This window comes from Actinokineospora lacus, from assembly GCF_053813445.1.
In genome coordinates this window covers 629730-742999 of record NZ_JBQERA010000002.1, presented here as the reverse complement: position 1 = coordinate 742999, position 113270 = coordinate 629730, and the positions used below count along the sequence as shown (strand labels likewise).

Below are 113270 nucleotides of genomic sequence, written 5' to 3'. Positions count from 1 at the left end.
GGTACGGCGGGATGCGGTCGACGGCGGCCATCAGGATGGTGATGTAGAAGCCCGCGCTGGCCCAGATCAGGCAGCCGGTGACGACCCAGGTCACGTTCTCCGGGGACAGGAACTTCACCGCGTCGACGCCGACGGACTCCAGCAGGAAGTTCACCAGGCCCTGGCGGTTGGGGCGGTAGATCAGCACGATCCCGAAGAACATGCCCAGCGCGACCGGGGCGACGATGTTGGGGAAGAACAGGATCGCCCGCACCGTCTTCCCGCCGCGCATCTCCCGCAGCACCATCGTGAACAGGAAGGCCAGCACGAACGTGCCGACCCCGCCGACCACGATGTACATGAGGGTGTTGAGGAAGGAGAACAGGAACGCGTCGGAGGCGAACAGCTCCACGAAGTTGGCGACGCCGTTGAACTGCGGGGTGTCACCGGCGCCCTGCCAGGACGTGAAGCCCAAAACGACCGTCGCCACGGTCGGCACGACCATGAACAGCACGTACAACGCCACCGCGGGCAGCAGGAACGGCAGGAACAGCCGCTTCTTGCGGACCAGGTGCGCGCCGGAGGCGGACGCGACGGCGCCCGCCTCCTTCGCCGGTGCCGACATCAGCCCGCCGTCTTCCAGAACTCGGCCTGCTTGGCCGCGAGCCCGTCGATGAACTGCTGGGCGGAGATGGTGCCCTTGAGCAGCTCGTTGTTGAGCGGGTAGAAGACGTTGTCGACCCACTTGCCCGCGGCGAGCCCGTCGAGGCCGTCCATGAAGATCGCGCGCTTGGCGGCCGGGTCCTCCAGCGCGGACTTGACGTCCTTGAGCGAGTCCGGCACGGCCAGGTCGGAACGCGGGGTCAGGTTGTCGGCCACGGCCGGGATGCCGGAGAGGATGTCCTTGTTGAGGACGTAGGCGATGAACGCCTTGGCGGCCTCGGGGTGCTTGGCCTTCGCGGTCACCGCGAAGCCGATCGGCAGGTGCTCGACGACCTTGTGGGTGGCGCCTTCCGGGGTCGGGAACTGGAAGGAGCCGTAGTTGACGCCCTTGTCGCCGCCCTGCTTGTTCAGGTACTCGCGGGTCTCACTGGGACCCCAGCTGCCCACGAACAGGAACGCCGACTCGCCGTCGGCCCAGCGCTGCTGGATCTGCGGGAACTTCGCCGCGTCCCAGCCATCGATGAAGTAGCCGCCCTTGGCCATCCGCTCCACGTGGGAGGCGGCCTCCTGCAGGCCCGGGTCGGCCTTCCACGCCTGGCCGGTCTTGTCGAGCGCGGCCTTCTCCAGGCCGCCGGGGCCGACGTAGCGGGCGGCGATCTGGGTGTAGAAGTAGGCGTTGTAGAAGTTGATGTCGCCGTCCTGGCTGATGGCCGCCATCCCGTCGGCCTTCGCCTTGTCGAACAGGGCGAAGAGCTCGTCCATGGTCTGGGGCTGCTTCAGATCGGGGAACGCGTCCTTGTCGTACCACCACGCGTTGCCGAGGATCTCGTACGGGATCTCGAAGATCTTCCCGTCCTTGTCCTTGTTCTGCGGGATGTCGTAGTACCCGGCCGGGACGACGTCGCGGACGGTCTTGTCGCCCTCGCCGATCTTGTAGTCCAGCACGTCGTCGAGCGGCTGCGTGCCGCCCGCGGCGACGACGGCGGCCTTGACCTGGCTGACGTCCTGGTCGAACAGGTCGGGCACGGTGTCGGTGTTGAGCGCCGGGGCGACGTTCTGGGTGAGCAGCTTGCGGCCCAGCCACTGCACGTTGACCTGCACACCGGTCTTGTCGGTGAAGCACCGGATCGCCTTGCTGAGCACCTTGCCCTGCGGCTCGTCCTGGGTCCACATCGACCAGTAGGTCAGCTCCTTGTCCGAGGCGGGCTTGGTGCCCACCTCCGGGCACGGCGCGTTGAGGTAGTCGTCGACTCCGGGGAGGGCCAGCGGGGCTTCCCCGCCCCCGCCGCCACCCGCCTCGGTCGGGCCACCGCAACCAGCCAGCACCAACGCGGCTGCCGCCGCAATGACCGTCAACCTGGTCGAACGCATGATCACCACCTGATCCAGACGCGCCGAACTGCGACCAACGCCACACCCGACTGCATGTTTCTGCGCAGTTTGGCCGCATTCCGATCACGTGTCAACAGTGCTGCGCGCATCATTTGACACACGGTCGAGTAACGATTGGTTTATACCACTTGGGTGCGCATCGCCCTAACCGCCGATCGGGGTGGCGGGTGATTCGGGTATACCCGATGCGGTGATGTGGCGCAGGCCGGTGCTCAGCAGTCGGTGACGGCGCTGGGGTGGAGGTAGGCGTCGAAGAGCCAGCCCTCGGGGCTGGAGAGGGCCTTCATGGCGCCGACGCCGCAGCCGCTCAGCTCCACCACGGTCTCGCTGTCGCGGATCGTGGAGTCCGGGGCCTTGGCGGCGAAGGCCGCCGGATCGGAGACGGTGGCGGCGGCCTTGGTGACGCCCAGGTCGCACTGGGTCGCGCCCCACTCGTCCTGGAAGGCGACCTGGCCGGAGGCGGTGAACAGGGCGCAGACGCCGGGCGCGTCGGCGCGGCTCAGGCGGGTGACGTACTCGCCGTAGAGGCGCTCGGGGGATTCCTGCGGGGTGGGGCCGTCCGACTTCAGCGGAGGCGGTTCCGCGGTGCACGCGGTGCACGCTGCGGCGAACAGGGCGACGAGGATGGCCAGGGCGCGGGTGGTCACGGAATGGACCGTAGCCCGAGGACCGTGCTTGATCGATCCGGTCACGGTTCCCGGTTAACCGGCGACGTCAGCCGAGGACGTCGCCGACGTGCCTGAGCACCGCGGGCATGACCGACTTCCAGTACTCGGCGGTGTGGCCCGCGCCGGGGGTGAAGGTCGCCTCCGTGCCGGTGTGGGCGGCCAGCAGGCGCACGGCGGGGGCCAGCTCGTCCTCCTCGCCGCACCAGAGCGAGACCGGGGTGCCCGCGACGTGGTTGAGGGGCTCGGTGGCCGCCCAGCGGGTCTCGTCGGCCAGGCCGAACGCCTGGGCGTCGGACCAGTCGGAGAAGACCGCGGGGCTGACCATCGCGGTCAGGGCGGGGCCGGGGGTCTGGGCGTAGGTGAAGGCGGCCGTGGCGCCGGTGGAGACGCCGAGGACGGCGAAGGCGGTGGGGGCCAGGCGCGCGGCGACCAGCCACTCGGGGAGCTCGTCGGCGAGCATCCGCTGCGCCGCGGCGCCCCAGTCACCACCGTCGACGGCCACCACGGCGAACGGCGGGGCGCCCGCGCGCACCGTGGCCGTGAGCAGGGAGGGCAGGCCGAGGTCGACGAACTGGCGCGCGTCCTCGCCCAGGCCGTGCAGGGCGAGGCAGACCGGCAGGTCGCCGGAGACCTCGCGGGGGCGCATCACGAAGAACCGGACGTCACCGATGCCGGAGCGGTACACCAGCTCGCTCAGCGACGGCGTCTCGACCGTCGGCGGGGTGACAGTCGGCCGGACGGCCGGGTCGACCGGGGCCGTGCCGGGCTTCCCGCAGGCGCCCAGCACGGCCAGCGCGCCCAAACCGAGCAGTCCTCGTCTGGAGATGTCCACTGTGGTCCCCTCGGCCGGTGAGCGGCCGAGTATAGGTCTGGACCATTACGGACGGGCCACGATCACGACTCCTCGTCGTCGGGCTCCCTGGGGGCCTTGTACGGGTCGGCCTCGCCCGCGGGCTGGGCCCCGGAGGCCAGGGCGGCGACCTCGGCGTCGGCCGCGCGGGCCTGGGCCAGCAGGTCGTTGATGCGCCGGGTCTCCTCGGGGATCGTGTCCGCGATGAATTCCAGGGTCGGGGTGAACCGGACGCCGGTGTGCTGGCCGACCTTGCTGCGCAGCACCCCCCTGGCACTCTCCAGCGCCAGGGCGGCGCCGGTCATGTCCGGTTCGGCGTCGATGCGCTCGCCCAGCACCGTGTAGTACACCGTCGCCTCGCGGAGGTCGGCGGTGACCTTGGCGTCGGTGATGGTGACCCGGGCCAGGCGCGGGTCCTTGACCTCGTGCTCCAGGGCCGAGGCCACGATCTGGGTGATGCGCTTGGCCAGCTTGCGGGCGCGGGGTGCGTCGGCCACGACGTCCTTCTCTCGTGCGGCTAGGTCGTGTTTCAGATGTGGGGGGTGGCAGAGTCGTGATCAGTCCACCCGCCGGCGGTGCGGACAGATCGTCCTCATACCGGTGTTGTATTCGGGCGTATCCGGCCCGTGCCGCCTGCGAGTGGACTGGCGCGGCTAAGCCGTGCTCCACATCCGAAACACGGCCTAGTCGTCGTCGGGGCCCAGCAGGCGGTGCCGGGCGGACAGGAGTTCCAGTTCGGGGCGCCCCGTGACCAGGCGCTCGCACGCCTCCATGACCTCGCGGACGTGACCGGCGTCCGCGGCCGCGACGGCCACGCCGATCAGGGCTCGGCGGTGCAGTTCGAGGTGGCCCGCCTCGGCGGCGGAGACCTCGAAGCGGCGGCGCAGCTCGGCGACGACCGGGCGCACCGCGGACCGCTTCTGCTTCAGCGAGTGGACGTCGCCGAGCAGCACGTCCAGTTCAAGGGCTCCGACATACATGGGTGGCATCAGGGGTGGGTCGGACCGGGGCGCCCCGGCGAGGGGCGCCCCGGTCAGCGAACTACGACCGCGGCTTCTCGCGCATCTCGTAGGTCTCGATCACGTCGTCGACCCGCAGGTCGCCGTACGAGCCGAGGGTCAGACCGCACTCGAAGCCCTCGCGGACCTCGGTCACGTCGTCCTTGAAGCGGCGCAGCGTGCCCACCGACAGGTTCTCGTGGACCACGACGTTGTCGCGGATCAGTCGAGCCTTGGTGTTGCGCCGGATCTCCCCGGACATCACCAGGCAACCGGCGATCGTGCCGACCTTGGAGGACTTGAAGACGTCGCGGACCTCGGCGCGGCCGAGCGCGACCTCCTCGTAGATCGGCTTGAGCATGCCCTTGAGGGCCTGCTCGATCTCGTCGATCGCCTGGTAGATCACCGAGTAGTAGCGCACGTCGATGCCCTCGCGGTTGGCCAGTTCGGTGGCCTTCCCCTCGGCGCGGACGTTGAAGCCGATCACGATGACGTTGTCGGCGATGGCGAGGTTGATGTCGCCCTCGGTGATGCCGCCGACGCCGCGGTGGATGACCCGCAGCTCGACCTCGTCGCCCACGTCGATCTTGGTGAGGGCGTCTTCAAGGGCCTCCACGGTACCGGAGTTGTCGCCCTTGATGATCAGGTTGAGCTGGCTGGTCTCCCTGAGCGCGGAGTCCAGGTCCTCCAGGCTGATGCGCTTGCGCTTCTGCGCGTTCTGCGCGGCCCTGGTGCGGGCCGAGCGGCGCTCGGCGATCTGCCTGGCGGTGCGGTCCTCGTCGACGACGAGGAACGTGTCGCCCGCGCCTGGCACCGACGTGAAGCCGATGACCTGCACCGGACGCGAGGGGGAAGCCTCGGTCACGTCCACGTTGTGCTCGTCGACCATGCGCCGGACGCGGCCGTAGGCGTCGCCCGCCACGATCGAGTCGCCGACGCGCAGCGTGCCGCGCTGGACCAGGACCGTGGCCACCGGACCGCGACCGCGGTCGAGGTGGGCCTCGATCGCCACGCCCTGGGCCTCCATCTCGGGGTTGGCCCGAAGGTCCAGCGTGGCGTCCGCGGTCAGCAGGATCGCCTCGAGCAGCCCATCGATGTTGATGTTCTGCTTGGCGGAGATGTCGACGAACATCGTGTCGCCGCCGTACTCCTCGGCGATCAGGTTGTAGTCCGTCAGCTGCTGGCGGATCTTCTGCGGGCTCGCGCCCTCCTTGTCGATCTTGTTCACCGCGACCACGATCGGCACGTTGGCCGCCTGGGCGTGGTTGATCGCCTCCACCGTCTGCGGCATGACGCCGTCGTCGGCGGCCACGACGATGACCGCGATGTCGGTCGCCTTCGCGCCGCGGGCACGCATGGCGGTGAACGCCTCGTGGCCCGGGGTGTCGATGAAGGTGATCTTCCGCTCGACGCCCTCGAGCTCGGAGAGCACCTGGTAGGCGCCGATGTGCTGGGTGATGCCGCCCGCCTCGCGCTCGTGCACGTTGGAGGAGCGGATCGTGTCCAGCAGCCGGGTCTTGCCGTGGTCGACGTGACCCATGACGGTGACGACCGGCGGACGGGCCTGCAGGTCCTCCTCGTCACCGGCGTCCTCACCGTAGGTGATGTCGAAGGAGTCCAGCAGCTCGCGGTCCTCCTCCTCGGGGGAGACGACCTGCACCGCGTAGTTCATCTCCGAGCCGAGCAGCTCGAGGATCTCGTCGGAGACCGACTGCGTCGCGGTGACCATCTCGCCGAGGTGGAACAACACCTGCACCAGCGATGCCGGGTTGGCGTTGATCTTGTCGGCGAAGTCGGTCAGCGAGGCGCCGCGAGCCAGCCGGATCGTCTCGCCGTTGCCCTTGGGCAGGCGGACGCCGCCGACGCTGGGCGCCTGCATGTTCTCCATGTACTCCTGGCGCTTCTGCCGCTTCGACTTGCGGCCGCGCTTGGAGGGACCACCGGGACGGCCGAACGCGCCTGCCGCGCCACCGCGGCCACCGGGACCGCCACCGCCGCCGGGACGGCCGCGGAAACCGCCGCCACCGCCTGCCGGGGCACCGGTGCCCGCACCGCCGCCACCGCCGGGACGGAAACCGCCACCGCCGCCGCCACCGGGACGGAAGCCACCGCCGCCGCCACCGCCGCCACCACCGGGACCGCCGCGGAAACCGCCGCCGCCGCCACCGGGACCGCCACCGGGACCGCCACGGGGACCGCCGCCGGGGCCGCCACGGGCTCCGCCGCCAGGACCGCCGCCGGGTCCACCGCGACCGGCGCCCGCCGGACGGGCGGGCCGGGGCGGCATCATGCCGGGATTGGGTCGCGGGGGCATCATGCCCGGGTTCGGACCGCCGGGCCGGGGACCGGCCGGGCGGTCGCCGCGGGCCGCGGGACGCTCGCCGCGCTCGCCACCGGGACGCGGGCCGCGCTCGGGACGGTCACCGCGGTCGCCGCGCTCGCCACCGGCCGGACCAGCCGGGCCGCCGGGGCGCGCGCCACCAGGACGCGGCGACGGCGCGCCCGCGCCGACACCGAAGGGGTTGTTGCCGGGCCGCGGGGCGCGCGGGCCGGGCTTGGGAGACTGCGGCCTCGGCGGCACGACCGCGCCACCGGGACCACCGGGCTGTTGCGGGGCCTGCTTCGGCGCGGCCTTGGGGCCGGGCGCCGGAGCGGGCTTGGTGGTCGGAGCCGCCGACGCGGCCGCGGGCCGCTCACGCACGGGCTCGCGGACCGGGGCGGGCTGCTCCTGCTCGCGCACGGGCTCGGGCCGCGGCGCGGGCTTGGCGCCCGGCTTCGGACCGGCGCCGGGACGCGGGCCAGGGGCGACCCCGGGCTTCGGACCGGCCGCGGGCGCGGCCGTCTCGGCCGCCGGGGCCGGGGTGCTCTGCTGCTGGGGCTGGGGTGTCTGCGGGGGCCGGGGACCGGGCTTGACGCCGCCGCCGGGCCGAGGGCCCGGCTTCATGGCGGGCTTGGCGCCACCGGGGGCACCGCCCTTGTCGCCCTTGCCTTCGTAGGTGTCGCGCAGCCTGCGCGCGACGGGTGCCTCCACTGTGGAGGACGCCGACTTGACGAACTCGCCCATGTCCTTGAGACGGGCCAGTAGATCCTTGCTCGTTACACCGAACTCTTTCGCGAGTTCGTGCACGCGGGCCTTGCCTGCCACTGCTCTCCTCATCTGATGAGGTCGGCGGGCATAGGTCCCGTCGACCTCGTCCTAACGTCGCGCGTTCATGTCTTCAGCTTCACGGCTGACTCATGACGGGTCGACCTGCCTTCTGTCTTTCTCCTCGGCCCGGGAAGCTCCCGTGCCGCCACGGTCCGCGATCCGGTCGATCTCCGACCGGAGGCCGGTGACGCCGACCGCTCCCCGGGCTCGCAGAGCCTTGGGGAACGCCCGCCGCTTCTCGGCCTTGGCCAGACACTCGGACCGGGGGTGTATCCACGCCCCCCGACCGGGCATCCGCCGCCGCGGATCGGGGATCGCCTCCCCGTCCGCGAGCACCACTCGCAGCAGTTCCGTGTCCGCCGACCGGACGCGGCACCCCACGCAGGTCCGCACCCTGGGGGCGGGACCGGGACGTGTGGGAACCGGTTCCGGACGATGAACCACGGAAAGTCTATCTCGTTTCGTTCAGTCAGCAGAACCGGATACCGGGCTCGACTGCGCGCCGGCCGCCGCGTCGCTGCGGATGTCGATGCGCCAGCCGGTCAGCCGGGCGGCCAAACGGGCGTTCTGGCCCTCTTTTCCGATGGCCAGGGAGAGCTGGTAGTCCGGCACGACCACGCGCGCGGTCTTGGCCCGCTCGTCGACGACAGTGACGGAGATGACTTTCGCGGGCGAGAGCGCGTTGCCCACGAAGGTGGCCGGATCGTCCGACCAGTCGATGATGTCGATCTTCTCGCCCGCCAGCTCGCTCATCACGTTGCGCACCCGCGCGCCCATCGGGCCGATGCACGCGCCCTTGGCGTTGACGCCGGAGACCGTCGAGCGCACGGCGATCTTGGACCGGTGCCCGGCCTCGCGGGCCACGGCCGGGATCTCCACGGTGCCGTCGGCGATCTCGGGCACCTCCAGCGCGAACAGCCTGCGCACCAGGTTCGGGTGGGTGCGCGAGAGGGTGATCTGCGGGCCGCGCGCGCTGCGGGAGACGCCGACGACGTAGCACTTGACGCGGGTGCCGTGGGCGTAGTTCTCACCCGGCACCTGCTCGACGGCGGGCAGCACGCCCTCGGTGTCGCTGACCTGCACCACGACCATGCCCCGGGAGTTGGCCCGGGTGTCGCGCTGCACGACGCCCGCGACGATCTCGCCCTCCTTGGCGGCGAACTCGCCGTAGGTGCGCTCGTGCTCGGCGTCGCGCAGGCGCTGGAGGATGACCTGGCGGGCGGTGGTGGCCGCGATGCGGCCGAAGCCCTCGGGGGTGTCGTCCCACTCCTCGGCGACCTCGCCGTCCGGGCCGTGGGTGACGGCGAGCACCCGCACGACCCCGGTGCGCTTGTCGATGTCGATGCGGGCGTGCGACTGGTGGCCCTCGGTGTGCTTGTACGCGGTGAGCAGCGCGGTCTCGATCGCCTCGATCACCGTCTCGAAGGGGATGTCCTTGTCGCGCTCGATCGCCCGCAGCGCCGCGATGTCGACGTTCATCGCGCGTCCTCCTCTGTGCCGGACGCCCGACCTTCGAGCATCGCCATCTCCGCCACCGGCGGCTGTTTGAACTCAACCTCGACCACGGCCTTGGCGACCTCGGCGTAGCGCACTGCCCTCAACTGGCCGTCGACGAGCATCTCGGCCCCATCGTCGTCGGAAGCGCCGACGCGGCCGACGAACTCCTCGCCCTCGACCGGGCGGACCTTCACCAGGCGCAGGCGGGCGCGCCGCCAGTGCCGGGGACGGGTCAGCGGGCGGTCGATGCCGGGAGAGGTGACCTCCAGGGTGTACGGGCCGCCGAGCACGGCGTCGTGCTCGTCGAGCACGGCCGAGACCGCGCGGCTCACCTGGGCGATCGCGTCCAGCCCGACGCCGTCGTCGCCGTCCACCACGACCTTGACCAGGCGCCTGCGGCCCGCCTGCTGGACGTCGAGCTGTTCGAGCTCGAAACCCGCGGCGGCGATGGCCTCGGCGACGACGGGCTCCAAAGTGTCCCCGGTGTCGCGTTCTCGCTGGTTGGCCACGTGGACGGCGCCCCCTGTTTCTGGTCGGTCTCGCGATTGTCTGCCGGTCGGCGGTACCGCGCGCCAACCGTGGTCACCTAGCGTATCTCGCCCGGCGGAGCCCGGCCGCCGCAGGCGATCAACTCCGATCTCCGGTGGTCCGAACAGGCGACCTGGCAAGATGACCGGCTGTGAGGATCAATCCCGGCCCGACCCGGCGCGCGGTGCTGCTCGGTCTGGCGGTGGGGGCGCTGGCGGGCTGCACGGCCCCGGAGCCCCCGCCCCCGCCCGACCCGCTTGCCGACCTGGTCGCCCGGGCGCACTCCGACGCCGCGATGGCCTCGGCGGTCGCCGCGGCGGTGCCGAGCCTGGCGGGGAAGGCGAACGAGGTGGCCAAGGCGCGCGCCGAGCACGCGGGCGCGCTGCGGGCCGAAATGGAGCGGGAGCGGCCGCCGGTGCCCAGCAGCGCCTCCCCCGCGCCGACAACCGCGGCGCCCGCCGCGCCGACGGTCCCGAAGGACGCGCTCAAGGTGCTGACCGACGGGCTGACGGCCGCCGAGAAGCAGGCGGCGGCGCTCATCGCGGGCGTGCCGCGCTATCGGGCGGGCCTGGTCGGGTCGGTGGCGGCGTCGTGCGCGAGCCTGCGGGAGGTGCTGTGAGGCAGGGTCTGCCACCGGAGACGGTCGCGGCCGTCCAGGCGGCGCTGGGGGCTGAGCACGCCGCGATCTGGGTGTACGGGCTGGTGAGCGCTTTCCTGCCCGCGGCCTACGACAAAGCGCTCCGTGAGGGCGCGACCCTGCACCGGGACCGGCGGGACACCACGGCGCGCCAGCTGGACGCGGCGGGCGTGGTCCCCGAGCCCGCCAAGCCCGCGTACCTGCCGCCGTCGCCGGTGGACAGCGAGGCCGCGGCGGTGAAGCTGGTGGTGACCGCCGAGCGGGACGCGACGGTGGCCTGGCGGGCGCTGCTGGAGCGCTGTGACGACGCGGAGCTGCGGGCCTCGGCGCTGCGGGCGCTGACGGACTCGGCGGTGCGCGCGACCCGGTGGCGGATCGAGGCCGGGGACAGCCCGGCCGCGCCGCCGTTCCCCGGCCAGCCCTGAGCGGCTTCCCGAACCCCAGCCCTGGGCGACTTCGGCGCTGAATGTCTTCAGTCCCGGGCGCCTTCAGCCCTGGGCGCCCTCAGCCCTGATCGTCCTCAGCCCTGATCGTCCTCAGCCCTGATCGTCCTCAGCTTTGGGCGGCGAACTCGTTGCCGAAGCGGATCGCGTCGGCGCTGACCTCGGTGAGGAACTGGTCCTCGGCGTCGGAGCGCCGCTCGGTGGGCGCCCAGTCCGACTCGACGATGATCACGTCCGCACCGTTGAGCTGGGAGTCGTACCCGCCGCCGCCGAGGCTTCTGGGGATGCCCTCGACGGTGACCAGCTCGGCGCGGATGGGGTCGTTCACGTTGCCGGTGTTGTCGGTCCTGGCCAGGTCGTAGAGCTCCCTCGCCAGCTCGGGGGACGACATCCGGACCACTGTCACCGCGGTGTAGACGACCTTGTCCTGGCCGGGCGGGGTGGTGGTGTACAGCGCCCTGGTCAGGCGGACGCAGGGCTTGTCCCTGAAGAACTGCTGGACCTTGTCGTAGGAGTTCTCCGCGCAGTCGGTGTCCACCTTGGGGGTGGGCATGTCCTGGTGCGGGGCGAACGCGAACCGCCCGGCGGGCGCCGAGGACTCCGAGGTCTTCGGGTCGGCGGTGTTGGCGGGCGGGTCGTCCTGCAGGTACGCCCAGACCAGGCCGGAGATGACCGCGATGGCGACCAGTCCGGCGATCCGCAGCGCCCAGGTCAGCGCCGGGTTCGCGGACGCGTCAGAGCCGGGCTCCTCGAAGTGGAAGGGCTCGTCGGGGCGGGGTTCCTGGACGCGCGGAATCCGCTCCGTCTCGCCTGACCGTCCGTACGGCTGCTGGGGTGGCCAGGGCGGCGGCGTACCGGGGCGCTGGGGGGCGGACACGGAAAACCACGGTAATCGGTGTCCCCCGTCCGTGTCAGATCGCCTCGGAGATTTGTCCGTTCACCCTGCTCAGCGCCTCGACCACTCGATCGAGGTCGTTCTGGTCGGAGTACAGGTGGAAGCCCAGCCGGGCCTTGCCTGCCCGCATCGCGCACCGCACGCCCGCCTCGGTGAGCCGCTGCTCGACGCCGTCGGCGGCCACGGCGACGATCGCCGTGCCGCGCGGCGGCAGGTCCAGCGCGGCCAGCAGGGCGTCGGCGAGGCCGACGCAGTGCGCGCGGACGGCGTCGAGGTCCAGGCCCGCCAGCCAGGGCAGCGAGGCCGCCGCGCCCACCTGGGAGAACCAGACGGGGGCCAGGCCGTAGGCGCGGGCGTCGGGGGCCAGGCGCAGCGGGAGGTCGTAGACGGTCTTCCAGGGGTCGTCCCCGGCGTACCAGTTGGCCGAGATGGGCAGGGTCCAGTCGGCGGCCTCGGGGCGCACGGCGAGCCAGGAGCCGCCGCGCGGGGACAGCAGCCACTTGTAGCCCGCGCCGACGACCCAGTCGGCCCAGCCCAGGTCCAGGGGCAGCCAGCCCGCGGCCTGGGAGACGTCGACGAGCACGCGGGTACCGCTGGCGCGGAGGGCGTCGAGGTCGGCGATGGCGCCGTCGGCCGACTGGACCGCAGACACGGCGACGAGGTCGAAGTCCGGGGCGCGCCGCGCCAAGTCGGCGAGGGACACGGCGGTGACCGTCACGCCGCGGCCCGCCTGGGCGGCGAACGGGAAGGTCACGCTGGTGAACTCGCCCTCGGCGACGAGCACCCGGGTGCTGTCCGGGAGCCCGGCGGCGACCTGGGCGATGAGCTGGGCCACGCCCGCGCCCGACGCCACCTGCTCGACCGGGACCCCGACGAGGCAGGCGAAGCCCTCACGCGCGACCTGGACGTGGGTGTCGAAGGCGTGCGGGTCGTCGGCCCCCGAGGTCCAGCGGGCGACCGAGGCGGCGACCGCCTCGGCCGTGCGGCTCGGCGGGACGCCCAGGGAGGCGGTGTTGAGGTAGCCCGCCGGGACGTCGAACTGCTCTCCAAAGGCGCTTCGCACATTCCCACCATAGGCTTGATCGCGTGCGCAGCGAGGAGATCGAGATTCGTACGGGCACGGCGGAGGTCGTGCACGACCTGACCGACCGGTGCGCGGAGTTCGTCTCCGGCGAGGGCGACGGCCTGCTCAACGTGTGGGTGCCGCACGCCACCGCCGGGCTGGCGATCATCGAGACCGGCTCGGGCAGCGACGACGACCTGCTGGCCGCCCTGCGCGAGCTGCTGCCGGGCGACAGCCGGTGGCGGCACCGCCACGGCTCCCCCGGGCACGGCCGCGACCACGTGCTGCCCGCGTTCCTGCCCCCGTACGCCAGCATCCCGGTGCTCGGCGGACAGCTGGCGCTGGGCACCTGGCAGTCGGTGTGCCTGGTCGACACCAACGTCGACAACCCGGTGCGCACGGTGCGCCTGAGCTACCTGGCGGGCTGATTCCTCGGGATCGCCAGCACGGCCAGACCCACCACCGCCATCCCGCCGAGCACGCCGACGCCCAGCAGCACGTCCGGAGCGTCCGGTGTGCCCTGGAGGAGGCTGCGCAGGCCCTCAGCGGCGAAGCGGAAGGGCGTCCAAGACCACAGCAGCGCCCGGTAGGCCGGGTCCAGTAGTTCGGGCACGCTGCCCGCGACCGCGGGGGCGATCAGGTACAGCGGGCCGAGGACGGCCAGGGCGCGGATGCCCAGGTACTTGACCAGCGCTCCCTGAACCGCGGCGAAGGCGACGCCCATCAGCAGCAGGAAGCCCAGGACGTCCCACCCGAAGGGCAGCGCGGAGTCCCACAGGGCCAGCAGCCCGACCACGACGGCCGCCCCGACCGCCGCCACCCCGCCCACGACGCCGAACCGATGGCCCGTGCCAGGGGCCACCCCCGCCCGCGCCGACAGGAGGAACAACCCCGCGGTCGCGGCCAGCCCGGCGATCCACAGCAGCGCGGACGCGGCCAGCGGCGCGGTGCGGCCCGCGGCGCTCGCCGGGTGCAGGGTCTCGACCGTGAAGGGCACGTTCGCGGCTTGAGCGACGCCGGTGAGGACCTGCTGGGCGACCTGGGTGCCCGCGGGGTTCACCGCGCCGCTGATGACGACAGTGGCCGTGGGGCCCAGTTCGAGGACTCCGTAGACCTCTTTGTCGTGGAGCAGTCCGCGGGCCTCCTCCGGACTGGCCACCCGCCAGGCGATGGCGTCGCCGCCCTGCGCGGTGACGCGCTGGGTGACCTGCTCGGGCCCGGACACCGCCAGCGGCAGGGCGTCCGGGTGGACGGTCGCCTGCGCGCCGAAGGTGAGAAAGCCCAGCACCGCGGCGACCACACCGCCGAGCAGGGCGACGGCCAGGACCAGCGCGGCAGGCGGGCGCGGCGTGTCGATCATGGGAACCTCCCGTAGTTCATCATGTGTTGAATTAAGGTAGCCCGCCGGAGCCGGTTAATCAACACGCGTTGAATAAATGCGCGGTGACACCCGTCCGTGCCACGATGTCCAGGTGACAGATCCTCGACTCCCCGGCCCTGACCTGCTCGTCCTGTGGGACATCGACCTGACGCTGGTGGACTACAGCGGCATCGGCCGCGAGTGGTACGGCCAGGCCATGACCGCGGCGCACGGCCTGCCGATCAGCTACGTGCCGATGTTCCCCGGCCGGACCGAGCGCGCGATCACCGCCGAGCTGCTGGAGGCGCACGGCATCGCCGTCACCGAGGAGGCGGTCCAGGCGCTGTTCACCGAGCTGGTCGCCATCGCCGACGCCGCCCGGCCGTCCCTGCCGACCGCGGGCCGCGCGCTACCGGGCGCGGCGGCGCTGCTGGCGGCCCTGGCCGAACGGCCGAACGTGGTGCAGTCGCTGGTCACCGGCAACCTGCCCGAGCTGGCCGCGTGCAAGCTGGAGGCGTTCGACCTGCACCACCACCTGGACTTCGAGGTCGGCGGCTACGGCGGCGTCTCGGCGGACCGGCACGAGCTGGTCGCCGCGGCCATGTCCGCGGCCGCGGCGAAGTACGGCACGGCCTTCGAGCCGGGCCGGGTGGTCGTCATCGGCGACACCCCGCACGACGTGACCGCCGCGCTGCACCACGGCGCGATCGCCGTGGGCGTGGCCACCGGCCGCTCGACGCCGGAGGAGCTGGCCGAGAGCGGCGCGGACCTGGTGCTGGCCGACCTCTCGGACACGCCGGTGGTCCTGGCCGCGCTGGTGAACGCGGTCAAGTCCTGACGCGGCCCAGTCCTAGCGCCGCCCAGCCCTACTGGCGCACCAGCTCCACCAGGGTGCGCACGACGTCGTCCACCGGGACGTCCTGCCGCTCGCCCGTGGCGCGGTCCTTGACCTCGATCACGCCGTTGGCCAGCCCGCGCCCGACCACCACGATGGTCGGCACGCCGACCAGCTCGGCGTCGGCGAACTTCACCCCGGGCGAGGCCGGGCGGTCGTCGAAGAGGACGTCCAGGCCCACCTCGGACAGGTCGGCGGCCAGCTTCTCCGCGGCCGCCCGCTGCGTGTCGTCCTTGCCCGCCACGGCGAGGTGCACGTCGAACGGGGCGACGTTGCGGGGCCAGATGATGCCGCGGTCGTCGTGGCTCTGCTCGGCGATCACCGCGACCAGCCGGGAGACGCCGATCCCGTAGGAGCCCATGGTGATCCGGACGGGCTTGCCGTCCTTGCCCAGGGCGTCGAGGTTGAAGGCGTCGGCGTACTTGCGGCCGAGCTGGAAGATGTGGCCGATCTCGATGCCGCGCGCGGCGACGAGGGTGCCCGTGCCGTCGGGGGCGGGGTCGCCCGCGCGGACCTCGGCGGCCTCGATCGTGCCGTCGGGGGTGAAGTCGCGGCCCATGACCAGGTCGACCACGTGGTGGTCGGGCTTGTCCGCGCCGGTCACCCACGCCGAGCCCGCCACGACGCGGGGGTCGACCAGGTAGCGCACCCCGTTGTCCAGCAGCGCCTTGGGACCGATGTAGCCCTTCACCAGGAACGGGTGCCTGGCGAAGTCGGACTCCTCCAGCATCGCGGTCTCGGCGGGGGCCAGCGCCGCCTCCAGCCGCTTGTGGTCGACCTCGCGGTCGCCGGGCAGGCCGACGGCCAGCAGGTCCCACTCGGCCGCGCCGGGCAGGCGGGTCTTGAGCAGGACGTTCTTGAGCGTGTCGGCGGCGGTGAAGGCACGGCCGAGGTCTGCGGCGTTGAGGAAGTCGACCAGGGTCTCGATGGTCGGGGTGCCGGGCGTGTGGTGCGCCTGGGCCTCGGGCAGCCCGTCGAACGGGATCGCCGGGGGCGCCTGGGTGACGACGGCCTCGACGTTGGCCGCGTAGTCCGAGTCGGTGCTGTGGACGAAGGTGTCCTCACCGGTCGGCGCCACGGCCAGGAACTCCTCCGACGCCGAGCCGCCCATCGCGCCCGAGGTGGCCTGGACGACCACGTACTCGAGGCCGAGCCGGTCGAAGATCTTGACGTAGGCCGCGCGGTGGGCCTGGTAGCTGGCCGAGAGGCCGTCGTCGTCCAGGTCGAAGGAGTAGGAGTCCTTCATCAGGAACTCGCGCCCGCGCAGGATGCCCGCGCGGGGGCGCGCCTCGTCGCGGTACTTCGTCTGGATCTGGTACAGCGTGACCGGGTAGTCCTTGTACGAGCTGAACTCGCCCTTCACGGTGAGCGTGAACAGCTCCTCGTGGGTGGGGCCGAGTAGATAGTCCCCGCCCTTGCGGTCCTTGAGGCGGAACAGGTTGGGGCCGTACTCCGTCCACCGGTTGGTCGCCTCGTAGGGCTCCTTGGGCAGCAGCGCGGGGAACTGGATCTCCTGCGCGCCGATCGCGTCCATCTCCTCGCGGACGACGCGCTCGACGTTGCGCAGCACGCGCATGCCCAGCGGCAGCCAGGAGTAGCCGCCCGGGGCGACGCGGCGGACGTACCCGGCGCGGACCAGCAGCTTGTGGCTGGGCACCTCGGCGTCCGCCGGGTCCTCGCGCAGGGTGCGCAGGAACAGCGACGACATCCTGGTGATCACGGCATGGCTCCTTGGGCAAGAGTGGTGCCTGGGAGCGTAGTGAAGCGCCTGCGGCCAGCGCATTCGGGTTACGGCGCATCCGGATCACAGCGCGATCGGATTACAGCGCAGTCGGCTGCGGGGCGGTCGGCTACAGGGCGCCGCCCCGTTCCACCACCCGTGTCTCGGTGACGATCGCGTCGACCAGGTCGGCGGGGGTGACGTCGAAGGCGTAGTTGAGCGCGTGCGTGCCCTCGGGGGCGACCTTGACCCCCGCGAAGTCGGTGACCTCGTCGGCCCCGCGGACCTCGATCGGCACGTCCCGGCCCGTCGCGGTGGCCATGTCCACTGTGGATTCGGGTGCGGCGACGACGAACGGGATGCCCGCCCGCTGTGCCGCCAGCGCCAGGGGATACGTGCCGACCTTGTTCACCACGTCGCCGTTGGCCGCGATGCGGTCGGCGCCCACGACGACGGCGTGCACGAGTCCGTTGGCGATCACCGACGGGCCCGCGGAGTCGGCGACGAGAGTGTGCCGCGCGCCCATGTCGGCCAGCTCCCAGACGGTCAGGCGGGCGCCCTGCAGGAGCGGGCGGGTCTCGTCGGCGTAGACGTGGCCGAGGGAGCCGCGCTCTTGGAGCGCGCGCACCACGCCCAGGGCGGTGCCCCACTCCACGCACGCCAGGGCGCCCGCGTTGCAGTGGGTGTGGATGTTCAGTGGGCCGCGGTGGCGGGCCAGCAGCCAGTCCGCGCCCCGGGAGCCGAGGGCCCGGGTGGCGGCGATGTCGTCGTCGCGGATCGTGAGGGCGGCGGCGAGCATGGCCGCCGGGCCCTCGGGGAGGTGGGCGAGCACGCGGTCCACGCCCCAGGCAAGGTTGACCGCGGTCGGGCGGGCGGCGCGCAGGCGGGCCGCCTGCGCGGGGACATCGCCCGGGGTGGTCGCGGCGGCCAGGGCCACGCCCAGCGCGCCCGCGACGCCGAGGGCGGGGGCGCCGCGGACGGCGAGGGTGGTGATGGCGGTGATCAGCTCGTCGACGGTCCGCAGGTCGAGCACGACGACGTCGTGCGGGAGCCGGGTCTGGTCGATGGCGGTGATGTGGTCGTCGGTCCAGTCCAAGGTGCGCACACCACCCATCTTGGCCGGAAACTGTCGGTGGGTGGGCATAGCGTCCGCGGCCATGAGCATCGAGATCGGCGGCGTGACCCTGGACTGCGCGGACGCGCCGAAACTCGCCGCGTTCTGGACCGCGGCCCTGGACTACGAGGTGGGGACCGACTTCGGCGGCGTCTTCCTGTTCCTGGTGCCGCGCGGCACGAAGCACGGCGAGGCCCAGTACCTGGCGCTGCAACAGGTCGACGAGCCCAGGACGGGCAAGAACCGGCTGCACCTGGACTTCCACTGCGAGGACCGGACCGCCGAGATCGAGCGGCTGGTCGGCTTAGGCGCCAGTGTGCTCGGCGAGCACGTCGTGCCCGGCCTGACCTGGACGATCCTGGCCGACCCCGAGGGCAACGAGTTCTGCGTGGGCTCGACGAACGGCTGAATTACGCTGTCCGGGTGCTCGTGCTGCTACCCCCGTCGGAGACCAAGGCCGATGGCGGCTCCGGCGCGCCCCTGGACCTGGCCGCGCTGTCGTTCCCGGAGCTGACGCCCGTCCGCGACCGGCTGGTGTCCGCGCTGGCCGGGCTCGACCCGGCCGCGGCGCTGTCGCTGCTCGGGCTCTCCGAGCGGCAGGCCGACGAGGTCGGGCGCAACGCCCGGCTGCGGGGTTCGCCGACCATGCCCGCGATCCGGCGGTACACCGGCGTGCTCTACGACGCGTTGGCGTACGGCTCGTTCACGCGTGGGCAGCGATCCAGGGCGGGGCGGCGGCTGGCGGTGGCCTCGGCGCTGTTCGGCGTGCTGCGCGCCGACGACCCGATCCCGGCGTACCGGTTCTCCGGCGGCACGGTGCTGCCCGGGATCGGCGGGCTGCGCGGGGTGTGGCGCGCGGATCTGGAGAAGACGCTGTCGGCGGCCGACGAGCTGGTCGTCGACCTGCGCTCGGGCGCGTACGCGGCGCTGGCGACGGTGCCGCACGCGGTGACCGTGCGGGTGGTCACCGAGGGCGGGGCGACGGTGAGCCACTTCAACAAGGCGCACAAGGGCAGGCTCGCCGCCGCGCTGGCGTGCGCGGCGCGCGAGCCGGGAACCACGCGCGGTCTGGTGTCGATCGCCAAGGCGGCGGGCCTGCGGCTGGTGCCCGCGGGCCCGCGCGCGCTGGACCTGGTCGTGGAGGCGTAGATAAATCGGTTGCCCTCGGCCTCGGCCGGGGTCGAGACTGCACGCATCCGGTGGGAGTCACCGGTGGATCAAGGAGGTGCCGTCATGGGTAATGCCGCCCGGGTGGTCGAGGCACCGACCTGTCCGCCAGCCCCACTCCGCTGACTTCCGCGGTGGGGCACCGAAGACTTCCAGCTTGGAGTACCCACCAGTGCGAGAGCACGATCCCGCCTCCGCCTACGCGGAGGAGTCTTTCGACACCCGCCGTCCGCAGCGCATGCGCAAGCGGCGCTTCGACGACGAGGCCCAGCCCACCCGTTCCGGCAGGCTGACCGAGGCCGAGAAGGAACGCCTCGGCCGCGTCCGCGAGGACACCGGCCCTGAGCTGCCCGAGGGCGCCGACCGCTGGTCGACGTGGCTCGACGCCGAGCAGGGCCCGCACCCGCGGCCCGGCTGGCTGGTCACCGACGCCGCGGCGGCCGACACCGACCTCGGCATCCTCAAGACCGGCAAGGAGGCCGACGTCTACGTCCTGGAACGCGCCGTGCCCGACGGCGCGTCCTGCCTGCTCGCCGCCAAGCGGTACCGCGGCAGCGAGCACCGGATGTTCCACCGCGACGCGGGCTACCTCGAGGGCAGGCGCATGCGCCGCTCCCGCGAGATGCGCGCGATGGCCAACCGCAGCTCCTTCGGCCGCAACCTGATCGCCGAGCAGTGGGCGGTCGCGGAGTTCGCCGCGCTGGCGCGGCTGTGGTCGATCGGCGTCCCGGTGCCGTACCCGGTGCAGCGCGACGGCACCGAGCTGCTGCTGGAGTTCCTCGGCGACGAGGACGGCCAGGCCGCGCCGCGGCTGGCCCAGCTGCGCCCGGAGCCCGACGAGGCCCGCCAGTGGTGGGACCAGCTCGTCGCCGCGCTGGAGCTGCTGGCCGGGGAGGGCATGACCCACGGCGACCTCTCGGCGTACAACCTGCTGGTGCACGAGGGCCACGTCGTGCTGATCGACCTGCCGCAGGTCGTCGACGTGGTGGCCAACCCGGCGGGACGGCAGTACCTGACTCGTGATGTGACGTCCGTCGCTGCCTGGTTCAGGGCCCGCGGGGTGCCAGATTCCCTGGTGGACCCCCTTGTCCTGACCGAGCGGCTGATGGCCGCGGCGGGGATGGAGTGAGCCGGAGCGGCGCCCGCGGCGAACGTGCTCGACTGGGTCGGGTACGCTAACCAGAGCACCATGAGCGGCGGGCGCCGCTCCCTGCCCGGCTAAGCTTGCCGGACCAGCTGAACCACCGCCGCGCTATCGCCGGAAGACCGGCGCGACATCCCGTGCGGCCCGAGATGACACCGACCATGGCGCAAGAAGCGCCGGGCCCGTCCGTGTTCTCCCCCCAAGCCGGGAGTCCTGACGCGACGTGCCAAACGTCCCGAGAGGACCCCGTGCTTAACCCTGAGTTGATCCCTGCCACTTTCGCGTCCCTTGGCCTGCCGACCGAGCTGGTCAGCGCCCTCGCCGCGGCGGGCATCGCGACCCCGTTCCCCGTGCAGGAAGTCACCATCCCCGACGCGCTGGCAGGCCGTGACGTGCTGGGCCGTGCCCGCACCGGCTCCGGCAAGACCCTGGCGTTCGGCCTCCCCATGCTGACCCGCCTCGCCCAGGACGGCCGGGTCCGCCCGCGCCGCCCCCGTGCCCTCGTGCTGGTCCCGACCCGCGAGCTGGCCCTGCAGGTCGTCGACGCGCTGCACCCGATGGCCAGGTCGGTGGGCCTGTCCTGCCGCGCCGCCGTCGGCGGGATGTCGTTCGTCAAGCAGGTGGAGGCGCTGCGCCGCGGGGTCGACCTGCTGGTCGCCACCCCCGGTCGGCTCTCCGACCACGTCCGCCAGGGCACCTGCGAGCTGGGCGACATCGCCTACGTGGCCATCGATGAGGCCGACCAGATGGCCGACATGGGCTTCCTCCCGCAGGTGCGGGAGATCCTCGACCTCGTCGAGCGCTCCGCGCAGGTGCTGCTGTTCTCCGCGACGCTCGACGGTGACGTCGACACGCTGGTGAAGCGCTACCTGAACGACCCGGTCACGCACTCGGTCGTCTCCACCGACTCCGACGTCGCGTCGATGGAGCACCACCTGCTCTTCGTCTCCAAGCAGGACAAGCCCGACGTGGTCGCCGAGATGGCCGCCCGCGACGGCCGCACGATCCTGTTCGTCCGCACCAAGCACCACGTCGACCGCCTGGCCGACAAGCTGCGCTCGGTCGGGGTGTCCGCCGGTGCGCTGCACGGCGGCAAGACCCAGGGCGCGCGCAACCGGGTGCTGAGCCGCTTCAAGGAGGGCAACCTGCCCGTCCTGGTGGCCACCGACGTCGCCGCCCGCGGCATCCACGTCGACGGTGTCAGCCTGGTCGTCCACGTCGACCCGCCCGCGGACTCCAAGGACTACCTGCACCGCGCGGGCCGCACGGCGCGTGCGGGCGAGTCCGGCACGGTCGTCACGGTCGTCACCCACGACCAGCGCCGCACGGTCCTGCGCCTGACCGACCGCGCGGGCGTTTCCCCCAGCACGGCGAAGGTCCGCCCGGGTGATGAGGAGCTGGTGCGCATCACCGGCGCCCGCGTCCCCTCCGGCGTCCCGCTCGGCCCGGACGTGGCCCCGATCTCCGCCACCCGCGGCAGGCGCGGCGACGGCGAGCGCCCCCGCCGCTTCGACGGCGACCGCCCGCGCCGCTTCGAGCGTTCCACCGACCGCTCCCGCGGCGCCCGGTCCGATCGCCCCGCCCGCTTCGGCGGCGAGCGCTCCACCGACCGCCCGGCCAGCTTCAGCGCGGAGCGTCCGGCGGGCTTCAGCGCCGAGCGTCCGGCTGCCGTCGCAGGCGAGCGCCCGGCCCGTTTCGGCGGCGATCGCCCCGCCCGCTTCAGCGGCAACCGCTCCGACGAGCGCCCCAACCGCTTCAGCGGCGAGCGCTCCGGCGGCTTCTCCAGCACCCACCGCTCCGACGACCGCCCGCGCGGCTTCAGCGCCAACCGGCCGAACGACCGCCCCCGCGGCTTCAACGACCGCTCGGACGCGCGCCGTTCGGAAGGCGCTCCCGCCGCTGACGACCGCCCCCGCCGAGCACCTGCCACGTTCGACAGCACCCGCGCAGAGCGGCCCGCCCGGGACGACCGCTACGGCGCGGACCGCCCGGCGAAGTTCGCCAGCGACCGCCGCTTCGGCACCGACCGCCCCGCCAGGGACGACCGGTTCGGCGCGGACCGCCCGGCCAAGTTCGACAGCGACCGCCGCTTCGGCGCGGACCGCTCCGCGCGGTTCGACAACGACCGTCCGAACCGCTACAGCGCCAACCGGGCCGACGACCGCTCCAGCCGGTTCAGCACGGACCGCCCGGCCAGGTTCGACGGCGACCGTCGCTTCGGCACGGACCGTCCCAGCCGCTACGACGCGGGCCGCCCCTCCCGGGCCGACGACCGCTCCAGCCGTTTCGGCGGCAGCGACCGGCGCGCCGAGGGCGGCGGCGACCGTCCCCGCCGCTTCGACAGCGCGGACCGCCCCCGCACCGACGACCGCCCGCGCCGCTTCGACAGCGACCGTCCGCGCCAGTTCACCGGCAACGACCGCCCCAGCCGCTCCGGCGACCAGGGCTCCGGCCGCCCCCAGGGCAAGCGCGACTTCAACGCCGACCGCCCCCGCCGCGTCGAGGCCGACGGCTCCCGCACCACCTACCGTGGCGACGCCCCCAAGCGCGACACCCGCGACAGCCACCGGGTAGACGACCGCGCCCGCAAGCCCCGCCACAGCCAGACCCGCCACGACCGCCCCGCCGACCCCCACCCCCGCGCCACCCCCCGCGGCTGGCGCGAAGGCGACCGCAGGCACAAGAGCAACCGCTAAGCACCACGACGAAAGGGCCGGTCGCCTCCCGCGACCGGCCCTTTCGCTTTGCCCAAAACCCGCCACACCACCACCTGGCGGCCCACACCGAGAACACAGCCTCAACGCGACGAGCAGACACCCTCGCCCATGCGGGCTCTCTCGAATCTCGCGGATGAACGTGCCACTGACCGCAAGGCAGGTCCGAACCCACATCGCGGATTCGGTGACAGTGGCTCAGACACCGGGCCGCCTCCGATATCAATCCGCAAGGTGAAGACGGACACCCTCAAGGTCGAGACGGACAGGGCACCCCACCCAAACATTCGCGGCAAGCCGCCCCAACCCAGGACATCCCCCACCACTCCCTGGGGGGGCTGCCCCGTTCCAGTCTACCGGCGGCAGGGGGCGCGGAGGGTGGTTACCGGCGGGTTGTGGACAACCGGCGCGCCTGTGGATGCGGGTTTGACACGAGGAGCGGCTGCGGGTTAAAGGCCGTCCACAGTGGACGGGAGTTGTGATGCCAGGGCGGCGACCGGGCCGATCACGGTGATCGCGGGTGGGCGCAGGCCCGCGGCGGCGACGTCGTCGGCGACCTTGTCCAAAGTAGACCGCAGGACCCGTTGTGTGGGCATGGTTCCCTCCTGCACCACGGCGACCGGTGTGTCCAGCGGGCGGCCCTCGCGGATGAGGGTGGCGGCGAAGTGGGCCAGCTTGTCGACGCCCATCATCAGGACGATCGTTCCCCGCAGCCTGCCCAAGGCGGCCCAGTCCGTCAGCGAGGCCGGGTCGTCGGGGCCCACGTGGCCGGAGACCACCACCACCTCGTGGGCGACGCCCCGGTGGGTGACCGGGACGTCCACCAGGGCGGGGACGGAGAAGGCGGAGGTGACGCCGGGGACGACGGTGACCGGGATGCCCGCGGCGGCGACGGCGATGAGTTCCTCGAAGCCGCGGCCGAACAGGTACGGGTCGCCGCCCTTGAGTCGGACGACGAACTTCCCCTCCCGCGCGTGGGAGATGAGGGCGTCGTTGATGGCCTGCTGGGTGGCGGCGCGCCCGTAGGGGATCTTCGCCGCGTCGATGACCAGGACCGACGGGGGCAGTTCGTCGAGCAGGTCGCGGGGGCCGAGGCGGTCGGCCACGACGACGTCGGCGCGGGCCAGGAGCCTGCGCCCGCGCACGGTGATCAGCTCGGGATCGCCGGGCCCGCCGCCGACCAGGGCGACGCCGGTGAGGCTGGAGGCGCGGTCGTCGACGGCGCCCGAGCGCAGGGCCGAGAGGAGCCCGTCGCGGACGAGGGCCGAGCGGGCGTGGTCGCCGCCCGCCAGGACGCCGACCAGGAGGCCGTCGTAGGACCCGGTCGCCGGGGTCACCGCCGACCCCTGCGAGCCCGCGTCCGCGCGCACGCAGAACACCCGCCGCCGCTCCGCCTCCGCCGACACCTCCGCGTTGACGGCGTCGTCGGAGGTGCAGGTCAGCACGTACCACGCCTCGGCGAGGTCGCCGTCGGCGTACGGGCGGGCCAGCCAGGTGATCTCGCCCGCGTCCGCCATCGCCTGGACGGACGGGGTCACCGCGGGGGACACCACGACGATCCGCGCGCCCGTGGCGATGAGCTTCGGCAGCCTGCGCTGGGCCACGATCCCGCCGCCGACCACGACCACGCGCCGGTCCGCGAGGTCGAGTCCGACCAGGTAGTGCTGTTCAACCATGGCGACAAGCATGCCCGGTCCCCCGCCGGGGACCGCAGCCCGACACCGGTCAGTGTGACGGAGGCGGCATGTCGGCGACGACGACGCGGTAGCCGACGCCGCGGACGGACTCCACGCCGACGCCGGGGGCCGTCTCCCGCAGCGACCGCCGCAAGCGCTTGACCGCCGAGACGACCGCCTGGCTGTCGCCGACGTACGTCCGCCCCCACACCTGCACGGTGAGGTCGGCGAACGACCAGACCCGGCCGGGGTCGCCCACGAGCGCGAACAGCAGGTCGAAGTCCCGGGCCGAGAGCGGCACGGCCACGCCCCGCCAGGTGGCCTCCCGCAGCTCGGCGTCGAGGCGGAGTTTGCCGCACTCCACCACCCGGTGCGGGGCCGCGACCGGCTGGTGGGCGAAGGCCGAGCGCAGGGCGTGCGCGTCGGGAACGTAGAGCAGGGCAACCCGGCTGCCACCGGCCTCGGCGATCGCGGCCAACTGGTCCGCGCTGGTGCCAACGCAGACCACCAAGGGTAACTCCGAGCCGTCAACCGAACGGAGAACCGTCACACACACCCCCATGTCGAGCAAATGTCAGTCCCTTATGACAACCGTCGCGTGAGCGGTTGCTTCGTTACAGGAAACGCGGTCGAACGACCGCGAATCGACCCGATACCGCCCCTGGAAATTCCTTCACCGGACACCCCGGTATCCGGCAGCGTCGGAGGGGAACCGGTGGTCATCGCACGACTACCGGAGGTAACACGCGCGCGACCCCCTGCCGCGCGCGGGATGGGAGCTACCCGCTTTGTCTCCACGACCCCACCGCGCCCGCGGGCGGACCTGGCTGGCCGCGGCTACCGCCGCGCTCACCGCGTCCAGTCTGCTGGCCACCCCCGCCCTCGCCGCGCAGGCGGACACCAAGATCGAAGCGTCCGTCCTGCAGGCGCTCGACACCAAGGACAGCACCGACTTCTGGGTGCTGTTCAGCGAGCAGGCCGATCTCGAACCCGCCACCAAGATCTCCGACTGGAGCGCCCGGGGCCAGGCCGTCCTCGACGCCCTGCGCGGCACCGCCGACCGCAGCCAGGCGGCGGTGCGCGCCAGCCTGACCGCGGGCAAGGTCGACTTCCAGCCCTACTTCATCGCCAACGCCCTGCAGGTGCGCGGTGGGTCGCAGGCGCTGGCCGAGTCGCTGGCCAAGCGCGGTGAGGTCAAGCAGATCCTCGCCCCGCGCACCTATTCCCTGCCCGAGCTGATGCCGGGCACCGCGCAGGCCACCGTGGACGCGGTGGAGTGGGGCGTGGCCGCGATCAACGCCGACGACGCGTGGGCGGACTTCGGCACCCGCGGCGAGGGCATCGTGGTCGGCAACATCGACTCCGGCGTCCAGTTCGACCACCCGGCGCTGGTCGGGAAGTACCGCGGCAACAACGGCGGGGTGTTCGACCACCAGTACAACTGGTTCGACCCCTCCAACGTCTGCCCGACCGCGGCGCCGTGCGACAACAACGGCCACGGCACGCACACGATGGGCACGATGGTCGGGGCCGACGGCGCCAACCAGATCGGCGTCGCGCCGGGCGCGCGGTGGATCGCGGCCAAGGGCTGCGAGTCCAGCGGCTGCTCGGAGGCCGCGCTGTTGGGCTCCGGCCAGTGGATGCTGGCCCCGACCGACGCCGCCGGGCAGAACCCGCGCCCGGACATGCGCCCGCACATCGTGAACAACTCCTGGGGCTCGTCGAACGGGGCCACGATCGACCCGTGGTACCGCGCGACCGTGCAGGCGTGGCGCGCGGCGGGCATCTTCCCGTCGTTCTCCAACGGCAACTCCGGTCCGGGCTGCAACACCTCGGGCTCGCCGGGTGACAACGTGGAGTCCTACGCCTCGGGCGCCTACGACGTCAACGGCGCCATCGCCTCCTTCTCCAGCCGCGGTCCCGGCGAGAACGGCGACATCAAGCCGAACCTCGCCGCGCCGGGCGTCAACGTCCGCTCGTCCCTGCCGGGCAACGGGTACGGCGCCAACAACGGCACCTCGATGGCCGCCCCGCACACCTCGGCGACGGTCGCCCTGATGTGGTCGGCGGCGCCGACGCTGCTCGGCGACATCACCCGCACCGCCGAGCTGCTCGACGACTCCGCCGTCGACACCAACAACCTGACCTGCGGCGGCACGGCCGACGACAACCACGTCTTCGGCGAGGGCAAGCTCAACGCGCACGCCGCGGTCGACCGGTCCCCGCGCGGCCCGGTCGGCACCCTGGCGGGCGCGGTGACCGACGCGGCCACCGGCACTCCGGTCGCGAACGCGCGCGTCACGGTGACCGGCCCGAGCAACCGCACCCTGTCCACCGGCCCCAACGGCGCCTTCACCTCGACGCTGCCGGTCGGCGACTACGCGCTCGAGGGCAGCGCGTTCGGCTACGGGCAGGCCACCGGCACCGCGACCGTCGCCGAGAACGAGACGGTCACGGTGAACCTGGCGCTGCCGCCGGTCGCCCGCCACGCCGTCACCGGCGTGGTCCGCAACGCCCAGGGCGGCCCGGTCGCGAACGCGACCGTGCAGATCACGGGCACCCCGCTGGCCGCGGCCACCACCAACGCCCAGGGCGCCTACACCATCAGTGACGTCCCCGAGGGCACCTACCAGGTCCGCGCGACCGCGGGCGGCTGCAACGACCCGCGCCAGGTGGAGCTGGTGGTCGACGGGGCGGAGACGCTGAACATCGAGCTGCCCAGCCGGGGTGACTCCTTCGGCCACTACTGCGTGCTCGAACCGTCGTCCTATGTAGAGGGTGACACGGCGCTCGCGCTGACCGGCGACGACCAGGCCGCCTCGGTCACCATGCCGTTCGACTTCTTCTACTACGGCAACACCTACCGGGAAGCGCACGTGACCACCAACGGCCACGTCAACTTCCTGGCCCGCAGCACGTCCTTCAGCAACGTCGGGCTGCCCGCCTCGGGCGCGCCCAACGCGGCGATCTACCCGTTCTGGGACGACCTGCTCATCGACGCCCAGGGCCAGGTGATGACCAAGACCACCGGCGCGGCGCCCAACCGGGCGTTCACCGTCGAGTGGCGCAACGCGACGTTCTACCAGGCCACCACGACCCGCATCGACGTGTCGGTGACCCTGTCGGAGAACGGCGAGATCGCCATGAGCTACCGCGGCCTCGACCCGGCCGTGCCGCGCGAGACCGGCAACTCGGCCACCGTCGGCATCGAGAACGCCACCGGGACCGTGGCGCTGCAGTACTCGCTGAACGCGCCGAGCCTGTCCAACGACACCACGATCCGGTTCAAGGTGCCCCCGTCCGGGGTGCTCTCCGGGGAGGTCACCGACGCCAACGACCGCGGCGCGGTCGAGGGCGCGAGCGTCAAGGTGCTGCGCGGGACGTCGACGGTGGCCACAATCACCACCGACGCCGACGGCCGCTACGCGCTGCGCCTGCTGGCGGGCGACTACACCGTCGAGGTGACCAAGGCGAACTACGTCACGGCCACCGAGACGCTGACCGTCAGCGGTGAGCTGGCCGCCAACTTCGCCCTGCACACCCCGAGGGCGGAGCTGACCGGCGGGCCGCTGTTCTTCCTCGGTGAGGCCGGACAGCTGCGCGGGGCCACGGTGAACCTGGCCAGCACCAGCGAGCTGGCGCTGGACTACACCCTGGCCGACGGCGCGTCGTGGCTGTGGGCGGTGCCGGGTTCGGCGTCGCTGGCGCCCGGGCGCACGCAGCCCATCACCGTGCGCGTCGACCCGTCGGGGCTGGCCCCCGGCGTGCACAAGGCCGACGTGACGCTGACGACCAACGCCGGGCGGACCCCGACGCTGACCATCCCGGTCACGCTCGTGGTTCCGGCCTACCGCAAGGGAATCGACGTGGGCGGCGGGCAGCACACCGACCGCGACCTCGACGTCTGGGCCGGTGACCAGGCGTGGACGCCGGGCGGCTTCGGCCACCTCAGCGCGGGACCGGTGGTGACCAGCAAGAAGGACATCGCGGGCACCGACGACGACGTGCTGTTCCAGTCCCAGCGGGAGAGCCCGGGCGGCTACCGGTTCGACAGCCTGCCCGCGGGCACGTACCAGGTCGAGCTGGGCTTCGCCGAGCTGCGCGCGGGCTTCGTCCCCGGCCGCCGCGTCTTCGACGTGTCGGTCAACGGGACGAAGGTGCTGCCGGGCTACGACATCGCCGCCAGCGCCGGCGTGCTGACCGCGGACACCCATGAGTTCTGGGTGACCGTGCCCGAGGGCGGCTCGATCGCCGTGGAGCTGACCGCGCTGCGCGGCAAGAGCGTCCCGGTGATCAACGCCCTGCGCGTGACGCACCGACCGGACCGGGCGAGCTAGCCCGATCCGCGTGGACAGCAGCCCCCCGGTCTCGCCGCCGGGGGGCTGCTGTCACCCGGAAGGGAAGTGATCTCCGCTGGTAGTGTCGGTTTTGCGCACTTCAGCGACACTTGGAGGAATCCACCCATGTTCAAGCGCATGCTTGCCGCCTTCGGGGTCGGCGGGCCGTCGGTCGACACCGTGCTCGACACGCCCGCGGTGATGCCCGGCCAGCCCGTGCGCGGGCAGGTCCGCATCTCCGGTGGCAGCAACGAGGTCACCATCGACCAGATCGCGCTGTCGCTGGTCACCCGCGCCGAGGCGGAGCACGGCGGCCACGAGGCGCACGGCCAGGCCGAGTTCCACCGCGTCGTCATCCAGCAGGGCGTGCGGGTGCCCGCCAACCAGCAGCTGAACATCCCGTTCGAGTTCGCCGTGCCGTGGGAGTCGCCGATCACCGCGGTGGGGGCGAGCGCGCTGCCCGGCATGGTCGTCGGCGTCCGCACCGAGCTGGTGATCTCCGGCGCGCCGGACAAGGGCGACCTCGACGCCCTGGCGATTGCCCCGCTGCCCTCGCAGGACCGGGTGCTGGAGGCGTTCGGGCAGCTGGGCTTCCAGTTCCGCTCCGCCGACGTCGAGATCGGCAGGCTGCACGGCGTGCCGCAGTCGCTCGGCTTCTACCAGGAGATCGAGTTCTTCCCGCCCGGCCAGTACGCGGGCCGGATCAACGAGGTCGAGCTGACCTTCGTGGCCACGCCCGCGGAGCTGTACGTGATCCTGGAGGCCGACAAGCGCGGTGGTTTCCTGAGCGCGGGCGGGGACAGCTTCGGCCACTTCCGGATGTCGCACCAGGAGGCCGAGGCCACCGACTGGGCCCCGATCATCGACGGCTGGCTGGCGCGGACCGTCCAGGGCCGCCCGGCCAACCCGGCCTTCGGCGGGTACCCCGGTCAGCACGGGCACCCCGGCCAGCACGGCCACCACGGTCACCAGCGGCGCGGTCCCGGCATGGGCGCGGTCGTGGGCGGCGCGGCCGCGGGCATGGTCGGCGGCATGATCATCGGCGACATGATGAGCGACATGGGCGACGACGGCGGCGGCGAGGACTTCGGCGGCGAGGAGTAGCGGCTGCTGGCGCGGCGGGGTGGTCTGGACTACCCCGCCGTGCGCCAGAGGCCCTCGATGCCCTCGGTGCGGCAGCGGTGGTCGACGTAGAGCAGCGCGTGCAGGGCCAGCGTCGGCGGTGTCACCACGGTCCCGACGACGATCGCCGCCAGCGCGCTCGCGAACATCCCGCCCCCGCCGATCGTCTCGACCAGCACCGAGAGCAGCGAGCCCGCGAGCGCGGCGATGAGCACCACGCCCAGCACCCGCCACCACCCGGCCGGCGGGCCGTGCACCAGCGCGCGGGAGCGGACCAGCGCCGCGGGCGGCGAGAGGTTCTCCACCACCACCAGCGACGGCGCGAACAGCAGCGCCACCGCCAAGTACAGGATCAGGACGAACAGCGGCAGCACCAGCAGGGGGCCGAACAGCGGGCTCGCCAGCATGACCAGCGCCGCCACGGCCGCGACCCCGCCGATGAGCACCCCGGTCAGCGCCAGCACGCCGAGCAGCGCGGGCAGCCTGGGCGATCCGGCCCGCAGCGCGGCCACCGCGCCCATCGAGTGGCCGAACACCGCCCGCGGCACCACCGTGTTCACCACGGCTTCCAGCACCACCGCGACCACGCTCACGACGACAATCCTGATCATCGCGGCGAGAAGCGGCGTCAGGTCCAGCTCGCCTCCGAGGTCCGCGGGCCCGGGAACCTCGCCGAGGGTGAGCACCAGCACCGCCCACACGGCCAGCTCCGACAGCACCGCGACCACGAGGCCGACGCCGAGCAGGGCGGCGGGATTGCGCCGCACCGCGTCGATCGCGCCCCGCAGCAGGTCGGGCACCGTCAGCGGCCGCAGCGGGACGATCCCCAGCCGCAGGGCCGGGTCAGTGGGGTCGGCGACCCCGGACTGCTCGTTCATACCCCTCCCTCGCCGTGCGCGGGAGGAACGCTACAGGTGGCTGCCGACGAACTTCAGGGCCTCCGGGAGAATGGCGCGCCAGTACGCCGCGTCGTGCCCGCCCGGGGTCCACTTGGCCTCCGCGGCGCCCACCTTCCGGGCGAACTCCTTGGCCGGGTCGAGGAAGCCGTTGTCCTCGGCGCCGCACCAGAGGCCGATCGCCAGGTTGGAGTACTCGGCGGTGTGCCGCAGCGGCTCACTGGCCTCCCACTGCGCCCGGTTCTCGTAGTCGCGCGAGCTCAGCGCCGAGGGCCAGTCCTCGTACAGCGTCGGGCTGATCGCGGCGACAGCGGCGATGCCCTGCGCGCGGACGTAGTTGAGCGCGCCCGCCCCGCCCTCGCCGATGCCGATCGCGGCGAACGGCGTGCTGGCGAGGTCGTGGTACTCCAGCCAGTTGGGCATGTCCTCCTCGAGCATCCGCAGCGGCTCGTCGTCCTTGTTGCCCACCCAGTTGCCGCCGTCGGCGGCCACCACGGCGAACGGCGCGCTGGTGTAGCGCACCAGCTCGGTCAGCATGTCGGGCACCTTGAGCTCGAGCAGGCTCCGGGCCCCGCCGATCTTCGTTGGCAGCGCGACGCACACCGGGATGGGGCCCGGCGGGACACCGGCGGGCCGGATGATCACCAGATCGACGTCGCGGTACCGTCCCACCGACAGGTTCCGCACGGTGGTGACCGGCTGGGCGGTCGAGGTCGGCGGCTTGGTCAGCATGAGGTCGCCGCCCGGGTCGGTCTTCGGCGCCTCGCCCTGGCAGCCGGTCAGCAGGCCCGCGCCCAACCCCAGCCCGCCCAGCAGGGCGGCCCGGCGGGACAGCCGGACAGTTCGCGCAGTGTTCACAAGTTCTCCGCTCGTCACGGACCTTCGAGCGATCCTAGGGGGCTACCGGTGGGATGGGGCCAGTACCTCGGACAAACGTCACTATTGGGGAGCGCTCTCCCATCCGAATCCCATAACCGGTACGGACAACTTGCCCACAAGCTGGACAGATTGATCCATTCGGCCTAGTCAACATGGTCCGTTCAGTCCCGGATTCCCCACAGCAGGAAGGAAGACTCCCCGGGCAGGACCCGGCTCTCGCACAGCGGCGCGGCGGTGAACTGGGAGCCATGCACGTGATAACCGGCGTCCGACAGCGTCGACCAGACGGCCTTGAGGGTGTCCAGCTCGGACACCAGCACCACCACCCGCGCCGCGCCGACCCCGGCGCAGGCGCGCACCAGCTCCGGCCGCGCGTGGCGGAGGAAGACCGCGTCGGGTCGGGGAAGCCTCCCGAGATGGCGCTCCTCGTCCTCCAGCCGCACCTCCACGCCGTGCGCCCCCGCGTTGGCCACGATCCGCACGCACAGCGCCGCGTCCCCCTCCACCGCGATCACCGCCGCTCCCAGCAAGGCGGCCCCGATCCCCACCGCCCCTTCCTGGGCGCGGACGTCCCACACCAGCAGCCCCGGACGCGGCGCCAGCCGCGCCAGGACGACCGCCCGCACATCCTCGGGGATGCCAACGCCTTCGCGGGTGGCGAACGCGGCCGCTGACGGCGCCCAGCCCGCTTTGGCGGGCGTCGGCTCCCCGCCCGCGATCCACCTCCGCTCACCCTGGGCGTCCAGAGATCCCAGGCACAGCAACAGGTTCGGTGTCCGCCATGCTTTCCGCGACGCTTCGGAGGCGTCCACAATGGATAGTTTTTCGTTCCCGCCGACGTCTTCGAGGACCGCGAGGTACCGGTGCCAGCCGTCCAGCTCGCGCGCCAACTCCGCCGGTCCCGCCCGGGGCGCGGTCAACACCGCGACCGCGGGGCGCGCCCGGCAGACGTTGACCGCCTGCCGGAAATCCCGCCCGTGCCCGCTGACCACGGTGATGTCGTCCCAGGGCCGCTTGACCATGGCGGCGAGTCTGGCCACATCGGACACTCCGGGTACCACGGTTACCGGCAGTCCGGCCTGCCGCAACTCCCTCAGCACGCCGAAGTAGCCCGGGTCTCCCGCCGCCAGCACGACCACGGCCTCCCCAGTCCGCACGGCCGCGCCGATCTTGTCCACAACCGACTCATCGATCCCGCACGGTCCCACCTCGACCACGCTCGCCGCCCCCGGCGCGTGCTCCTGGACCACTGCGCGAACGCCCACCACCACGTCCGCCTTGGCCACGACCTCACCGGCACCCGGGGGCAGCCCGCCCACCCCGACACCGATCACGGCCACCGACGCCATCATGGGCCCATTCGACCACGCGGACGTCCGGGAAATACAGACCTCAGGCCCGAACCGGACCGCCGCGGGCGTGGACTTCCCTGCCCACCACGCCTCCCCCGACGCCGGGACGGCTCGTGGTCCGCGCTCTGTGCCGCCGTGCCGCGGCTTTCGACAACGCGCGGCTCAGCAAGGGACCGCTAGGGCTTTTTGGTCGTGCGCTTGGGGTTGGAGCGGGTGGAGCGCTTGGGCTGGGAGCGGGTGGGCTTGGCGCCGGAGGGCGCGCTCATGCGGGCGTGCGGGCGCTCGGGGTTCGCGCTTTGCTCGGGAGAGGCGGTGTCCCGGTCCGCAGTGGCCGCGTAATGGCTGTCCGGAGTGCCGGAGCGGTACTGGGTGCTGGAGCGGTACTGGCTGCTCGCACCGGGGTGGTCCGGGTGCTCGCCAGTGGAGGCGGACTCGGTGGGGTCGGCGGGTAGGGCATCGGCGGGGGTGGACTCGGCGCGACTGGTGGTCGAGGCGCCAGTCGAAGTGGACCCAGTTGAGGTGAACCCAGTTGAGGTGGACCCGGTGGGGCTGGGCACGGCGGTGAGCGCCGAGTCGAGGGCAGCCGGGTCGGTGGTCACCAAGTCAGGGGCCGCCGAGTCAGAGGCCGCCGAGTCAGGGGCCGCCGAGTCAGGGGCCGTGGGGTCGGTGACCGTCGAACCGCTGGCCGTGGGGTCGGCACCCGCGGGGCCGGTGATCGCCGAGTCAGGGACTGCCGAGTCGGGGACCGCCGAGTCGGGCGCCGTGGGGTCGGGGGCCGTGGGGTTGAGGGCCGAGGGGTTGGGCTCGGCGCGGCGGGGCCAGGTGCGGCGGGCGTCGACAGGGCGGGTGCGGCGGGGGGTGTCGACAGGGCGGGTGCGCCAGGAGCGGGTGGTCTTGCGCGGCGGGTCGTCGGTCTGGGTGCGGGGCTTGCCGTCCTCGCGCAGCGGTTCGCCGATGAGGAACAGGGCGTTGCGCCAGAGGTTGTGCTTCTTGACCTCGGCCACCAACTCGCCGACCGTGGTGCGGATGAGGGTTTCCCCGGCCCGGCTGGTCTTGTCGGCGACGACCGCCGGGGTGGCGGTGGGGACGCCCGCGGCCACCAGCGCCTCGACGAGGTCGGCGGTGCGGGCGGCGGGGGCGCGCACGGCCAGCGCGCGGTCCGGCCCGGCCAGCGCGCGGACGGTGGTGAAGTCGGTTTCCACGGTGGTGACGGCCAGCGGGGCGCCCGCTTCGGTCAGCGTGGCGCCCACCGCGCCCGCGGCGGCCGAGATCGCGGAGACCCCGGGGACGACCTCGACGTCCAACCCGAGGCGGGCGCACACGTCCAACTGGTCGCGCAGCCGGGTGGACAGGGCCGGGTCGCCGGTGACCAGGCGGACGGCGCGGGCGTTGGCGCCCGCGACGCGGCGGTAGTGCTCGGCCAGCTCGTCCGGGCCGAGGCGGGCGCAGTCGACGAGTTCGGCGTTGGTGTGCGCGCGCAGCCAGGTCGTGTCGATCACCCCGGCCGGGTACAGGATGAGGTCCGCGTCGGCGATCCGCTGGGCCCCGCGCAGGGTCAGCAGGTCGGCAGCGCCCGGTCCGGCTCCCACGAAACTCACCGTGCCACGCATTGCCCGACCGTATCGTCCGGCGCGGCACCGACCCGGACGCGGGTGGGCGGCACCGGCGGTGCGAGACTCGCGGGCGTGACTCCCGACGCTTCCACCCCCGGCGAGGCGGCGTTCGCCTGGCTGGACGCGCACGCCGAGGACCGCCGCAAGGCCGGTCTCAGCAGGCAGTTGCGGCCCCGCAGGCCCGACGACAGCGGGCTGGACCTCGCGGGCAACGACTACCTCGGCCTCGCCCGCGACAAGCGCGTCACCGGGGCCTCCGCCGCCGCGGCGCTGCGCTGGGGCGCGGGGTCCACCGGGTCGCGGCTGGTCACCGGCAGCACGGAGCTGCACAGCGAGCTGGAGTACGAGCTGGCCCGCTTCTGCGGGACCCAGGCCGCGCTGGTGTTCTCCTCGGGCTTCGCCGCCAACCTCGGCGCGGTGACGGCGCTCTCGGGCCGCGCCTGCGCCATCGTCACCGACTCGGCCATCCACGCCTCGCTGATCGACGGGTGCAGGCTCTCCCGCGCCGAGATCGCCGTCGTGGGCCACACCGACCCGGCGGCGGTCGAGCGGGCGCTGGCCACCCGCCGCACCGAGCGGGCCGTGGTCGTGACCGACACGGTGTTCTCCGTCGACGGCGACCTCGCCCCGCTGCCGGAGCTGATCACCGCCTGCCGGGCCCACGGCGCCGGGCTGATCGCCGACGACGCGCACGGGCTCGGCGTCATGGGCGAGGGCGGCCGGGGGGCCGTGCACGCCGCCGGGCTGGCGGGCGCCCCGGACGTGGTCACCACCATCACGCTGTCGAAGGCGCTGGGCGCGCAAGGCGGCGCCGTCCTCGGGCCACGACGGGTGATCCGGCACTTGGTGGAGAACGCCCGCAGCTTCATCTTCGACACCGGCCTGGCACCCGGCAGCGCGGCGGCGGCGCTGGCGGCGCTCTCCGTGCTCAAGGACGAGCCCGAGCGGCCCGAGCGGGTCCGCGCGGTCGCCGCCGACCTCGCCGAGCGGCTGCGCGCGGCCGGGCTGGCCGCCAGCGAGCCCGAGGCCGCCGTGGTGTCGGTGCGCGCGCCGTCACCGGAGGCGGCGCTGCGCTGGTCCGAGGACTGCCGCGCGGCCGGTGTCTGGGTGGGCTGCTTCCGGCCGCCGTCGGTGCCCGACCAGATCTCCCGGCTGCGCCTGACCGCCCGCGCCGACCTCACCGAGGCCGACATCGCCCGCGCGGTCCAGGTGATCACCGAGCACGCGCCCCGCTAGCGCGTCTGCGCATGGTGATGTGGGGGATGCCGTCGTCGAGGTACCGCTCCCCCTCGGGCACGTAGCCGAACCGCGCGTACAGGCCCTGGGCCTGGACCTGGGCGCCGAGCACGCTCTCCGCCCCGCCGATGCGCTCCACCGCGGCGGCCATCAGCCGCGCGCCGACGCCGGTGCCGCGCGCGGCCAGCGCCGTGCACACCCGGCCGACCCGCACGACGCCGCCGGGTTCGGCGAGCAGCCGCAGGCAGCCGAGGAACTCCTCGCCGGGGCGCCACCACACGTGGACGGTGCTCGGCAGCAGGTCGCGCCCGTCCAACTCCGGGTATGGGCACTCCTGCTCGACCACGAAGACGTCCACCCGCAGCGTGAGCAGGCCGTAGAGGTCGGGGACGGTCAGGTCGGTTCCAGCGGCGACGTGAAGCACGCCCCCGGTGATACCACGTCAGGAAGTCGGCGGCGGCGTGGACGTGGTGGTCGGGGTGGGCTGCTCCGGAGCCGCGTCGACCACGGCGGCGATGTCCGGGGTGTAGGTGGAGACCCGGGTGTACACCCCGGGCTTGCCGGGGGCCGCGCAGCCCTCGCCCCACGACGCCAGGCCGACCAGGGTGCCCTTGACGATCAGCGGCCCGCCGGAGTCGCCCTGGCAGGTGTCGACGCCGCCCTCGGGCAGGCCCGCGCAGACCATGGGCTTCGGGGAGAACGGCCCGTAGGCGGTGGCGCAGTCGGCGTCGGCGTAGATCGGGACCTGCGCCTTGAGCAGGTAGCGCGAACTCGCCCCGCCCTCGGCGACCCGGCCCCAGCCGAGGATGGTCGCGGGCGTGCCCGCGGCGTAGGAGGCGGTGTCGTCGGCCTCGGCGATGGGCAGCAGGCGGTACGGCAGCGACGCGGCGAGGGTCAGCACCGCCACGTCGGCGCCCTCGGTGACGCTGCGGTAGTCCGGGTGCACCCACACCGCCGACACCGTGGCGACGATGCCGTCGGCGGCCTGCTTGTCCTCGCGGCCCGCCACCACGCGGAGGTCGGAGGCGGCCATGGCGCCCGCGCAGTGCGCGGCGGTGACGACCTTCGTCGGCGCGACGAGCGTGCCGCCGCAGAACTGGTGGCCGTCGGCGGTGGCCAGGTAGACCATGTAGGGGTGCTCGGTGATCGACGCCCGGGTCCCGCCGACGACCTGCACCCGCGCCTCGGCGGCGAACTGCGCGAACATCGCGGCCAGGACCGCCAACGCGGCGGCCGCCCCCAGAACCCGGCGTGTCGTTCCGCGCATGGCGATGTCTCCTGTCCGAACCGACCTGGCAACGGTCTGTGCCCCTCTTTTCACGCTAGGTCAACGGGGCCTCCCGGGATAGCGACGCCTTGTCGCTCGAAAGGGTGGACCTTCGCCGCCGGGGCCGGTGCGGGATGCTGGAACCCGTGCACCGCCGCCTCGTCGCCACCGCCGCCGTCCTGGTCACAGCGCTGGCGGGCTGCACGACACCCGCCGAGCAGCGAGCCGCGCGAGAGTCCACATCGGCCGCCGCGCCGACGGCGAGGCCCACCACCGCGGAACCCCCGGCCACCACCCCGCCCGGCCGGACCACCGCACCACCCGCCCGCACCGGACCGCGGCGCCCGGTCTGGGTGGTCGGCGCCTCGCCGCTGCCGCTGCGTCCCGACGGGTTCGGCCAGGTCCTGCCCACGCCACCGGAACTGGCCAACCGCGCCCTGCCGACCGCCGACCGGCTTCCGCCCCCGCGCTCGACCCGGTTCGAGTCCACCGTCGCCGCCGTGCCCGCCGACGTCCTCCGCCGCAGCACCTGGCGGCGGGAGTGCCCCGTCGGCCGGGACGAGCTGCGCTACCTGACGATGTCCTTCCGCGGCTTCGACGGCCACGCGCACACCGGGGAGATGATCGTGCACGCCACCGTCGCCCAGGACGTCACGACGGTCTTCGCCCGGCTCTACGACATCGGCTTCCCCATTGAGGAGATGCGGGTCACCGCGGCGCCGGAGCTGGACCTGCGCCCCACCGGCGACGGCAACAACACCACCGCCTTCGTGTGCAGGCCCGCGGTGAACCTCAAGACCTGGTCGGCGCACGCCTCCGGCCTGGCCGTCGACGTCAACCCGTTCTGCAACCCCTACGTCCGCGGCGAGCTGGTCCTGCCGGAACTCGCCTCGTCCTATGTGGACCGGACGTGGGCACGGCCGGGCATGGTCTTCCGCGGCGACGAGGTCGTCCGGGCGTTCGCGGCCATCGGCTGGTCCTGGGGCGGCGACTGGACGTCGCCGCTGGACATCCAGCACTTCACCGCGACCGGGCGCTGATTGAATTCGCCCATGACCGTGGTGAAGTCGATCGCCCTGTTCGTCCTGGCCGCCATCGCCGAGATCGGCGGCGCCTGGCTGGTGTGGCAGGGGGTGCGCGAGGGCCGCGGCTGGCTGTGGGTGCTGGGCGGGGTGCTCGCCCTGGGCGCCTACGGCTTCGCCGCGACGCTGCAGGACGAGGTCCACTTCGGCCGGGTGCTGGCCGCCTACGGCGGGGTGTTCGTCGCGGGCTCGCTGGCCTGGGGCGTGGTCGCCGACGGCTTCCGCCCCGACCGCTACGACATCGCGGGCGCGATCGTCTGCCTGGCGGGCGTCGGCCTGATCATGTACGCCCCCCGAGGCTAGGCCGTGTTTCAGGTGTGGAGCACGGCCTAGTTCGCCGAGGTGCCCTCCTCGCGGGAGCCCGCGCCGAACTTGCTGAAGACCTTGCCCGCCGCGCCGGAGACCATGCCGCCGACGTCGTTGAGGATCTTCACCAGCGGGTCGGTCGAGTTGGCCATGGAGTCCTTGTAGGACTTCGCCGCGCCCCGCAGGTCCTCGGTGAAGTTCGACGACGGGTTGTCCTCGTCGCGGCGCTGGTAGGTGCCCGTCAGGATCTCCCGGTACTCCGCGCTCGCGGCCCACCGCTGCAGCTGCGCGGCGCGCACGACGGCGAACGGGTGGCCCATCCGCTCGACGTTGCGCAGCTTGTGGATGCTGTCGCGGATGTCGTCGACGTTCTCGTACTCGGTGGCCTGCTGCAGGAACGACGGGATGTCGATCTGCGTCAGGTCGGTGCCGCCCGCCAGGTAGACGTGCGTGCGCAGCGCCGCGGCCGGATCCTGCCCGCACAGCAGCCCGGCCCGGTCGCAGGTCAGCTCCGCCTTGCGGAACCACTCGCGCAGCGCGGCGATGACCGCGCGCAGGCCCAGCGCGCCCGCCGGGATGAACGCCACCGTCGCCTGCAGGTTCACCAGGCGGATCAGCAGCGTGCGCAGGACAGCGTGCCCGGAGAGCACGTGCCCCATCTCGTGCCCGATGACGAACCGCAGCGCCTCGGTGTCCAGCGCCTCCACCAGGCCGGTGGTCAGCACGATGAACGGCTCGTCGATGCCGACGGCCATCGCGTTGGCCGACGGGTCGCGCGCGACGAACACGTTCGGCACGACGTCGAGGTCCAGCGTGTCGGCGCACTCCAGGCGCAGCTGGTTGAGCTTCGGGTACTGCTTCTCCCCACCCGGATCGTCGAGGCCAGCGCCATCAGCCGCTCGCCGCGCTCGGGGAACAGCCCCGCGACACCCCTGAGCACGTCGGAGACGCCCGGCACGGCCCGCAGCGCCGCCATGGCCCCCCGGTCGGCGGGGTGCTCGTACGCGCGCGGGCTGATCCGCGTGAAGCGGACCCTGGTCGAACGCGACACCTCGTCGGCACCGTGGTTTTCCTCGGTCATTTCGGCTCCCTCCTGGCCTGCTGATCCCACCCTAGGCCGATTCCCCGGACCGGGTGGTTGTTTGTCCACAGCGAGCGGGCGCCATCCACAGGTCTCTAGGTTCAGCTGGTGAGTGATACCGGGATCTCGGGGCTGATCGCGTTCGCGGGCGGCATGGCGCTGGCCGGGCTGCTCGTGGTGCCCTACATCGCGTGGAGCTACCGCAAGCGCGGCCAACTCGGCCTCGGCCACGCCGTGCTCGCCTTCGGCCTGCTGGTGTACGCCCTGGCCCTGTGGACCTACACGCTGCTGCCGGTCCCGGACACCACCGCGCAGTGGTGCGCCCGCAACGCCGTCGACACACCGCAGCTCGACCCGCTGCGCTTCATCAGGGATTTCCGCGAGGACCAGGTCGGCACCGGACTGCGGGCGGTGCTGAAGAACCCCGCGCTCCTGCAGGTCGTGTTCAACATCGCGCTGTTCGTGCCGATGGGCATGTTCGGCAGGCACATGTTCCGCCGCGGCCTGCCGACGGTCGTCGCCGCCGCCGCGCTGACCTCGCTGTTCATCGAGTTCACCCAGCTCACCGCGGTCTGGGGCCTGTTCTCCTGCCCGTACCGGCTGTTCGATGTGGACGATCTGCTGGCCAACACCGCGGGAGCCGCCCTGGGCTACGGCCTGGCGCCGTTGCTGCGCCTGGTCCCCGGCCAGCGCGTCTCCGCGGAGCCGGGCGAGCCGCGCCCGGTCACCACCGCGCGTCGGCTGCTCGGCATGGTCCTCGACGTCGTGTCGGTGACGGTGCTCGGCGGCCTGCTGTCGGTGGTCGCGAACGTCGTGTGGATCTTCGGGCTCGGCGCCGAGACCGGACCCGAGGGCCTGGACTGGCTTTTCGCCTACGCCATCCCGGTGGGCCTGCTCGTCCTCCTCGTCCCCCTGGCAGGCAACGGCGGCACGTTCGGCCAACGCGTCGTGCTGATCAATCCCGTCGGTCCGGACGGGAAAAAACCCGCTCCAATACGGATGCTGGTCCGGTTCGCGGCCGGTTCCGGAGGCTTCTTCACCCTCAACGCGCTCGGTCTCGGCCTGCCCGCGCTGCTGCTCGTGCTCCTCAGCGCGGTCATGGCGTGGCGCCCGCGCGACCACCGGGGCCTCTCCGGCCTGGTGTCGGGCCTGCGCGTGGTCGACACGCGGGGGCAGGGGGCCCGGACTAGCCTGGTCGCGGAAGATCGACGGCCCGTCTCGGAGGAACCATGAGCCTCGACCGCCCGGTCGCGCCCGACCCGTACGCCCTGCTGCCCGAGGTCGGCTCGTTCGCCGTGACCTCGACCGACGTCAGCGACGGCGCGCTGATGGACAAAGCGCAGGTGCACCCCTCGGCGGGCGGGAAGAACACCTCCCCGCAGCTGGCCTGGAGCGGCGCTCCCGACGGCACCCGCGGCTACGTGGTCACCTGCTTCGACCCCGACGCCCCGATCCCCGGCGGCTTCTGGCATTGGATCGCGGTCAACCTGCCCGCCGACTGCGCCGAGTTGCCCGCGGGCGCGGGCAAGGACGACGACTCGCTGCCCGGCGACGCCTTCCACGTCCGCAACGACATGTCCTCGCGCGACTACGCGGGCGCCGCCCCGCCGCAGGGCGACCAGGACCACCGCTACTACTTCGTCGTGCACGCCGTCGACGTGGACAAGCTCGACGTGGACGAGAACGCCAGCGCCGCCGTGGTCAGCTTCAACCTGGCCTTCCACACCCTGGCCAGGGCCGTCCTCACCCCCGTCTACCGGCACTGAGGAATGCCGGGGCCGGGCGGGAGGGTTGGATGGGGTCGTGCCCCACTATGACCTGGTGATCGTCGGGACCGGCTCCGGCAACTCACTCATCGACTCACGCTTCGACGACTGGGAGATCGCCATCGTCGAGCGCGACCGCTTCGGCGGGACGTGCCTGAACGTCGGCTGCATCCCGACGAAGATGTTCGTCCACGCCGCCGACCTCGCCGCCGTGCCCTCGCACTCCGCGCGGCTCGGCGTGGACACCACGCTGGACGGGGTGCGCTGGGCGGAGATCCGCGACCGGGTCTTCGGCCGCATCGACCCGATCGCCGACAACGGCGCGCAGTACCGGCGCGAGCACCCGGACAACGCCAACGTGACCGTGTACGCGGGCACGGCGCGCTTCACCGGGGAGCGGCGACTCGACGTCGACGGCGAGTCGCTCACCGCCGAGCGGGTCGTGCTGGCCGCGGGCGGTCGCCCGATCGTGCCCGACATCCCCGGGCTGGCCGAGGTCGACTTCCACACCAGCGACACGGTCATGCGCCTGGAGGCGCTGCCCCGGCGCCTGGCGATCCTCGGCGGCGGGTTCATCGCCGCGGAGTTCGCGCACGTGTTCTCCTCCTTCGGCGTGGAGGTCAGCGTCATCGCCCGCTCCGACGGGCTGCTGCGCCACGAGGACCGCGACATCAGCCACCAGTTCACCGAGCTGGCCAAGCAGCGCTGGGACGTGCGCCTGGGCCGCAAGACCGAGCGGGTCGAGCGGCAGGGCGACGGCGTGCGCCTGCACCTGGACAACGGCGAGACCGTGGAGGCCGACCTGCTGCTCGTCGCCGTGGGCCGCACCCCGAACTCCGACCTGCTCGACGCCCCCGCGGGCGGGGTCACGCTCGGCCCCGAGGGCTACGTGCTGGTCGACGCCCATCAGAGGACCAGCGCCGAGGGCGTGTGGGCGCTGGGCGACATCAGCTCCCCGTGGCAGCTCAAGCACGTGGCCAACCACGAGGCCAGGGTGATCAAGCACAACCTGCTCAACCCGGGGAACCCGGTGGAGTCCGACCACCGGTTCGTCCCGCACGCGGTGTTCACCTCCCCGACGATCGCCTCGGTCGGGCTGACGGAGCAGGAGGCCGAGCGGCGCGGCGTGCCCTACGTGGTCGCCACGCAGGCGTACGGCGGCATCGCCTACGGCTGGGCGATGGAGGACACGACCAGCTTCGCCAAGCTCATCGCCGACCCGGAAACCGGGCTGCTGATCGGCGGGCACGTGATTGGTCCACAGGCGGCCACGGTCATCCAGCCGGTGATCCAGGCGATGAGCTTCGGCCTGGACGCCCGGTCGATGGCCCGCGGGCAGTACTGGATTCACCCAGGAATGCCGGAGGTCATCGAGAACGCGCTGCTCAGCCTACCCCTGGCTTGAGTCGCGCTGGATCTTTGCCGACTCCGCGCCGCGGACGCGGTCGGGCATGGCACTCTGGACCCCCACCACTTCCGGGCGTGCGGCGCCGGGGCCGCGCCGGATGGACGTGGTTTGCCGTGTGGCAAATGTCTGAGTGAAAGGACCTCACTGTGCCGCTGGCCACTACCCGCCGGACGGGCTTGGTCGACCAGGTGATCGAGCAGATGCGCTCGGCCATCGCCACCTCGGAGTGGAAGGTCGGCGAGCGCATCCCGACCGAGCCCGAGCTGGTCACCGCCCTCGGCGTCGGCCGCAACACCGTCCGCGAGGCCGTGCGCGCGCTCGCCCACGCCGGGCTGCTGGAGGTCCGCCAGGGCGACGGCACGTTCGTCCGCGCGACCAGCGAGTTCTCCGGCGCCCTGCGCAGGCTGGTGGGCAGCGAGCTGCGCGAGGTCCTCCAGGTCCGGCGGACCCTGGAGGTCGAGGGCGCCCGGCTCGCGGCCCGCAACCGCACCGAGGACGAGCTGCGCGAACTCACCGAACTGCTGACCGAGCGCGAGAAGTCGATGGGGCTGCGCGACTACGAGACCGGCGTGGACAAGGACGCCGCCTTCCACCTCGCGGTCATGCGCTGCTCGCACAACACCCTGCTGGCCGAGCTGTACCAGGGCCTCACCGAGGTGGTGCGCGCCTCGGTGGCGACGACGGTCAGCGACACCCCGCACAAGGCCAACACCGACCACCGCGGCCTGCTGCGCGCGATCGCCGAGCAGGACGCCGAACAGGCCGCGGCCGAAGCGGCGGGCTTCCTCGACGACCTGCTCGCCGAACTGGCCAAAACCGGAACCTGATCTCGACAGGCGCCCGAAGCCCTGAACCACGGCCTAAGGCGCTCCTGGCGGCACGAACGGGAGACCGGAGGGCGCGCCGCCCTCGATCAGCCGCCACACCGCAGCGGTGTCGAGGTGCTCGGCGACCAAGTCGCCGAGCACCTCGACCTGGGCCGAGCGCACCTGCGCGAAGGACACCTGGCCCGCGGTGAACGCCCGGCCCGCCAGGCCCGCCGCCCAGGTCACCAGCTCCCGGCGCACGCCGTCGTTCTCCAGCAGCCCGTGCCAGTGCGTGCCCAGGACCGGCCCGGACACCGCGCCCTCCCCCCTGCCGTCGGGCAGGGTGACCAGCGCGGCGGCGCCGCTGCGGCGCACGGCGCCGTGGTGGATCTCGTACCCGGTGGCCGGGTGCCCGAAGGCGGTGCCCACCGGACGGGCCAGCGTCTTCTCCTCGGCGAACTCCACATCGACGTCCAGCAGCCCGAGCCCGGGAACCGTGCCCGCCGCCGACTCCACCCGGTCATCGATCCGCGCGGCGAGCATCTGGAACCCGCCGCAGATCCCGAGCACTGGCCTGCCCCGGCGGGCGTGCGCGGTGATCGCCTCCGCCAGCCCCTGCGCGCGCAGCCAGGCCAGGTCCGCCACGGTCGACTTCGACCCGGGGATGACCACCAGGTCGGCGTCGGCCAACCCGGCCGGGTCGGTCACGAAGCGCACCGCCACGCCGGGCTCGCACGCCAGCGCCTCCACGTCGGTCGCGTTGGACACCCGGGGCAGCCGCACGGCCGCCACCCGCAGCCACTGCTCCCCCACCGGCGGGGACGGCCGCCCGACCACCCCGTCGGCGGCGTAGGACAGCGAGTCCTCCGCGTCCAGCCACAGGTCCTCCCGCCACGGCAGCACACCCAGCACGTCGCGCCCGGTCAGCCCGCGCAGCTGCCGCAGCCCCGGCTCCAGCAGCGCCGGGTCGCCCCGGAACTTGTTCACCACGAACCCGGCAACCAGCGCCTGGTCGGCGGCGTCGAGCAGGGCCAGCGTCCCGAACAGGTGCGCGAACACCCCGCCCCGGTCGATGTCGCCCACCACGAGCACCGGCAGCCCGGCCGCCCTGGCCAGGCCCATGTTGGCGATGTCGGTCGAGCGCAGGTTGATCTCGGTGGGCGAGCCCGCGCCCTCGCAGACCACGACGTCGTAGGAGGAGCGCAGCCCGGCCAGCGTGTCCAGGACGACCGACATCAGCTCCGCCTTGCGGGACCGGTAGGACAGCGCGGTCGCGGTGCCGACCGGCTTGCCCAGCACCACGACCTGCGAGCTGCGCTCCGACCCCGGCTTGAGCAGCACGGGGTTGAACCGCACGCTCGGCTCCAGGCCCGCGGCGAACGCCTGCAGCGCCTGGGCGCGCCCGATCTCACCGCCCTCGGGGGTCACCACCGAGTTGTTGGACATGTTCTGCGCCTTGAACGGCGCCACCGACACCCCGGACCTGGCCAGCCACCGGCACAGCCCGGCCACGAGCACGCTCTTGCCCGCGTCCGAGGTCGTTCCCGCGACCAGCAGCGCGCCCGCCATCCGCCCGTCCTCTCCCCCACTGTCGGATCGGGGTGCCATCATCGCCGTCATGCCCGCCGCACCCGTCACCGCCGTCCTGGTGCACAGCCCGTACCTCGGCCCGGCCAGCCTGCGCCCGCTGGCCGACGCGCTGGCCGCCCTCGGGCACCCGGCGGTGCTGCCCGACCTGCGGCCCAGTGTGGTCACCCCGCCGGTCCACCAGCGGCTCATCGGCGCCTTCGCCGACGTGATGTCCGACGCCCCGCCACTGGGCCCGATCGTGCTGGTCGGGCACAGCGGGGCCGGGCCGCTGCTGCCCGCCTTCGCCGAGGAGATCGACGACGCGGGCGGGTCGGTGCGCGGCCTGGTGTACCTCGACGCGGGCCTGCCGACGCCGGGCATGAGCTGGCGCGAGACGGTCCCGGCCGAGCTGTACGCGAAGTTCCGCTCGGCCAGCCCCGACGGCCTGCTGCCCCGCTGGCCCGACTGGTTCCCCGGCGAGTTCCCCGACGTCGACCCGGCGCTGTGGGCGGAGATCGCCGAGGAGGCGCCGGAGGTGCCGATCGCCTTCCTCAAGGAGGCGCGCCCGAGCGTGGACTGGGCGGGCCCGTGCGGCTACGTCGCCCTGTCGGGCGCCTACGAGGCCGAGCTGGCCGACGCCCGCGGGCGCGGCTGGCCCGCCGAGGCCCTCGACCTGCACCACCTGGCCGCCGCGACCGACCCCGGGCCGGTGGCCGGCGCGGTGCTGGCGGTCGTGCTGGCTACGGCAGGGTGAGGATCTCCGCGCCGGACTCGGTGACCACGAGGGTGTGCTCGAACTGCGCGGTCCAGCTCTTGTCCTTGGTGGTGACCGTCCAGTCGTCGGGCCAGATGTCGTAGTCGATGCCGCCGAGGGTGATCATCGGCTCGATGGTGAAGGTCATCCCGACCTGCATCTCCGTGGTGACGCTCGGCTCCTCGTAGTGCAGGATCACCAGCCCGCTGTGGAACGCGTGGGCGATGCCGTGCCCGGTGAAGTCGCGCACCACGCCGTAGCCGAAGCGCTTGGCGTAGCTCTCGATCACCCGGCCGATGACGTTGAGCGCGCGGCCGGGCCGGACGGCCTTGATGGCCCGCATCGTGGCCTCGTGCGTGCGCTCGACCAGCAGCCGCGCCTCCTCGCTGACCTCGCCCGCGAGGAAGGTGGCGTTGGTGTCGCCGTGCACGCCGCCGACGAACGCGGTGACGTCGATGTTGACGATGTCGCCGTCCTCGATCAGCGTCGAGTCGGGGATGCCGTGGCAGATCACCTCGTTGAGGGACACACAGCACGACTTGGGGAAGTTCCGGTAGCCCAGGGTGGAGGGGTAGGCGCCGTGGTCGAGCAGGAACTCGTGGATGACGGCGTCGATGTCGTCGGTGCTCGCCCCCGGCTTGACCGCCTCGCCGCCGACGGCCAGCGCCTGCGCGGCGATCCGGCCCGCCACCCGCATGGCCTCGATGGTCTCCGCCGTCTGCACGTAGGAGCCGGTCGGGCGCTTGGGCGCGGGCTTGTCCACGTACTCCGGCCGCGCGATGGCGGGGTGCACGGGGCGGCGCGGCGACTGGACGCCGGGAATCAACGGGGCACGCACGGACATGCCCTCCACCTTAATCAGCCCCCGGCCCGATCAGCCCGCGGCGTCGAGGAAGCGGGCGGTGGCCGCCACCGCGGGGCCGGACTCGCCCGCGTCGGTCACCAGGACGGCCATCGCGAGGTCGCCGCGGTAGCCGACGAACCAGCCGTGCGAGCGCGTGCCGTCGCCGAACTGCGCGGTCCCGGTCTTGCCGCGCACGTCGGGGAACCGGTTCAGCGCGGTGGCGGTGCCCGAGGTCACCACCTCGCGCATCATCTCCCTGACCGGGGTGAGCACCGCGGCGGGCACGGTCTCCGGGGTCAGGTTGGCCTCGGTCGTCACGCCGTCCATCAGCGTCGGCGGGGTGACCCGGCCGGAGACCACGGCCGCGGTGACCACCGCCATGCCGAACGGGCTGGCCACCACCTTGCCCTGGCCGAAGCCGTCCTCAGCCCGCTCGACGATGTCGTCGGCGGGCGGCACCGACCCGGTGATCGTGGTGACCCCCGGGATGACGAAGTCCACCCCGAGGCCCATCCGGACCGCCATGTCGGTGAGGGTCCTCGGCTCCATCTTCACCGCGAGGTCGGCGAAGGTGGTGTTGCAGGAGAACGCGAACGCCGTGCGCAGCGGCACCGTGCCCTTGTCGAAGCGGCCGCTGTTGGGGACGACGCGGCCGTTGATGGTCGTGGTGGGCGGGCAGCCCAGCGGGGTGTTCGCCTGGGCGAGGCCGGAGTCCAGCGCGGCCGCGGCGGTCACGATCTTGAACGTCGAGCCTGGCGGGTAGCGGCCCATGAGGGCCAGCTGGCCCTCCTTGTCCGCCGCGGGGTTCTGCGCCACGGCCAGCACCTCGCCGGTGGAGGGCTGGATGGCCACCAGCATGGCGGGCGTGGCGATGCCCGCCAGCGCCGCCTGCCCGGCCTGCTGGAGGCGCACGCTCAGCACCGTGCGCACCGCGTCGGCGGGCTCGGGCTGCTTGGCGTAGAGCTCCTCCACCTCGGCGCCGGTGCTGTCCACGGTGTGCACGCGCCAGCCCGACTTGCCCTCGACTGCGGCCTCGACCTGCTTGCGGATCGCGGGCACCAGGGTCGGGGCGAACGCCTTGTCCGGGGGGAGCAGCCGCGACTCGTCGGTGAACCGCACCCCGGGCAGGTCGTAGATCGCGGACTTGACGGCCTGGTAGTCGTTCTCCCGCAGCACCACCACGGTGTACGGCTTGCCCGCCGCCTCGGCGACGCCCTTGAGGATGCTCTGCGCGGTGATGGTCTTGTCGATGCCGGACAGCGCCTGCGCGAGCGTGGCGATGCTCGCGTCCGGGTTGTCCGCCTTGGTCTTGTCGAACAGCACCGAGACGACGCGGATCGGGGCCAGCACGGGGGTGCCGTCGCGGTCGAGCACCGGGGCCGTCGCGGGCTGCAGGTTCTCCACGGCCAGCGACTGCCCGGCCGCCAGGCGCGGGTGCAGCACCGTCGGGGTCCAGTGCACCTTCCAGCTGTCCTCGACGCGCCGCAGCTCGAAGGCGGAGTCGTAGGACCACAGCCTGCCCTTGCCCAGGTCCCAGGTCACGGTGTAGGTCGCGGTCGTCGACTCCGCCTCGCCCTGCTGGGTCACCCGGACGACCTGGGCCTGCATGGTGGCGGGCTTGAGCTGGTCGCGGGCCTGGTCCATCAGCGCCTGGGCCGACTCCGGGCTGTCGGTGTGCGAGGCGGCGGTGATGCCGTCGCCACCGGCGAACGCCGCGACGAACTGGTCGGCCACGTCCTGGGGCCCGGAATCCTCGCCGAAGAGGCCGCACGCGGTCAGCGGGAGCACGGCGATCAGGGCGACCGCCAGCGCGGCGGGACGACGGAGTGAGCGCACGGCCCGCAGTATGCCGAACCGGGGGTGACGACCAGGTTGGGGCCGCTCAGAAAAGCACGGTGGCGTACTGCCCCACCTGGGTGAACCCGATCCGGTCGTAGACCGCGCGCGCGGGCGTGTTGTAGGAGTTGACGTACAGGCTGGCGGTGCGGCCGAGGCCCTCGACCAGCCTGCGCACCACCGCGGCAGTGCCCGCGGCGCCCAGGCCCTCGCCGCGCCGCTCGGGGTGCACCCAGACGCCCTGGATCTGCCCGACCGCGCGGGACATGGCCCCGATCTCGGCCTTGAACACGACCTCGGCGCCGTCGAACCGGGCGAACGCCCGGCCCGCGGCGATCAGCTCGGCCACCCTGGCCCGGTAGCCCGCGCCGCCGTCACCGAGGCGCGGGTCGATGCCGACCTCCTCGATGAACATGGCGATCGCGGCGGGCAGGTAGCGGTCGAGCTCGTCGGGCCGCACCGCGCGCACCTTCGGGTCGGGACACACCCGCGGCGGTCCGGAGATGGCCATGAGCGGCTGGTCGTCGCGCACCTCGCGGGCCGGGCCCCAGTCTTGGGCCAGTTCCGACCACATGCCCAGCACCTGCTCGGCGGGCCCGACCAGCGACGAGCACAGCCTGCGGCGGCGCACCGCGCGCTCGGCGAAGGCCCGGATGGCCGAGGGACGCCCCCGCAGGGGCACCAGGTTGGGGCCCGCGAAGCACAGCGCGTCGAGCTTGCCGCCCGCGCGGATTCCGCAGCCCCACAGCTCACCGCCGAGCCGCCACGGATCGACCCCCGCCGCCTCGACCCGCGAGGCGACCATGCAGGACGCGACCTGGTCGGCGGTGAGCACAGCGCGCACCGCCTGGCTGTCCCGCTCGTCGAGCAATCGTGCCCCCGCGAGCCGCAACATTCTTCAAGCGTGCCAGATTCGCCCCGGGCGCGGGGGATGGCAACCTCGAATAGAGCAAGAAATCAGGAGACGGTGACGACCGGGGCCTCGCCGGGCTCCATCTCCTCGGCCAGGCGCATGGCCTCCTCGATCAGGGTCTCCACGATCTGGTGCTCCGGCACGGTCTTGATGACCTCGCCCCGGACGAAGATCTGGCCCTTGCCGTTGCCCGACGCGACACCGAGGTCGGCCTCGCGGGCCTCGCCGGGCCCGTTGACGACGCAGCCCATGACCGCCACCCGCAGCGGCACCTCCATGCCCTCCAGCCCGGCGGTGACCTCGTCGGCGAGCTTGTAGACGTCGACCTGCGCGCGCCCGCACGACGGGCAGGAGACGATCTCCAGCTTGCGCGGGCGCAGGTTCAGCGACTGCAGGATCTGCGTGCCGACCTTGACCTCCTCGACCGGCGGGGCGGACAGCGACACCCGGATCGTGTCGCCGATGCCCTGGCGCAGCAGGGCCCCGAAGGCCACCGCGGACTTGATCGTGCCCTGGAAGGCCGGACCCGCCTCGGTCACACCCAGGTGCAGCGGGTAGTCGCACTGCTCGGCCAGCAGCTCGTAGGCGCGGACCATGACCACCGGGTCGTTGTGCTTGACCGAGATCTTGATGTCGTGGAAGTCGTGCTCGGCGAACAGCGACGCCTCCCACAGCGCGCTCTCCACCAGCGCCTCCGGGGTGGCCTTGCCGTGCTTGGCCATCAGGCGCGGGTCCAGCGACCCGGCGTTGACCCCGATCCGGATGGGCGTGCCGTGGTCGCGGGCCGCCTTGGCGATCTCCTTGACCTTGTCGTCGAACTTCCTGATGTTGCCGGGGTTCACCCGCACCGCGGCGCAGCCTGCCTCGATCGCCGCGAAGACGTAGCGCGGCTGGAAGTGGATGTCGGCGATCACCGGGATCTGCGACTTGCGCGCGATGTCCTTCAGCGCGTCGGCGTCGTCCTGGGACGGGCACGCCACCCGCACGATGTCGCAGCCCGCCGCGGTCAGCTCCGCGATCTGCTGCAGCGTGGCGTTGACGTCGGCGGTCAGCGTGGTCGTCATCGACTGCACCGAGACCGGGTGGTCGCTGCCCACCCCCACGGACCCGACCTGCAGCTGCCGGGTCTTCCGCCGCTCACCGAGCACCGGCGGGGGGAGAGCGGGCATTCCTAGCAGCACGTTGGACACGGGGCCTCTCAGCGGTCGGGTAGCCGGATGGGGTTGACGATGTCGGCGGTGACCGTGAGCAGGACGATCGCGCCACCTATGAAGACCAGCACCATGGTGACGCCGGCCAACTTGTTGTAATCCACGGGTCCGCCGGGCGCCATTCCGCGCAGTCTGCGCACTGTGTCGCGGACCTTCTCGTAGAGCGTGATGGCGATGTGCCCGCCGTCGAGCGGGAGCAGCGGCAGGAGGTTGAAGACGCCCACGAAGAAGTTAAGCGCCGCCAGCATGAGCACGAACACTTCCCAGATGCCCTGCTCAGCGGCGTCCGCGCCGATGACGCTGGCGCCGACCACGCTGACCGGGCGCTCCATGTCGTCCTCACCGCCGATCGCGCGCACCACCGCGGGGATCTTCTCCGGGAAGGCCAGCAGCCCTTCCCACGTGCGGGCGAACATCTGGCCGGTGAACTCAATGGTGGCGCCGAGGCCCCCGACGAGCCCGTACTCGATCGTGGCGCTCGGGGCGACGCCGACCGCGCCGACGGTCTCGACCCGGTTGTCCTTGCCCGGCTCCGAGCCGAGGGCGACGCGCTGGACCGTGGCCACGTCGACGGTGAGCGTGCGCTGCTCGCCGCCGCGCTCGATGAGGAACTGGGCGGGCCCGCTCAGCTCGCGGACCCGCGTGACCAGGTCGCGCCAGCCCGCCACCGGGGCGCCGTTGACGGCGAGGACCTCGTCGCCCGCCTGGATGCCCGCGGCGGCCGCCGGGGCCGGGTCGCCCGCCGCGCACGGGGTCAGCCGCAGCGTGTCGGCGTCCTGGCTCGCGGCGGCGCAGTCGGTGGTGCCGACGATGGCGCGGTCTTCCCAGTTGGGCAGGCCCATGGACAGGGCCATCGCGAACAGGATCAGGAACCCGAGGATGAAGTGCGTGATCGAGCCCGCGGACAGCACCACGACGCGCTTCCACACGGGGTAGCGCCACATCGCGCGCGGCGCCTCCTCCGGGGTGACCGGGTCGAGGGCGGTCATGCCCGCGATGTCGCAGAACCCGCCCGCGGGGATGGCCTTGAGGCCGTACTCGGTCTCGCCGCGGCGGAAGGAGAAGATTTTCGGGCCGAAGCCGACGAAGTACCGGCGGACCTTCATGCCGAAGGCCTTGGCGGTGAGCATGTGCCCGGCCTCGTGCAGGGCGATGGACACGCAGATGCCCAGCGCGAACAGGACGAGGCCGAACAGCCACACGATCACGGTCGGTTCCCTCCCTGCCCGGCCGGGTCGGCCGGGGTCTCCACCGCGAGCAGCTCACGTGCCCGCGCGCGTGCCCAGGCCTCCGCGGCGAGCACGTCCTCGACGTCGCGCGGCGGACCGGACCAGCCGTCGGCGGCGTCGAGCACCCTGCCGACAGTGTCCACAATGGCTGTGAAGGTGGTGTGGCCTTCGCGGAAAGCGGCCACGGCCTCCTCGTTCGCGGCGTTGTAGACCGCGGGCAGGCAGCCGCCGGTCGTGCCCGCGGCGCGGGCGAGGCTGATCGCCGGGAAGGTCTCCTCGTCGACCGGCTCGAAAGTCCAGGTCGCCGCCGCGCTCCAGTCGCACGGCTTGGCCGCGCCGGGCACCCGGTCGGGCCAGGCCAGGGCGAGCGCGATGGGCAGGCGCATGTCCGGCGGGCTGGCCTGGGCGAGCGTGGAGCCGTCGCAGAACGACACCATCGAGTGAACTATCGACTGCGGGTGCACGACCACGTCGATGCGGTCGTAGGGGACGTCGAAGAGCAGGTGCGCCTCCATCAGCTCCAGCGCCTTGTTGACCAGGGTCGCGGAGTTGATGGTGATGACCGGGCCCATCGCCCAGGTCGGGTGCGCCATGGCCTGCTCAGCGGTGACGGAGGCCAGCTCGGCGCGGGTGCGGCCGCGGAAAGGGCCGCCGGACGCGGTGAGGATGAGCCGGTCGACCTCCTCGGCCCGGCCGCCGCGCAGCGCCTGCGCCATCGCCGAGTGCTCGGAGTCCACCGGCACGAGCTGACCGGGCTTGGCCGCGGCCAGGACCAGGGGGCCGCCCGCGATCAGCGACTCCTTGTTGGCCAGCGCGAGGGTGGCCCCGGTCGCCAGGGCCTTGAGGGTGGCGTGGAGGCCGATCGAGCCGGTGATCCCGTTGAGGACGACGTCGGCGGGGGTGGCCTCGATGAGGTCGGCGACGGCGTCGGGGCCCGCGAAGACCCGCGCGTCCGGGATGGCGGCGCGCACGTCGGCGACCGCGCTTTCCCTGGTCACGGCGATGGCTCTGACGTTGTGGCGGCGGGCCTGGGCGGCCAGCAGCGCCGGGTCGGCCCCGCCCGCGGCGAGCCCGGCGACGCTGAAGCGGTCGGGGTTCGCGGCCACGACGTCGAGTGCCTGGGTGCCGATCGACCCGGTGGAGCCGAGCACGAGGAGGGAGCGCTGGGGAGTCATCGACACCCATTGTCCCCGATGCCCGCTCCCCCGGGGCAGGCCGGGGCGTGGCGTCGCCCATAGGGCCATTCGGCCTAATCAGGAATTTGTCTGATTGAACAGCGCACGGGGGTGGCACTTGACCGGCAGAAGCAACCGCGCCGCCGCGGTGCGGTGGCGCATTTGGAAGGAGTACCGATGGGCATTCTCGGCTGGATCGTTCTCGGCCTCTTGGCCGGCCTTATCGCCAAGGCCATCATGCCTGGTAGGGACCCCGGTGGCATCATCATCACGATCCTGCTGGGCATCGTTGGAGCCGTTCTCGGCGGATTCCTCGGCAGCGCGATCTTCGGGCGTGGAGTTCAGGAGTTCTTCGACATCGGCACCTGGTTGCTGGCAATCGGTGGCGCCCTGATCCTCTTGGCCATCTACCGCGTCGTCGTGGGCAACCGAGCCCGAACCTGACGCGACCTGACTCACACCGGGCACGGACACCCCACCGTGCCCGGTGTGTCAGTATGTCCGCGATCGGATAGTCGCTGATCGACTCGTGGGAGGACACCGTGGCAGGCACTGGGCTGGAGAAGCGGAAGAAGACCGCGGTCTCCGGGCACACGGTGAGCCCGGCCGAGGAGCCCTCGGCCGAGTGGGGCTGGCACGGCGACTTCCGCGTGGGCACCCCCGTGGCGGGCATCCTGGTCGGCCTGTCGATGTTCGCCATGCTGATCGGCAACCACTCCGGCTGGACCGAGAACCTGTGGCTGATCGCCGTCGGCGCGGGCCTGCTGGCAGGCATCGCCTGGATGATCCACAAGCGCCGCACGTCCTGGCGCCGGTAATACCAGTCCCGAGGTTTCGAGCCCCGGGACACTTGTCGGCCTCCGCGGATTCGGGTTCCCATTCCCGATCCGACGGGAGGCCGAATCATGACTTTCGCGGGTTCCAGTCTTCGGCGACTCTAGCCCTCAGCGCCTCTAGCCCTCGGCGGCGAGCTGGCCGCAGGCGGCGGCGATCTCCTGACCGCGGGTGTCCCGCACCGTGCACGACACCCCGGCGGCGTTGACGCGGCGGACGAACTCGCGCTCCACCGGCTTCGGTGAGGCGTCCCACTCGCTGCCCGGCGTCGGGTTCAGCGGGATCACGTTCACGTGCGCCAAGGGGCCCAGGTACTTCCGCAGGAGCTTGCCCAGCAGGTCCGCGCGCCACGGGTGGTCGTTGACGTCCCGGATCAGCGCGTACTCGATCGACACGCGGCGCCCGGTGCGATCGGCGTAGAGGCGGGCGGCCTCCAGGACCTCCGCGACCTTCCAGCGCGTGTTCACCGGCACCAGGGTGTCACGCAGCTCGTCGTCCGGGGTGTGCAGCGACACCGCCAGGCGGACGCTGAGCCCCTCCTCCGCCATCTTCCGGATCGCGGGCACCAGGCCCACCGTCGAGACCGTCACCGAGCGCTGGGAGATGCCCAAGCCGTCCGGTGAGGGGTCGCAGATGCGGTGCACGGCGTCGATCACGCGGCGGTAGTTCGCCAGCGGCTCGCCCATCCCCATGAACACGATGTTGCTCAGCCTGCCGGGCTCGCCCAGCTCGCCGTCGCGCACGGCGGCCGCGGCGGCGCGGACCTGGTCGACGATCTCCGCCGTGGACAGGTTGCGGTCGAGGCCGCCCTGGCCGGTGGCGCAGAACGGGCACGCCATCCCGCAGCCCGCCTGACTGGACACGCACAGCGTGGTCCGGTCGTGGTAGCGCATCAGCACGCTCTCCAGCAGCGTCCCGTCATGCGCGCGCCACAGCGTCTTGCGGGTGTCGCCCTCATCACAGGTCACGTGCCGGACCGGGGTCAGCAGAGGGGGGAGCAGCGCCTCCGCCAGGCGCTCGCGCGAGGCGGCCGGGATGTCGGTCATCGCCGCAGGGTCGGCGGTCAGCCTGCCGAAGTAGTGCGTGGACAGCTGCGCGGCGCGGAAGGGCTTCTCGCCGAGGTCGGCGACGGCGGTGCGGCGCTGTTCGGCGGAGAGGTCGGCCAGGTGGCGCGGCGGCAGGCCGCGCTTGGGCGCGTCGAAGACGAGAGGAAGCGAGGTCATAGCCCTTCCAGTGTCCCATGGCGGACGTTCCCGGTTCACCGTTGCATCGCCGATAGGTTCCGATATATCGTTGAGCTATCGCGAGCGGTTGCTCGTGGAACCCGAAGGAGACAGGATGCGAATCGGACACTTTCCCCGCGGCCCCTGGTCCCGGCCTGAGCACCACTTCCACCAGGAGGAGCACATGACACCGCCGTTTCCCCCGTTCCCGCAGGTTCCCCCCGGCCCGCCGCCGCCCTTCGGCGGCTTCGGGCGGCACCGCGGCCCGCACAGCCGCAAGCGGCGGGGGGACGTCCGCGCGGCGGTCCTCGCCCTGCTCGGCGAACGGCCGATGCACGGCTACGAGATGATCCAGGAGATCGACGCCCGCAGCGGCGGGGCGTGGAAGCCCTCTCCCGGCTCGGTCTACCCGACCCTGCAGCTGCTCGCTGACGAAGGACTCGTCCGCGGCATGGACAGCGAGGGCGGCAAGCGCCTGTTCGAGCTCACCGACGACGGCCGAGCCGCGGTCGGGCGACTCGGGGAGACCCCGCCGTGGGAGCACGCCGCCGCGGGCGTCGACCCGGCCGACCGGTCGCTGCGCGAGGCGATGGGCCAGCTCGGCGTCGCGGTGATGGGCGTGGCGCAGGCGGCCTCCTCCGAGCAGAAGGCGCGGGCGGTCGAGGTGCTCGACGAGACCCGCCGCCAGCTGTACGCGATCCTCGGCGAACGCTAGGAGACCAGCCCGGCGGGCTTGCGCCGGACCAGCACGCGGTAGCCGACGGTGAACTCCACGCCGGTCACCTCGGCCGCCGCGCGCGCGGCCACCGCCGCGGAGAACTCGATCCGCAGCACCGACACCAGCGTCGCGCGGTCCGGGAACCGCCACACGGTCGAGACCCGGTGCCGCTGGAAGCCCTGGCGCTCGAAGAACGCGTCCACCGCGGCGCTGTCGTAGCTGGGGATGTCCGCGCGCAGCCAGCGCCCGTAGGGCGGGCGGGCCGCGTCGAGGTCGACGATCACCAGCGCGCCGCCGGGGCGCAGCACCCGGTCGGCCTCGCGCAGGCCGGGCTCGCACCCGGGTCCGAAGAAGTACGCCGTGCGGGCGTGCACCACGTCCGCGCTCGCGTCGGCCAGCGGCAGCGCCTGCGCCGAGCCCGGCAGCACGCGCACCCCGCCGCGGGCCCGGGCACGGGCCTGCTCCACCAGCGGCGCGTGCGGCTCGACGCCCACCACCGACGCCGCCCGCCCGGCGAAGCGCGGCAGGTGGAAGCCGCTGCCGCAGCCCACGTCGACCACGTCGCCGGTCCAGTCGGCCACCTCGTCCAGCACCCGCCAGACGGCGCCGTCGACGTCCTGGGCGCGGTTCTCGGCCTCGTACACCTCGGGCCAGTGCCAGATGTTGGGGCTCGGCACGATCTGCGGGGCGCGCAGCGCCGACACCAGCTCCCGAGCACGCGACACCATCCCCACCCCCACAGCAAAGCACAAAGAGACAACCGGATCACTGCTGACGAAATTCACCCGTTCTAGCTAATGTCGCAGAATGGTTACCGACGCGATCAGCGCCGCCGACGACTTACCCGAAGGCACCCCGGGAAAGCCCTGCTGGGTCGAGGTCGCCAGCAAGGACCCCGCGGGCTCGGCGGCCTTCTACAGCGCTCTGTTCGGCTGGGAGTTCCACATCGGGGAGGACGGCTACCGGGTGGCGATGGCCGACGGCGTCCCCGTCGCGGGTCTCTACACGCCGCAGGGGGATCAGCCCGGCCAGTGGACGCTCTACCTCACCGTCCACGACACGGGGAACACCGCGGACCGGGTGCTCCAGCTCGGCGGGGAGATCCTGACCGAGCCGCGGGAGGTCCCGGGGCAGGGCGGGCTGCTGATCGCCGCCGATCCCAGCGGCGGCCCGATCGGCTTCTGGCGCCAGGACCGCGGCTGGACCCTGGGCACCGGCTTCCCCGGCGCGTTCACGTGGGCCGAGCTCAACACCTGGGACGGCGAGGCCGCGGACACGTTCTACGCCACCCTGTTCGACTTCGACATCACCCAGATAGGCGACGGCGTCGTCTACGACTACACGACGTGGTCCATGCGTGGCGAGGACGTCCTGGGCAGGCTGCGCATGGGCAAGGAGTTCCCGCGCGACCGCCCGCCGTACTGGATGGTCTTCTTTGAGGCCGCGCCCGAGATCGGGGTGGACGCGCTCGCCGACCGGGCCCGCACGCACGGCGGAACGGTGGCCGTCCCACCCTTCGACTCCCCCTACGGCCGCGCCGCCGTCCTGCGCGACCCGCGCGGCGCGGAGTTCAGCGTGCTGGACCGCTCGCTGACGATCGTCCCCGACGACGAGATCGGCGCCGAGGTCGACGACCCGTACGACAACTAGACGGCGACAACCAGACGGCGACAACTCAGACAGGCACGAACAACTGCAACAGCAGCCAGGACACCACGGCTGAGGGCAGCAGCGAGTCCATGCGGTCCATCAGCCCGCCGTGGCCGGGCAGCAGCGTCCCCATGTCCTTGATGCCGAGGTCGCGCTTGATCACGGACTCGACCAGGTCGCCCAGCGTCGCCGTGGCCACGATCGCCACGCCGAACACCATGCCGTGCCAGACGACGCCGCCGAGCAGGTAGTGCACGCTCAGCGCGCCCGCGGCGACCCCGGCGGCCAGCGAGCCCGCGAAGCCCTCCCAGGACTTCTTGGGGCTGATCGTGGGCGACATCGGGTGCCTGCCGAACAGCACGCCCGCCGCGTAGCCGCCGGTGTCCGAGGACACGACCAGGATCATGAAGCACAGCACCCGGGCCGCGCCGTCCTCCGGGACCACCAGCATCGCGGCGAAGGCGGCGAACAGGGGAACGTACGCGACGGTGAACGTCGAGGCGGCCACGTCCCGCACGTATCCCTGGACGCCGCCGCGGAACCGCCACACGAGGGCCGCCAGCACGGTGACCACGAAAGCCGCCAGCAACCCGCTGCGGCCGAACGGCCACGACAGCCACACCATGGCCTGCCCGCCGACGAGCACCGGCCACCGGGCGACCCTGATGCCCGCCGCCCGCTCCAGCGCCCCGGCCAGCTCCCACGTCGCCACCGCGACCGCCGCGGCCACGATGCCGACGAACACGTGCCGCACGGTCAGCAGGGCCAGCAGGATGCCCCCGCCGAGCACCACCCCGACCGCGATGGCCGCGGGCAGGTTGCGCCCAGCGCGCGACCCGGCAGCCGCCGTCGCGGCGGTCACCGGGCCGTCCGAGGACATACTCACGTTCGCGCTCCCCCGCTCAGACCTCGAGCAGCTCGGTTTCCTTGTGCTTGACCAGCTCGTCGACCTGGTGGACGTACTTGTCGGTCAGGTTCTGCAGTTCCTTCTCCGCGCGCACGACGTCGTCCTCGCCGGACTCGCCGTCCTTGACCAGGCGGTCCAGCTCCTCCTTGGCCTTGCGGCGGACGTTGCGGATCGACACCCTGGCGTCCTCGCCCTTGGCCTTGGCGAACTTCACCATCTCCTTGCGGCGCTCCTCGGACAGCTGCGGGAACACCACCCGGATGATCGTGCCGTCGTTGCCGGGGTTCACGCCGAGGTCGGAGTCGCGGATCGCGCGCTCGATCGCCTGCAGCTGACCGGCGTCGTAGGGCTTGATGACGGCCATGCGCGCCTCGGGAATGGCGATGCTGGCCATCTGGTTGAGCGGGGTCTGCGCCCCGTAGTAGTCCAACGAGATGCGGGAGAACATGGACGGCGTGGCGCGCCCGGTGCGGACCGTGGACAGGTCCTCCTTGGCCACCGACACCGCCTTCTCCATCTTCTCCTCGGCGTCGAACAGGGTCTCGTCGATCAAGGGGGACTCCTTGTCGTTCTCGGAAGGGGCGTGGGCGGGCTCACGCGGCGGGCGTGCTCACCACCGTGCCGATCCTCTCACCACGCACCGCGCGGGCGATGTTGCCCTCGGTCAGGAGGTTGAACACGATCATCGGCATGTTGTTGTCCATGCACAGGCTGAACGCGGTCGCGTCGGCGACCTTCAGGCCGCGCTCGAGGACCTCGCGGTGGGTGATCTCGGTGAACATCTTGGCGTCGGGGAACACCCGGGGATCGGCGTCGTAGACGCCGTCCACGGCCTTGGCCATCAGCACGACGTCGCACCCGATCTCCAGCGCGCGCTGGGCGGCGGCGGTGTCGGTGGAGAAGTACGGCATCCCGACCCCGCAGCCGAAGATGACCACGCGGCCCTTCTCCAGGTGCCGCTCGGCGCGGCGCGGGATGTAGGGCTCGGCGACCTGCCCCATGGTGATGGCGGTCTGCACGCGCGTGTCGATGCCCTCCTTCTCCAGGAAGTCCTGCAGCGCGAGGCAGTTCATGACCGTGCCGAGCATGGCCATGTAGTCGGCGCGGTCGCGGTCCATGCCGCGCTGGCTCAGCTCGGCGCCGCGGAAGAAGTTCCCGCCGCCGATCACCACCGAGGTCTGCACCCCGCCGCGCACGACGTCGGCGATCTGGCGCGCCACGGTGTAGACCACGTCGGGGTCGACGCCGACCTCGCCGCCACCGAACATCTCGCCGCCGAGCTTCAGCAGCACCCGGCGGAACCCGGTTTGTGTCACGTAAGACCCCTCCTCGTGACTATGCCCCGCCCTCGGGACACCGAGGGCGGGGCATAACACTAATCCGTGGACAGCGAAGGCCGTCGGTCAGGACTGGCCGACCTCGAACCGGGCGAAGCGGGTGACGGTCACGCCCGCGTCCTCCAGGATCGCCTTGACGGTCTTCTTGGAGTCCTGCACGGAGGACTGCTCCATCAGCACGACGTCCTTGTAGAAGCCGTTGACGCGGCCTTCCACGATCTTGGGCAGGGCCGCCTCCGGCTTGCCCTCCTCGCGCGCGGTCTCCTCGGCGATGCGGCGCTCGCTGGCGACGAGCTCCTCGGGGACCTCGTCGCGGGTGACGAAGCGCGGCTTCATCGCGGCGATCTGCATGGCCGCGGCGCGGGCGGCGTCGGCGTTGCCGCCGGTGTACTCGACCAGCACGCCCACGGCGGGCGGCAGGTCGGAGGAGCGGCGGTGCAGGTAGGTGCTGACCTCGCCGTCGAACAGCGCGACGCGGCGCAGCTCGAGCTTCTCGCCGATCTTGGCCGAGAGGGCCAGCACGGCGTCGCCGACGGTGCTCCCGTTCAGCTCGACGGCCTTGAGCACATCGACATCGCCCGCGGCGGCGCCCTTGGCCGCGGCCAGGATGCTGTCGGCGAGCTGCTGGAACTCGGCGTTCTTGGCGACGAAGTCGGTCTCGCAGTTCAGCTCGACCATGGCGCCGTCGGCGGCGGCGACCAGGCCCTGCGCGGTGGTGCGCTCGGCCCGCTTGCCCACGTCCTTGGCGCCCTTGATGCGCAGGATCTCGACGGCCTTCTCGAAGTCGCCGCCCGCCTCCTCCAGCGCCTTCTTGCAGTCCATCATGCCTGCGCCGGTCATTTCCCGGAGCCGCTTCACGTCGGCCGCGGTGAAGTTCGACATCGTGCGTTCGTTCCTTCGGTTACGCGCGTTGATGAGGGTCGGCGTCTGTGTGAGACGACGCCGCGTCAAAAGAGCCGCCCAGGCCCGCTGTGACACCCGCGGGCCTGGGCGGCGGGTGCTCAGCTCTGGGCAGGGACCTCAGCGGCGGGGGCCTCGGGGGCCTCGGCGGCAGGGGTCTCGGCGGCAGGGGCCTCAGCCTCAGCGGCGGGGGCGGCCGGAGCCGCGGGGGTCTCGGAGCCCACCAGCAGCTCCTTCTCCCACTCCGGCAGCGGCTCGTTGCCGACCTCGGGCTTCTCGGCGCCGTTGCGCGCGCCGGAGCGCGCCATCAGACCGGCGGCGACGGCCTCGGCCACGACCTTGGTCAGCAGCGCGGCGGACCGGATCGCGTCGTCGTTGCCCGGGATCGGGTAGTCGACCTCGTCCGGGTCGCAGTTGGTGTCCAGGATCGCCACGATCGGGATGTGCAGCTTGCGCGCCTCGCCGACCGCGATGTGCTCCTTCTTGGTGTCCACGATCCAGACGGCGGAGGGGACCTTCGCCATGTCGCGGATACCGCCGAGGGTGCGGTCGAGCTTGTCCTTCTCGCGGGTCAGCATCAGGATCTCTTTCTTGGTGAGACCCTGGAAGCCGCCGGTCTGCTCCATCGACTCCAGCTCCTTGAGGCGCTGGAGGCGCTTGTGCACGGTGGAGAAGTTGGTGAGCATGCCGCCCAGCCAACGCTGGTTCACGAACGGCATCCCGACGCGGCGCGCCTCGTTGGCGATCGCCTCCTGCGCCTGCTTCTTCGTGCCGACGAACATGATGCTGCCGCCGTGCGCGACCGTCTCCTTCACGAACTCGAAGGCCCGGTCGATGTAGGTCAGCGTCTGGCGCAGATCGATGATGTAGATGCCGTTGCGGTCGGTAAGGATGTACCGCTTCATCTTCGGGTTCCAGCGGCGGGTCTGGTGCCCGAAGTGCACGCCGGAATCCAGCAACTGCTTCATGGTGACGACGGCCATGGCCGGGATCGCACCTCTATCTCGCTTGGGCGCACCTGGACCTGGGTGGGTCAGGTGCGCGAACTCGGTTGCCGCGACGGACCCGGTGGGACCGTCGCCCTGGTGCTGTGCGGGTCCCCGGACCCGGTGGTGTTCCCACCGCCGGGACCGCCCGGGCACCTGATCGCCGTGGGCTTTCGACCACGGCGGATGCACTGGCACGCGAAGTCATCCCACGAAAGTCGGGATGCGTCGAGAAGTGTACGCCGGTCGGGTCCGGGCAGGTGAATCGCGCCCGGCGGTGGAGTTGTCCACAGGCCGGGGAGTAGGGGTGGCCGGGGTGCGGCGGGGTTGGGAATCCTGGTCACATGGCTTCTCACCAGCTCGGACTCCGGCTCCGCGTGATCATCGTCTTCGTCGCGGCCGTGGTGCTCGCGCTCGTGGCACCCCAGAGCACCGCCGGGCCGTCGGTGCGGGACGGCCCGGGATGGGTCTGGCCGCTGGAACCGGCGCCCCCGGTGGCCCGGCCGTTCACCCCGCCGCCCGGTCCGTACGCGGCGGGGCACCGGGGCGTGGACCTGGTCTCGGCGCCGGGCGCGGTCGTGCTGGCCGCCGCGGACGGCGTGGTGGTGTTCGCCGGGCGCGTGGTCGACCGCGACGTGGTGTCCGTGGCGCACGCGGGCGGTCTGCGGAGCACGTACGAGCCGGTCACCCCGTCGGTCGGCGTGGGGGCACGCGTGCGCGCTGGGGAGCCGATCGGGGTGCTGGTCGCCGGGCACCGCGGCTGCCCGGCCCCCGCCTGCCTCCACTGGGGCTTACGCCGCGAGGAGACGTACTTCGACCCGCTGTTGGCCTTGCGGCCCCTGCGGGTCCGGCTGCTGCCGCTGTAGCGGGTTGGGCCCGTCCTAGACGTCCACCGTCTCCAGCAGCTTGGCGCGCAGGCGCAGGACCGCGCGGGTGTGCAGCTGGCACACCCGGGACTCGGTGACGCCGAGGACCCGGCCGATCTCGGCGAGGGTGAGGTTCTCGAAGTAGTAGAGGGTCACCACGATGCGGTCGCGCTCGGAGAGGCGGGCGATCGCGGCGGCGAGGAGCCTGCGGTTGTCCTGGTCGACGAGGGTGGCGACCGGGTCGTCGGCGGTCTCGTCCTCGAGGGTGTCGGCCAGGGAGGTGGTGCCGCGGCCCGCGGCGGCCAGCTCGTCGAGGGCGATGACGCTGGTGAGCTGGAGCTGGGCGTAGACATCGCGCAGCTCGGAGAGCGACAGGCCCAGCTCGTGGGCGAGTTCGGCGTCGGTCGGGGTGCGCTGGAGCTTGCCGCCGAGGCGTTCCATGGCGCGCTCGATCTCGCGGGCCCGGCCGCGGACGGTGCGCGGCACCCAGTCCTGCGCGCGCAGGTCGTCGAGGATGGCGCCGCGGATGCGCTGCATGGCGTAGGTCTCGAACTTCAGGCCGCGCTCGGGCTCGAACTTCTCGATCGCGTCGACCAGGCCGAAGATCCCGGACTGGATGAGGTCGCCGACGTCGACGTGCGCGGGCAGCCCGGTGCCCACCCGCCCGGCCACGTACTTGACCAGTGGCGCGTAGTGCAGCACGAGCCGGTCGCGCAGCATCTGGGCGCGCTGGTCGCCGTAGTGGCGCCAGAGGGCGACGATGCCCGCCTCGACGTCATCGGCGGTTCGCTGGTCGCCGGGGAGAACGCCACCGGGGCGACCGTGGCCGTTCACCTGGCTCGCGGCCTCCGGCGAGCGCTGCACCGGTGTCCGCGAACCTTCCCCGGTGTCATCGGGAGCGGGGATGGGTTCGGTCATGGATCGCCTTCAGCCGTTCGACGGTCACGTGAGTGTAAAGCTGGGTCGTTGACAGCGTAGCGTGACCAAGTAACTCCTGGACGCTACGAAGGTCCGCTCCCCCCTCCAACAGGTGCGTGGCGGCCGAATGGCGTAGCCCGTGGGGCCCGACACCGGGCACCCCGGACACCGACTCGACGGCGTCCCGCACGATCCGCCGCACGCTTGCAGGCTGCAACCTGCCGCCGCGAGCACCAAGCCACACTGCCGGCGGGGAGTAGTCCCGGGCAAGGGCTTGCCTGCCCTTATCGAGCCAGACCCGCACCGCCGCCGCCGCCGGAGCGCCGAACGGGACGACCCGTTCCTTGCTCCCTTTCCCCATCACCCGGACCAGCCGTTTACCGGTGTCCACATCATCGATGTCGAGACCGCACAGCTCAGACACCCGGACACCGGTGGCGTAGAGCATCTCGACCATCGCGTGGTCACGCAGCGCGACCGGATCAAGCTGCTCCGCCCCCGACGCCGAGGCCGCCATCACCTCCGCGGCCTGATCCTCTCTCAGCACGATTGGCAACCGGCGCTCCCGCTTCGGCGCGACCAGGCGCATGCCGACATCCGCCGTGAGATGGCCCCGCCTGCACGCCCAGGCGGTGAACGTCCGCACCGCGGCCGCCCGCCGCCCCAACGTCGCCCGCTCGGCCCCCTCCGCCCTCAGCCACGCCAACCACGCCCGCAGAGTCGCCAGCTCGATGCCCGCCACTCCACCCTCCCCCGCGAACCCCAACATCGACACCACGTCCCCCACGTAGGCCCGCACCGTGTGCGGCGAGAGCCCCCGCTCCAACCCCAGGTGGCGCTCGAACTCGTCGACGATTCCCCGATCCGCCTCGCGCAGACCGGCCCGCACCTCACCCAGGTCCACCCGCGACCCCGAACGCGCCATCCCCCGACGCTGCGCCTCCAACGGCCCCGGGTCAAGTACCGCCACGCCGGATCGATCATCTCCGGGGGGCCGGGACCGGCCGTGAACTGAGGTTTCCGTCAGGAATCCGGCGAGTTGTCCACAGGCGGGAAATCGGGGTGGCCGCGGGCAAAGCGCCCCCGCCACTGTCGAAAGGGAGAAGACCACCGACGGCAGGAGCCCCCATGCCCAACCACATCGCACTCGGCGCCCGCGGCGAGGCCGTGGCCGCCCGCTACCTGCGCGAATCAGGTCTGCGCATTGTCGAGCGGAACTGGCGCTGTCCGCTCGGCGAGCTGGACATCATCGCCGAACACCGCGGCGCGCTGGTGTTCTGCGAGGTCAAGACCCGCCGCTCGACCGATTTCGGCACCCCGGCGGAAGCGGTGGACGACACCAAGGCCGACCGAATCCGGCGGCTGGCCACGCGCTGGCGGCGGGACAACGGAATCCCACCGGGCCCCATGAGATTCGACATCGTCGCCGTTTTGTGGCCGCCTGGGCGCCAACCCACCGTGCGACACCTTGTGGGGGTGTTCTGATGTCGTCCCGGCGACTCGGCCCGCGCTGTCCGGCGGGGGTGCGGTGATGGCCATCGCCCGCGCCTGGTCCGTCGCCCTGTTCGGGGTGGACGGGATTCCGGTCGAGATCGAGGCCGACATCGGCGGGGGCAAGCCCGGCACGCACATCGTCGGGCTGCCCGACGCCGCGCTGAGCGAGGCCAGGAACCGGGTGCGGGCCGCGGCCCGCAACAGCGGGCTGAGCTGGCCCGACCAGATGGTCACCCTCGGCCTGTCACCCGCCGCGCTGCCCAAGGGCGGCGCGGGGTACGACCTCGCCCTCGCCGTGTCGGTGCTGGTCGCCGAGGACGAGCAGCCCGCGCGGGCGCTGGCGGACACCGTCCTGCTCGGCGAGCTCGCCCTCGACGGCAGGCTGCGGTCGGTCCGCGGGGTGCTCCCCGCCCTGCTGGGCGCCCGGCGGGCCGGTCTGCGCCGAGCCGTGGTCCCGCGCGACGCGCTCGCCGAGGCGTCCTTGGTCGGGGACATGGAGGTCCTCGGCGCGAGCACGCTGGTCGAGGTGTTGGCCTGGGTGCGCGGCGCGGAGGACAGCCTCAGCCGACCGGAGCCGGTCCCGCCGAGGCCGGTGGACTCCACCGTCGACCTCGCCGACGTCGTCGGGCAGCCGGAGGCCCGCTGGGCCCTGGAGATCGCCGCGGCGGGCGGCCACAACATGCTGCTGACCGGGCCACCGGGGACGGGCAAGTCCATGCTGGCCCGCCGCCTGCCCGGCCTGCTCCCGGCCCTCAGCCGGGACCAGGCGCTGGAGGTGACGGCGATCCACTCCGTCGTGGGCGCGCTCACCGCCGAGACCCCGCTCATCATCAGCCCGCCGTTCATCGCCCCGCACCACACCACCTCGGTGCCCGCGCTCGTCGGCGGCGGCGCGGGCCTGGCCCGTCCCGGGGCGATCAGCCGGGCGCACACCGGAATCCTCTTCCTCGACGAGGTGGCCGAGTTCGGCAGCGACCGGCTCGAAGCGCTGCGCACCGCGCTGGAGGAAGGCGAGATCAGGCTGGCGCGCCGCGACGGCGTCCTGCGCTATCCCGCCCGGTTCCAACTGGTCATGGCCACCAACCCGTGCCCCTGCGCGCCGCCCCGGGAAACCGACTGCACCTGCTCGCCGCTGGCCAGGCGCCGCTACCTGGGCAAGCTGTCCGGCCCCCTGCTCGACCGGGTCGACCTGCGGGTGCGGACCAAACCCATCACGACCATGTCCCGCACCGAGGACTCGGCGCCGGAGGGCACCGCCGAGGTCAGGACCCGGGTCGAGGAGGCCCGCGCGCGGACGCTGCGCCGCTGGTCGGCCCACGGCTGGCGCACCAACGCCGAGGCGTCCGGCCCGACCCTGCGCCGGGAGCACCGCCTCCCCCGCGAGGCGACCGCCCTGCTCGACCGCGGCCTGGCCACCGGCGTGGTGACCGCCCGCGGCGCCGACCGCTGCCTGCGCGTCGCCTGGACGCTCGCCGACCTGGCGGGCGTCGCCACACCCACCGCCGACCACGTGGCCACCGCCCTGCAGTTCCGCGACCGCAGAGCGGCCTGAACATCCACAGTAGACACTCATCCGAAGGGGAACCTGTTATGACTGACGAGATCCGCCTGGCCCGCGCCTACCTGCTCCGCGTCGCCGAACCGCCCGCGGCCGCGCTGGCGATGCTGGTCGACCGGGTCGGGCCGGTCACGGCGGCCGCGCGGGTGCGGGCCGACGACGTGCCCGACGCGGTGCGCCAGGAGACCTCGGCGCGGCGCGAGATCGACCAGGCCGCCGCGGACCTCGCCGAGGCCGAGCGGGTCGGCGGACGCCTGATCGTGCCGGAAGACCCGGAGTGGCCCGGCTGGCCGCTGCTGTCGCTGGCCAACGCGTGGGCGCGCGGCCTGCGGTGGGCGGCGCCACCGCTGGGCCTGTGGGCGAGGGGCAGACCCGGGCTCGACGAGGCGCTCCAGCGGTCGGTCTCGGTCGTGGGAGCGCGCGCGGCGAGCCCGTACGGAGAGCACGTCGCCGCGGAGTTCGGGTACGGGCTGGCCGCCGCCGGGCTGGCGGTGGTCTCCGGGGCGGCGTTCGGGATCGACGCCGCGGCGCACCGCGGCGCGCTGGCCGCCGAGGGGTGCACGATCGCGGCGCTGGCGTGCGGCGTCGACCAGCCCTACCCCGTCGCCCACACGACGCTGCTCGACCGGATCGCCGAGACCGGGCTGGTCCTGAGCGAGTACCCGCCGGGCACCCGGCCTGCCAAGCACCGCTTCCTCGTGCGCAACCGGCTGATCGCCGCCCTCACGGCGGGCACCGTGGTCGTCGAGGCCGGGGTGCGCAGCGGCGCCCGCAACACCGCGTCCTCGGCGGGCGCCCTCGGCAAGGCGGTCCTGGCCGTCCCCGGGCCGATCACCTCGGGGATGTCGGCGGGCTGCCACGAGCTGCTGCGCTCCGGCACGGCCACCGCCGTGTGCTCGGTGGCCGACGTGCTGGAGCAGGTGGGCGCGATCGGCGCCGACCTGGCCGAGCCCGCGACAGGGCCGACCCGCCCCACCGACGGGCTGGGCGCGGACGCGCTGCGCGTGCACGAGGCGCTGCGGCCCCGCAAGGGGCTCTCCGCCCGGGAGGTCTCAGCGGAGGCGGGCGTGCCGCTGGAGCGGGTGCGGGCGCTGCTGACCGAGCTGGAGCTGACCGGCCTGGCCGCCGAGGGCGACGGGGGGTGGCGCCGTGCCGTGCTCAGCCGTTGAAGGGACCGTCCTCGGGCAGGCGGAGGTCGGGCTTGTCGAGCTCCTCCACGTTGACGTCCTTGAACGTGATGACGCGGACGTTCTTGACGAACCGGGCGGGCCGGTACATGTCCCACACCCAGGCGTCGGACATGCGGACTTCGAAATACACCTCGCCATCGGCGTCTCGGACCTGGACGTCCACCCCATTGGCCAGGTAGAAGCGTCGTTCGGTCTCCACGACGTAGGCGAACTGGCCCACGATGTCGCGGTACTCCCGATAGAGCTGAAGCTCCATCTCGGTCTCGTACTTCTCGAGATCCTCCGCGCTCATGTGCCGCGCGCCCCTCCTGGTCGTGCTCCAAGCCTGCCGCTCACTGCGGAGACGCACCATTCTGGACCACGGCCGCCGCCGCCACACTCAGCGCCACCCGGTGTGGCGCGCGCAGTCCATGCCGACGGCCCGCGCCGGCCACGTTGACGAACGACCAGCGGTGTTCCGGGGTCGGCCCGTGCTCGACCAGCGCGCGGCTGTGCAGCGGCGTGCAGTAGCCCTTGTGCACGTCGAAGTGGTACTGCGGCATGGTCTCGTGCAGCTCGGCCATGATGCGGTCGCGGGTCACCTTGGCAAGCACCGAGGCGGCGGCGACGCAGGCGGCGGCCTGGTCGCCCTTCAGCACCGGCAGGTGGGGGGCGGTCAAGCCGGGCACGCGGAAGCCGTCGACCAGGACGTAGCCGGGGTGCACGTCCAGGCGGGCGACCGCGCGGCGCATGCCCTCGATGTTGGCGACGTGGACGCCGCGGCCGTCGACCTCGGCGGGCGGGATGACCACGACGGCGTAGTCGACCGCGCGGGCGCGGACCAGGTCGTACATGCGGTCGCGGGCGGTCGCGGTCATCAGCTTGGAGTCGGTGAGGCCGTCCAGCCGGGCGGCGTCGCCCGGGCGCAGCACGCAGGAGGCGACGACCAGCGGTCCGGCGCACGCGCCGCGGCCCGCCTCGTCGACGCCCGCGACCGGACCGAGGCCGCGGCGGTGCAGCGCGGTCTGCAGGCCCCAGTTGCCCGAGTCGCGCCGCAGCACGGCGCGGGGCGGGCGCAAAGCCGTTGTCAACCAAGCGCTCCTTTCACCCGGCGCACCCGCCAAGGATGCCGCCGTCCGATGGGGCGATCAATCACTACCGGCAATTACTACCGGAGGGCACTGACGATCGAAGCCTATGCACCCGCCGGGTGAGCCAGAGGACCGGCCAGGCCGCGGCCAGCGCGATGCCCGCGGGGATGCCCGCCTGCCATGCCGGGGCGGAGAGGACCTGCGGGTTGTCATCACTGACGCCGCCCCAGCGCGCGGGCGGCAGGATGATCGTGCGGGCCTTGCCGATGACGTTGTCGACGGGCACCAGCCCGTTCGCCCCGCCGCCGCCCTGGGTGCGGGAGTCGCCGGAGTTGTTGCGGTTGTCGCCCATCACGAACAGCATGCCCGGCGGCACCGTCACGGGGCCGAACTCGGCCTGGCGCTCGTCGCCGCGGCCGGACTGCCAGTGCAGGTACGGCTCGGTCAGCGGTTCGCCGTCGACCTTGACCCGGTTCTGCTCGTCGCAGCACTCCACGGTCTGACCGCCCACGGCGATCACCCGCTTGACCACGTCGTCCGCGCTGGGCTCTGCCAGGCCGAAGGCCGAGCCCATGTCCTGGAGCCAGCCGACGACGGCGTTGTCCGAGCGCGTGCCGCCGATCTCGGCGTGGGTCCAGGTGGCGGGCCGCTCGAACACGACGACCTCGCCCGGGGTCGGCTCGCCGAACCAGTAGGCGACCTTGTCCACCAGGATGCGGTCGCCGTAGCAGCCGGGGCAGCCGTGCAGCGTGCGCTCCATCGACTCCGAGGGGATGAGGAACACCCGCGCGAAGAACGTCTGCAGCACGATGGTCAGGACCAGCGCGACGCCGATGAGCAGGGGCAGCTCCACCCAGAACGGCCGCTTCTTCTTGCGCGGCTTCCCGGGCTTGCCCGGCTGTTCGGCTTGTTCCGGCTGTTCGGCCTGTTCCGGCTGTTCCGGTTGCTCCGGCCTGTCCTCGTCCGACACGGGCCCGGCCCTACCGGCGCACGGCCGCGCGCAGCCGCCTGCTCAGCACCAGCACCGGCCACGCGGCGGCGAGCCCGATCCCCGCCGGGATGCCCGCCTGCCACGCGGGCGCGGAGAGCGCCTGCGGGTCGTGGTCGCCCACGCCCTGCCAGCGCGAGGGCGGCAGGATGATCGTGCGGGCCTTGCCGACGACCTTGTCGACCGGCACCAGCCCGTTGGGGCCGCCGCCGCCCTGCGACCGGGAGTCGCGGGAGTTGTTGCGGTTGTCGCCCATCACGAACAGCATCCCCTCGGGGACGGTGATCGGGGAGAACTGGGCCTGGTCCGCGGACGGGTCGACCTTGTACAGGTACGGCTCGGTCAGGGACTTGCCGTCGACCTTCACCCGGTTCTGCTCGTCGCAGCACTCCACGGTCTGACCGCCCACGGCGATCACCCGCTTGACCACGTCGTCCTCGCTGGGCTCGGCGAGGCCGAACTGGGCGCCGAAGTCCTGGAACCAGGACACCACCGGGTTGGACGAGCGGGTCGCGCCGCCGAAGCTGTCCCAGGTGTCGGGCCGCTCGAAGACCACGACGTCGCCGGGCTCGGGGTCGTTGAAGTAGTAGGTGACCTTGTCGACGAGCACGCGGTCGCCGGTGCAGCCGGGACAGCCGTGCAGGGTCTGCTCCATCGACTCCGACGGGATCACGAACACCCGCGCGATGAACGACTGGATCAGGATGGTCAGGACCAGCGCGACGCCGATGAGGATGGGCAACTCCACCCAGAAGGGTCGCTTCTTCTTGTCCTTCTTACGGGGTTCGGCGACGTCGATGTTCTCGGCGCCGTGGTCGTCCTTCGCCCCGGCACCGTCTGGCTCCGACACCTAATCCGCCTTCCTGCTGATCAAGGACTTCTTCACGCGGCGGCCGAGCCAGAGCACGGGCCACGCCGCGGCGAGGCCGATCCCGGCGGGCAGCCCTTGCTGCCAGGCGGGCGCGGCGATCGCGGGGGGCGCCTGCGGGTTGTGGTCGCCGACGCCCTGCCAGCGCGAGGGCGGCAGGACGATGGCCCGGACCTTCCCGATGACCTTGGTGATCGGGACGACGCCGCGGATGCCGCCGCCACCCTGGATGCGCGAGTCGGCCGAGTTGCCGCGGTTGTCCCCCATGACCCACAGTGTGCCCTCGGGCACCGTAACGGGTGCGAACCGCTGGCGCTCGTCGGGGCCGCCGGTCTCCCAGTGGACGTAGGGCTCGTCGAGCGCCTTGCCGTCGACCATCACCCGGTGCTCGGCGTCGCAGCACTCCACGGTCTGCCCGCCGATGGCGATGACCCGCTTGACGAAGTCCCGCTCGTCCGGCGGGGCGACGCCCACGAGCGAGCCCAGGTACCGCAGGCCCTTCAGCACCGGGTTGTCCCCGCTGCCGTCGATGCTGACCTCCTCGCCGGTCCAGGAGTTCGGCCCCTGGAAGACGACGACGTCGCCGGGCAGCGGGTCGTGGAAGTCGTAGACCATCTTGTCGACGAACACGCGGTCGCCGGTGCAGCCGGGACAGCCGTGCAGCGTCTGCTCCATCGACCCGGACGGGATGGAGTAGACGCGGCCGACGAAGTGCTGGATCAGGAAGGTGAGCACCAGCGCGACACCGACGAGGGTGAGCAGTTCGCGCCACAGCGGCTGCCTGCGGGGCTCGCGGCGGTGCTTGCCGTGCCTGGGCTCGTCGCCGGACTCCGCCGCCTCACCGGACTCACCGGCCTCGCCGGACCCACCGACCTCGCCGGACCCGTCGGGCCGCGGCTCGTGGGGCCGCGGCTCCTCAGCCCGCGACTCGTCCCTGCCTGCTTGTCCGTCGAGTGGGGCGCGCTGTGGGACGTGCCCGGTGGCATCGCCGTCTCGGCTGTCTCGGCCGCCGGGGATGGCGGGCGCGGGCGCGTCGTCGGGCAGGGCCCTGCGTGGGGTGTACGCGGTCGCCTCGCCGTTGCGTGGCTCGTCCGCGGTGGGGGGCTCGTCATCGAACAGGGCGCGCCGGGGGGTGTAGGCGGTCGCCTCCCCGTTGGTCGCCTGGCCACCGGGTGCCTGAGCACCGGATGCCTGCCCATTGGGCGCCTTGGGCCGCGGTGGGACCTGCGGGATGACGGCGGTGGTCTCGGTGTCGGCGCCGGTGTCAGGGCCGGGGCTGGGGCTGGGGCCGGGCTTCAGGTCGCGCCGCGAGACCGGTTCGGTGATGTGTTGTGAGGTGTCCGGCGGGGGCACGGCCCGGCGGGACAGGGGCTCGGTGCGGTGCTCGTGGTCGGGCGTGGCCGGGGGGAAGCGCAGCGACGGCGAGTCCGCGGGGGTCGGCCAGCGCGGGTCGGGCTGAGCGGGGGTGAAGAAGATCGACGGCGGGCCGGTCTCGGCCGGACCCCGGCGCTCCCGGCCCGCGGCGGGGGTGGCGTCACCCGGTCGGGGCGGCGGGTGGGCGGGCCCGGCGGGGTGGCCGTTGGCGGGTGGCTCCAGCGGGGGCAGCGCGTCCTCCGACAGCGGGGCGCCGAACCAGAACTGGGCGTCCGTCGGACCTGCCTGGGGACGGCGAAGGCCCGAGGCGCCGTTCACCGGCATCCCGTTGCGGGGCGCGGTGGGTGGAACCTCGGGCCGACGGTCGAGCGGGTCCCGGTGCTGCTCCTGGGGTGCGCGAGCACCCGGAGGCACGCGTCGGGAAGGGCGATCGACCACGCACGTCAGAGTACGTGAGCCGATGTGCTCCCCGCGTCAGGAAGCGGGCTGGCGCTCGCGCTTCTCCTTGATCTTGGCGGCCTTGCCGCGCAGCTCGCGGAGGTAGTACAGCTTCGCGCGGCGCACGTCGCCTCGGGTGACGACCTCGATCTTGGCGATGTTCGGGGTGTGCACCGGGAAGGTGCGCTCGACGCCGACACCGAAGGAGATCTTGCGGACCGTGAAGGTCTCGCGGACGCCGCCGCCGTGGCGGCGGATGACCACGCCCTGGAACACCTGGACGCGCTCACGCGAGCCCTCGATGACTCGGACGTGGACCTTGAGGGTGTCACCCGGGCGGAAGGCCGGGACGTCGGAGCGCAGCGACTTGGCGTCCAGGGCATCCAGGGTGTTCATCGGTAATCCGTCCTCAGTGCTGAGCAACTTGGTCGTCTTACAGGCCGACCGCGGGCGGCGTGCAACCGAACAGCCGGCCAGTGGGTGGTCTGCGGCGCGCATCGGCAGGTGCCGGGCGCGGCAACCCGGAAAGTATGTCAGACCGGGGGGGCACTTCCGAAATCGACCCCCGTCAGGTCCCCGATGACGGCGCGATCGCGCAGGTCGAGGGCGTCTTCGGCAAGCGCGGCCAGCAGGTCGGGCCTGCGGTCCAGGGTCCGCTCCAGGGCACGGTCGCGGCGCCAGCGGGCGATGGCGGCGTGGTTGCCCGAGCGCAGCACGTCGGGCACCGCCAGGTCGCGCCAGACCTCGGGGCGGGTGTAGCTGGGGCCTTCGAGCAGGCCGTCGGAGAAGGAGTCCTGGGCGGCCGAGGCCGGGTTGCCCAGCACGCCGGGCAGCAGCCGGGCCACCGCCTCGACGATCACCATGACCGCGACCTCGCCGCCGACGAGCACGTAGTCGCCGATGGACACCTCGTCGACCGGCATCCGCCGCGCGGCGTCGTCAACGACCCGCTGGTCGATGCCCTCGTAGCGCCCGCAGGCGAACACCAGGCGGGGCACGGTGGCGTACTCCTGGGCCATGGCCTGGGTGAACGGCCGCCCGGCCGGGGTCGGCACGACGAGCCGGGCGGGCTCCCCCGCGCAGACCTCGTCGAGCGCCTCGCCCCACACCTGGGGCTTCATCACCATGCCGGGGCCGCCGCCGTAGGGGCTGTCGTCCACGGCCTTGTGCACGTCGTGGGTCCACTTGCGCAGGTCGTGGACGTCGAGGCTGAACAGGCCGCGCTCGATGGCGCGGCCCAGCAGCGCAGCCCTCAGCGGCTCGAGGTACTCCGGGAAGATCGTGACGATGTCGACGCGCACGGCTACTCGATCAGCCCCTCAGGCGGGTCGAGCACGACCCGACCGCCGGGGACGTCGACCTCGGGCACGATCGCCGAGACGAAGGGCACCAGCACGTCCGCGCCCTCGGCGCGGGCCACGACCAGCAGGTCGGTCCCGGCCGTGTGCTCGATGTCGCGGATGGTGCCCACGACCGTCCCGTCGCCCAGCACGGCGGCCAGGCCGACCAGTTCGTGGTCGTGGTACTCGTCTGGGTCCGACGGCGGCGGCAGGGCCGCCTGGTCGGCCAGCAGCAGTGCCCCGCGGACCGCCTCGGCGGCGTCGCGGTCGGGGACCTGCTCGAAGCGCACCAGCAGCCGCCCGGAGTGCCACCGGGCGGCCGCGATGGTGAGTACGCGGACAGTGCCGTCCTTGAAGCGGGCGTCGACGGACGCGCCGAGGGCGAAGCGCTCCTCCGGCGAATCCGTGCGCACGTCGACGGTCAGTTCCCCGCGGATGCCGTGCGCCTTGGCCACCCGGCCGACGACCACCTCAGCCATGTGCGTCAGTGGTCTGTGTCGACCACGTCGACACGGATGCCGCGCCCGCCGACGCCGGCCATCACCGTGCGCAGGGCGGTCGCGGTGCGGCCGCCCCGGCCGATGACCTTGCCGAGGTCCTCGGGGTTGACGTGCACTTCGAGGGTGCGGCCACGACGGGTCGTGACCAGCTCCACCTGGACGTCGTCGGGGTGATCGACGATGCCTCGCACCAGGTGCTCCAAGGCGTCCGCGAGGGCGCTCACTCGGCCGCGGCCTCGGGCTCAGCCGCCGTCTCGGGCTTCGCCTCAGCCTTCGGCTCGGCCTTCTTCGGCGCGGACTTGCGCTTGGGGCTGATGGCCTCGGTGGTGGGCTCCTCGCCCGCCGCCTTCAGCGCGGCCTCGAACAGCTCCTGCTTGCTCGGCTTGGGCTCGGCGAAGCGCAGGGTGCCCTCGGTGCCCGGCAGGCCCTTGAACTTCTGCCAGTCGCCGGTGACCTCGAGCAGGTGCTTGACGGCGTCGGTCGGCTGGGCGCCGACTCCCAGCCAGTACTGGGCGCGGTCGGAGTCGACCTCGATCAGGCTGGGCTCGGTCTTGGGGTTGTAGCGGCCGATGGTCTCGATGGCCTTGCCGTCGCGGCGCGTACGGGCGTCGGCGACGATGATGCGGTAGAACGGCGCGCGGATCTTGCCGAGGCGCTGCAGCTTGATCTTGACAGCCACGGGTCTGGGTGCTCCTTGGAAGCGGTGTACGTCGGGTTGGACGCGGGTGGGCCCCGTGGGGTCGAGCCGCCACATCCTGCGGGTTTGTGGGCCCACGGCACGGTGAGAGGGTCCGATTGCCGCGGACAGCCGCCAATTGTGCCAGACGCTTACCGGGCGAACGGAACTACCTCCACGTCGGCGGTGTCCAGGGCCTCCCGGACGGCCCTGGCGTGGGCGACGGCGCCGGGTGTGTCGCCGTGCAGGCACAGCGAGCGGGCCCGCACGGTGAGCACCGTCCCGTCGACGGCGACCAGCTCGCCGTCGACGGCGAGCCGCAGCGCCCTGGCCACGACGGCGTCGGTGTCGGTGAGCAGCGCACCCGGCTCCGACCTGGGCACGAGGGTCCCGTCGGGGGTGTAGCCGCGGTCGGCGAACGCCTCGGGGACGCCGCGGGAGCCTGCGGCGGCGAGCAGCCGGGAGCCGGGCAGCCCCAGCACCGGCAGGTCCCCGTACGCCCGCGTCCCGGCCAACACCGCGCCCGCCTGCGCCTCGTGGTGCACGGTCGCGTTGTAGAGCGCGCCGTGCGGCTTGACGTAGCTCACGTGGGTGCCCGCCGCGCGGGCGAACGCGTCCAGGGCGCCGATTTGGTAGAGCACCTCGTCGGCCAGGACCACGGGGTCGACATCGATGAACCGGCGGCCGAACCCGGCGAGGTCGCGGTAGGACACCTGCGCGCCGACGGCCACCCCGCGCCGGGCCGCCGCCGCGCAGACGGCGCGCATGGTCGAGGCGTCCCCCGCGTGGAACCCGCAGGCCACGTTCGCCGAGGTCACGACGTCGAGCAGGGCGTCGTCGTCGCCGAGGCGCCAGACGCCGAAGCCCTCGCCGAGGTCGCTGTTGAGATCGATCCTCACGGCGTCATCACCCCCAGGGAGATCAGCAGCACCGCCAGCGCGGGCAGGAAGTTGTTGACCTGGTGGGCGATCACGCTCGCGCCGAGCCTGCCGCTGAACAGCCGGGCCAGGCCGATCGGGATGCCGATGACCAGCAGCAGCGACGTGCGCAGCGGTTCGAGGTGGCTGATGGCGAAGATCACGGTGGTGAGCCCGAACACCGGCCACTGGCCCCAGCGCCCCCAGCGCAGCCGCTCCAGGGCGCCCCACAGCAGCCCGCGGTAGATGATCTCCTCGCAGAGCGGCCCGACGAGCCACACGTAGAGGAACAGCAGGACGGCCGCGATGACCGGCATCCGCTGGTCGTCGACCAGGCTGCCCAGCGACGACGTGGCGTTGTCCTCCCCCACGACCCTGGTCCACACCGCCGCCGCCGCGGTGGTCACCACCAGGCCGATGAGCCCGAACTTGAACCCGATGCGCAGGTCCTCCCTGGTGAAGGACCAGCGCAGGTCGACGCGAGGGCCGTTGCCGCGCAGCACGGTGACCAGCAGGGCGGTGCCGGTCGCCAGGACGGTGGGCACGACCGTGCCGATGAGGATGACCGCGATGGGGTCGATCGCCCCGGGCCGCGGCTTGCCGAGCAGGGCGCCGATGACGACGGCCGAGAGCACGAACACCGCGTAGACCAGCAGGAAGGCCCCGAAGCCCCAGCGGTGGTCCCGGACAGGCGACGGCGGGGGCGCCGCCGCGGCGTCAGGCGTCGACACCATCACACCTCCGACAGGTCCGGATCACCACGAGATGCCCGAGGTTAACGGGATCACCGTACGGTTTGGCCGACCACCCTGCCCCGCAACACGACGAGCGCGGGGTTGCGCAGTGTGGACAGGTCGTCGCGGGGGTCCTCGGCGAAGGCGAGCACGTCGGCGGCGGCGCCTTCGGTCAGCCCGGAGTACCCCAGCCAGGCACGGGCGCCCCAGGAGCCCGCGGAGAGCGCGTCCGCGGCGCTCATGCCCGCCTGGTGCAGGGCGATGATCTCGTCGACGACGCGGCCGTGCGCGATGCCGCCGCCCGCGTCCGTCCCGGCGTAGACCGGCACGCCCGCCTCGATGGCGGCGGCGACGGTGGCGCGGGCGTTGTCGTGGAGGTCGAGCATGTGCCGGGCATAGGTCGGGAACTTCTCGGCGCCCGCGGCGATGCCGGGGAAGTTCTCGACGTTGATCAGCGTCGGGACCAGGGCGGTGCCGCGGCGGGCCATCTCCGCGATGGTCTCCCGCGTGAGGCCGGTGCCGTGCTCGACGCAGTCGATGCCCGCGGCGATGAGGCCGGGCAGGGCGTCCTCGCCGAAGACGTGCGCGGTGACCCGCGCGCCCGCGTCGTGGGCGGCGGCGATGGCTTCCTTGAGCACGTCGTCGGACCAGAGTGGGGCGAGGTCGCCGCGCTCGCGGTCGATCCAGTCGCCGACGAGCTTGACCCAGCCGTCGCCCTCTGCGGCCTGCTCGGCGACCTTGCGCGGCAGCTCGTCGGGGTCGATCTCGATGCCGAGGTGGCGGATGTAGCGGCGGGGGCGGGCCAGGTGCCTGCCCGCGCGGATGATGCGCGGCAGGTCCAGGCGCGCCTGCAGGGGCGTGGTGTCGATGGGCGAGCCGCAGTCGCGCAGGAGCAGCGCGCCCGCGTCGCGGTCGGCCTCGGCCTGGCGCGCGGCCGTCTCCAGGTCGACCGGGCCCTGCGGGCCGATGCCGACGTGGCAGTGCGCGTCGACCAGGCCGGGCAGCAGGTAGCCGCCGTCGAAGACGGTGCGCGCGTCCGGGACCTCGGTGAGGCGGACGCGGCCGTTGACGATCCACAGGTCCCGCTCGGCGCCGTCGGGGAGGACGGCACCGCGCAGGTGCAGAGCCGTCACTGCTTGGGGAACTTCAGCTTCGACGGGTCGAACCCGGGGGGCAGCTGGTCCATGCCGAAGCCGGGGGGCATCTGCTGCAGGCTCGGCGGCAGCTGGGACAGGTCGGGGAACCCGGCGCGCCGCTGCGGCTGCGTGGGCCCCTTGCCCTTGCCCTTCTTGCCCTTGCGGCCCTTGGGCTGCTTCTTGGTGGCGCTGCGCCCGCCGCCGGGCATGCCGAAGCGGCCCGCCATCTGCTGCATCATCTTGCGCGCCTCGAAGAACCGGTTGACCAGGTCGTTGACGTCGCGGACCTGGACGCCGGAGCCGTTGGCGATGCGCACCCGGCGGGAGGCGTTGATCATCTTCGGGTCGGCGCGCTCGGCCGGGGTCATGCCGCGGATGATCGCCTGCAGCCGGTCGATGTGCTTCTCGTCGACCTGGGCGAGCGCGTCCTTCATCTGGCCGGAGCCGGGGATCATGCCCAGCAGGTTGGCGATCGGGCCCATCTTGCGCACGGCGAGCATCTGCTCGAGGAAGTCCTCGAGCGTCAGCTCGCCGGTGCCGATCTTGGCCGCGGCCTTCTCCGCCTGCGCCTGGTCGAAGTGCTGCTCGGCCTGCTCGATCAGGGTCAGCAGGTCGCCCATGCCCAGGATGCGCGAGGCCATCCGGTCGGGGTGGAAGGTGTCGAAGTCCTCGAGCTTCTCGCCGTTGGAGGCGAAGAGGATCGGTACGCCGGTGACCTCGCGGACGCTCAGCGCGGCGCCGCCGCGGGCGTCGCCGTCGAGCTTGGTGAGGACCACGCCGGTGAAGCCGACGCCGTCGCGGAATGCCTCCGCGGTGGTGACCGCGTCCTGGCCGATCATGGCGTCGACGACGAACAGGACCTCGTCGGGGCTGGTGGCGGCGCGGATGTCCGCGGCCTGGCGCATCATCTCCTCGTCGACGCCGAGGCGGCCCGCGGTGTCGACGACGACGACGTCGTAGTGGGAGCGCTTGGCTTCCTCGATGCTGCGGCGGGCGACCTCGACCGGGTCGCCGACGCCGTTGCCCGGCTCGGGCGCGAAGACGGCGACCCCGGCGCGATCGCCGACGACCTGCAGCTGGGTGACCGCGTTGGGCCGCTGGAGGTCGCAGGCGACGAGCAGGGGGGCGTGGCCCTGGTTCTTGAGCCAGCGGGCCAGCTTGCCCGCCAGCGTCGTCTTGCCCGCGCCCTGGAGGCCGGCGAGCATGATCACGCTCGGCGCGGTCTTGGCGAGGTTCAGCCTGCGGGTCTCGCCGCCGAGGATGTTGACGAGCTCCTCGTTGACGATCTTGACGACTTGCTGGGCCGGGTTCAGCGCCGCGGAGACCTCGACGCCCTTGGCCCGCTCCTTGACCTTGGCGATGAACGCGCGCACCACCGACAGCGCGACATCGGCCTCCAACAGCGCGATGCGGATCTCGCGCGCGGTGGTGTCGATGTCGGTGTCGCTGAGCCTGCCCTTGCCCCGCAGGTTCTGCAGGACCGATGCGAGCCGGTCGGAGAGGGTGTCGAACACGGGTGCGGCACTCCATGCGGTTGCGGGGACGTGACCCCGAGCGTACCGGGATAGCGGCCGGTCGGCGGGTGCGGCCGTCGTCGCGCTGTTCCGCCCCGGCGCGGCACCCACACAGCACCGACACAGCACCGACACAGCACCGACACGGCACAGCGGCGGCACAGCGGCGGCACTCGGGACGGCTCGGGGCCTCTGCTCGGGGGCTGAGGGCCGGGATGGGGCCCGACCCCTCGACGGGCCCCTTCCCGGCAGCTGTCCGCCCGCGGCGCCCCCTCCCGCGTCCCGGTCCCCCAACCGGTCCCGCGGGCCCGCGCCGCACTTGCTCGGACAACTTCCAGCTTGCCGTTATTCCGAGCCGCTTCCCAGCGTGGACGCCCGTGGATGCCGGTGAGTAGCCCTACTCAGGTCGCTCACCGGCACGCCCGCAACACCGCAGCCTCGATGGCGCCGCGCCAGTCGGGGCCGGGGCCGACCGGGATGCCGAACGAGTCGACGACCGAGCCGCCCATGGTCGCCACCCGGGTCCAGCGGACGTCGACGGCGCAGTGCTCCAGGGCGTCGGCGACGCCGTGCAGGAGGCCGATGCGGTCGGCGCAGCGCAGTTCCATCACCACGACGCCGGAGTCGGGACCGCCCGCCTCGTGGTCGAACCACAGGACGCGCGGTTCGGGGGCGTCGTCGGGGACGCCGCCGTAGTCGCGCTCCTTGGCGGCCAGCTTCTCGGCCAGCGGCAGGGTGCCCGCCACAGCGCGGGCGAACTGCTCGCGCAGCAGGCCCGGGTCGGGCATGGACCCGAAGCGCGGGGTCACGGTGAACACCCCGACCGCGACGCCGGAGTGCGAGCCCATCGTCGCCGCGTGGACCTCCAGGGAGTTCAGCGCGAGCACGCCCGCCGCCCGGGACAGCACGCCGGGGCGGTCGGCGGTGGCGATGGTGACGGTGGTGGGCCTGCCCCCGCCCTCGACCAGCACGTCGGGCCTGCCGGTGGCGGCGGTGGACTCCGCCAGCGCGCGCTTGTCCGCGTCCAGGGGCACGTCCGCGACCAGCGGCTCGCCCGCCATGACGGCCCGGACGCGGCGGGCCAGGTCGCCGATCAGGGCGGCCTTCCAGTCCGTCCACACGCCGGGGCCGGTGGCCAGCGAGTCGGCCTCGGCGAGGGCGTGCAGCAGTTCCAGGAGCACCGGGTCGCGGCCGAGGACGTCGGCGACGCGCTCCACCGTCGTCGGGTCCTCGATGTCGCGGCGGGTGGCGGTGTCGGGCAGCAGCAGGTGGTGGCGGACCATCGCGGCCAGCGTGTCGACGTCGGGTCCGCGCAGGCCGAGCCGGTGGCCGACCTGGGCGGCCAGCGCGGCGCCGACGACCGAGTGGTCGGCGTCGCGGCCCTTGCCGATGTCGTGCAGCAGGGCGCCCAGGAGCAACAGGTCCGGCCGGGACACCGAGGTGACCCGGCGCGCGGCGTTGACGGTGGCGCGCACCAGGTGCCGGTCGACGGTCCACACGTGCGCGGCGTCGCGCGGGGGCAGGTCCCGCACCGCGCCCCACTCCGGGAACAGCCGCGCCCACAGGCCGGTGCGGTCCAGCGCCTCCACCACGTCGGTCAGGCCGTCGCCCGCGCCCAGCAGCGCCACCAGGTCCTGGCGGACCTCCGCGGGCCACGGCGTCCGCAGCTCGGGCGCGGTCTCGGCCAGCCGCGTCAGCGCGGCGGGGGCGATCGGGTTGCCCGTGCGCACCGCGGCCGCGGCGACGCGCAGCAGCAGGCCGGGGTCCTTGCCCGGGTCGGCGTCCCTGGCCAGCGCGACCTCGCCGCCGTGCAGGACGACGCCCTCGGCCAGCGGGCGGCGTTCCGGCCCGCGGCGCAGCACCCCCAGCACCCGGCGCGGCGGAGCGGCGGCGGAGACGGCCCGCAGCGCCACGTCGACGGCGTAGGCGACCGCCCGGCCCGCCCCGGACAGCGCCCGCACCAGGGCGAACCGGTCGGCCAGGCCGAGCGCGTGCGCGACCTCGTCGCCGTCCTGCGGGCGCAGCACGTCCCGCGAGCGCCCGACGATCCGGCGCAACTCGGTCCTGGTGTCCAGCAGCAGCGTCCGCGCCGCGAGGACGTCCTCACCCGGGCGGTCCACCAGCTGCGCGGCCGCCAGCGCGTCGAGGATGCCCAGGTCGCGCAGCCCGCCGCGGCCGTGCTTGAGGTCCGGCTCCACCCAGTGCGCCACCTCGCCCGCCCGCGCCCAGCGCTTGCGGACCGACTCCAGCAGCTCGCCCAGCCGCTTGCGGGCCCCGGAGCGCCACTGCTCGCGCGCTGAGGTGGCCAGCCGGACGCTCACCTCGGCGTCCCCGGCCATGTGCCGGGCGTCGAGCAGCCCGAGGGCGACCCGCAGGTCCGAGGAGGCCACGTCCAGTGCCTCGCCGACGGTGCGCACCGAGTGGTCCAGGCCCACCCCGGCGTTCCACAGGGGGTACCAGAGCCGTTCGGCCACCTGCTCGACCGGTTTGCGCCCGTCGTGCACCAGGACCAGGTCCAGGTCGGCGTACGGCACCAGCTCGCGGCGCCCTAGGCCGCCGACGGCCAGCAGCGCGACGCCGCCGCCCCGGGCGCCGACCCCGGCCTGCGCGGCGTGCGCGGTGAGCCAGAACTCGTGCAGGTCGGCCAGGGCCTCGCGCAGCGCGGGCGGGCTGAGCCGGTGTCCCCCGGACACGCCGACGGACCTGGCGCCCGTGCCGCGACCGAGCAACCGGTCGCGGGCGAGCACCAAGTCCGCCGCGTTCGGGGTGTTGTCCCCCTGTGTCATCCGCTCTGCGTCATCCGCTAGATCGCGTCCGTGCCGCGTTCGCCGGTCCTGACCCGGACGACGGTCTCGACCGGGGTGACCCAGACCTTGCCGTCGCCGATCTTGCCGGTGCGCGCGGAGTCGATCACCGCGTCGACGACCTTGTCACCCATCATGTCGTCGACGAGCACCTCGACGCGGATCTTGGGCACGAAGTCCACCGAGTACTCGGCGCCGCGGTAGACCTCGGTGTGGCCCTTCTGCCTGCCGTAGCCCTGGACCTCGCTGACGGTCATGCCGAGCACGCCGATCTGCTCCAGCGCCGCCTTCACGTCATCGAGGGTGAAAGGCTTGATGATCGCGGTAATGAGCTTCATGGTCGCTCAGCCTTCCTTGCCAGAGCCTGCGGAGATCTTCTGGGCCAGCACGTCCGCCGTCTTGCCGATCGAGGACCCGCCGCCGCGCAGGCTGGAGAACTCGTAGCCGCTCTCGGCGTGCTCGGACTCATCGATCCCGGTGGCCTCGGCCTCGGCGGAGACGCGGAAGCCGATCGTCTTGTTGAGGACGAAGGCGATGATGAAGGTCAGCGTGAAGGAGTAGGCCATGACCGCGACCGCGGCCAGTGCCTGTTTGCCGAGCAGGGCCACGCCGCCGCCGTAGAACAGCCCGTCCTGGCCCGCCTCGTTGACCCCGGTGGTGGCGAGGAAGCCGATCAGCAGGGTGCCGACGAGACCGCCGACGAGGTGCACGCCGACCACGTCGAGGGAGTCGTCGTAGCCCAGCTTGTACTTCAGGCTCACGGCCAGCGCGCACAGCACACCGGCGACGAGGCCGATGGCGATGGCGCCCAGCGGGGAGACGAACCCGGCGGCCGGGGTGATGGCGACCAGACCGGCGATGGCGCCGGAGGCCGCGCCCAGGGTGGTGGGCTTGCCGTCGCGGATCTGCTCGACGACCAGCCAGCCGAGGATCGCCGCCGCGGTGGCGACGGTGGTGGTGAGGAAGGCGACGCCCGCCAGTTCGTTGGCGGCCACGGCGGAACCGGCGTTGAAGCCGTACCAGCCGAACCACAGCAGACCGGCGCCCAGCAGCACGAACGGCAGGTTGTGCGGGCGCATGGGCTCGCGCGGCCAGCCCTTGCGCTTGCCGAGGACCAGGGCCAGGGCCAGGGCGGCGGCGCCCGCGTTGATGTGGACGGCGGTGCCGCCCGCGAAGTCCAGCGCGCCGAGCTGGTTGGCGATCCAGCCGCCGACGAAGTCCGCGCCGGTGAAGCCGTCGAAGTTGAACACCCAGTGCGCGACCGGGAAGTAGACGACCGTGGCCCACACCGCGATGAAGATCGTCCAGGTCCAGAACTTGGCCCGGTCGGCGATGGCGCCGGAGATCAGGGCCGCGGTGATGATGGCGAACATCAGCTGGAACACCACGAAGACCATGTGCGGCAGGGTCGCGGTCTCGGTGCCGAGGACGCCCTCGAGCCCGAGGAAGTCACCGCCGCCCAGGAGGCCGCCGCCCACGTCGTTGCCGAACGCGAGCGAGTAGCCGTAGAGCACCCACAGCACGCTGACCACGGCCAGCGAGATGAAGCTCATCATCAACATGTTGAGCACGCTCTTGGCTCGCACCATGCCGCCGTAGAAGAACGCGAGCCCTGGCGTCATGAGCATGACCAGGGCGGCGCTGATCAGCACCCAGGCCGTGTCTCCTGTGTCCACACTGTCCTCCATCACCACTCGATTGCGGGAATCATTCGATCGGCCTGTTTCGCCGGATGACGCGCCACGTTTCGGGCCGGTGAACTGTCGGTCCCGGCGTGTTACGTCCAGGTGTCCTCGACGCCGCGTGTCCGGTCGGCTACCCCAGGCGTGGCTGTAACGTGACCGTCGATGAGCGAGGTGGCGGCGGTCGGCGACCCGGCGTGGGTCTCCCGCCTGGTCGGGCTCTCCGCGCGCCGCTACGTCGGCGCGGACCGGCGGACGCTGGGCACGCTGTGGTGGTACTCGGCCAGCTCGGTGCTGGTGGGGCCGGTCGTGGAGGCGGTGGTCGCCGGGGCCGCGGTGCCCGACAGCCAGTCGTTGGTCCTGTCGCTGCAGGGGGACCGGATGGTGGACGCGCGCGCGTCGGCCGTCTGCGCGGACCCCGGGCCCCGGCTGCGCGCGGTGCTGGCCTCGGGGATCGCCGCGGTGGCGTCGGTCAGCGGGGCGTCGCCGCGGTCGCTGTGGGCGGTCGCCACGGACTCGGTCGGGAACCGGGTGCTGTGGGCGGGCGGTGGGCCGGGGCACGCGGTGGGGGTCGCGGCGGCGGTCGGGCCGGACCTGCCGGTGCCGCGGTTCGCGGTGGCAGGCGGGCGGCTGGTGGTGCGGCGGGCGTCCTGCTGCCTGATCTACCAGGTGCCCGGGGAGGACAAGTGCGTCAGCTGTCCCCGGCAGTCACCGGGGGTGCGGGCGCGGCGGCTGGCGGGTCAGGCGCCGTAGCGGGTGGTGAGGGTGGTGTGGCCCTGGGGCGTCAGGGCGCCGTGCAAGCGCAGGCGGGCCATGCCGCCGTCGGGGTGGATGTCCAGGCGGACGTGGGTGGTGGGCGCGGCGTCCGGGATGCGGAAGCGGTGGCGGGTGTCCGGTTGCAGGCGCGTGTACGGCAGCAGGGGGCGCCAGTCGTCCGGCGTGCCCGCCGAGAGGGTGGCCCAGCCGGGGGCGTTGCCCTTGAAGTGGGTGGTGTCCAGCTCGGCGAAGCGGATGGCGCCCTCGGCGGCCAGGCGGACCACCGCCCAGTCGTTGCCCTGGTCGCGGCGGCGGCGGGTCTCCCAGCCCTCGCCCATGGTGGCGGGGCTGCCGGGGGCGATGAGGTTGCTGGGCGATGAGTAGAACATGTCGCTGCAGTCGATCACGCGCGCGCCGTTCTCCAGGGCGGCCAGGTCCAGGGCGGTCGGGTCGATCAGGGCGGGGTCGGGGACGGGGTGGCCGTGGACCCGCAGGCGGGCGATGCCGCCGTCGGGGTGCATGGTGAGGCGGACGTGGGTGAAGCGCTCCCGGGAGTCGACCGCGAAACGGGCCTGGCTGTCGCCCGCGAGGGGGACCTCGGTCAGCAGCGGGGTCCACGAGGTCAGCTCGGCGGGCGCGGGGTAGCCGGGCGCGGCGCACGCGGCGACCGAGCACGCGGGCGGGAAGTTGCCGGTGAAGAACGCCGTGTCCACCACGACGCCGTGGATCGCGCCGGGCAGGCCGAGCCGGACGATGGCGTGGTCGACGCCGGGGGTGCGGCGGCGGCGGGTCTCCCAGCCGTCGTAGACCTGGCCCTTGTGGCCGAAGGTGGCGGGGCGGAAGCCGGGCGGCGCCGCGGTGATCAGGTTCTCCTTCTCGGCGAAGGTCTCGTCGTCCGCCCAGACCACCGAACCGCCGAAGCGGCGCACGGCCAGGTCGGGCAGGGTCAGCCAGTCGCTCATGCGGTTCCCCGTTCCAGCAGTTCGCCGCGCGGCTCGTCGACCGGTCCGCCGCGCAGCCGGACCGAGCGGACGACCCCGCGCAGACGCGCGCCGTGATAGGCGCTGATCGGGTTGCGGTGCAACAGGAGTCCAGCGTCCACAGTGAACTCCTCGGCGGGCGCGAACACGACGAGGTCGGCGTCGCACCCCACCGCGATCCGGCCCTTGCGGCGCAGCCCCACCAGGTCGGCGGGCCCGGAGGCCATCCACCGGACGACGTCGGCGAGCCCGAACCCCCGCGAGCGCGCCGCCGTCCACACCGCGGAGAGCCCCACCTGCAGCCCGGCGATCCCACCCCACGCGGCACCGAAGTCACCGGTGTCCGGGCGCTTGAGCTCCGGGGTGCACGGCGAGTGGTCGCTGACCACGCACCCGACGACCCCGTCGGCCAGCCCGCCCCAGAGGGCGTCGCGGTTGGCGGCCTCGCGGATCGGCGGGCAGCACTTGAACTCCGTCGCCCCGTCCGGCACGTCCTCGGCGGCGAGGGTCAGGTAGTGCGGGCACGTCTCGGCCGAGACGGCGACCCCCGACGCCCGCGCCTCGGCCAGCAGCGGCAGCGCCCCCGCCGCCGACAGGTGCACGATGTGCGCCCGCGCGCCCGTGGCCCTGGCCGCGTCGATCACCAGTTGCACGGCGGTGTGCTCGGAGGACGGCGGGCGGGAGGCGAGGAACCCGGCGTACTCCCGGCCCCCCGCCTCGCCGATGCCGCCGCCGTCCTCGGCGTGGCAGATCATCAGCGCGTCCAGGCCCGCGGTGACCTCCAGGTGCCCGACCAGCTCCTCGGGGCCCAGGTGGCCGAACTCCTCGACGCCGGAGTCGAGCAGGAAGCACTTGAACCCGAACACCCCGGCGCGGTGCAGCGCGGCCAGCTCACCGGCGTTGCCCGGCACCGCCCCGCCCCAGAAGCCGACGTCGACGTGGCAGCGGCCGCGGGCGGCGGCCCGCTTGACCTCCAGCGCCCGCGCGTCGGTGGTCGGCGGAAGGCTGTTGAGCGGCATGTCCACCAGGGTCGTGACCCCGCCCGCCGCCGCCGCCCTGGTCGCGGTGGGGAAGCCCTCCCACTCCGCGCGGCCGGGGTCGTTGACGTGGACGTGGGTGTCGACCAGGCCGGGCAGCAGCACCTCGTCCTCGGCCAGCTCGACCACCGGGTCGCCGTCGGCGGAGAGCCTGCCGACCTCGACGATGCGGCCGTCGCGCACCCGCACGTCGGCCGGGCCCTCACCCGAGGGGGTCACGCAGCGCGCCGCCCGGAACAGGGTCACCGGCGCACCAGCCCCCGCCGCTCCGACAGCGCGGTCAGCTCATCGTCGGCCAGCCCGGTGTGCGCGGCCACCTCCTCGGCGGTCATCGCCCCGCAGTCGACCGCGCGGCGCAGCGACCCGGCCAGCGCGGCGGCGGTCGCGGGCTCGTCCAGCACCGCGCCGCCCGCCTGGGCGAGGTAGGCGGCCAGGCGGCGCGCGTCGGCCTCGGCGGACTCCAGGTGGTGGGTGTAGACGGCGGCGTAGCGGGTGACCAGCTGCGCCGGGTGCAGGTCCCAGCCCTGGAAGAAGCCGTGCGCCAGCGAGCGGCGGACCAGGCGGTAGTGCGTCTGCCAGCCGCGCCGGACCGCGGCCTGGTCGCCGACCGGCAGCACGTTGGTCGACCCGTCGGACAGCCGCACCCCGGTGCCCGCCGCGCTGACCTGCATGACGTTGCGGGCGAAGTCGCAGGCCCGGTGCGCGAGGTGCTGGTCGGCCGCGGCGAGCCCGCACGCGGCGGTGTAGTCGTAGGTGCCGAAGTGCAGCCCGGTCACCCGGCCCTGGCCCGCGGTGATCAGCCCCGGCACGGCGATGCGCCCGTCGGCGGCGACGATGGCCTGCGGGGTCTCGATCTGGACCTCGAAGCGCAGCACGCCGGGCCGCAGGTCCAGCCGCTCCTCCAGCACGTCGAGCACCTCGACCAGGGCGCCGACCTGCTCGGCGTCGGTCACCTTCGGGAAGGTCACGACGAACCCGGCGGGCGGGCGGGCGAGCCGGGTGAGCACGAGGTCGAGCGTGCGCACCGAGCGCAGCAGCAGCCCGGTGGTGTCGAAGGACTTCACCCGCAGTCCGGCCGAGGCCAGGTCCCACTGGGCGAGCAGGTCGGCGGCGTGCTCGGCGTGCGCGTCCTCCTCCTGGTTGTCGCGGACTCCGTAGCCGTCCTCGAAGTCGACGCGCAGGTCCTCCACCGGCTCGGCGGCCAGTTTGGCCCGGACGCGCTCGTACACCGTCGGCGCCAGCTCCGGGGGCAGCCCGATGATCGCGGCGAGCACGGCCGGGGTGGGGGCGTGCTGGTCCATCGCGGCCAGGGCCGCTGCGCCCCAGCGCGCGGGCAGGTCGGCGGCGGCGCGGTCGACGGGCACGTAGCAGGTGTGCACCGGCTGGCGCCCGCCCCGCTCGCCCGGCAGCCGCAGCGCCCGCTCCGCGTCCGATTCCGACAGTCGCGCGGCGATGCCGGTGAGCAGCGCCCCGTCCAGCGTGGTGCGCATGTCAGATCCGTTCGTACGCGGGGATGGTGAGGAAGTCCGGGTAGCCCTCGGCGAGGGCGACCTCGGCGAAGAGCGCGACGGCGGCCTCGCTGCCGGGCAGCGCGGCGCCGACCTCGGCGAGCACGCCGCGCACCAGCTCGGCGGTGACCGCCTGGCCGCTGTCGAGCACGACGCCGTTGCGCAGCCACTGCCACACCTGCGATCGGGCGATCTCGGCGGTGGCCGCGTCCTCCATCAGGTCGTGGATGGCGGCCGCGCCGGTCCCGCCGAGCCAGGACATCAGGTACCGGACCCCGACGTCGACCGCGGAGCGCAGGCCCGCCGCGGTCGCCCGGCCCGGGGTCGACGCCACGTCGAGCAGGTCGCGGGCGGTCACCTCGACATCCTCCCGCAGCACGCCGCGCTGGTCGCTCGCCGCGCCGAGGACCCCGTCGAAGACCTCCCGGCACACCGGGACCAGGTCCGGGTGGGCGACCCAGGAGCCGTCGAAGCCCGCGGCGGCCTCGCGCTCCTTGTCCGAGCGGACCTTGGCCAGCGCCCGCTCGGTGACCTCCGGGTCGCGCCGGTTGGGGATGAACGCGGCCATGCCGCCGATCGCGTGCGCGCCGCGGCGGTGGCAGGTGCGCACGAGCAGGTCGGTGTAGGCGCGCATGAGCGGGGCGGCCATGGTGACGCTGTCGCGGTCGGGCAGCACGTACTCCGGACCGGCGTCGCGGAAGTACTTGATGATGCTGAACAGGTAGTCCCAGCGGCCCGCGTTCAGACCGGCGGCGTGGTCACGCAGCTCGTACAGGATCTCGTCCATCTCGAAGGCGGCCGGGATGGTCTCGATCAGCACCGTCGCCCGGACGCTGCCGTGCGGGACGCCCAGCTCGGCCTGCGCGCGGGTGAACACGTCGTTCCACAGCCGGGCTTCGAGGTGGCCCTCCAGCTTCGGCAGGTAGTAGTACGGCCCGGCACCGCGCTCCAGGGAGACCGCGGCGTTGTGGAAGAAGTGCAGGCCGAAGTCCAGCAGCGCGGCCACCACCCGGGAGCCGTCGACCTCGACGTGCTTGTCGTCGAGGTGCCACCCGCGTGGGCGGACGACGATCACCGCGTGCCCGGGGCGGACCGCGTAGTGCTTGCCCTCGGGCGTGGTGTGCTCCAGGGCGCCGCGGGCGGCGTCACGCAGGACGACCTGGCCGCCGACGACGTTGGCCCAGTGCGGGGTGTTGGCGTCCTCCAGGTCGGCCAGCCACACCCGGGCCCCGGAGTTGAGGGCGTTGACCGCCATCTTCGGGTCCGTGGGCCCGGTGATCTCCACCCGGCGGTCGAGCAGGGGCGCGGGCGTCGGCGCGACCGTCCAGTCGGCGGACCTGACCCCGGCGGTCTCGGCGCGGAAGCCCAGTGGCCGTCGGCGGGCCCGTTCGGCCAGCAGTTCCGCGCGCCTGCCCGCGAATTCCCTGTGCAGCCCGGCGACGAAGGCCAGCGCGTCGGGGGTCAGGATCTCCGCCCCCCGCGCGGTGGGCTCGCCGAGCACCTGGATGTCGGCCATGGAAGACATAGTGGCCCCCGATGGCGGGTTGGGGTAGCGGCCGGCTGCCCCAACTCCCTCAGCCGAGCAGCGCGTCGACGAACGCCCCCGGGTCGAACGGGGCCAGGTCGTCGGCCCCCTCGCCCAGCCCGACCAGCTTCACCGGCACCCCCAGCTCCCGCTGCACCTGGAACACGATGCCGCCCTTGGCGGTGCCGTCGAGCTTCGTCAGCACGATCCCCGTCACGTCCACGACCTCGCCGAACACCCGCGCCTGGGTGAGCCCGTTCTGCCCGGTGGTCGCGTCGAGCACCAGCAGCACCTCGTCCACCGGCCCCTGCTTCTCCACCACCCGCTTGACCTTGCCCAGCTCGTCCATCAGCCCGGTCTTGGTGTGCAGGCGCCCCGCGGTGTCGATCAGCACGGCGTCGACGCCCGCCTCGCGCCCGCGCTTGACCGCGTCGAAGGCGACCGCGGCCGGGTCGGCGCCCTCCGGGCCGCGCACGACCTCGGCGCCGACGCGCTGCGCCCAGGTCGACAGCTGCTCGGCGGCGGCGGCGCGGAAGGTGTCGGCCGCGCCGAGCACGACCGTGCGGCCGTCGGCGACCAGGACCCTGGCCAGCTTGCCGGTGGTGGTGGTCTTGCCGGTGCCGTTGACGCCCGCGATGAGCACGACGGCGGGCGTGCGGGTCTCGCCGTCGCCGTGCGGGAGGGCGCGGACCGCGCGGGCCATCTCCGGGCGCAGGGCGTCGATGAGGACCTCGCGCAGCAGCGCGCGCGCCTGCTCCGGGGTGCGCACGGCGCGCCTGACCAGCTCCACGCGCAGCCGGTCGACGATCTCCTGGGTGGTGGCCGCGCCGAGGTCGGCCAGCAGCAGGGTGTCCTCGATGTCGGTCCAGGAGTCCTCGTCGAGGTCGCCCGCGCCGAGCAGGCCGAGCAGGCCCTGGCCGAACACCGAGCGCGAGCGCGACAGCCGACCGCGCAGGCGCTCCAGCCTGCCCTCAGTCGGGGCGATCTCGTCGGTCTCCGGGCGGGTCTCCGGGCGGGTCTCCGGGCGAATCTCCGGGCGAATCTCGGGACGGGTCTCGGGGCGGGTCTCCGGGCGTGCCTCGGGGATGACGACCGGGGCGGCCTGGACCGGGAAGGCGTCGGTGGGCGGGTCGGCCTGCACCGGGATGCGGTCGGTCGGCGGGGCGTCCTCGACCGTGCCGCGGATGCTGCCCGCCTGCTCGGGCAGGTCGACGTCGACGAGACCGCGCTTGACCGAGTCGCGCGGCACGGCGGCGTCGTCGCCGACGCCGGGCTGGCCGTCGACCTCGGTGCGCTCACCGGCCGGGTGGCCGCCGGGCGCGAGGCTGATCCCCCCGCCTGCCCGGTAGCCCCCGCCCTTGGGCTTCTCGGTGACCTGTGGCGTGTTCTTGCCCAGGTCGATGCGCCTGCGCCGGGCCAACAACACGCCGGTGGCCACAGCGGCCACCAGCACGATCACGGCGACGAGAATGATGATCTGGGTGCTCGACACGACCGCCATCCTCGCATCCGGAGCCGCGCCGGACCGGGCTGGGCGCGGCGAGGTCAGTAATGAACGATTCGAGTGGAAGTTTGGTCAATTTCCAACTTAACCCTTGCGCTTCCCCATGGCTGTGGAATAGACCACAGACCCATGTGGCTGCGCGTGGTCGGCTTGATCTCCGGGACGTCGATGGACGGCATCGATGTCGCGGCCGCCGACTTCGCCTGTGCCGATGGTGTCATCGAACTGCGCCCGGTGGGCCACACGGAAGTGGCCTACCCGCCCGAGCTGCGCTCGGCGCTGCTGGACGTGCTCCCGCCCAACGGCTGCACCGCCGAGAAGCTGTGCGTGCTCGACACCGGGGTCGGCCAGGCGTTCGGGGCCGCGGCCGCGGAGCTGCTCGACGGCGCCGACGTGGTGGCCTCGCTCGGGCAGACGGTCTACCACTGGGTCGAGGGCGCCCGCTGCCGCGGCACGCTGCAACTGGGCCAGCCCGCCTGGATCGCCGAGGCCACCGGCCTGCCCGTGGTCTCGGGCCTGCGCGTCCGCGACGTCGCCGCGGGCGGGCACGGCGCCCCGCTGGCGCCCGTCCTCGACCGGCTGCTGCTCGGCACCCCGCGGGTCCCGACCGCCGCGCTCAACCTCGGCGGCATCGCCAACATCACCGTCCTGCGCCCGCACGGGCCCGCCGTCGCCTTCGACACCGGCCCGGCCAACGCCCTGCTCGACGCCGCCGCCCGCGCCACCGTCGGCGCCGACCAGGACACCGGCGGCGCGCTGGCCGCCCAGGGCCGCGTCCGCGCCGACCTGCTCGACGTGCTGCGCGCCGACCCGTACTACGGCGCCCCGCCGCCGAAGTCGACGGGCAAGGAGCACTACAACGCGGGCTACCTCGGCGCGACCCTCGGGCGGCTGCCGGTGGTCGCCGACGCCGACCTGATGGCCACCCTCGTCGCGCTGACCGCGAGCACCGTGGCCGACGCCTGCCGCGAGTTCGGCGTGCGGCGGGTGCTGGCCTCCGGCGGCGGTGTCCGCAACCCGGTGCTCATGGCCGCCCTCGCCGACGCGCTCGCCCCGGCGACGCTGACCACCACCGATGAGCTGGGCCTGCCCGCGGCGGCCAAGGAGGCCTACCTCACGGCGCTGCTGGGCTACCTGGCCTGGCACGGCATGGCCGTCGACCCCGGCACCGGCGCCGCCGGTCCCCGGGTGCACGGCAGCATCACTCCCGGCGCGGGCCCGCTGCGGCTGCCCCCGCCGGTCACCGCGGCCGCCACCGCGCTGCGGATCACCGTCCCCTCTCCGGCTGGAGGCCGCGTTGCGTGCCATTGACCTGGCGATCATCGGTGTTTTCCTGGTCGGGATGCCGCTGCTGGGCATCCTCATCGCGGGCAGGCAACGCTCGGCGAACGACTACTTCGTCGGCGAGGGCAAGATCAAGTGGTGGGTGGCCTGCCTGTCGGTGGTCTCGGCGGAGACCTCCACCCTGACCGTGCTGAGCGTGCCGACGGTGGCCTACCTCGGGGCGTTCACGTACCTGCAGCTGGCGATCGGGTACATCATCGGGCGGATCGTGGTGGCCTTCGTCCTGCTGCCGCGCTACGTCGCGGGGAACATGACCACGGCGTACAACTTCCTGGGCAAGCGGTTCGGCGCGGGCTTGCAGGGCACGGCGTCGGTGACGTTCCTGGTGACCCGGCTGCTCGCCGACGGCGTGCGGCTGTTCGCCACGGCCATCCCGATCAAGGTGGTCCTCAACGCGTACGGCGTGGACGCGGCGTACTGGCAGATCGTGGCCGTGCTCGGCGTGGCGATGGTGGTCTACACGTTCTTCGGCGGCGTGCGCGCGGTCGTCTGGGTCGACGCGATCCAGATGCTCTGGTACGTCGTCGGTGGGCTCGCCGTCGTCCTGGTGCTCTCCGGGAAGCTCCCCGACGGCTGGCTGGGCTCGGCGGTCGACGCGGGCAAGACGCAGCTGCTGGACTTCTCCTCCGGGCCGCTGAGCAACCCGTACGCGTTCGTGACGGCGGTGTTGGGCGGCGCGGTCCTGTCGATGGCCTCCCACGGGGCCGACCAGCTCATCGTGCAGCGGTTGATGTCGTGCAACGACGTGCGGGCCAGCCAGAAGGCGCTGATCGCCTCCGGGTTCGTCGTGTTCCTGCAGTTCGCGCTGTTCCTGCTGATCGGCACGATGCTGTGGTCGTTCTACAAGGGACTCGACCCGGTGAACGACCTCGGGCTGACCACCAACGACGAGCTGTTCGCCTCCTTCATCGTCACCGAGCTGCCCTCGGGCCTGTCCGGCTTCGTCATCGCGGGCATCCTCGCCGCCGCGCTGAGTTCCTCCCTCGGCGCCCTCGCGTCGTCCACGGTCACCGACGTCTACCAGCGGGTGACGCGCCGCCAGCTCTCCGACGCCGAACTGCTGAAGCAGGGCCGGATCTGGACGGTCATCTGGGCGTTCTTCCTGGTGCTGTTCGCCTCCATGTTCACCACGACGAAGAACCCGATCGTGGAGACCGCCCTGGCCATCACCGGCTACACCTACGGCGCCCTGCTGGGCGCGTTCCTGCTGGGCCTGCTGTTCCGCAAGGCCCGCCAGACCGACGCGATCATCGCGTTCGTGACGACGGTGGCGGTGATGGCCTTCGTCATCCTGGGCCTGAAGTTCAGCAAGTCCTCCGGCGGCTTCATCGGCGTCGACTTCAGCAAGTCCTCCGGCGACACGGTCGGCCTGGCCTTCCCCTGGTTCACCCCGCTCGGCGTGGCGATCACCCTCGTCGTCGGCGGCCTGCTGTCCCTGCGCCACCGGCAACCGGCCGCGCCGGAGCCCGAGGACACCAGGCCAGCGCCCACCCCGGCCGCGTGAGGTGAGCGGCGCCCCGAGCCGGGGCGCCGCTCACCGGTCAGCCGACGGCGTCGCGCCTGCGGTAGCCGATCAGCTCCAGGTACAGCTCGAAACCCATCGACGTGAACATGCGCTCCGAGGCGTCGTTGCCGAGCATGATCACGGCGGCGGCCTGGGGCTGCGGGCCCTGTTCGGCGGCCAGTTCGCGCAGGAGGGCCCGCACCACCGCGCGGCCCGCCCCCGCCGAGCGCATCCCGGGGACCACGCCCACATAGTCCACATAGAACTCCCCCGGCTGCGCGTACCCGGCCGCGTAGGCGATCAGGCCGTCCGCGCCGGTGAGGACGACGACGGTGTGGCCGCGCTCGCCCGCCACGATCTGCCGCCCGGTGGAGGTCCGGTTCGGGAAGCACTGCTCGTGCAGGTCGGCGACATCCGCGCGCACCGGGTCGTCCGGGGTGAGGCGGTGCGGGCCGCCTCCGGGAACGTTTTCCGGGACGGCGGCGGAGACCAGGACGGAGCGCAGGGCGGGGCCGGACAGGGTGAACACGCGGCTCATGTCGCCGGGGACGAAGCCGTGCCGGGCGGCGAAATCGGCCAGCAGGCAGTTCTTCCTGTGCCCGTACAGCTCCAGGTCCTGGTGCCCGGTCAGCCGGGGCAGGCGCATGGCGCGGTCGAACAGCTCGTCCGCCGTCTCGTGCCAGACCTGGCGGGCGACCGGGTGGTCGTCCGGCACCGAGACGAACGGGCCGAACAGCCACGCCCGCCCGACGTCGGGGTTGGTGTCGGTGCTCAGCACCGCGCCGACGCGGCCGGTGTCGTCCACTCCGACGAAGGCGCCGCCCGCCCAGTCCGGGCGCAGGCCGTCGAGCTCGTCGGCCACCTCGTCAGCGGTGACGCCGTGGTAGCCGATGTGGTGGGCGGGGTCGCCCTGCAGACGCACGACAAGGTCGATGACCGCGTCGCGGTCTTCTGCCGATGCGGAGCGGATCGCGTACATGGGGTGAATCGTGCGCGCCGAGAGCCCGCGGCGCGAGCGGATTACCCCATTCCCATTCCGCTGCCGCGTTCATGGTGTTCCAGGGCAGCAAGCACGCCAGGGCTTAGGTCGTGTTCAGGTGTGGTGTGCGAAAGAGTCATGATCAGTCCGGCCGCTGACGGATCGTCCTCATACCGGTGTTGTATTCGGGCGTATCCGGCCGTGCCGCCAACGACCGGACTGGCGCGGATGCCGTGCCCCACACCTGAAGCACGACCTAGGCGGGGGCGGGGTTCTCCCGGCGCTGTTGCAGGCGCTGGGAGATGACCTGGGTGATGCCGTCGCCGCGCATGCTGACGCCGTAGAGGGCGTCGGCGATCTCCATGGTCGGCTTCTGGTGGGTGATGATGATGAGCTGGGAGCTGGTCCGCAGCTGCTCGAGCAGGCCGATCAGGCGGCGCATGTTGGTGTCGTCCAGCGCGGCCTCGACCTCGTCCATCACGTAGAACGGCGACGGGCGGGCGCGGAAGATGGCCACCAGCATCGCCACCGCGACCAGGGACTTCTCCCCGCCGGAGAGCAGTGAGAGCCGCTTGACCTTCTTGCCGGGCGGGCGGGCCTCGACGTCGACGCCGGTGGTCAGCATGTCGTCGGGCTCGGTGAGGATCATCCGGCCCTCGCCGCCGGGGAACAGCACGTCGAAGACGACCTCGAACTCGCGCGCCACGTCCTCGTAGGCGGCGGCGAAGACCTCCAGGATCTTCTCGTCCACCTCCTTGATCACGGTCAGCAGGTCGCGCCGGGTGTCCTTGAGGTCCTCGAGCTGCGTCGAGAGGAACTTGTAGCGCTCCTCCAGCGCGGCGAACTCCTCCAGGGCCAGCGGGTTCACCTTGCCCAGGGTCGCCATGTCCCGCTCGGCGCGCTTGGCGCGGCGGGCCTGCGTCTCCCGGTCGTAGCGCAGCGGCGGCGGCGCCTTGACGTCCTCGCCGCGCTCGCGGGCGGCCTCGTACTCGGCCAGCTCCGCCGGGCTCGGCGGCACCGGCTGGTCGGGCCCGTACTCGGCGACCAGGTCGTCCAGCCCGATGCCGAAGGACTCGGCGATGCGGGTCTCCAGCTGCTCCAGGCGCAGCCGCTGCTCGGCCCGCAGCACCTCGTCGCGGTGCACCGCGTCGGTCAGCTTCTCCAGCTCCACCGACAGCTCGCGCACCTTGCCGCGCACCTCGGCCAGCAGCCGCTCCCGGTCGACCCGCCGCGCCTGCACGACGTCGCGCTCCTCGGCCGCGCGGGCCAGCGACAGCGCGATGCGCTCCAGCGCCAGCCCACCGCCGTTGACCACGGCCTGGGCGACGGTGGCGCCGCGCTTGCGGGCGGCCATCGCGCGGGCGGCGCGCTCGCGGGCCTCCCGCTCGGCGCGCGCGGCCCGGCGCAGCTGGTCGGCCTTGCCGTGCAGGGCCCGGTGGCGCTCCTCGGCGGTGCGCAGCGACAGCCGCGCCTCCATCTCCTCCTGCCGGGCCGAGGCCAGGGCGGCGGTGAACTCGTCGCGCTCGCTGGAATCGGGCTCGTCGTCGACCGGCTGCTCTTGGACGGCGGCCAGGCGCTCCTCAAGGTCGCCCAGCTTGCGCAGGGCCTCCTCGCGGGCCTGCTCGACCCTGCCGCGCTGGGTGACGGCCCGCTCGACCTCGGCCTCCGCCGAGCGCAGGGCCTGGCGCAGCCGGTTGAGCCTCTCGGCGGAGCGGGCCGCGCGGACCTTGGCCTCGCCCATCTCGTCCTTGACCGCGCCCACCTCGGCGCGGCGGGCCTGCTGCTCGGCGCGGGCCCCGGCCAGCGCGGCCGAGGCCGCCTCCAGCGCCCGCTCGGCCGCGCCCAGCTTCGCGTTGGCCTCGTCCACGGCGGCCTGCACCTCGATGACGCTGCGCGCCCGCTCCGACCCGCCGACCGCCCAGTACGCGCCGAGCAGGTCGCCGTCGGGGGTCACCGCGCGCACGTCGGGGTGGGCGAGGACCAGCTCCTGCGCGGCGTCGATGGAGGCGACCACGGCCATGCGGTCCAGCGCCCGGTGCACGGCGGGCCGCAGCGCGTCCGGCGCGCCGACCAGGTCGACGGCCCAGCGCGCGCCGCCGGGCAGCGGGGGCCACGCGGAGCGGTCCAGCCCGGCGTCGGGTCCGCCGACCAGCAGGCCCGCGCGCCCGGCGTCGCCCGCGCGCAGCACCTCCAGCGCGGCGACCGCGCCGTAGGGGTCGGTCACGGCGACAGCGTCGGCGATGGGGCCCAGCGCGGCGGCCAGCGCGGCCTCGGCGCCCGGCTCGACGGTCAGCACCGCGGCCACCGAGCCCAGCAGGCCGGGCAGCCGGTCGGCGGCGGCGAGCAGCGCGCCCGCCCCATCCTTGCGCGCCAGCCCGAGGGAGAGCGCGTCGACGCGCGCCCGCCACGAGGCGATGTCCTTCTCCGCGGTGCGCTCGGCGCGCACCAGCTCCTCGACGCGGGCCTTGGCCGCGTCGTTGGCCTCGGTGACCTGGCGCAGCCGCTCGCCGAGGTCGGCGTCGCCGCCTTCCTCGACGCCGGTCTCGTCCTGTGCCTCGGCCAGCTCCCCCGCGACGACCTCGGCGCGCTCGCGGGCCTCACCCAGGGCGACCGAGAGCCGCTCGATCTCCTCGGCGGTGGCGTTGGTCTTGCTGCGCAGCGCCTCGACCTGCCCGGCCAGCCTGGCCAGGCCCTCGCGGCGGTCGGCGATCGCGCGGACGGCGGCGATGTGCGCCTTCTCCGCGGCCTGCACCATGCGCTCCAGCTCGGCGCGCTTCTCGGTGGACTCCGCCAGCGCGTAGCGGGCCTCGGTGACCGCCTCGGCCAGCTCGGCCTCGCGCAGCGCGGTGTGCTCGGCCTCGGCGTCCATCTCGTCGGGGTCGCGCCCGCCGCGCGGGGCCTCCACCGACGCCGACAGGTGCCGGGCCCGCTCGACGGCCAGGCGGACGGTGCCGCGCAGGCGCTCCTCCAGGGCGGAGAGCCGGTACCAGGTCTCCTGCGCCTCGGCCAGCAGCGGCGCGTCGGTGGCGAGGTCCTCCTCCAGCTCGTTCTGCCGGGCCTGGCAGATCTCCAGCGCCTGCTCGACCTCGGCGCGCTTGCGACGGGCGGTGGCCTCGTCGGCCTCCTCGCGGGCGATGTCGGTGCGCTGGGTGACCAGGTCGTCGGCGTGCAGGCGCAGCCGGGCGTCGCGCAGCTCGGCCTGCACGGCCTGGGCGCGGCGGGCGATCTCGGCCTGCTTGCCCAGCGGCTTGAGCTGGCGGCGCAGCTCGGCGGTGAGGTCGGTGAGCCGGGTCAGGTTGGCCTGCATCGCGTCGAGCTTGCGCAGCGCCTTCTCTTTGCGCTTGCGGTGCTTGAGCACCCCCGCGGCCTCCTCGATGAAGGCGCGGCGCTCGTCGGGCTTGGACTCCAGGATCGCGGCGAGCTGGCCCTGCCCGACGATGACGTGCATCTCCCGGCCGATGCCGGAGTCGGAGAGCAGCTCCTGGACATCGAGCAGGCGGCAGGTGTTGCCGTTGATCTCGTACTCGCTGGCGCCGTCGCGGAACATCCGCCGGGTGATCGAGACCTCGGAGTAGTCGATCGGCAGGGCGCCGTCGGAGTTGTCGATGGTCAGGGTGACCTCGGCGCGGCCGAGCGGGGCGCGCCCGGAGGTGCCCGCGAAGATGACGTCCTCCATCTTGCCGCCGCGCAGGCCCTTGGCGCTGCCCTCGCCCATCACCCAGCGCAGGCCGTCGAGGACGTTGGACTTGCCGGAGCCGTTGGGCCCGACCACGCAGGTGATGCCGGGCTCGAAGCGCAGCGTCGTCGCCGAGGCGAAGGACTTGAAGCCCTTCAGCGTCAGGCTCTTCAGATGCACCGGTCGCGATCCTGTCGTGCGGGGACGTTCGAGCGAGCGTACCCGCGTGGTCCCCCGGCCCTGGGGAGGCGGGCCGTCGGGGCGTGCCGGCCTAGTCCGGCGGGGTCAGGTCGATCACCACGGTCTCGCCGCTGATCACCTCGACCCGGTCGATGGCCGCGATGTCGAAGGAGGTGCTGCCGGGGATCTCCTCCTCGGCGGTGGTGCCCGCCGCCCACCAGCCCGCGACCTCGCGGCTGCCGTCGCGGGCCCGCACGACCAGCTTGCACGGCTTGCCCGGCGGCACGTCCCGCATCCGGATGCGGACCTCGGTGCCCCACGGCCGCGACGTCAGGTCGATGTCGGCGCCGATGCCGCTGTCGGGGTTGGTCGCCGACCAGGTGACCGTCGGCGCGTCGGGGGGGCGCAGCGCCTGGTAGGCCGCGAGCCCGCCGAGGGCGACCACCACGGCGACGGCCACGGCGACGAGGCTCAGGCGCGGCCGCGTCGGGATCGGCAGGGGGTCGCCCCTCGGCGCGACGGCGCGCCCGGGTTCCGCCCGCGGCGCCGGTTCGGCGAACTCGGCCTCATCGATGCGCTGCAACAGCCCCGGCAGCGGCGCCATGCGCAGCAGTTCGGCCTCGCAGACGGGGCAGCCCGCCAGGTGGGCCTGGAAGACGGCCCGGTCGGCGGGGTCGAGGGCGCCGAGCAGGTAGGCGCCAACGGATGTGATCATCGGGCAGCTCACGGCTCGGTCACCCCCCGTTCCTCCAGCGCGTCACGCAGGGCGCGCAGGGCGTAGAAGGATCTGGACTTGACGGTGCCCGCGGGCACGCCGAGCACGTCGGCGGCCTCGGAGACGGTGCGCCGCCGGTAGAACAGCTCGACGATGACGGCGCGGTGGTCGCGGGAGAGGCTGCGCATCGCCTCGGCGATCTGCCAGCCCTGCAGCACCCGGTCGAACTCGTCGGGGTGCTCGACCCGCAGCGCGTCGGCGTCCATCGGGATCTCCGGGGCGCGGGCGCTCTGCCTGCGGTAGCCGGAGATCACCAGGTTCTTGGCGACGGTGTAGAGCCAGGGCCCGGCGTGGTCGGGGTGCAGCGTGTCGGCGTTGCGCCACGCCCGCAGCAAGGTCTCCTGCACGATGTCCTCCGCGCGCTGGTGGTCACCACCGACCGCGCGCATGGCGTACGCGAGCAGAGGCCGCCGGTACCGGCGGTACAGCTCGCGCACCAAGTCCTCGTCGCGCGCCGGCGGTCCCACACGCGGTTCTACGTCCCGGCCGCTCCTGCGGTTCAGCAGCCTGCCGAAAAAGCTCACCGCTCGGGAAATCCGCTGAGGTCGCCCTTGGCGGCGCTCCACTGCTCGACCACGCCCGCGACCGTCCCCGGCGTCTGCCCGGAGGTGAGGGCGGCCAGGAGTCGCTCGCACGCCTCGCGCGGGCCCTCGGCGACCACCTCGACCCGGCCGTCCCTGGCGTTGCGGGCCCACCCGACCAGGCCCAGTTCCAGGGCGCGGGCGCGGGTCCACCAGCGGAACCCGACCCCCTGCACCTGGCCGCGGACGAAGGCGGTCAAGCGGGTGTGGTCGGTCGGCACGGGCACATCGTGCCTCACTCGGCGGTCGAGGGGCCGGGGAAGCCGAGAGTGAGCGCGGGTGACACCCGAACGGGGTATCCGAGGCCGGGTGATACGGTCCGGCGCCGAGACGGGCCGCACCCCGGCCCAGGATGGGAGTGCGCCTGCATGTCCGCCCCTGACGCCCGGGACGACCACGCCCCGCCCGCCACCGGACGCCTCCGCCACGCCCCCTACGCCATCTTGGGCGTCTCCGGCGTGGTCGTCTCCACCGTCTTCGCCGCCGTGGCCGCCTTCGCCACCAGCGGCTCCGAGGACAGTGGCGCGCCCGAGGTCCCCCAGATCAACCCCGGAGGGGTGCAGGTGACCACCTCGGTCACCTTCGAGACCACCTCGGTGACCACCTCGGTGACGACGTCGTCGGCCCCGCCCGCGACCGCCACGACCACGACCACATCGGCGCCGGGTGACGCCGCCCCGCCCCCGCAGGACCCGCCGCCCGGTGGTGGCGACAACCCACCGCCCCCACCGCCGGACCCGAGGCCGGGCGGGCCGAAGCCCCCCAACCCGCCGAAGCCGCCGCCGTCTTCCACGACCACCAAGACGACTGTTCCGTCGTCATCGCCGCCTCCGCCGCCCACGACGACGGAGCCGACCGTGACGAACCCCCCGCCGACAGGGCCCTAATCAGCACACGGTGACGCGCGACTCACCCACTCGTGGGCGTTACACCCGACGGTGGTATGTTGCCGAACCGTGACCCGACGACGACGCGGCCGCTTGGTCCCCGCTGTCCTGGTCGCCCTCGCAGCGGGCGCCGGGACCGCGGGTGTGACCACCCTCCTCGCCGCGCCCCCGGTCCAGGACGCGGCGCCGAACCCGGTGGCCCTGAACCTCGTCCGGCCCGAGGTCACCACCACTTCCCCGCCCTCCCCCGCGGCCCCCACCCAGGCCACGTCGTCCGCCGAGCCCGGCACCACCACCTCGGCCACACCGACGACAACCACCACAACGACCACGACCACCACCACCCGCACCACGAAGACCACCACGCCGGACCCCACGACCGAGGCACCCGACGCCGACGCCGACGCCGCGGTCCTGGCCCTGGTGAACACCGCGCGCGACGACGCGGGCTGCGGCCCCGTCGCCCTCGACGACCGCCTGAGCACGGCGGGCCAGGACCACAGCGAGGACATGTCGGCCCGGGACTACTTCTCGCACACCAGCCTCGACGGCCGCTCCTTCGTGGACCGGGCGAAGGCGGCGGGCTACCGCTCCCCCGGCGCGGAGAACATCGCCCGCGGCCAGCGCACCCCCGACCAGGTCATGCAGGCGTGGATGGACTCCCCCGGCCACCGCGACAACATCCTCAACTGCGACCTGAAGAAGATGGGCCTGGGCCTGGAGACCGACGGCTACTACTGGACCCAGGTCTTCGGCTACTAGACCGTGCCCCACATCTGAAACACGGCCTAGACCTCGAACCGGTAGCCCATCCCGGCCTCGGTGATGAGGTGGCGGGGCTGGGAGGGCAGGCGCTCCAGTTTCCGGCGCAGCTGGGCCAGGTACACCCGCAGGTAGTGGGTCTCCGAGGCGTAGGCGGGGCCCCAGACCTCCCGCAGCACCTGCTTCTGCGCGACCAGCCGCCCCCGGTTGCGGACCAGGATCTCCAGGATTCCCCACTCCGTCGGCGTGAGGTGGACCTCCACCCCGTCCCGGTGCACCTTCTTGGCCGCCAAGTCGACGGTGAACGCCTCGGTGGCCACGATCGGCGACTCGTCCGGAGTGGACACCGCCGACCTGCGGACCGCGGCGCGCAGCCGGGCCAGGAACTCGTCCATCCCGAACGGCTTGGTGACGTAGTCGTCGGCGCCCGCGTCCAGCGCCGTGACCTTGTCCTGGCTGTCCACGCGCGCGGAGAGCACCAGGATCGGGACCGTCGACCAGCCGCGCAGACCGGCGATGACGTCGTTGCCGTCCATGTCCGGCAGGCCGAGGTCCAGGACGACCACGTCCGGATGGGTGTCGGCGGCGGCGCGCAGGGCGCCCGCCCCGTCGAAGGCGGTCACCACCTCGTAGCCGCGGGCGCTGAGGTTGATGCGCAGCGCCCGGACGATCTGCGGCTCGTCGTCCACCACCAGCACCTTGGTCACGACGACCACTATGCCGTGCGCGGCCTGGGCTGACACCGGGGACAGGAGAAGGAGGACCGGTTCATGAACGGCTCGCGCCTGATCGGCGCGCCGCAGCGCGGGCAGGGCCTGCCCTCCTGGCCGTAGGCGGCCAGCGAGCGGTCGAAGTAGCCGGACTGGCCGTTGACGTTGACGTACAGCGCGTCGAAGGACGTGCCGCCGACCTCCAGGGCCGAGGCCATCACGTCGGTCGCGGCCGAGATGAGCCTGCCGATGGCCGGGCGGGAGAGCCGGTCGGTGGGCCGGGCCCAGTGCAGCGAGCAGCGCCACAGGGCCTCGTCGGCGTAGATGTTGCCGATGCCGGAGACCAGGGTCTGGTCGAGCAGGGCCCGCTTGATCTCCGTCCGCCTGCGCCGCACGGCCTCGACCGCCGCGGGCAGCGAGAACGCCGGGTCCATGGGGTCGCGGGCGATGTGGGCCACCGGGACGGGCAGCGCCGCGCCGTCGACGGCGGTCATCTCCTCCACCGACAGGCCGCCGAACGTGCGCTGGTCGACGAAGCGCAGCTCCGGGCCGCCGTCGGCGAACGCGAAGCGCACCCGCAGGTGCTTCTCGGGGGCGGCGCCGACCGGGGTGACCAGCATCTGCCCGCTCATCCCCAGGTGCGCGAGCACGGCCTCGCCGGACCCCAGCTCGACCCACAGGTACTTCCCCCGCCGCCGCGCGGCCACGAGGGTGGTCCCCACCAGGCGGGCGGCGAAGTCGGCCGCGCCGGGCACGTGGCGGCGGACCGCGCGCGGGTGGAACACCGAGACCTCGCTGACCACCCGGCCCTCGACGTGGTCGGCCAGGCCGCGCCGGACCACCTCGACCTCAGGAAGCTCCGGCACTACTTCCCCGAGTTCAGCATCTCGGTGATCTCGCGCCAGGCGGCCTCGGCGGCCTTCTGCTCGGCTTCCTTCTTCGTCTTGCCGTCGCCGTTGCCGTAGCCCTGGCCGTTGACGATGACCATCGCGGTGAACTCCTTGCGGTGGTCGGGGCCTTCCTCGCGCACCTTGTACTCCGGCACGCCGAGGCCCGCCGAGGCGGTCAGCTCCTGCAGGCTCGTCTTCCAGTCCAGCCCGGCGCCGCGCAGGGGCGCCTCGGCCAGCAGCGGGTCGAAGTGCTTGTGGACGACCTCGCGGGCCACCTCGATGCCGTGGCTGAGGTAGACCGCGCCGATGATCGCCTCCATGCCGTCGGCGAGGATCGATGCCTTGTCCCGGCCCCCGGTCAGCTCCTCGCCCTTGCCCAGCAGCAGGTGTGAGCCGAGGCCGCCGTCACCGAGGCCGCGGGCCACGCCTGCGAGGGCGTGCATGTTGACCACGCTCGCGCGGAGCTTGGCCAGCTGGCCCTCGGGCAGGTCCGGGTGCGTGCGGTACAGGTGGTCGGTCACGACCAGGCCCAGCACCGCGTCACCGAGGAACTCCAGCCGCTCGTTCGGCGGCAGGCCACCGTTCTCGTACGCGTACGAGCGGTGGGTCAGTGCGAGCTGCAGCAGCTCGGCGTCGAGTTCGACGCCGAGCGCGGCGATCAGCGCTTGCGGGTCCGACGTGGGACCACGGGACCCCTTAGTCCCCATGACGCGAGGTCACGCGGGCTGGGTGACCTGACGACCGTCGTACTGACCGCACGTCGGGCAGGCGATGTGCTGCGGCTTGGGGGCCTTGCACGCACGGTTCGAGCAGGGCACCAGGTGCACTGCCGTGGCCTTCCACTGCGAGCGGCGGGAGCGGGTGTTGGAACGCGACATCTTCCGCTTGGGGACAGCCACGACTGCATCTCCTCTGACGTGCTAAGCGAAGCTGGGGTGGGCTCAGTGACCCAGGTCCCGAGGGAACCGCTCCTGGAGCGCGGCCCACCGAGGGTCAATGGTCTCATGCTCGTGATCCGGGCCGAGATCGGCCCACTTGCCGCCGCAGCCCGGGCACAGGCCCGCGCAGTCCGGTGTGCACAGCGGCGCCGACGGCACGGCGAGCACCACGGCGTCGCGGACCACCGGCTCCAGGTCGATCAGGTCGTCGACCAGGCGGGCGACCTCGTCCTCGTCGGTGGTCTTCTCGGTCACGCTGTGCGGGTAGGCGAACAGCTCGGTCACCTGCACCGCCACCTCGTCGGTGATCGGGTCGAGGCAGCGCGAGCACTCCCCGGCCAGCGGGCCGGTGGCGGTCACCGAGACCAGCACGCCCTCCACGACCGACTCCAGCAGCAGGTCCAGCTCCACCTCGGCCCCGGTCGGGATGGCGATGACGCCTTCGAGGCCGACCTCGTGCGCCGCGGGCGCGGTGCGTTCGAGGCGGCGGCTGGAGCCCGGCCTGCGGCCCAGGTCGCGGGTATCGATCACCCAGGGACTGGACACCGCGGGACGGGTGCGGCTCTTGCGGGACTCGGACATGGCTGTTCTGGTGGGTGCTTTCAGACGAGGTCAGTGCCGGACACGGCCAGTCCAGGGTACGCGACGGGGTCGGTTCGGCGAAATCAGCCGTTGTAGTCGTAGGGGACCGCGCCCGCGGGGGCCCCGCGCAGCGACCCGCGCAGGTGGGTGCGGCCCTTGCTGACCGTGCGCAGCGTGTGGGTGAGCAGGTCCTCGAACTCGGCGAGCTTGGTGTCGACGTACTCGTCGCACTCGGCGCGCTGGCGGGCGGCCTCGTCGGCGGCGGCGTCGACGGTGCGCGCGCCCTCGGCCTGGGCGGCCTGCACGACCTCGGTCTGCGAGACCAGGCGGTGCTGCTCGAAGCGGCCCTCCTCGACGGCGCGCTCGTAGGACTCCCGGCCCGCCTGGATCATCCGGTCGGCCTCGACCTGCGAGCGCCCGACCAGGTTCTCGTACTCCGCGCGCCCGGCGGCGACCACCCGGTCGGCCTCGGCCTGGGCCTCGGCGACGAGCCGCTCGGCGTGCGCGGCGGCCTCGGCGACGAGCCGGTCGGCCTCGGCGCGGGCGTCGGTCACGGCCCGGCCCGCGTCCATTGTGGCCTTGCTGAGCTTCTGCTCGGCCTCGTGCTCGGCCCCGCCGACGATCTCGTCCTTGCGGTCGAGCACGTCCTGGGCGTCGTCCAGCTCGGCGGGCAGCGCGTCGCGCACCTCGTCGAGCAGTTCGAGCACGTCGCCGCGCGGCACGACGCAGCCGGAGGTCATCGGCACGCCGCGGGCCTCCTCCAGGATGGTGACCAGCTCGTCGATGGCCTCGAAGACCTTGTACACGACTCCTCCTCGACCAGGCTCCCGATCCCGATTCTGCCGCGTGGGCGCGGTCGGGGCGGGGAGATCGGCGGGCGTGTTCCTACACTGCCAGGGTGACGATCCGATCCGCCCGCGCCGACGACGTCCCGGCCATCGTGGCCATGCTCGCCGACGACGCCCTGGGCGCCTCCCGCGAGCGCCCCGGCGACCCGCGCTACGCCGCCGCCTTCGACGCCATCGCCGCCGACCCCGACCAGGTGCTCGTGGTCGCGGAGGTCGGCGGCGAGGTGGTCGGCACCCTGCAGCTCACCCCCACCCCGGGGCTGTCCCGGCTGGCCGCCACCAGGGCGACCATCGAGGGGGTGCGGGTGCGCCCCGACCAGCGCGGCTCCGGCCTCGGCCAGGAGCTGGTCGAGTGGGCCGTGGCCGAGGCGGCGGCGCGCGGCGCCGACCTCGTCCAGCTGACCACCGACCGCGCGCGGGTCGACGCGCACCGGTTCTACGAGCGGCTGGGGTTCACGCCCAGCCACCTGGGGATGAAGCGGGAGATCACGGGCCGGTGAAGCTCAGCGTGTACGGGGTGTCGGTCAGGGCGCCCGCGTTGTCGTAGCAGCGGACGGTGACGCCGCCGGTTCCCCAGCCGATGACCTTGCAGAACTCGCCGTCCCAGCCTGAGGCGCTCGTGTGGACGGAGCCTGCGCCCAGGTTGACGCCGGTGGGGTTGAGGACGTAGACGCCGACGCCCACGCGGGTCGCGGTGGCGGTGCCGCCCTGGGTGACGTGCAGGTAGGAGGCGGCCGGGGTGTACGACGCCGCGGTCTCGTCGTGGGCGAGGGCGTAGGCGGACTGGCGGCCCTCCAGGCCCAGGACGTTGGTGCGGTCGGTGAAGGTCAGGGTGAACCGGGCGTCGGTGGGGGCGCCCGCGGTGGTGAAGCAGCGGACGTTGACCTGGATGGTGCTCGACGGGGTGGTCCAGCCGTGGCTGACCACCTTGCAGCGCTCGGAGCCGGAGCCGTACGCGGTCACCAGCGGGTGCCCGCCGGTGACGGAGTGGCCGATCCCGGGCAGGTAGACCCGGTAGGTGCCGGTGCCGGTGCGGCTGACGGTGTTGACCGCGCCCGAGGAGTTGTACTGGTAGACGGCGCTGGGGGTGTAGTTGGCGGAGGTCGGCTCACCCGCCCAGAGGTAGGCGCCCGGGACGGCGGCGCCGTCGAACCCGCGCCACGTGGTGCGGTTGGTGTAGCTGGCGGTGAACATCGAGTCCACCGGGACGCCCGCGAGGGTGAAGCACCGGACGGTGACGAGCTGGTCGCCTGCCGAGGGGTGCCAGCTGCCCACCTTGCACTGGCCGGTGCCCGCGCCGTACGCGGTGGCGTGGGCGACGCCGCCGGTCACGCCGAGCCCGGTGAAGCGCACGGCGTAGACGCCGGTGCCCGATCTGGTGATCGTGTTGGTGACGCCGGGCCCGGTGCTGTTCATCTGGTAGTTCGTCGGCGGGGTGTAGGAGGCGGAGGCCGGGTTGCTCGCCCAGACCTGGCCCGCGCCGCGCACGGGGTCCGCGGTGGCGACTCCCCCGGTGAGGGCGGTCGCCGCCAGTGCCATGACCGCTGCCGTGATCAAGCGCATTGAGTCCCCTTGCGTCGGTGTACCTAGTGGTGTGACCCAGGGCGTTCACCATGTCTCGACCCGCCCACGACGCGCCTGGCCGCGTTGCCGGAACGGCCCCGTACAACCCCGGTACGAGACCGCCCCGGCGCCTTGCCAGCCACGCCGTGAACACGCCGATACACGGCCAACGCCCTAGGTCACACCACTAGATCGACGTTTGGGGAGGGCTGGGGTTGTCAGCCCTTGTTCTCGGCGAGCCTGCGCAGGAGTCGCTTGTGGACCTGTTCGGGGAGCAGGTGGGTGACCTCGCCGCCGTAGGTCGCGACCTCCTTGACCAGCGAGCTGGACAGGAAGCTGTTGGCCGGGCTGGTGGGCATGAACATAGTCTCCACGCCGGTGAGGCCCTTGTTCATCTGCGCCATCTGCAGCTCGTAGTCGAAGTCGCTGACCGCGCGCAGGCCCTTCACGATGGCCTGGACGTCGTGGGTGGCGCAGTAGTCGACCAGCAGGCCGTGCCAGGAGTCGACGCGGACGTTGCCCAGGTGGGCGCTGATCTCGGTCAGCAGGCCCATGCGCTCGTCGACGGTGAACAGGCCGCGCTTGCTCTTGTTGATCATCACCGCGACCACGACCTCGTCGAACAGCCCCGCGGCGCGCTCGATGATGTCCAGGTGCCCGTTGGTGGGCGGGTCGTATGAGCCGGGGCAGACAGCGCGGGTCATGCGCGGACGGTAGCAGGGCAGGGCCCTCACCCGGTGGCGGCGAGCACCTGGTTCGCCCAGTGCAGCTCGGTGTCGCCGTAGCGGCGGCTGCGGCCCGCGGCCATGGCGGGCGGCCAGGCGGGGGCGCCCGCGCTGCGGGACCGCTCGACGACGACGGTGCTGCCCTCCGCGGTCCAGTTGTTCGCCACGAGGGCGGTGAGGACGGCGGCGAGCTCGTGGTCGGGGATGGCGTACGGGGGGTCGGCGAAGACCAAGTCGTAGGGGGCGTCCGGCGCGTCGGAAAGGACGGTGGCGACCTTGCCGGGGCGGATGTCGGCGCCGGGGAGGCCGACGGTGGCGGCGTTGTCCCGCAGCACCTTGACCGCGGTCCGGTCCGACTCCACGAGGGTCGCCAGCGCGGCGCCGCGGGAGAGGGCTTCCAGGCCGAGGGCGCCGGAACCCGCGTAGAGGTCCAGGACGCGGGCGCCGTCGATGTCGATGGCGGCCTCCACGGCGCTGAACAAGGCTTCCCGCACCCGGTCGGCTGTCGGCCTGGTCCCCTTCGGCGGCACGGCCAGCCGCCGCCCGCCCGCCACCCCGGCGACGATCCTGGTCACCGGCCCATCCTGCCCGACACCCGGCGTGGTCCGCCCGGGTGGGGTGAGCCGGGGCACATCCGCCACGCGGCCGATTCACGGCGGGCGCAAACCGCGTAGTCTCGCTTGTCCGGTCGGTTTGAGCAGGGGGGACAGCGGGGTGTCGGATACCTCTGTCAGAGAGGCAGAGATCGCCGTCGAGCAGAAGCACATCGACATCGTCTACGCCCGGGTCGATGAGATGCGCGAGGACGCTGTCGACATGCGCACCCGGGGCGACCAGCTGGCCCACGGCGCCCGCAACGAAGCGGTGTTCGAGCAGGCGGCGATGCTCTTCGAGCGCGACGTCATGGTGCGCCACGCCACGCAGATCCTGCGGACGCTCGACGCCGAGCACGAGGGGCTGGTCTTCGGGCGCCTGGACACCACCGAGGGCGAGACGATGTACGTCGGGCGCCTGGGGGTCCGCGACGGCAACTTCGACAACCTGGTCACCGACTGGCGCGCGCCCGCCGCGGCGCCGTTCTACCAGGCCACCGCCGAGCACCCGATGGAGGTCGTGCGGCGCAGGGTGATCCGCTCCACCGGCAAGCAGGTCGTGGACATCGATGACGACCTGCTGATGCCCGACGCGCGCACCGACAGCATGGCCGTGGTCGGCGAGGGCGCGCTGATGGCCAGCCTGACCCGCGCGCGCGGGGACAACATGCGCGACATCATCGCCACGATCCAGAAGGAGCAGGACGTGGCGATCCGCGCGCCCTGGCGCGGGATCACCGAGATCACCGGCGGGCCGGGCACCGGCAAGACCGCCGTCGCGCTGCACCGGGTGGCGTACCTGCTCTACCGCGACCGCCGCCGCATGGGCGGCACGGGCGTGCTGGTGGTCGGTCCTTCCCCGGCGTTCACCTCCTACATCTCCCGCGTGCTGCCGTCCATGGGCGAGGACAGCGTCGAGCTGCGCTCCCTGGGCGAGGTGCTCGACGGGGTCAAGGCCGTGCGCACCGACGACGCCGAGACCGCCGCGGTCAAGGGATCGCTTCGGATGCGCCGGGTGCTCAAGCGGGCCATCCGCGAAGCCCCCGCCGACGCGCCGAACGAGCTGCGCATCGTCTACAAGGGACAGGTGCTCAAGCTGGTCGAGCGCGACCTCGCCCAGGTTCGCCGCGCTGTCCACAACGGACGGCGCCCGCCGAACCAGTCCCGGGTGGACGCCGCCGAGGCGCTGTTGGAAGCGTTGTGGCGCAAGGCGGACGCCTTCGGTGACTTCCCCGCCTCCCGGGCCGAGCTGTTGACCGACCTGGGCGAGCGGCTGGACTTCCACCGGTTCGTGGTCGTCTGGTGGCAGCTGCTGACCCCGATGGAGGTGCTGGCCTCGCTGGCCGACCGGCGCAGGCTGGCCGCCGCCGCGGGCAAGGTGCTGAGCAGGCGGGAGATCGACCTGCTGGCCGCCTCCTGGGCCGCCGAGGGCCCTTCAGCGGCCGATGTCGCCCTGCTCGACGAGCTGCGCGTGCTCTTGGGCAAGGTGCCCCGCCGCAGGCGCAGGGCGAGCCCGGACGCGGGCCGCGCGACGCACTACGACGAGTACGCCCACATCGTCGTCGACGAGGCCCAGGACCTCTCCCCCATGCAGTGGCGCATGGTCGGCCGCCGCGGCCGCTACGCCAGCTGGACCGTCGTCGGAGACCCGGTGCAGAGCTCGTGGCCGGACCCGGAGGAGGCCAGGCGGGCCCGCATCGCCGCGCTGGGCGGCCCCGGCACCGAGCACCGGCGCTTCGCGCTGCGGACGAACTACCGCAACTCCGCGGAGATCTTCGCCTTGGCCCAGCGGGTGGTCACCGACATCGCCGCCGAGGACGAGCTGCCGCACGCGGTGCGCGGCACCGGCCAGGAGCCGCTGATCCGGGTGGTCGGCAAGGGCTCGGTGACCGACGCGGTCGTCACGGCCGCGCGGGAGCTGCTGGACGGCGTCGCGGGCACCGTCGGCGTGATCACCTCGGCCTCGCGGGTGGCGGGCGCGCGCGCCGCGCTGGCCGGGCTGGACCCCGAGCGCGTCAAGGTCGTCGACGGCCTGGAGTCCAAGGGCCTGGAGTACGACGCGGTGGTCCTGGCCGAGCCCGGCGAGCTGGTCAGCGAGTCGCTGACCGGCCCGCGCACGCTCTACGTCGCGCTGACGCGGGCCACCCAGCTGCTCACCGTCGTCACCAGCGACCCGGACTGGCCCAATACCTGAAACACGGCCTAGCTGTTGTACATCAGTGAGCCCGGAGTGGTCAGGGTCTCGCCGGTCTCCAGCCAGGTCTTGAGTCCGGAGAGGATCATCGGCCAGCCGCCGTAGAGCTCGTTGTTGGCGCCCTCGCGCAGCTCGTCGTGGGTGACGGTCAGCCTGCAGGAGTCCCGCACGGCCTCGATGTCCCAGGTGACCCGCGAGACGCCCTCGGACTTGACCTCGTCGCTCCACAGCGCCGTCATCGTGTGCACGAGCTTGTGCGGCGGGTCGGCGGAGACGACCTCGCCCTTGCCGAGCAGGCCGCCGTTGGGGTGGCTCATCTCCAGCCGCGCGCCGGGCGACCAGTCGGAGCCGACGGAGACACCGAAGTTGTACTTGGCGCGGATCTCCGGGTCGGTGATGGCCTCCCACAGGCGCTCCGGGGTGGTGCGGATGTAGATCTCGAAGACCTTCTCCATGGTGCTCTCCAGTGTCGATTTGAGACCGCTCAGGCCCGCGGCCCACGGTTCGGCGTACTTGCTCACCCAGCGGTCGTGGACGAGCCGGATGGGGACCGGGTTCAGGTGGTGGACCTTCTCCCGGCCGCGCCGCCTGCTGACGACGAGACCGGCTTCCTCCAGCAGCTTCAGGTGTTTCATCACCCCGAAGCGGGTCATCGGCAGGCGCGCCTCCAACGCGCTCAGCGTCTGACCGTCCTCTCGGAACAGCTCGTCGAGCAGGCCGCGGCGGGTTGGGTCGGCCAGTGCCTTGAACACCTCGTCCACGCGACCGAGAATAGGTGACCAAATAGTCACGTGTCAATGCGGTCACCGGACGCGAACATGCGTTCGTGTCGATCGCGGGCCCTGGCCCACAACCGCGACCCGCTCGCACACCGTGGCCGAGGCGACCACCGACACCGCCGTCGTCCTCCGCACCGCGCGCGGCCTGCTCGCCGCCGCCTGGCCGAGGATCGCCGCGGACGGCCTGACCCTCATCGGCCTGTCCATGTCCAACCTGGACAGCTCCGACGCCGTGCAGCTGGCCATCCCCTTCGACTGCGGCGGCCCTGCCCTGGACTCCACCATGGACAGCGTCCGCGACCGCTTCGGCGCCGCGGCCGTGACCCGGGCGACGCTGCTGGGTCACGACCCCGGGACCTCGGTGCCCCTGCTGCCGGACTGACCCACTGCCGGACTGGCCCCGAAGCCGGACTGGCTCAGCGGCAGCTGTCGTACATCTTGTCGAACCACTTGTCGGACTCCGGGGTGTCCCGGTCGGCGCGGAGGTAGCCGCGGGCGGCCTCGGTGCAGGTCTTGATCTGCCGCTCCTCCGACCGCAGCGAGGACAGGCGACTCTGGTGGCCCTCCAGCTCGTCGGTGGCCGACTTCGCCGCGTCCTCGGCCTTCGCGAGGTCGCCGTTGGCCGCGTCGACCTCTTTCTGCTTCTCCACGCGCTCGGTGGCGAAGCGGTCGGCCTCGGACTGCTGGCCGAAGTACAGGGCGGTGAAGACGCCCGCGGCGACGGCCAGCAGCACGGCCACGGCGGCCAGGCCGATGACGGGGGTCTTGCTCTTCTTGGCGGGCGGGGCGGGCGGGGGCTGCTGGGCGGCGCCCCACCCGGCGACCTGCTCGGGACCGGGATAGCTCATGGCGGGCTCCGCTCAGCAGTTCTGGATCATGGCGCGGACCGACGAGCGCAGCTTCGCGTCGTCGTTGGCGGCGACCGCGTCCAGGGAGTCCTTGACCGGGTCGGCGCACTTGCGCTCTTTGGCGATGCTGCTCTCCAGCGAGGCGATGTCCTCGGTGACACCGCTGACCTCGGCCTTGGTGTCCTCGGCGGTCTTGGTCGCCGCGTCGGTCTTGGCCGTGACGTCGGCGAGCGAGCTCGTCGTCCGGTCGAGGCTGCCGGACTCGGTGGCGACGTCGTCCTTGGCGCCGAGGTAGAGGTAGAACATCAGCCCGGCGGCGGCGAGGAAGACGACCACCACCGCGGCGAGCACCGGCACGGCCGCGCCGCGCTTGGCCCGGGGACCGGCGGGGCCGCCCTGGGCCGCGAACGACCCGGACGGGGTCTGCGCCGGGAACGGGCCCGACTGGGTCGGGAACTGGCCCGAAGACGGGAACTGGCCCGAGGACGGGTACGCGCCGGGCTGGGCGGGGATCGGACCCGACGGGGTCTGCGCGGAGTACGCGCCCGGGTTCGAGGGGTACCCGGCGGTCGGGAAACCGGTGGGCGGGGTGCGGGGGTCTGGCTGGCGGAAACCGGGCGGCTGATCGGTCATATCTCCCCACCAAGGTGGCGAACACGGGCACCCGAATTTTATCGACTCGCCCGTCGACCGTGGTCGGAATCGAAATACTGCCGCCCGGCCCCGCCTATTCCTACGGCAGCAGCT

Annotated in this window: 113 protein-coding genes and 1 pseudogene (2 of these 114 cut by a window edge); 33 read left to right on the top strand and 81 right to left on the bottom strand. The window is 72.9% G+C overall.

The genetic code is table 11. The features are described 5' to 3' along the window. The 10 genes from ACTG9Q_RS07830 to rimP form a co-directional block, all read right to left on the bottom strand. Window positions 1-604 carry the 5' portion of a carbohydrate ABC transporter permease gene (locus ACTG9Q_RS07830; RefSeq protein WP_455571941.1) on the bottom strand. It extends 341 nt beyond the left edge of the window, so the window shows 604 of its 945 coding nt (coding positions 1-604); it begins with the start codon at window positions 602-604; the stop codon falls past the left edge of the window. Then, the gene (locus ACTG9Q_RS07825; protein WP_455571940.1) at window positions 604-2013 is read right to left on the bottom strand and encodes an ABC transporter substrate-binding protein; all 1410 of its coding nucleotides are present in this window, start codon (window positions 2011-2013) and stop codon (window positions 604-606) included. The genes ACTG9Q_RS07830 and ACTG9Q_RS07825 overlap by 1 nt, the downstream gene beginning before the upstream one ends. Before the next feature lie 233 nt (window positions 2014-2246). Continuing rightward, the gene (locus tag ACTG9Q_RS07820; RefSeq protein ID WP_455571939.1) at window positions 2247-2681 is read right to left on the bottom strand and encodes a hypothetical protein; all 435 of its coding nucleotides are present in this window, start codon (window positions 2679-2681) and stop codon (window positions 2247-2249) included. Between the two features lie 67 nt (window positions 2682-2748). Further along, window positions 2749-3534: an alpha/beta hydrolase gene (locus ACTG9Q_RS07815; protein ID WP_455571938.1), complete on the bottom strand. Its 786-nt coding sequence runs from the start codon at window positions 3532-3534 to the stop codon at window positions 2749-2751. A gap of 62 nt (window positions 3535-3596) precedes the next feature. After that, window positions 3597-4049, bottom strand: coding sequence for a 30S ribosome-binding factor RbfA (gene rbfA, locus ACTG9Q_RS07810; RefSeq protein WP_455571937.1), 453 nt, complete (start codon window positions 4047-4049; stop codon window positions 3597-3599). 186 nt (window positions 4050-4235) lie between these two features. Continuing rightward, window positions 4236-4532, bottom strand: coding sequence for a DUF503 domain-containing protein (locus ACTG9Q_RS07805; protein WP_455571936.1), 297 nt, complete (start codon window positions 4530-4532; stop codon window positions 4236-4238). A 61-nt stretch (window positions 4533-4593) separates the two neighbouring features. Beyond that, window positions 4594-7695: a translation initiation factor IF-2 gene (gene infB / locus ACTG9Q_RS07800; RefSeq protein ID WP_455571935.1), complete on the bottom strand. Its 3102-nt coding sequence runs from the start codon at window positions 7693-7695 to the stop codon at window positions 4594-4596. 90 nt (window positions 7696-7785) lie between these two features. Further along, window positions 7786-8079, bottom strand: coding sequence for a YlxR family protein (locus ACTG9Q_RS07795; protein WP_455571934.1), 294 nt, complete (start codon window positions 8077-8079; stop codon window positions 7786-7788). An 84-nt stretch (window positions 8080-8163) separates the two neighbouring features. Then, window positions 8164-9177 (bottom strand): transcription termination factor NusA, encoded by a 1014-nt coding sequence (gene nusA, locus ACTG9Q_RS07790; protein WP_455571933.1) that lies wholly within the window; start codon window positions 9175-9177, stop codon window positions 8164-8166. After that, window positions 9174-9704 carry a ribosome maturation factor RimP gene (gene rimP / locus ACTG9Q_RS07785; RefSeq protein WP_455571932.1) on the bottom strand — a complete coding sequence of 177 codons (531 nt, stop codon included), beginning with the start codon at window positions 9702-9704 and terminating at the stop codon, window positions 9174-9176. Before rimP ends, nusA begins: the two co-directional genes overlap by 4 nt. A gap of 170 nt (window positions 9705-9874) precedes the next feature. Between rimP and ACTG9Q_RS07780 the strand changes: the two genes are divergently transcribed. Further along, a complete protein-coding gene (locus tag ACTG9Q_RS07780; protein ID WP_455571931.1) occupies window positions 9875-10342 on the top strand; it encodes a hypothetical protein in 468 nt (155 codons plus the stop codon). Then, complete coding sequence (locus ACTG9Q_RS07775) at window positions 10339-10785, top strand: ferritin-like domain-containing protein (RefSeq protein WP_455571930.1); 447 nt, start codon at window positions 10339-10341, stop codon at window positions 10783-10785. The genes ACTG9Q_RS07780 and ACTG9Q_RS07775 overlap by 4 nt, the downstream gene beginning before the upstream one ends. Before the next feature lie 127 nt (window positions 10786-10912). Here ACTG9Q_RS07775 and ACTG9Q_RS07770 read toward each other — a convergent pair whose 3' ends face one another. Beyond that, a complete protein-coding gene (locus ACTG9Q_RS07770) occupies window positions 10913-11680 on the bottom strand; it encodes a hypothetical protein (protein WP_455571929.1) in 768 nt (255 codons plus the stop codon). A gap of 34 nt (window positions 11681-11714) precedes the next feature. Then, the gene (locus ACTG9Q_RS07765) at window positions 11715-12761 is read right to left on the bottom strand and encodes an aminotransferase class V-fold PLP-dependent enzyme (RefSeq protein ID WP_455571928.1); all 1047 of its coding nucleotides are present in this window, start codon (window positions 12759-12761) and stop codon (window positions 11715-11717) included. 23 nt (window positions 12762-12784) lie between these two features. Between ACTG9Q_RS07765 and ACTG9Q_RS07760 the strand changes: the two genes are divergently transcribed. Beyond that, on the top strand, window positions 12785-13189 hold the full coding sequence (locus ACTG9Q_RS07760; RefSeq protein WP_455571927.1) for a YjbQ family protein: 405 nt from the start codon (window positions 12785-12787) through the stop codon (window positions 13187-13189). Here ACTG9Q_RS07760 and ACTG9Q_RS07755 read toward each other — a convergent pair. Further along, complete coding sequence (locus tag ACTG9Q_RS07755; RefSeq protein ID WP_455571926.1) at window positions 13174-14121, bottom strand: ABC transporter permease; 948 nt, start codon at window positions 14119-14121, stop codon at window positions 13174-13176. The genes ACTG9Q_RS07760 and ACTG9Q_RS07755 overlap by 16 nt on opposite strands. A gap of 112 nt (window positions 14122-14233) precedes the next feature. On the opposite strand from ACTG9Q_RS07755, the gene ACTG9Q_RS07750 reads away from it, so the two are divergent. After that, on the top strand, window positions 14234-14959 hold the full coding sequence (locus ACTG9Q_RS07750; RefSeq protein WP_455571925.1) for an HAD family hydrolase: 726 nt from the start codon (window positions 14234-14236) through the stop codon (window positions 14957-14959). A gap of 28 nt (window positions 14960-14987) precedes the next feature. Here ACTG9Q_RS07750 and ACTG9Q_RS07745 read toward each other — a convergent pair whose 3' ends face one another. Next, window positions 14988-16736 (bottom strand): proline--tRNA ligase, encoded by a 1749-nt coding sequence (locus tag ACTG9Q_RS07745; RefSeq protein ID WP_455571924.1) that lies wholly within the window; start codon window positions 16734-16736, stop codon window positions 14988-14990. Window positions 16737-16866: 130 nt separating this feature from the next. After that, window positions 16867-17850: an S-methyl-5-thioribose-1-phosphate isomerase gene (mtnA, locus tag ACTG9Q_RS07740; protein WP_455572040.1), complete on the bottom strand. Its 984-nt coding sequence runs from the start codon at window positions 17848-17850 to the stop codon at window positions 16867-16869. Between the two features lie 43 nt (window positions 17851-17893). Between mtnA and ACTG9Q_RS07735 the strand changes: the two genes are divergently transcribed. The 4 genes from ACTG9Q_RS07735 to ACTG9Q_RS07720 all read left to right on the top strand — a co-directional run bounded on the left by ACTG9Q_RS07735 (window position 17894) and on the right by ACTG9Q_RS07720 (window position 22857). Continuing rightward, on the top strand, window positions 17894-18259 hold the full coding sequence (locus tag ACTG9Q_RS07735) for a VOC family protein (protein ID WP_455571923.1): 366 nt from the start codon (window positions 17894-17896) through the stop codon (window positions 18257-18259). A 14-nt stretch (window positions 18260-18273) separates the two neighbouring features. Then, complete coding sequence (locus ACTG9Q_RS07730; protein ID WP_455571922.1) at window positions 18274-18999, top strand: YaaA family protein; 726 nt, start codon at window positions 18274-18276, stop codon at window positions 18997-18999. 190 nt (window positions 19000-19189) lie between these two features. Next, window positions 19190-20146, top strand: a complete 957-nt coding sequence (locus tag ACTG9Q_RS07725; RefSeq protein ID WP_455571921.1) for a serine protein kinase RIO — start codon at window positions 19190-19192, stop codon at window positions 20144-20146. Between the two features lie 263 nt (window positions 20147-20409). Beyond that, window positions 20410-22857 carry a DEAD/DEAH box helicase gene (locus ACTG9Q_RS07720; protein WP_455571920.1) on the top strand — a complete coding sequence of 816 codons (2448 nt, stop codon included), beginning with the start codon at window positions 20410-20412 and terminating at the stop codon, window positions 22855-22857. Window positions 22858-23324: 467 nt separating this feature from the next. Here the strand turns inward: ACTG9Q_RS07720 and cobA are convergent, their stop codons facing one another. Then, window positions 23325-24551 carry a uroporphyrinogen-III C-methyltransferase gene (cobA, locus tag ACTG9Q_RS07715; protein WP_455571919.1) on the bottom strand — a complete coding sequence of 409 codons (1227 nt, stop codon included), beginning with the start codon at window positions 24549-24551 and terminating at the stop codon, window positions 23325-23327. Window positions 24552-24600: 49 nt separating this feature from the next. After that, the gene (locus ACTG9Q_RS07710) at window positions 24601-25059 is read right to left on the bottom strand and encodes a winged helix-turn-helix domain-containing protein (RefSeq protein WP_455572039.1); all 459 of its coding nucleotides are present in this window, start codon (window positions 25057-25059) and stop codon (window positions 24601-24603) included. A 280-nt stretch (window positions 25060-25339) separates the two neighbouring features. Here ACTG9Q_RS07710 and ACTG9Q_RS07705 point away from each other — a divergent pair, with 280 nt between their 5' ends. Both ACTG9Q_RS07705 and ACTG9Q_RS07700 read left to right on the top strand, forming a co-directional pair. After that, window positions 25340-28888 (top strand): carboxypeptidase regulatory-like domain-containing protein, encoded by a 3549-nt coding sequence (locus ACTG9Q_RS07705; protein WP_455571918.1) that lies wholly within the window; start codon window positions 25340-25342, stop codon window positions 28886-28888. Window positions 28889-29014: 126 nt separating this feature from the next. Next, window positions 29015-29992, top strand: coding sequence for a sporulation protein (locus ACTG9Q_RS07700; RefSeq protein ID WP_455571917.1), 978 nt, complete (start codon window positions 29015-29017; stop codon window positions 29990-29992). 29 nt (window positions 29993-30021) lie between these two features. Here the strand turns inward: ACTG9Q_RS07700 and ACTG9Q_RS07695 are convergent, their stop codons facing one another. The 4 genes from ACTG9Q_RS07695 to ACTG9Q_RS07680 form a co-directional block, all read right to left on the bottom strand. Then, window positions 30022-30888: a hypothetical protein gene (locus ACTG9Q_RS07695; RefSeq protein ID WP_455571916.1), complete on the bottom strand. Its 867-nt coding sequence runs from the start codon at window positions 30886-30888 to the stop codon at window positions 30022-30024. Between the two features lie 30 nt (window positions 30889-30918). Beyond that, on the bottom strand, window positions 30919-31764 hold the full coding sequence (locus tag ACTG9Q_RS07690; protein WP_455571915.1) for an alpha/beta hydrolase: 846 nt from the start codon (window positions 31762-31764) through the stop codon (window positions 30919-30921). 182 nt (window positions 31765-31946) lie between these two features. Then, window positions 31947-33125, bottom strand: coding sequence for a precorrin-6y C5,15-methyltransferase (decarboxylating) subunit CbiE (gene cbiE, locus ACTG9Q_RS07685; RefSeq protein WP_455571914.1), 1179 nt, complete (start codon window positions 33123-33125; stop codon window positions 31947-31949). Between the two features lie 188 nt (window positions 33126-33313). Beyond that, the gene (locus ACTG9Q_RS07680) at window positions 33314-34726 is read right to left on the bottom strand and encodes an SAM-dependent methyltransferase (RefSeq protein ID WP_455571913.1); all 1413 of its coding nucleotides are present in this window, start codon (window positions 34724-34726) and stop codon (window positions 33314-33316) included. A gap of 96 nt (window positions 34727-34822) precedes the next feature. On the opposite strand from ACTG9Q_RS07680, the gene ACTG9Q_RS07675 reads away from it, so the two are divergent. Beyond that, window positions 34823-35986 carry an 8-amino-7-oxononanoate synthase gene (locus ACTG9Q_RS07675; protein ID WP_455571912.1) on the top strand — a complete coding sequence of 388 codons (1164 nt, stop codon included), beginning with the start codon at window positions 34823-34825 and terminating at the stop codon, window positions 35984-35986. On the opposite strand, the gene ACTG9Q_RS07670 is transcribed toward ACTG9Q_RS07675, so the two are convergent. Together ACTG9Q_RS07670 and ACTG9Q_RS07665 are read right to left on the bottom strand one after the other, a co-directional pair. Beyond that, complete coding sequence (locus tag ACTG9Q_RS07670) at window positions 35964-36410, bottom strand: GNAT family N-acetyltransferase (RefSeq protein ID WP_455571911.1); 447 nt, start codon at window positions 36408-36410, stop codon at window positions 35964-35966. The two genes, ACTG9Q_RS07675 and ACTG9Q_RS07670, sit on opposite strands and share 23 nt — an antisense overlap. Window positions 36411-36428: 18 nt before the next feature. Further along, a complete protein-coding gene (locus ACTG9Q_RS07665; RefSeq protein ID WP_455571910.1) occupies window positions 36429-37253 on the bottom strand; it encodes a S1 family peptidase in 825 nt (274 codons plus the stop codon). A 146-nt stretch (window positions 37254-37399) separates the two neighbouring features. On the opposite strand from ACTG9Q_RS07665, the gene ACTG9Q_RS07660 reads away from it, so the two are divergent. Beyond that, a complete protein-coding gene (locus ACTG9Q_RS07660) occupies window positions 37400-38293 on the top strand; it encodes a M15 family metallopeptidase (protein ID WP_455571909.1) in 894 nt (297 codons plus the stop codon). A gap of 12 nt (window positions 38294-38305) precedes the next feature. Then, a complete protein-coding gene (locus tag ACTG9Q_RS07655; protein ID WP_455571908.1) occupies window positions 38306-38638 on the top strand; it encodes a YnfA family protein in 333 nt (110 codons plus the stop codon). Window positions 38639-38664: 26 nt separating this feature from the next. Here ACTG9Q_RS07655 and ACTG9Q_RS07650 read toward each other — a convergent pair. Continuing rightward, window positions 38665-39722, bottom strand: a pseudogene (locus tag ACTG9Q_RS07650) (M48 family metallopeptidase). A 108-nt stretch (window positions 39723-39830) separates the two neighbouring features. Here ACTG9Q_RS07650 and ACTG9Q_RS07645 point away from each other — a divergent pair. The 4 genes from ACTG9Q_RS07645 to ACTG9Q_RS07630 all read left to right on the top strand — a co-directional run bounded on the left by ACTG9Q_RS07645 (window position 39831) and on the right by ACTG9Q_RS07630 (window position 43723). Then, entirely contained in the window at window positions 39831-40955 is a 1125-nt protein-coding gene (locus ACTG9Q_RS07645) for a VanZ family protein (RefSeq protein ID WP_455571907.1), read from the top strand. Continuing rightward, window positions 40952-41488 (top strand): YbhB/YbcL family Raf kinase inhibitor-like protein, encoded by a 537-nt coding sequence (locus ACTG9Q_RS07640; protein WP_455571906.1) that lies wholly within the window; start codon window positions 40952-40954, stop codon window positions 41486-41488. Before ACTG9Q_RS07645 ends, ACTG9Q_RS07640 begins: the two co-directional genes overlap by 4 nt. A gap of 37 nt (window positions 41489-41525) precedes the next feature. Beyond that, window positions 41526-42893, top strand: a complete 1368-nt coding sequence (locus ACTG9Q_RS07635; protein ID WP_455571905.1) for a mycothione reductase — start codon at window positions 41526-41528, stop codon at window positions 42891-42893. 149 nt (window positions 42894-43042) lie between these two features. After that, entirely contained in the window at window positions 43043-43723 is a 681-nt protein-coding gene (locus ACTG9Q_RS07630) for a FadR/GntR family transcriptional regulator (RefSeq protein WP_455571904.1), read from the top strand. Between the two features lie 33 nt (window positions 43724-43756). Here the strand turns inward: ACTG9Q_RS07630 and ACTG9Q_RS07625 are convergent, their stop codons facing one another. Next, entirely contained in the window at window positions 43757-45271 is a 1515-nt protein-coding gene (locus ACTG9Q_RS07625) for a cobyric acid synthase (protein ID WP_455571903.1), read from the bottom strand. Between the two features lie 49 nt (window positions 45272-45320). On the opposite strand from ACTG9Q_RS07625, the gene ACTG9Q_RS07620 reads away from it, so the two are divergent. Continuing rightward, window positions 45321-46025, top strand: coding sequence for a hypothetical protein (locus ACTG9Q_RS07620; RefSeq protein ID WP_455571902.1), 705 nt, complete (start codon window positions 45321-45323; stop codon window positions 46023-46025). On the opposite strand, the gene map is transcribed toward ACTG9Q_RS07620, so the two are convergent. The 6 genes from map to dxr form a co-directional block, all read right to left on the bottom strand. After that, window positions 46012-46869: a type I methionyl aminopeptidase gene (map, locus tag ACTG9Q_RS07615; protein ID WP_455571901.1), complete on the bottom strand. Its 858-nt coding sequence runs from the start codon at window positions 46867-46869 to the stop codon at window positions 46012-46014. The genes ACTG9Q_RS07620 and map overlap by 14 nt on opposite strands. 30 nt (window positions 46870-46899) lie before the next feature. Beyond that, the gene (locus ACTG9Q_RS07610) at window positions 46900-48705 is read right to left on the bottom strand and encodes a penicillin-binding transpeptidase domain-containing protein (protein ID WP_455571900.1); all 1806 of its coding nucleotides are present in this window, start codon (window positions 48703-48705) and stop codon (window positions 46900-46902) included. 46 nt (window positions 48706-48751) lie between these two features. After that, on the bottom strand, window positions 48752-49600 hold the full coding sequence (locus tag ACTG9Q_RS07605) for a GNAT family N-acetyltransferase (RefSeq protein ID WP_455571899.1): 849 nt from the start codon (window positions 49598-49600) through the stop codon (window positions 48752-48754). 62 nt (window positions 49601-49662) lie between these two features. Next, a complete protein-coding gene (gene ispG, locus ACTG9Q_RS07600) occupies window positions 49663-50787 on the bottom strand; it encodes a flavodoxin-dependent (E)-4-hydroxy-3-methylbut-2-enyl-diphosphate synthase (RefSeq protein WP_455571898.1) in 1125 nt (374 codons plus the stop codon). A gap of 29 nt (window positions 50788-50816) precedes the next feature. Then, complete coding sequence (locus tag ACTG9Q_RS07595; protein ID WP_455571897.1) at window positions 50817-52037, bottom strand: M50 family metallopeptidase; 1221 nt, start codon at window positions 52035-52037, stop codon at window positions 50817-50819. Beyond that, window positions 52034-53233, bottom strand: a complete 1200-nt coding sequence (gene dxr, locus ACTG9Q_RS07590) for a 1-deoxy-D-xylulose-5-phosphate reductoisomerase (protein WP_455572038.1) — start codon at window positions 53231-53233, stop codon at window positions 52034-52036. The genes ACTG9Q_RS07595 and dxr overlap by 4 nt, the downstream gene beginning before the upstream one ends. A gap of 177 nt (window positions 53234-53410) precedes the next feature. On the opposite strand from dxr, the gene ACTG9Q_RS07585 reads away from it, so the two are divergent. Next, entirely contained in the window at window positions 53411-53677 is a 267-nt protein-coding gene (locus ACTG9Q_RS07585; protein WP_455571896.1) for a GlsB/YeaQ/YmgE family stress response membrane protein, read from the top strand. A 98-nt stretch (window positions 53678-53775) separates the two neighbouring features. Next, the gene (locus ACTG9Q_RS07580; RefSeq protein ID WP_455571895.1) at window positions 53776-54051 is read left to right on the top strand and encodes a DUF2631 domain-containing protein; all 276 of its coding nucleotides are present in this window, start codon (window positions 53776-53778) and stop codon (window positions 54049-54051) included. 135 nt (window positions 54052-54186) lie between these two features. On the opposite strand, the gene rlmN is transcribed toward ACTG9Q_RS07580, so the two are convergent. Next, window positions 54187-55290 carry a 23S rRNA (adenine(2503)-C(2))-methyltransferase RlmN gene (gene rlmN, locus ACTG9Q_RS07575; RefSeq protein WP_455571894.1) on the bottom strand — a complete coding sequence of 368 codons (1104 nt, stop codon included), beginning with the start codon at window positions 55288-55290 and terminating at the stop codon, window positions 54187-54189. A 184-nt stretch (window positions 55291-55474) separates the two neighbouring features. Between rlmN and ACTG9Q_RS07570 the strand changes: the two genes are divergently transcribed. Continuing rightward, window positions 55475-56005: a PadR family transcriptional regulator gene (locus ACTG9Q_RS07570; RefSeq protein WP_455571893.1), complete on the top strand. Its 531-nt coding sequence runs from the start codon at window positions 55475-55477 to the stop codon at window positions 56003-56005. Here the strand turns inward: ACTG9Q_RS07570 and ACTG9Q_RS07565 are convergent. Beyond that, window positions 56002-56736, bottom strand: coding sequence for a class I SAM-dependent methyltransferase (locus ACTG9Q_RS07565; protein WP_455571892.1), 735 nt, complete (start codon window positions 56734-56736; stop codon window positions 56002-56004). The genes ACTG9Q_RS07570 and ACTG9Q_RS07565 overlap by 4 nt on opposite strands. A gap of 79 nt (window positions 56737-56815) precedes the next feature. Here ACTG9Q_RS07565 and ACTG9Q_RS07560 point away from each other — a divergent pair, with 79 nt between their 5' ends. Continuing rightward, on the top strand, window positions 56816-57658 hold the full coding sequence (locus ACTG9Q_RS07560; protein ID WP_455571891.1) for a VOC family protein: 843 nt from the start codon (window positions 56816-56818) through the stop codon (window positions 57656-57658). A gap of 25 nt (window positions 57659-57683) precedes the next feature. Here the strand turns inward: ACTG9Q_RS07560 and ACTG9Q_RS07555 are convergent, their stop codons facing one another. The 5 genes from ACTG9Q_RS07555 to rpsB form a co-directional block, all read right to left on the bottom strand. Next, window positions 57684-58538, bottom strand: coding sequence for a phosphatidate cytidylyltransferase (locus ACTG9Q_RS07555; RefSeq protein WP_455572037.1), 855 nt, complete (start codon window positions 58536-58538; stop codon window positions 57684-57686). Window positions 58539-58560: 22 nt separating this feature from the next. Further along, entirely contained in the window at window positions 58561-59118 is a 558-nt protein-coding gene (gene frr / locus ACTG9Q_RS07550; protein ID WP_455571890.1) for a ribosome recycling factor, read from the bottom strand. Between the two features lie 40 nt (window positions 59119-59158). Beyond that, on the bottom strand, window positions 59159-59881 hold the full coding sequence (gene pyrH / locus ACTG9Q_RS07545; RefSeq protein ID WP_455571889.1) for a UMP kinase: 723 nt from the start codon (window positions 59879-59881) through the stop codon (window positions 59159-59161). Window positions 59882-59968: 87 nt separating this feature from the next. After that, window positions 59969-60784, bottom strand: a complete 816-nt coding sequence (gene tsf / locus ACTG9Q_RS07540) for a translation elongation factor Ts (RefSeq protein WP_455571888.1) — start codon at window positions 60782-60784, stop codon at window positions 59969-59971. Window positions 60785-60903: 119 nt separating this feature from the next. Continuing rightward, window positions 60904-61785, bottom strand: coding sequence for a 30S ribosomal protein S2 (rpsB, locus tag ACTG9Q_RS07535; protein ID WP_455571887.1), 882 nt, complete (start codon window positions 61783-61785; stop codon window positions 60904-60906). A gap of 347 nt (window positions 61786-62132) precedes the next feature. Between rpsB and ACTG9Q_RS07530 the strand changes: the two genes are divergently transcribed. Continuing rightward, the gene (locus ACTG9Q_RS07530) at window positions 62133-62654 is read left to right on the top strand and encodes a M23 family metallopeptidase (protein ID WP_455571886.1); all 522 of its coding nucleotides are present in this window, start codon (window positions 62133-62135) and stop codon (window positions 62652-62654) included. Between the two features lie 15 nt (window positions 62655-62669). On the opposite strand, the gene ACTG9Q_RS07525 is transcribed toward ACTG9Q_RS07530, so the two are convergent. Together ACTG9Q_RS07525 and ACTG9Q_RS07520 are read right to left on the bottom strand one after the other, a co-directional pair. Next, window positions 62670-63572 carry a FliA/WhiG family RNA polymerase sigma factor gene (locus ACTG9Q_RS07525; protein WP_455571885.1) on the bottom strand — a complete coding sequence of 301 codons (903 nt, stop codon included), beginning with the start codon at window positions 63570-63572 and terminating at the stop codon, window positions 62670-62672. Continuing rightward, window positions 63544-64497: a tyrosine recombinase XerC gene (locus ACTG9Q_RS07520; RefSeq protein WP_455571884.1), complete on the bottom strand. Its 954-nt coding sequence runs from the start codon at window positions 64495-64497 to the stop codon at window positions 63544-63546. The genes ACTG9Q_RS07525 and ACTG9Q_RS07520 overlap by 29 nt, the downstream gene beginning before the upstream one ends. Before the next feature lie 203 nt (window positions 64498-64700). On the opposite strand from ACTG9Q_RS07520, the gene ACTG9Q_RS07515 reads away from it, so the two are divergent. From ACTG9Q_RS07515 to dprA, 3 genes are read left to right on the top strand one after another with little or no spacing between them, the layout of a single operon-like run. After that, window positions 64701-65057, top strand: a complete 357-nt coding sequence (locus ACTG9Q_RS07515) for a YraN family protein (RefSeq protein WP_455571883.1) — start codon at window positions 64701-64703, stop codon at window positions 65055-65057. 46 nt (window positions 65058-65103) lie between these two features. Further along, window positions 65104-66618: a YifB family Mg chelatase-like AAA ATPase gene (locus ACTG9Q_RS07510; protein WP_455571882.1), complete on the top strand. Its 1515-nt coding sequence runs from the start codon at window positions 65104-65106 to the stop codon at window positions 66616-66618. A 38-nt stretch (window positions 66619-66656) separates the two neighbouring features. Further along, window positions 66657-67793 (top strand): DNA-processing protein DprA, encoded by a 1137-nt coding sequence (dprA, locus tag ACTG9Q_RS07505; protein WP_455571881.1) that lies wholly within the window; start codon window positions 66657-66659, stop codon window positions 67791-67793. Here the strand turns inward: dprA and ACTG9Q_RS07500 are convergent. The 17 genes from ACTG9Q_RS07500 to ACTG9Q_RS07420 all read right to left on the bottom strand — a co-directional run bounded on the left by ACTG9Q_RS07500 (window position 67783) and on the right by ACTG9Q_RS07420 (window position 83861). After that, a complete protein-coding gene (locus ACTG9Q_RS07500) occupies window positions 67783-68106 on the bottom strand; it encodes a DUF2469 domain-containing protein (RefSeq protein WP_451897463.1) in 324 nt (107 codons plus the stop codon). The two genes, dprA and ACTG9Q_RS07500, sit on opposite strands and share 11 nt — an antisense overlap. 40 nt (window positions 68107-68146) lie before the next feature. After that, entirely contained in the window at window positions 68147-68884 is a 738-nt protein-coding gene (locus ACTG9Q_RS07495) for a ribonuclease HII (protein WP_455571880.1), read from the bottom strand. A 64-nt stretch (window positions 68885-68948) separates the two neighbouring features. Next, window positions 68949-69854 (bottom strand): signal peptidase I, encoded by a 906-nt coding sequence (gene lepB, locus ACTG9Q_RS07490; protein WP_455571879.1) that lies wholly within the window; start codon window positions 69852-69854, stop codon window positions 68949-68951. 10 nt (window positions 69855-69864) lie between these two features. Next, a complete protein-coding gene (gene lepB / locus ACTG9Q_RS07485; protein WP_455572036.1) occupies window positions 69865-70671 on the bottom strand; it encodes a signal peptidase I in 807 nt (268 codons plus the stop codon). Window positions 70672-70722: 51 nt separating this feature from the next. Continuing rightward, window positions 70723-71757 (bottom strand): signal peptidase I, encoded by a 1035-nt coding sequence (gene lepB, locus ACTG9Q_RS07480; RefSeq protein ID WP_455572035.1) that lies wholly within the window; start codon window positions 71755-71757, stop codon window positions 70723-70725. Window positions 71758-72588: 831 nt separating this feature from the next. Continuing rightward, window positions 72589-72948 (bottom strand): 50S ribosomal protein L19, encoded by a 360-nt coding sequence (rplS, locus tag ACTG9Q_RS07475; protein ID WP_455571878.1) that lies wholly within the window; start codon window positions 72946-72948, stop codon window positions 72589-72591. 137 nt (window positions 72949-73085) lie between these two features. After that, entirely contained in the window at window positions 73086-73853 is a 768-nt protein-coding gene (trmD, locus tag ACTG9Q_RS07470; protein ID WP_455571877.1) for a tRNA (guanosine(37)-N1)-methyltransferase TrmD, read from the bottom strand. 2 nt (window positions 73854-73855) lie between these two features. Further along, entirely contained in the window at window positions 73856-74371 is a 516-nt protein-coding gene (gene rimM, locus ACTG9Q_RS07465) for a ribosome maturation factor RimM (protein WP_455571876.1), read from the bottom strand. 5 nt (window positions 74372-74376) lie between these two features. Then, a complete protein-coding gene (locus tag ACTG9Q_RS07460; RefSeq protein WP_054050002.1) occupies window positions 74377-74616 on the bottom strand; it encodes an RNA-binding protein in 240 nt (79 codons plus the stop codon). Further along, window positions 74613-75071: a 30S ribosomal protein S16 gene (gene rpsP, locus ACTG9Q_RS07455; RefSeq protein ID WP_455571875.1), complete on the bottom strand. Its 459-nt coding sequence runs from the start codon at window positions 75069-75071 to the stop codon at window positions 74613-74615. Before rpsP ends, ACTG9Q_RS07460 begins: the two co-directional genes overlap by 4 nt. Before the next feature lie 149 nt (window positions 75072-75220). Further along, entirely contained in the window at window positions 75221-75967 is a 747-nt protein-coding gene (locus ACTG9Q_RS07450) for a LamB/YcsF family protein (RefSeq protein ID WP_455571874.1), read from the bottom strand. Further along, complete coding sequence (locus tag ACTG9Q_RS07445; protein WP_455571873.1) at window positions 75964-76719, bottom strand: CPBP family intramembrane glutamic endopeptidase; 756 nt, start codon at window positions 76717-76719, stop codon at window positions 75964-75966. Before ACTG9Q_RS07445 ends, ACTG9Q_RS07450 begins: the two co-directional genes overlap by 4 nt. Before the next feature lie 50 nt (window positions 76720-76769). Then, on the bottom strand, window positions 76770-77852 hold the full coding sequence (locus ACTG9Q_RS07440) for an amidohydrolase family protein (protein ID WP_455571872.1): 1083 nt from the start codon (window positions 77850-77852) through the stop codon (window positions 76770-76772). Further along, window positions 77849-79369 (bottom strand): signal recognition particle protein, encoded by a 1521-nt coding sequence (gene ffh, locus ACTG9Q_RS07435; RefSeq protein ID WP_455571871.1) that lies wholly within the window; start codon window positions 79367-79369, stop codon window positions 77849-77851. Before ffh ends, ACTG9Q_RS07440 begins: the two co-directional genes overlap by 4 nt. Window positions 79370-79779: 410 nt before the next feature. Further along, complete coding sequence (locus tag ACTG9Q_RS07430; RefSeq protein WP_455571870.1) at window positions 79780-82155, bottom strand: [protein-PII] uridylyltransferase; 2376 nt, start codon at window positions 82153-82155, stop codon at window positions 79780-79782. A 17-nt stretch (window positions 82156-82172) separates the two neighbouring features. Next, a complete protein-coding gene (locus tag ACTG9Q_RS07425; RefSeq protein WP_455571869.1) occupies window positions 82173-82511 on the bottom strand; it encodes a P-II family nitrogen regulator in 339 nt (112 codons plus the stop codon). A 6-nt stretch (window positions 82512-82517) separates the two neighbouring features. Further along, window positions 82518-83861, bottom strand: coding sequence for an ammonium transporter (locus ACTG9Q_RS07420; protein WP_455571868.1), 1344 nt, complete (start codon window positions 83859-83861; stop codon window positions 82518-82520). 159 nt (window positions 83862-84020) lie between these two features. On the opposite strand from ACTG9Q_RS07420, the gene ACTG9Q_RS07415 reads away from it, so the two are divergent. Further along, on the top strand, window positions 84021-84608 hold the full coding sequence (locus ACTG9Q_RS07415; RefSeq protein WP_455571867.1) for a (2Fe-2S)-binding protein: 588 nt from the start codon (window positions 84021-84023) through the stop codon (window positions 84606-84608). Here the strand turns inward: ACTG9Q_RS07415 and alc are convergent. The 5 genes from alc to ftsY are packed head-to-tail and all read right to left on the bottom strand — an operon-like array spanning window position 84596 to window position 91162. Continuing rightward, the gene (gene alc / locus ACTG9Q_RS07410; RefSeq protein ID WP_455571866.1) at window positions 84596-85573 is read right to left on the bottom strand and encodes an allantoicase; all 978 of its coding nucleotides are present in this window, start codon (window positions 85571-85573) and stop codon (window positions 84596-84598) included. The two genes, ACTG9Q_RS07415 and alc, sit on opposite strands and share 13 nt — an antisense overlap. Continuing rightward, window positions 85570-86868, bottom strand: a complete 1299-nt coding sequence (gene allB, locus ACTG9Q_RS07405) for an allantoinase AllB (RefSeq protein ID WP_455572034.1) — start codon at window positions 86866-86868, stop codon at window positions 85570-85572. Before allB ends, alc begins: the two co-directional genes overlap by 4 nt. 2 nt (window positions 86869-86870) lie before the next feature. After that, entirely contained in the window at window positions 86871-88118 is a 1248-nt protein-coding gene (locus ACTG9Q_RS07400) for a DUF6986 family protein (RefSeq protein ID WP_455571865.1), read from the bottom strand. A 1-nt stretch (window position 88119) separates the two neighbouring features. After that, window positions 88120-89661, bottom strand: coding sequence for a malate synthase A (aceB, locus tag ACTG9Q_RS07395; protein WP_455571864.1), 1542 nt, complete (start codon window positions 89659-89661; stop codon window positions 88120-88122). Window positions 89662-89710: 49 nt separating this feature from the next. After that, window positions 89711-91162 (bottom strand): signal recognition particle-docking protein FtsY, encoded by a 1452-nt coding sequence (gene ftsY, locus ACTG9Q_RS07390; protein ID WP_455571863.1) that lies wholly within the window; start codon window positions 91160-91162, stop codon window positions 89711-89713. Window positions 91163-91294: 132 nt separating this feature from the next. Between ftsY and ACTG9Q_RS07385 the strand changes: the two genes are divergently transcribed. Then, window positions 91295-92476, top strand: coding sequence for an anhydro-N-acetylmuramic acid kinase (locus tag ACTG9Q_RS07385; RefSeq protein WP_455571862.1), 1182 nt, complete (start codon window positions 91295-91297; stop codon window positions 92474-92476). Further along, window positions 92463-94013, top strand: a complete 1551-nt coding sequence (locus tag ACTG9Q_RS07380) for a sodium:solute symporter (protein WP_455571861.1) — start codon at window positions 92463-92465, stop codon at window positions 94011-94013. Before ACTG9Q_RS07385 ends, ACTG9Q_RS07380 begins: the two co-directional genes overlap by 14 nt. 37 nt (window positions 94014-94050) lie before the next feature. Here the strand turns inward: ACTG9Q_RS07380 and ACTG9Q_RS07375 are convergent, their stop codons facing one another. The 6 genes from ACTG9Q_RS07375 to ACTG9Q_RS07350 all read right to left on the bottom strand — a co-directional run bounded on the left by ACTG9Q_RS07375 (window position 94051) and on the right by ACTG9Q_RS07350 (window position 101003). Next, window positions 94051-94992 carry a GNAT family N-acetyltransferase gene (locus tag ACTG9Q_RS07375; protein WP_455571860.1) on the bottom strand — a complete coding sequence of 314 codons (942 nt, stop codon included), beginning with the start codon at window positions 94990-94992 and terminating at the stop codon, window positions 94051-94053. 256 nt (window positions 94993-95248) lie between these two features. Continuing rightward, window positions 95249-98848, bottom strand: a complete 3600-nt coding sequence (smc, locus tag ACTG9Q_RS07370; protein WP_455571859.1) for a chromosome segregation protein SMC — start codon at window positions 98846-98848, stop codon at window positions 95249-95251. A gap of 91 nt (window positions 98849-98939) precedes the next feature. Then, complete coding sequence (locus ACTG9Q_RS07365) at window positions 98940-99563, bottom strand: anti-sigma factor family protein (protein ID WP_455571858.1); 624 nt, start codon at window positions 99561-99563, stop codon at window positions 98940-98942. Window positions 99564-99571: 8 nt separating this feature from the next. Then, entirely contained in the window at window positions 99572-100060 is a 489-nt protein-coding gene (locus ACTG9Q_RS07360; RefSeq protein WP_455571857.1) for a sigma-70 family RNA polymerase sigma factor, read from the bottom strand. A gap of 83 nt (window positions 100061-100143) precedes the next feature. After that, window positions 100144-100425, bottom strand: a complete 282-nt coding sequence (locus ACTG9Q_RS07355) for an acylphosphatase (protein ID WP_455571856.1) — start codon at window positions 100423-100425, stop codon at window positions 100144-100146. 212 nt (window positions 100426-100637) lie between these two features. Further along, entirely contained in the window at window positions 100638-101003 is a 366-nt protein-coding gene (locus ACTG9Q_RS07350) for a hypothetical protein (RefSeq protein ID WP_455571855.1), read from the bottom strand. Between the two features lie 157 nt (window positions 101004-101160). Between ACTG9Q_RS07350 and ACTG9Q_RS07345 the strand changes: the two genes are divergently transcribed. Further along, window positions 101161-101853, top strand: coding sequence for a CAP domain-containing protein (locus ACTG9Q_RS07345; RefSeq protein WP_455571854.1), 693 nt, complete (start codon window positions 101161-101163; stop codon window positions 101851-101853). Between the two features lie 26 nt (window positions 101854-101879). On the opposite strand, the gene ACTG9Q_RS07340 is transcribed toward ACTG9Q_RS07345, so the two are convergent. The 6 genes from ACTG9Q_RS07340 to ACTG9Q_RS07315 all read right to left on the bottom strand — a co-directional run bounded on the left by ACTG9Q_RS07340 (window position 101880) and on the right by ACTG9Q_RS07315 (window position 105779). Then, window positions 101880-102560, bottom strand: a complete 681-nt coding sequence (locus tag ACTG9Q_RS07340; protein ID WP_455571853.1) for a response regulator — start codon at window positions 102558-102560, stop codon at window positions 101880-101882. An 8-nt stretch (window positions 102561-102568) separates the two neighbouring features. Continuing rightward, window positions 102569-103429, bottom strand: a complete 861-nt coding sequence (gene mutM / locus ACTG9Q_RS07335; protein WP_455571852.1) for a bifunctional DNA-formamidopyrimidine glycosylase/DNA-(apurinic or apyrimidinic site) lyase — start codon at window positions 103427-103429, stop codon at window positions 102569-102571. Next, window positions 103429-104160, bottom strand: coding sequence for a ribonuclease III (gene rnc / locus ACTG9Q_RS07330; RefSeq protein WP_455571851.1), 732 nt, complete (start codon window positions 104158-104160; stop codon window positions 103429-103431). Before rnc ends, mutM begins: the two co-directional genes overlap by 1 nt. A 9-nt stretch (window positions 104161-104169) precedes the next feature. Further along, window positions 104170-104352, bottom strand: coding sequence for a 50S ribosomal protein L32 (gene rpmF / locus ACTG9Q_RS07325; RefSeq protein ID WP_455571850.1), 183 nt, complete (start codon window positions 104350-104352; stop codon window positions 104170-104172). Window positions 104353-104394: 42 nt separating this feature from the next. Next, window positions 104395-104973, bottom strand: coding sequence for a YceD family protein (locus ACTG9Q_RS07320; protein WP_455571849.1), 579 nt, complete (start codon window positions 104971-104973; stop codon window positions 104395-104397). Between the two features lie 83 nt (window positions 104974-105056). Next, window positions 105057-105779, bottom strand: a complete 723-nt coding sequence (locus ACTG9Q_RS07315; protein ID WP_455571848.1) for a DivIVA domain-containing protein — start codon at window positions 105777-105779, stop codon at window positions 105057-105059. Between the two features lie 92 nt (window positions 105780-105871). On the opposite strand from ACTG9Q_RS07315, the gene ACTG9Q_RS07310 reads away from it, so the two are divergent. Continuing rightward, on the top strand, window positions 105872-106321 hold the full coding sequence (locus tag ACTG9Q_RS07310; RefSeq protein ID WP_455571847.1) for a GNAT family N-acetyltransferase: 450 nt from the start codon (window positions 105872-105874) through the stop codon (window positions 106319-106321). On the opposite strand, the gene ACTG9Q_RS07305 is transcribed toward ACTG9Q_RS07310, so the two are convergent. From ACTG9Q_RS07305 to rsmD, 3 genes are all read right to left on the bottom strand, one after another. Next, window positions 106308-107384 carry a hypothetical protein gene (locus ACTG9Q_RS07305; protein WP_455571846.1) on the bottom strand — a complete coding sequence of 359 codons (1077 nt, stop codon included), beginning with the start codon at window positions 107382-107384 and terminating at the stop codon, window positions 106308-106310. The genes ACTG9Q_RS07310 and ACTG9Q_RS07305 overlap by 14 nt on opposite strands. Window positions 107385-107602: 218 nt before the next feature. Further along, the gene (coaD, locus tag ACTG9Q_RS07300) at window positions 107603-108088 is read right to left on the bottom strand and encodes a pantetheine-phosphate adenylyltransferase (RefSeq protein WP_455571845.1); all 486 of its coding nucleotides are present in this window, start codon (window positions 108086-108088) and stop codon (window positions 107603-107605) included. A gap of 26 nt (window positions 108089-108114) precedes the next feature. Beyond that, window positions 108115-108684: a 16S rRNA (guanine(966)-N(2))-methyltransferase RsmD gene (rsmD, locus tag ACTG9Q_RS07295; protein ID WP_455571844.1), complete on the bottom strand. Its 570-nt coding sequence runs from the start codon at window positions 108682-108684 to the stop codon at window positions 108115-108117. Window positions 108685-108823: 139 nt separating this feature from the next. Between rsmD and ACTG9Q_RS07290 the strand changes: the two genes are divergently transcribed. Beyond that, entirely contained in the window at window positions 108824-110896 is a 2073-nt protein-coding gene (locus tag ACTG9Q_RS07290) for a HelD family protein (RefSeq protein WP_455571843.1), read from the top strand. 8 nt (window positions 110897-110904) lie between these two features. Here the strand turns inward: ACTG9Q_RS07290 and ACTG9Q_RS07285 are convergent, their stop codons facing one another. Next, the gene (locus ACTG9Q_RS07285) at window positions 110905-111657 is read right to left on the bottom strand and encodes an ArsR/SmtB family transcription factor (RefSeq protein WP_455571842.1); all 753 of its coding nucleotides are present in this window, start codon (window positions 111655-111657) and stop codon (window positions 110905-110907) included. Here ACTG9Q_RS07285 and ACTG9Q_RS07280 point away from each other — a divergent pair. Next, on the top strand, window positions 111641-112057 hold the full coding sequence (locus ACTG9Q_RS07280; protein WP_455571841.1) for a DinB/UmuC family translesion DNA polymerase: 417 nt from the start codon (window positions 111641-111643) through the stop codon (window positions 112055-112057). The genes ACTG9Q_RS07285 and ACTG9Q_RS07280 overlap by 17 nt on opposite strands. A gap of 34 nt (window positions 112058-112091) precedes the next feature. On the opposite strand, the gene ACTG9Q_RS07275 is transcribed toward ACTG9Q_RS07280, so the two are convergent. The 3 genes from ACTG9Q_RS07275 to ACTG9Q_RS07265 all read right to left on the bottom strand — a co-directional run. Beyond that, a complete protein-coding gene (locus ACTG9Q_RS07275) occupies window positions 112092-112523 on the bottom strand; it encodes a hypothetical protein (RefSeq protein WP_455571840.1) in 432 nt (143 codons plus the stop codon). 12 nt (window positions 112524-112535) lie between these two features. Next, complete coding sequence (locus tag ACTG9Q_RS07270) at window positions 112536-113156, bottom strand: hypothetical protein (RefSeq protein WP_455571839.1); 621 nt, start codon at window positions 113154-113156, stop codon at window positions 112536-112538. Between the two features lie 100 nt (window positions 113157-113256). Next, window positions 113257-113270: the 3' end of a pyruvate carboxylase gene (locus ACTG9Q_RS07265; protein ID WP_455571838.1), read on the bottom strand. 3364 nt of this gene lie beyond the right edge of the window; 14 of the gene's 3378 nt are visible here — the last part of the coding sequence; its start codon lies beyond the right edge, outside the window; it ends in the stop codon at window positions 113257-113259.

Coding starts and splice junctions, on each gene's coding strand:
- ACTG9Q_RS07695 (WP_455571916.1), bottom strand. CDS start 30,888: ATGAACGAGCAGTCCGGGGTCGCCGACCCCACTGACCCGGCCCTGCGG.
- aceB (WP_455571864.1), bottom strand. CDS start 89,661: ATGTCTTCCATGGCCGACATCCAGGTGCTCGGCGAGCCCACCGCGCGG.
- ACTG9Q_RS07400 (WP_455571865.1), bottom strand. CDS start 88,118: ATGCGCACCACGCTGGACGGGGCGCTGCTCACCGGCATCGCCGCGCGA.
- ACTG9Q_RS07445 (WP_455571873.1), bottom strand. CDS start 76,719: ATGGTGTCGACGCCTGACGCCGCGGCGGCGCCCCCGCCGTCGCCTGTC.
- dprA (WP_455571881.1), top strand. CDS start 66,657: ATGACTGACGAGATCCGCCTGGCCCGCGCCTACCTGCTCCGCGTCGCC.
- mtnA (WP_455572040.1), bottom strand. CDS start 17,850: ATGGGTGGTGTGCGCACCTTGGACTGGACCGACGACCACATCACCGCC.
- ACTG9Q_RS07735 (WP_455571923.1), top strand. CDS start 17,894: ATGAGCATCGAGATCGGCGGCGTGACCCTGGACTGCGCGGACGCGCCG.
- ACTG9Q_RS07420 (WP_455571868.1), bottom strand. CDS start 83,861: ATGGAGGACAGTGTGGACACAGGAGACACGGCCTGGGTGCTGATCAGC.
- map (WP_455571901.1), bottom strand. CDS start 46,869: ATGTCCGTGCGTGCCCCGTTGATTCCCGGCGTCCAGTCGCCGCGCCGC.
- coaD (WP_455571845.1), bottom strand. CDS start 108,088: ATGACCCGCGCTGTCTGCCCCGGCTCATACGACCCGCCCACCAACGGG.
- ACTG9Q_RS07515 (WP_455571883.1), top strand. CDS start 64,701: ATGCCCAACCACATCGCACTCGGCGCCCGCGGCGAGGCCGTGGCCGCC.
- ACTG9Q_RS07305 (WP_455571846.1), bottom strand. CDS start 107,384: ATGCGCTTGATCACGGCAGCGGTCATGGCACTGGCGGCGACCGCCCTC.
- alc (WP_455571866.1), bottom strand. CDS start 85,573: ATGAGCGACTGGCTGACCCTGCCCGACCTGGCCGTGCGCCGCTTCGGC.
- rlmN (WP_455571894.1), bottom strand. CDS start 55,290: ATGACCTCGCTTCCTCTCGTCTTCGACGCGCCCAAGCGCGGCCTGCCG.
- ACTG9Q_RS07755 (WP_455571926.1), bottom strand. CDS start 14,121: ATGATCGACACGCCGCGCCCGCCTGCCGCGCTGGTCCTGGCCGTCGCC.
- cobA (WP_455571919.1), bottom strand. CDS start 24,551: ATGGTTGAACAGCACTACCTGGTCGGACTCGACCTCGCGGACCGGCGC.
- ACTG9Q_RS07375 (WP_455571860.1), bottom strand. CDS start 94,992: ATGTACGCGATCCGCTCCGCATCGGCAGAAGACCGCGACGCGGTCATC.
- ACTG9Q_RS07560 (WP_455571891.1), top strand. CDS start 56,816: ATGGTTACCGACGCGATCAGCGCCGCCGACGACTTACCCGAAGGCACC.
- ACTG9Q_RS07385 (WP_455571862.1), top strand. CDS start 91,295: ATGTGGCTGCGCGTGGTCGGCTTGATCTCCGGGACGTCGATGGACGGC.
- ACTG9Q_RS07500 (WP_451897463.1), bottom strand. CDS start 68,106: ATGAGCGCGGAGGATCTCGAGAAGTACGAGACCGAGATGGAGCTTCAG.
- ACTG9Q_RS07655 (WP_455571908.1), top strand. CDS start 38,306: ATGACCGTGGTGAAGTCGATCGCCCTGTTCGTCCTGGCCGCCATCGCC.
- dxr (WP_455572038.1), bottom strand. CDS start 53,233: ATGACTCCCCAGCGCTCCCTCCTCGTGCTCGGCTCCACCGGGTCGATC.
- rimM (WP_455571876.1), bottom strand. CDS start 74,371: ATGGCTGAGGTGGTCGTCGGCCGGGTGGCCAAGGCGCACGGCATCCGC.
- ACTG9Q_RS07520 (WP_455571884.1), bottom strand. CDS start 64,497: ATGGCGCGTTCGGGGTCGCGGGTGGACCTGGGTGAGGTGCGGGCCGGT.
- ACTG9Q_RS07365 (WP_455571858.1), bottom strand. CDS start 99,563: ATGATCACATCCGTTGGCGCCTACCTGCTCGGCGCCCTCGACCCCGCC.
- ACTG9Q_RS07270 (WP_455571839.1), bottom strand. CDS start 113,156: ATGACCGATCAGCCGCCCGGTTTCCGCCAGCCAGACCCCCGCACCCCG.
- ACTG9Q_RS07805 (WP_455571936.1), bottom strand. CDS start 4,532: ATGTATGTCGGAGCCCTTGAACTGGACGTGCTGCTCGGCGACGTCCAC.
- ACTG9Q_RS07415 (WP_455571867.1), top strand. CDS start 84,021: ATGAGCGAGGTGGCGGCGGTCGGCGACCCGGCGTGGGTCTCCCGCCTG.
- rnc (WP_455571851.1), bottom strand. CDS start 104,160: ATGGGGACTAAGGGGTCCCGTGGTCCCACGTCGGACCCGCAAGCGCTG.
- ACTG9Q_RS07275 (WP_455571840.1), bottom strand. CDS start 112,523: ATGAGCTATCCCGGTCCCGAGCAGGTCGCCGGGTGGGGCGCCGCCCAG.
- nusA (WP_455571933.1), bottom strand. CDS start 9,177: ATGAACGTCGACATCGCGGCGCTGCGGGCGATCGAGCGCGACAAGGAC.
- ACTG9Q_RS07585 (WP_455571896.1), top strand. CDS start 53,411: ATGGGCATTCTCGGCTGGATCGTTCTCGGCCTCTTGGCCGGCCTTATC.
- ACTG9Q_RS07825 (WP_455571940.1), bottom strand. CDS start 2,013: ATGCGTTCGACCAGGTTGACGGTCATTGCGGCGGCAGCCGCGTTGGTG.
- ACTG9Q_RS07510 (WP_455571882.1), top strand. CDS start 65,104: ATGGCCATCGCCCGCGCCTGGTCCGTCGCCCTGTTCGGGGTGGACGGG.
- rplS (WP_455571878.1), bottom strand. CDS start 72,948: ATGAACACCCTGGATGCCCTGGACGCCAAGTCGCTGCGCTCCGACGTC.
- ACTG9Q_RS07700 (WP_455571917.1), top strand. CDS start 29,015: ATGTTCAAGCGCATGCTTGCCGCCTTCGGGGTCGGCGGGCCGTCGGTC.
- ACTG9Q_RS07570 (WP_455571893.1), top strand. CDS start 55,475: ATGACACCGCCGTTTCCCCCGTTCCCGCAGGTTCCCCCCGGCCCGCCG.
- ispG (WP_455571898.1), bottom strand. CDS start 50,787: ATGCCCGCTCTCCCCCCGCCGGTGCTCGGTGAGCGGCGGAAGACCCGG.
- tsf (WP_455571888.1), bottom strand. CDS start 60,784: ATGTCGAACTTCACCGCGGCCGACGTGAAGCGGCTCCGGGAAATGACC.
- ACTG9Q_RS07425 (WP_455571869.1), bottom strand. CDS start 82,511: ATGAAGCTCATTACCGCGATCATCAAGCCTTTCACCCTCGATGACGTG.
- ACTG9Q_RS07620 (WP_455571902.1), top strand. CDS start 45,321: ATGCCCGCCGCACCCGTCACCGCCGTCCTGGTGCACAGCCCGTACCTC.
- ACTG9Q_RS07555 (WP_455572037.1), bottom strand. CDS start 58,538: ATGTCCTCGGACGGCCCGGTGACCGCCGCGACGGCGGCTGCCGGGTCG.
- ACTG9Q_RS07430 (WP_455571870.1), bottom strand. CDS start 82,155: ATGACACAGGGGGACAACACCCCGAACGCGGCGGACTTGGTGCTCGCC.
- ACTG9Q_RS07665 (WP_455571910.1), bottom strand. CDS start 37,253: ATGCGCGGAACGACACGCCGGGTTCTGGGGGCGGCCGCCGCGTTGGCG.
- ACTG9Q_RS07605 (WP_455571899.1), bottom strand. CDS start 49,600: ATGTTGCGGCTCGCGGGGGCACGATTGCTCGACGAGCGGGACAGCCAG.
- ACTG9Q_RS07625 (WP_455571903.1), bottom strand. CDS start 45,271: ATGGCGGGCGCGCTGCTGGTCGCGGGAACGACCTCGGACGCGGGCAAG.
- ACTG9Q_RS07640 (WP_455571906.1), top strand. CDS start 40,952: ATGAGCCTCGACCGCCCGGTCGCGCCCGACCCGTACGCCCTGCTGCCC.
- ftsY (WP_455571863.1), bottom strand. CDS start 91,162: ATGGCGGTCGTGTCGAGCACCCAGATCATCATTCTCGTCGCCGTGATC.
- ACTG9Q_RS07565 (WP_455571892.1), bottom strand. CDS start 56,736: ATGGTGTCGCGTGCTCGGGAGCTGGTGTCGGCGCTGCGCGCCCCGCAG.
- ACTG9Q_RS07320 (WP_455571849.1), bottom strand. CDS start 104,973: ATGTCCGAGTCCCGCAAGAGCCGCACCCGTCCCGCGGTGTCCAGTCCC.
- ACTG9Q_RS07530 (WP_455571886.1), top strand. CDS start 62,133: ATGGCTTCTCACCAGCTCGGACTCCGGCTCCGCGTGATCATCGTCTTC.
- ACTG9Q_RS07525 (WP_455571885.1), bottom strand. CDS start 63,572: ATGACCGAACCCATCCCCGCTCCCGATGACACCGGGGAAGGTTCGCGG.
- rpsB (WP_455571887.1), bottom strand. CDS start 61,785: ATGGCCGTCGTCACCATGAAGCAGTTGCTGGATTCCGGCGTGCACTTC.